This is a genomic window from Salipiger sp. PrR003 (assembly GCF_010500785.1).
Taxonomy (GTDB): domain Bacteria; phylum Pseudomonadota; class Alphaproteobacteria; order Rhodobacterales; family Rhodobacteraceae; genus Salipiger; species Salipiger pacificus_A.
This window is the reverse complement of the sequence record NZ_JAAGOV010000027.1, coordinates 1-110,382: the sequence shown is the minus strand read 5'-3', so window position 1 is coordinate 110,382 and position 110,382 is coordinate 1. Positions and strand designations below refer to the sequence as shown.

At 66.9% G+C, this 110,382-nt stretch carries 110 protein-coding genes and 1 riboswitch (1 of these 111 only partly in view); of the genes, 35 read left to right on the top strand and 75 right to left on the bottom strand.

Annotated elements, in window-relative coordinates:
* From G0D83_RS05065 to G0D83_RS05055, 3 genes are all read right to left on the bottom strand, one after another.
* Window positions 1-346, bottom strand: the 5' end (the start) of a protein-coding gene (locus tag G0D83_RS05065) for a LacI family DNA-binding transcriptional regulator (protein WP_164190142.1). The gene continues 677 nt to the left of window position 1, outside the view; 346 of the gene's 1,023 nt are visible here — the first part of the coding sequence; its start codon is at window positions 344-346; the stop codon falls past the left edge of the window.
* 72 nt (window positions 347-418) lie between these two features.
* Window positions 419-1,411: an ABC transporter permease gene (locus tag G0D83_RS05060; protein ID WP_164190140.1), complete on the bottom strand. Its 993-nt coding sequence runs from the start codon at window positions 1,409-1,411 to the stop codon at window positions 419-421.
* Between the two features lie 12 nt (window positions 1,412-1,423).
* Entirely contained in the window at window positions 1,424-2,164 is a 741-nt protein-coding gene (locus G0D83_RS05055) for an ATP-binding cassette domain-containing protein (RefSeq protein WP_108970715.1), read from the bottom strand.
* Between the two features lie 160 nt (window positions 2,165-2,324).
* Between G0D83_RS05055 and G0D83_RS05050 the strand changes: the two genes are divergently transcribed.
* The gene (locus tag G0D83_RS05050; protein WP_164189967.1) at window positions 2,325-2,687 is read left to right on the top strand and encodes an NAD(P)-dependent oxidoreductase; all 363 of its coding nucleotides are present in this window, start codon (window positions 2,325-2,327) and stop codon (window positions 2,685-2,687) included.
* 48 nt (window positions 2,688-2,735) lie between these two features.
* Window positions 2,736-3,728, top strand: a complete 993-nt coding sequence (locus G0D83_RS05045; protein ID WP_235939523.1) for a substrate-binding domain-containing protein — start codon at window positions 2,736-2,738, stop codon at window positions 3,726-3,728.
* 193 nt (window positions 3,729-3,921) lie between these two features.
* On the opposite strand, the gene G0D83_RS05040 is transcribed toward G0D83_RS05045, so the two are convergent.
* Genes G0D83_RS05040 through G0D83_RS05025 form a run of 4 tightly spaced genes read right to left on the bottom strand, consistent with a single transcriptional unit; the run spans window position 3,922 to window position 8,413 of the window.
* Window positions 3,922-4,221, bottom strand: coding sequence for a hypothetical protein (locus tag G0D83_RS05040; RefSeq protein ID WP_164190138.1), 300 nt, complete (start codon window positions 4,219-4,221; stop codon window positions 3,922-3,924).
* 34 nt (window positions 4,222-4,255) lie between these two features.
* Window positions 4,256-5,593 (bottom strand): acyclic terpene utilization AtuA family protein, encoded by a 1,338-nt coding sequence (locus G0D83_RS05035; protein ID WP_164190136.1) that lies wholly within the window; start codon window positions 5,591-5,593, stop codon window positions 4,256-4,258.
* Complete coding sequence (locus G0D83_RS05030) at window positions 5,590-7,449, bottom strand: TRAP transporter fused permease subunit (RefSeq protein WP_164190134.1); 1,860 nt, start codon at window positions 7,447-7,449, stop codon at window positions 5,590-5,592. The genes G0D83_RS05035 and G0D83_RS05030 overlap by 4 nt, the downstream gene beginning before the upstream one ends.
* Before the next feature lies 1 nt (window position 7,450).
* Window positions 7,451-8,413 (bottom strand): TAXI family TRAP transporter solute-binding subunit, encoded by a 963-nt coding sequence (locus G0D83_RS05025; RefSeq protein WP_164190132.1) that lies wholly within the window; start codon window positions 8,411-8,413, stop codon window positions 7,451-7,453.
* Between the two features lie 95 nt (window positions 8,414-8,508).
* Here G0D83_RS05025 and G0D83_RS05020 point away from each other — a divergent pair, with 95 nt between their 5' ends.
* Window positions 8,509-9,432, top strand: a complete 924-nt coding sequence (locus G0D83_RS05020) for a LysR family transcriptional regulator (protein ID WP_164190130.1) — start codon at window positions 8,509-8,511, stop codon at window positions 9,430-9,432.
* Window positions 9,433-9,693: 261 nt separating this feature from the next.
* Here G0D83_RS05020 and G0D83_RS05015 read toward each other — a convergent pair whose 3' ends face one another.
* From G0D83_RS05015 to G0D83_RS04985, 7 genes are all read right to left on the bottom strand, one after another.
* Entirely contained in the window at window positions 9,694-11,316 is a 1,623-nt protein-coding gene (locus tag G0D83_RS05015) for a dihydroxyacetone kinase subunit DhaK (RefSeq protein ID WP_164190128.1), read from the bottom strand.
* Between the two features lie 10 nt (window positions 11,317-11,326).
* Complete coding sequence (locus G0D83_RS05010) at window positions 11,327-12,322, bottom strand: ABC transporter ATP-binding protein (protein WP_164190126.1); 996 nt, start codon at window positions 12,320-12,322, stop codon at window positions 11,327-11,329.
* Window positions 12,315-13,412, bottom strand: a complete 1,098-nt coding sequence (locus tag G0D83_RS05005) for an ABC transporter ATP-binding protein (protein ID WP_164190124.1) — start codon at window positions 13,410-13,412, stop codon at window positions 12,315-12,317. The genes G0D83_RS05010 and G0D83_RS05005 overlap by 8 nt, the downstream gene beginning before the upstream one ends.
* A 12-nt stretch (window positions 13,413-13,424) precedes the next feature.
* Window positions 13,425-13,637, bottom strand: a complete 213-nt coding sequence (locus tag G0D83_RS05000; RefSeq protein ID WP_164190122.1) for a hypothetical protein — start codon at window positions 13,635-13,637, stop codon at window positions 13,425-13,427.
* A complete protein-coding gene (locus tag G0D83_RS04995; RefSeq protein ID WP_164190120.1) occupies window positions 13,634-14,572 on the bottom strand; it encodes a carbohydrate ABC transporter permease in 939 nt (312 codons plus the stop codon). Before G0D83_RS04995 ends, G0D83_RS05000 begins: the two co-directional genes overlap by 4 nt.
* Entirely contained in the window at window positions 14,569-15,516 is a 948-nt protein-coding gene (locus tag G0D83_RS04990) for a carbohydrate ABC transporter permease (RefSeq protein ID WP_108970727.1), read from the bottom strand. The genes G0D83_RS04995 and G0D83_RS04990 overlap by 4 nt, the downstream gene beginning before the upstream one ends.
* Before the next feature lie 104 nt (window positions 15,517-15,620).
* A complete protein-coding gene (locus G0D83_RS04985) occupies window positions 15,621-16,937 on the bottom strand; it encodes an ABC transporter substrate-binding protein (protein ID WP_164190118.1) in 1,317 nt (438 codons plus the stop codon).
* Between the two features lie 177 nt (window positions 16,938-17,114).
* Here G0D83_RS04985 and G0D83_RS04980 point away from each other — a divergent pair, with 177 nt between their 5' ends.
* A complete protein-coding gene (locus tag G0D83_RS04980) occupies window positions 17,115-18,146 on the top strand; it encodes a LacI family DNA-binding transcriptional regulator (RefSeq protein ID WP_164190116.1) in 1,032 nt (343 codons plus the stop codon).
* 145 nt (window positions 18,147-18,291) lie between these two features.
* On the opposite strand, the gene G0D83_RS04975 is transcribed toward G0D83_RS04980, so the two are convergent.
* The 3 genes from G0D83_RS04975 to G0D83_RS04965 all read right to left on the bottom strand — a co-directional run bounded on the left by G0D83_RS04975 (window position 18,292) and on the right by G0D83_RS04965 (window position 21,142).
* Window positions 18,292-18,921: a glutathione S-transferase family protein gene (locus G0D83_RS04975; protein ID WP_164190114.1), complete on the bottom strand. Its 630-nt coding sequence runs from the start codon at window positions 18,919-18,921 to the stop codon at window positions 18,292-18,294.
* Between the two features lie 92 nt (window positions 18,922-19,013).
* Window positions 19,014-20,180, bottom strand: a complete 1,167-nt coding sequence (locus G0D83_RS04970; RefSeq protein ID WP_235939519.1) for a CaiB/BaiF CoA-transferase family protein — start codon at window positions 20,178-20,180, stop codon at window positions 19,014-19,016.
* Window positions 20,177-21,142, bottom strand: coding sequence for a hydroxymethylglutaryl-CoA lyase (locus tag G0D83_RS04965; RefSeq protein ID WP_164190111.1), 966 nt, complete (start codon window positions 21,140-21,142; stop codon window positions 20,177-20,179). Before G0D83_RS04965 ends, G0D83_RS04970 begins: the two co-directional genes overlap by 4 nt.
* A 76-nt stretch (window positions 21,143-21,218) precedes the next feature.
* Between G0D83_RS04965 and G0D83_RS04960 the strand changes: the two genes are divergently transcribed.
* The 4 genes from G0D83_RS04960 (at window position 21,219) to G0D83_RS04945 (ending at window position 24,924) form a co-directional block, all read left to right on the top strand.
* Window positions 21,219-21,938, top strand: coding sequence for a GntR family transcriptional regulator (locus G0D83_RS04960; protein WP_164190109.1), 720 nt, complete (start codon window positions 21,219-21,221; stop codon window positions 21,936-21,938).
* A gap of 68 nt (window positions 21,939-22,006) precedes the next feature.
* On the top strand, window positions 22,007-22,984 hold the full coding sequence (locus tag G0D83_RS04955) for a tripartite tricarboxylate transporter substrate binding protein (protein WP_108970733.1): 978 nt from the start codon (window positions 22,007-22,009) through the stop codon (window positions 22,982-22,984).
* Window positions 22,981-23,412 (top strand): tripartite tricarboxylate transporter TctB family protein, encoded by a 432-nt coding sequence (locus tag G0D83_RS04950; protein WP_164190107.1) that lies wholly within the window; start codon window positions 22,981-22,983, stop codon window positions 23,410-23,412. The genes G0D83_RS04955 and G0D83_RS04950 overlap by 4 nt, the downstream gene beginning before the upstream one ends.
* Before the next feature lie 9 nt (window positions 23,413-23,421).
* Window positions 23,422-24,924 carry a tripartite tricarboxylate transporter permease gene (locus G0D83_RS04945; RefSeq protein WP_164190105.1) on the top strand — a complete coding sequence of 501 codons (1,503 nt, stop codon included), beginning with the start codon at window positions 23,422-23,424 and terminating at the stop codon, window positions 24,922-24,924.
* A 180-nt stretch (window positions 24,925-25,104) separates the two neighbouring features.
* On the opposite strand, the gene G0D83_RS04940 is transcribed toward G0D83_RS04945, so the two are convergent.
* From G0D83_RS04940 to G0D83_RS04925, 4 genes are read right to left on the bottom strand one after another with little or no spacing between them, the layout of a single operon-like run.
* Window positions 25,105-26,361, bottom strand: a complete 1,257-nt coding sequence (locus G0D83_RS04940; RefSeq protein ID WP_164190103.1) for an ABC transporter substrate-binding protein — start codon at window positions 26,359-26,361, stop codon at window positions 25,105-25,107.
* Window positions 26,362-26,411: 50 nt separating this feature from the next.
* A complete protein-coding gene (locus G0D83_RS04935; RefSeq protein ID WP_203594876.1) occupies window positions 26,412-27,467 on the bottom strand; it encodes an aldo/keto reductase in 1,056 nt (351 codons plus the stop codon).
* Window position 27,468: 1 nt separating this feature from the next.
* Entirely contained in the window at window positions 27,469-27,813 is a 345-nt protein-coding gene (locus G0D83_RS04930) for a TIGR04076 family protein (RefSeq protein ID WP_108970737.1), read from the bottom strand.
* Window positions 27,806-28,522 carry a GntR family transcriptional regulator gene (locus G0D83_RS04925; RefSeq protein WP_164190101.1) on the bottom strand — a complete coding sequence of 239 codons (717 nt, stop codon included), beginning with the start codon at window positions 28,520-28,522 and terminating at the stop codon, window positions 27,806-27,808. The genes G0D83_RS04930 and G0D83_RS04925 overlap by 8 nt, the downstream gene beginning before the upstream one ends.
* 123 nt (window positions 28,523-28,645) lie before the next feature.
* Here G0D83_RS04925 and G0D83_RS04920 point away from each other — a divergent pair, with 123 nt between their 5' ends.
* From G0D83_RS04920 to G0D83_RS04900, 5 genes are read left to right on the top strand one after another with little or no spacing between them, the layout of a single operon-like run.
* On the top strand, window positions 28,646-29,422 hold the full coding sequence (locus tag G0D83_RS04920; protein WP_164190099.1) for an ABC transporter ATP-binding protein: 777 nt from the start codon (window positions 28,646-28,648) through the stop codon (window positions 29,420-29,422).
* Entirely contained in the window at window positions 29,419-30,153 is a 735-nt protein-coding gene (locus tag G0D83_RS04915) for an ABC transporter ATP-binding protein (protein WP_164190097.1), read from the top strand. Before G0D83_RS04920 ends, G0D83_RS04915 begins: the two co-directional genes overlap by 4 nt.
* Window positions 30,150-31,064, top strand: a complete 915-nt coding sequence (locus tag G0D83_RS04910) for a branched-chain amino acid ABC transporter permease (protein WP_164190095.1) — start codon at window positions 30,150-30,152, stop codon at window positions 31,062-31,064. The genes G0D83_RS04915 and G0D83_RS04910 overlap by 4 nt, the downstream gene beginning before the upstream one ends.
* A complete protein-coding gene (locus G0D83_RS04905) occupies window positions 31,061-32,047 on the top strand; it encodes a branched-chain amino acid ABC transporter permease (protein WP_108970742.1) in 987 nt (328 codons plus the stop codon). The genes G0D83_RS04910 and G0D83_RS04905 overlap by 4 nt, the downstream gene beginning before the upstream one ends.
* Complete coding sequence (locus G0D83_RS04900; RefSeq protein ID WP_164190093.1) at window positions 32,040-33,527, top strand: aldo/keto reductase; 1,488 nt, start codon at window positions 32,040-32,042, stop codon at window positions 33,525-33,527. The genes G0D83_RS04905 and G0D83_RS04900 overlap by 8 nt, the downstream gene beginning before the upstream one ends.
* A gap of 321 nt (window positions 33,528-33,848) precedes the next feature.
* Here G0D83_RS04900 and G0D83_RS31820 read toward each other — a convergent pair whose 3' ends face one another.
* Entirely contained in the window at window positions 33,849-34,019 is a 171-nt protein-coding gene (locus G0D83_RS31820) for a hypothetical protein (protein WP_193989112.1), read from the bottom strand.
* A gap of 252 nt (window positions 34,020-34,271) precedes the next feature.
* On the opposite strand from G0D83_RS31820, the gene G0D83_RS04895 reads away from it, so the two are divergent.
* From G0D83_RS04895 to G0D83_RS04850, 10 genes are all read left to right on the top strand, one after another.
* Window positions 34,272-34,739: an antitoxin Xre/MbcA/ParS toxin-binding domain-containing protein gene (locus G0D83_RS04895; RefSeq protein WP_108970744.1), complete on the top strand. Its 468-nt coding sequence runs from the start codon at window positions 34,272-34,274 to the stop codon at window positions 34,737-34,739.
* Window positions 34,736-35,239 carry an RES family NAD+ phosphorylase gene (locus tag G0D83_RS04890; protein WP_164190090.1) on the top strand — a complete coding sequence of 168 codons (504 nt, stop codon included), beginning with the start codon at window positions 34,736-34,738 and terminating at the stop codon, window positions 35,237-35,239. The genes G0D83_RS04895 and G0D83_RS04890 overlap by 4 nt, the downstream gene beginning before the upstream one ends.
* A gap of 836 nt (window positions 35,240-36,075) precedes the next feature.
* The gene (locus tag G0D83_RS04885; protein WP_370457165.1) at window positions 36,076-37,779 is read left to right on the top strand and encodes an OmpP1/FadL family transporter; all 1,704 of its coding nucleotides are present in this window, start codon (window positions 36,076-36,078) and stop codon (window positions 37,777-37,779) included.
* A 158-nt stretch (window positions 37,780-37,937) separates the two neighbouring features.
* Window positions 37,938-39,671 (top strand): long-chain fatty acid--CoA ligase, encoded by a 1,734-nt coding sequence (locus G0D83_RS04880; RefSeq protein WP_235939514.1) that lies wholly within the window; start codon window positions 37,938-37,940, stop codon window positions 39,669-39,671.
* Between the two features lie 120 nt (window positions 39,672-39,791).
* Entirely contained in the window at window positions 39,792-40,202 is a 411-nt protein-coding gene (locus G0D83_RS04875) for a MerR family DNA-binding transcriptional regulator (protein ID WP_108970747.1), read from the top strand.
* A gap of 64 nt (window positions 40,203-40,266) precedes the next feature.
* On the top strand, window positions 40,267-41,403 hold the full coding sequence (locus G0D83_RS04870) for a thiolase family protein (protein ID WP_164190086.1): 1,137 nt from the start codon (window positions 40,267-40,269) through the stop codon (window positions 41,401-41,403).
* Complete coding sequence (locus G0D83_RS04865; RefSeq protein WP_164190084.1) at window positions 41,403-43,727, top strand: 3-hydroxyacyl-CoA dehydrogenase/enoyl-CoA hydratase family protein; 2,325 nt, start codon at window positions 41,403-41,405, stop codon at window positions 43,725-43,727. Before G0D83_RS04870 ends, G0D83_RS04865 begins: the two co-directional genes overlap by 1 nt.
* Window positions 43,728-43,766: 39 nt before the next feature.
* A complete protein-coding gene (locus tag G0D83_RS04860; protein ID WP_164190082.1) occupies window positions 43,767-45,557 on the top strand; it encodes an acyl-CoA dehydrogenase C-terminal domain-containing protein in 1,791 nt (596 codons plus the stop codon).
* A gap of 62 nt (window positions 45,558-45,619) precedes the next feature.
* Complete coding sequence (locus G0D83_RS04855; protein WP_164190080.1) at window positions 45,620-46,447, top strand: NAD(P)-dependent oxidoreductase; 828 nt, start codon at window positions 45,620-45,622, stop codon at window positions 46,445-46,447.
* 33 nt (window positions 46,448-46,480) lie between these two features.
* Window positions 46,481-46,876 carry a DUF2147 domain-containing protein gene (locus tag G0D83_RS04850; protein ID WP_370457162.1) on the top strand — a complete coding sequence of 132 codons (396 nt, stop codon included), beginning with the start codon at window positions 46,481-46,483 and terminating at the stop codon, window positions 46,874-46,876.
* 131 nt (window positions 46,877-47,007) lie between these two features.
* Here G0D83_RS04850 and hydA read toward each other — a convergent pair whose 3' ends face one another.
* From hydA to G0D83_RS04825, 5 genes are read right to left on the bottom strand one after another with little or no spacing between them, the layout of a single operon-like run.
* Entirely contained in the window at window positions 47,008-48,432 is a 1,425-nt protein-coding gene (hydA, locus tag G0D83_RS04845; protein WP_164190078.1) for a dihydropyrimidinase, read from the bottom strand.
* Window positions 48,429-49,685, bottom strand: coding sequence for a cysteine desulfurase-like protein (locus G0D83_RS04840; RefSeq protein ID WP_235939511.1), 1,257 nt, complete (start codon window positions 49,683-49,685; stop codon window positions 48,429-48,431). Before G0D83_RS04840 ends, hydA begins: the two co-directional genes overlap by 4 nt.
* 34 nt (window positions 49,686-49,719) lie before the next feature.
* Window positions 49,720-50,457 carry an amino acid ABC transporter ATP-binding protein gene (locus tag G0D83_RS04835; RefSeq protein ID WP_164190076.1) on the bottom strand — a complete coding sequence of 246 codons (738 nt, stop codon included), beginning with the start codon at window positions 50,455-50,457 and terminating at the stop codon, window positions 49,720-49,722.
* A complete protein-coding gene (locus G0D83_RS04830) occupies window positions 50,457-51,128 on the bottom strand; it encodes an amino acid ABC transporter permease (protein WP_164190074.1) in 672 nt (223 codons plus the stop codon). Before G0D83_RS04830 ends, G0D83_RS04835 begins: the two co-directional genes overlap by 1 nt.
* 50 nt (window positions 51,129-51,178) lie before the next feature.
* Window positions 51,179-51,964: an ABC transporter substrate-binding protein gene (locus G0D83_RS04825; protein ID WP_164190072.1), complete on the bottom strand. Its 786-nt coding sequence runs from the start codon at window positions 51,962-51,964 to the stop codon at window positions 51,179-51,181.
* Between the two features lie 167 nt (window positions 51,965-52,131).
* Between G0D83_RS04825 and G0D83_RS04820 the strand changes: the two genes are divergently transcribed.
* Window positions 52,132-52,836 (top strand): FadR/GntR family transcriptional regulator, encoded by a 705-nt coding sequence (locus tag G0D83_RS04820; protein ID WP_164190070.1) that lies wholly within the window; start codon window positions 52,132-52,134, stop codon window positions 52,834-52,836.
* A gap of 102 nt (window positions 52,837-52,938) precedes the next feature.
* Here the strand turns inward: G0D83_RS04820 and G0D83_RS04815 are convergent, their stop codons facing one another.
* The 8 genes from G0D83_RS04815 to G0D83_RS04780 form a co-directional block, all read right to left on the bottom strand.
* Window positions 52,939-53,391 carry a hypothetical protein gene (locus tag G0D83_RS04815; RefSeq protein WP_164190067.1) on the bottom strand — a complete coding sequence of 151 codons (453 nt, stop codon included), beginning with the start codon at window positions 53,389-53,391 and terminating at the stop codon, window positions 52,939-52,941.
* Window positions 53,392-53,621: 230 nt separating this feature from the next.
* Complete coding sequence (locus tag G0D83_RS04810; protein WP_164190065.1) at window positions 53,622-54,800, bottom strand: MFS transporter; 1,179 nt, start codon at window positions 54,798-54,800, stop codon at window positions 53,622-53,624.
* Window positions 54,797-55,099, bottom strand: coding sequence for a helix-turn-helix transcriptional regulator (locus G0D83_RS04805; RefSeq protein WP_164190063.1), 303 nt, complete (start codon window positions 55,097-55,099; stop codon window positions 54,797-54,799). The genes G0D83_RS04810 and G0D83_RS04805 overlap by 4 nt, the downstream gene beginning before the upstream one ends.
* Window positions 55,100-55,273: 174 nt before the next feature.
* A complete protein-coding gene (locus tag G0D83_RS04800; protein WP_108970759.1) occupies window positions 55,274-56,530 on the bottom strand; it encodes an FAD-dependent oxidoreductase in 1,257 nt (418 codons plus the stop codon).
* Window positions 56,527-57,339 (bottom strand): ABC transporter permease, encoded by an 813-nt coding sequence (locus tag G0D83_RS04795; protein WP_108970760.1) that lies wholly within the window; start codon window positions 57,337-57,339, stop codon window positions 56,527-56,529. Before G0D83_RS04795 ends, G0D83_RS04800 begins: the two co-directional genes overlap by 4 nt.
* Window positions 57,332-58,099 carry an ABC transporter ATP-binding protein gene (locus tag G0D83_RS04790; protein ID WP_164190061.1) on the bottom strand — a complete coding sequence of 256 codons (768 nt, stop codon included), beginning with the start codon at window positions 58,097-58,099 and terminating at the stop codon, window positions 57,332-57,334. Before G0D83_RS04790 ends, G0D83_RS04795 begins: the two co-directional genes overlap by 8 nt.
* Window positions 58,100-58,158: 59 nt before the next feature.
* Complete coding sequence (locus G0D83_RS04785; RefSeq protein WP_164190059.1) at window positions 58,159-59,175, bottom strand: ABC transporter substrate-binding protein; 1,017 nt, start codon at window positions 59,173-59,175, stop codon at window positions 58,159-58,161.
* A 50-nt stretch (window positions 59,176-59,225) separates the two neighbouring features.
* On the bottom strand, window positions 59,226-59,915 hold the full coding sequence (locus G0D83_RS04780; protein WP_108970763.1) for a GntR family transcriptional regulator: 690 nt from the start codon (window positions 59,913-59,915) through the stop codon (window positions 59,226-59,228).
* Window positions 59,916-60,022: 107 nt separating this feature from the next.
* On the opposite strand from G0D83_RS04780, the gene G0D83_RS04775 reads away from it, so the two are divergent.
* Window positions 60,023-60,820 (top strand): shikimate dehydrogenase, encoded by a 798-nt coding sequence (locus tag G0D83_RS04775; RefSeq protein ID WP_164190057.1) that lies wholly within the window; start codon window positions 60,023-60,025, stop codon window positions 60,818-60,820.
* A 177-nt stretch (window positions 60,821-60,997) separates the two neighbouring features.
* On the opposite strand, the gene G0D83_RS04770 is transcribed toward G0D83_RS04775, so the two are convergent.
* Genes G0D83_RS04770 through G0D83_RS04745 form a run of 6 tightly spaced genes read right to left on the bottom strand, consistent with a single transcriptional unit; the run spans window position 60,998 to window position 67,364 of the window.
* On the bottom strand, window positions 60,998-62,290 hold the full coding sequence (locus G0D83_RS04770; protein ID WP_108970765.1) for a TRAP transporter large permease: 1,293 nt from the start codon (window positions 62,288-62,290) through the stop codon (window positions 60,998-61,000).
* The gene (locus G0D83_RS04765; protein WP_108970766.1) at window positions 62,283-62,828 is read right to left on the bottom strand and encodes a TRAP transporter small permease; all 546 of its coding nucleotides are present in this window, start codon (window positions 62,826-62,828) and stop codon (window positions 62,283-62,285) included. Before G0D83_RS04765 ends, G0D83_RS04770 begins: the two co-directional genes overlap by 8 nt.
* Window positions 62,829-62,880: 52 nt before the next feature.
* Entirely contained in the window at window positions 62,881-63,900 is a 1,020-nt protein-coding gene (locus G0D83_RS04760; RefSeq protein WP_164190055.1) for a TRAP transporter substrate-binding protein, read from the bottom strand.
* A 43-nt stretch (window positions 63,901-63,943) separates the two neighbouring features.
* Window positions 63,944-64,846 carry an SDR family oxidoreductase gene (locus G0D83_RS04755; RefSeq protein ID WP_203594874.1) on the bottom strand — a complete coding sequence of 301 codons (903 nt, stop codon included), beginning with the start codon at window positions 64,844-64,846 and terminating at the stop codon, window positions 63,944-63,946.
* Window positions 64,843-65,655 carry an enoyl-CoA hydratase/isomerase family protein gene (locus G0D83_RS04750; RefSeq protein WP_108970768.1) on the bottom strand — a complete coding sequence of 271 codons (813 nt, stop codon included), beginning with the start codon at window positions 65,653-65,655 and terminating at the stop codon, window positions 64,843-64,845. Before G0D83_RS04750 ends, G0D83_RS04755 begins: the two co-directional genes overlap by 4 nt.
* Window positions 65,652-67,364: an AMP-binding protein gene (locus G0D83_RS04745; RefSeq protein WP_164190053.1), complete on the bottom strand. Its 1,713-nt coding sequence runs from the start codon at window positions 67,362-67,364 to the stop codon at window positions 65,652-65,654. The genes G0D83_RS04750 and G0D83_RS04745 overlap by 4 nt, the downstream gene beginning before the upstream one ends.
* Window positions 67,365-67,472: 108 nt before the next feature.
* On the opposite strand from G0D83_RS04745, the gene G0D83_RS04740 reads away from it, so the two are divergent.
* Window positions 67,473-67,931 (top strand): MarR family winged helix-turn-helix transcriptional regulator, encoded by a 459-nt coding sequence (locus tag G0D83_RS04740; RefSeq protein WP_159099711.1) that lies wholly within the window; start codon window positions 67,473-67,475, stop codon window positions 67,929-67,931.
* A gap of 89 nt (window positions 67,932-68,020) precedes the next feature.
* On the opposite strand, the gene G0D83_RS04735 is transcribed toward G0D83_RS04740, so the two are convergent.
* The 15 genes from G0D83_RS04735 to G0D83_RS04665 form a co-directional block, all read right to left on the bottom strand.
* Window positions 68,021-69,160, bottom strand: coding sequence for a sensor histidine kinase (locus tag G0D83_RS04735; RefSeq protein WP_164190051.1), 1,140 nt, complete (start codon window positions 69,158-69,160; stop codon window positions 68,021-68,023).
* Window positions 69,157-70,167, bottom strand: coding sequence for an ATP-binding SpoIIE family protein phosphatase (locus G0D83_RS04730; RefSeq protein ID WP_164190049.1), 1,011 nt, complete (start codon window positions 70,165-70,167; stop codon window positions 69,157-69,159). Before G0D83_RS04730 ends, G0D83_RS04735 begins: the two co-directional genes overlap by 4 nt.
* The gene (locus G0D83_RS04725; protein WP_164190047.1) at window positions 70,164-70,538 is read right to left on the bottom strand and encodes an ATP-binding protein; all 375 of its coding nucleotides are present in this window, start codon (window positions 70,536-70,538) and stop codon (window positions 70,164-70,166) included. Before G0D83_RS04725 ends, G0D83_RS04730 begins: the two co-directional genes overlap by 4 nt.
* 37 nt (window positions 70,539-70,575) lie before the next feature.
* On the bottom strand, window positions 70,576-70,929 hold the full coding sequence (locus G0D83_RS04720; protein WP_254694594.1) for an STAS domain-containing protein: 354 nt from the start codon (window positions 70,927-70,929) through the stop codon (window positions 70,576-70,578).
* A gap of 1 nt (window position 70,930) precedes the next feature.
* Complete coding sequence (locus G0D83_RS04715) at window positions 70,931-71,806, bottom strand: STAS domain-containing protein (protein WP_108970774.1); 876 nt, start codon at window positions 71,804-71,806, stop codon at window positions 70,931-70,933.
* A gap of 200 nt (window positions 71,807-72,006) precedes the next feature.
* A complete protein-coding gene (locus G0D83_RS04710; protein WP_164190044.1) occupies window positions 72,007-74,202 on the bottom strand; it encodes a xanthine dehydrogenase family protein molybdopterin-binding subunit in 2,196 nt (731 codons plus the stop codon).
* Window positions 74,199-75,221, bottom strand: coding sequence for a xanthine dehydrogenase family protein subunit M (locus G0D83_RS04705; protein ID WP_164190042.1), 1,023 nt, complete (start codon window positions 75,219-75,221; stop codon window positions 74,199-74,201). The genes G0D83_RS04710 and G0D83_RS04705 overlap by 4 nt, the downstream gene beginning before the upstream one ends.
* Window positions 75,218-75,724 carry a 2Fe-2S iron-sulfur cluster-binding protein gene (locus tag G0D83_RS04700; protein ID WP_164190040.1) on the bottom strand — a complete coding sequence of 169 codons (507 nt, stop codon included), beginning with the start codon at window positions 75,722-75,724 and terminating at the stop codon, window positions 75,218-75,220. Before G0D83_RS04700 ends, G0D83_RS04705 begins: the two co-directional genes overlap by 4 nt.
* A gap of 98 nt (window positions 75,725-75,822) precedes the next feature.
* Window positions 75,823-77,880, bottom strand: coding sequence for a glycogen debranching protein GlgX (glgX, locus tag G0D83_RS04695; RefSeq protein ID WP_164190038.1), 2,058 nt, complete (start codon window positions 77,878-77,880; stop codon window positions 75,823-75,825).
* A gap of 1 nt (window position 77,881) precedes the next feature.
* The gene (locus tag G0D83_RS04690) at window positions 77,882-79,015 is read right to left on the bottom strand and encodes a sugar phosphate nucleotidyltransferase (protein WP_164190036.1); all 1,134 of its coding nucleotides are present in this window, start codon (window positions 79,013-79,015) and stop codon (window positions 77,882-77,884) included.
* 686 nt (window positions 79,016-79,701) lie between these two features.
* On the bottom strand, window positions 79,702-80,892 hold the full coding sequence (gene repC, locus G0D83_RS04685; protein WP_164190034.1) for a plasmid replication protein RepC: 1,191 nt from the start codon (window positions 80,890-80,892) through the stop codon (window positions 79,702-79,704).
* A 181-nt stretch (window positions 80,893-81,073) separates the two neighbouring features.
* The gene (repB, locus tag G0D83_RS04680; protein WP_164190032.1) at window positions 81,074-82,081 is read right to left on the bottom strand and encodes a plasmid partitioning protein RepB; all 1,008 of its coding nucleotides are present in this window, start codon (window positions 82,079-82,081) and stop codon (window positions 81,074-81,076) included.
* Between the two features lie 46 nt (window positions 82,082-82,127).
* Window positions 82,128-83,339, bottom strand: coding sequence for a plasmid partitioning protein RepA (gene repA, locus G0D83_RS04675; protein ID WP_164190030.1), 1,212 nt, complete (start codon window positions 83,337-83,339; stop codon window positions 82,128-82,130).
* Window positions 83,340-83,625: 286 nt separating this feature from the next.
* The gene (mprF, locus tag G0D83_RS04670) at window positions 83,626-86,199 is read right to left on the bottom strand and encodes a bifunctional lysylphosphatidylglycerol flippase/synthetase MprF (protein WP_370457161.1); all 2,574 of its coding nucleotides are present in this window, start codon (window positions 86,197-86,199) and stop codon (window positions 83,626-83,628) included.
* 60 nt (window positions 86,200-86,259) lie between these two features.
* Window positions 86,260-86,493 carry a hypothetical protein gene (locus tag G0D83_RS04665; RefSeq protein WP_164190026.1) on the bottom strand — a complete coding sequence of 78 codons (234 nt, stop codon included), beginning with the start codon at window positions 86,491-86,493 and terminating at the stop codon, window positions 86,260-86,262.
* Between the two features lie 132 nt (window positions 86,494-86,625).
* Here G0D83_RS04665 and G0D83_RS04660 point away from each other — a divergent pair, with 132 nt between their 5' ends.
* Together G0D83_RS04660 and G0D83_RS04655 are read left to right on the top strand one after the other, a co-directional pair.
* On the top strand, window positions 86,626-88,620 hold the full coding sequence (locus G0D83_RS04660) for a bifunctional DedA family/phosphatase PAP2 family protein (RefSeq protein WP_164190024.1): 1,995 nt from the start codon (window positions 86,626-86,628) through the stop codon (window positions 88,618-88,620).
* A 44-nt stretch (window positions 88,621-88,664) separates the two neighbouring features.
* Window positions 88,665-88,949 carry a hypothetical protein gene (locus G0D83_RS04655; RefSeq protein ID WP_164190016.1) on the top strand — a complete coding sequence of 95 codons (285 nt, stop codon included), beginning with the start codon at window positions 88,665-88,667 and terminating at the stop codon, window positions 88,947-88,949.
* A 38-nt stretch (window positions 88,950-88,987) separates the two neighbouring features.
* Here G0D83_RS04655 and G0D83_RS04650 read toward each other — a convergent pair whose 3' ends face one another.
* The 12 genes from G0D83_RS04650 to G0D83_RS04595 all read right to left on the bottom strand — a co-directional run bounded on the left by G0D83_RS04650 (window position 88,988) and on the right by G0D83_RS04595 (window position 98,483).
* Window positions 88,988-90,229: an MFS transporter gene (locus G0D83_RS04650; protein ID WP_164190014.1), complete on the bottom strand. Its 1,242-nt coding sequence runs from the start codon at window positions 90,227-90,229 to the stop codon at window positions 88,988-88,990.
* A gap of 169 nt (window positions 90,230-90,398) precedes the next feature.
* Window positions 90,399-91,142, bottom strand: a complete 744-nt coding sequence (locus tag G0D83_RS04645) for an ABC transporter permease (protein ID WP_164190012.1) — start codon at window positions 91,140-91,142, stop codon at window positions 90,399-90,401.
* Complete coding sequence (locus G0D83_RS04640; RefSeq protein WP_164190010.1) at window positions 91,142-91,867, bottom strand: ATP-binding cassette domain-containing protein; 726 nt, start codon at window positions 91,865-91,867, stop codon at window positions 91,142-91,144. Before G0D83_RS04640 ends, G0D83_RS04645 begins: the two co-directional genes overlap by 1 nt.
* Complete coding sequence (gene tenA, locus G0D83_RS04635; protein ID WP_164190008.1) at window positions 91,864-92,541, bottom strand: thiaminase II; 678 nt, start codon at window positions 92,539-92,541, stop codon at window positions 91,864-91,866. The genes G0D83_RS04640 and tenA overlap by 4 nt, the downstream gene beginning before the upstream one ends.
* Complete coding sequence (locus tag G0D83_RS04630; RefSeq protein ID WP_164190006.1) at window positions 92,538-93,485, bottom strand: ABC transporter substrate-binding protein; 948 nt, start codon at window positions 93,483-93,485, stop codon at window positions 92,538-92,540. Before G0D83_RS04630 ends, tenA begins: the two co-directional genes overlap by 4 nt.
* 20 nt (window positions 93,486-93,505) lie before the next feature.
* Window positions 93,506-94,462 (bottom strand): HesA/MoeB/ThiF family protein, encoded by a 957-nt coding sequence (locus G0D83_RS04625; RefSeq protein ID WP_164190004.1) that lies wholly within the window; start codon window positions 94,460-94,462, stop codon window positions 93,506-93,508.
* Complete coding sequence (locus tag G0D83_RS04620; protein WP_164190002.1) at window positions 94,459-95,055, bottom strand: thiamine phosphate synthase; 597 nt, start codon at window positions 95,053-95,055, stop codon at window positions 94,459-94,461. Before G0D83_RS04620 ends, G0D83_RS04625 begins: the two co-directional genes overlap by 4 nt.
* Window positions 95,052-95,822 carry a thiazole synthase gene (locus G0D83_RS04615; RefSeq protein WP_164190000.1) on the bottom strand — a complete coding sequence of 257 codons (771 nt, stop codon included), beginning with the start codon at window positions 95,820-95,822 and terminating at the stop codon, window positions 95,052-95,054. The genes G0D83_RS04620 and G0D83_RS04615 overlap by 4 nt, the downstream gene beginning before the upstream one ends.
* A 2-nt stretch (window positions 95,823-95,824) precedes the next feature.
* On the bottom strand, window positions 95,825-96,019 hold the full coding sequence (thiS, locus tag G0D83_RS04610; protein WP_164189998.1) for a sulfur carrier protein ThiS: 195 nt from the start codon (window positions 96,017-96,019) through the stop codon (window positions 95,825-95,827).
* Window positions 96,003-96,971: an FAD-dependent oxidoreductase gene (locus G0D83_RS04605; protein ID WP_164190247.1), complete on the bottom strand. Its 969-nt coding sequence runs from the start codon at window positions 96,969-96,971 to the stop codon at window positions 96,003-96,005. The genes thiS and G0D83_RS04605 overlap by 17 nt, the downstream gene beginning before the upstream one ends.
* A 4-nt stretch (window positions 96,972-96,975) precedes the next feature.
* Window positions 96,976-97,776 carry a bifunctional hydroxymethylpyrimidine kinase/phosphomethylpyrimidine kinase gene (gene thiD, locus G0D83_RS04600; protein WP_164189996.1) on the bottom strand — a complete coding sequence of 267 codons (801 nt, stop codon included), beginning with the start codon at window positions 97,774-97,776 and terminating at the stop codon, window positions 96,976-96,978.
* Between the two features lie 44 nt (window positions 97,777-97,820).
* Window positions 97,821-97,924, bottom strand: a riboswitch (TPP riboswitch).
* Window positions 97,925-98,012: 88 nt separating this feature from the next.
* A complete protein-coding gene (locus G0D83_RS04595) occupies window positions 98,013-98,483 on the bottom strand; it encodes an Lrp/AsnC family transcriptional regulator (protein WP_108970643.1) in 471 nt (156 codons plus the stop codon).
* Window positions 98,484-98,608: 125 nt separating this feature from the next.
* Here G0D83_RS04595 and G0D83_RS04590 point away from each other — a divergent pair, with 125 nt between their 5' ends.
* Window positions 98,609-99,388, top strand: coding sequence for a tryptophan 2,3-dioxygenase family protein (locus G0D83_RS04590; protein WP_203594872.1), 780 nt, complete (start codon window positions 98,609-98,611; stop codon window positions 99,386-99,388).
* A gap of 68 nt (window positions 99,389-99,456) precedes the next feature.
* Here the strand turns inward: G0D83_RS04590 and G0D83_RS04585 are convergent, their stop codons facing one another.
* Together G0D83_RS04585 and G0D83_RS04580 are read right to left on the bottom strand one after the other, a co-directional pair.
* A complete protein-coding gene (locus G0D83_RS04585) occupies window positions 99,457-100,206 on the bottom strand; it encodes an amino acid ABC transporter ATP-binding protein (RefSeq protein WP_164189992.1) in 750 nt (249 codons plus the stop codon).
* A 50-nt stretch (window positions 100,207-100,256) separates the two neighbouring features.
* The gene (locus tag G0D83_RS04580) at window positions 100,257-100,907 is read right to left on the bottom strand and encodes a GntR family transcriptional regulator (RefSeq protein WP_164189989.1); all 651 of its coding nucleotides are present in this window, start codon (window positions 100,905-100,907) and stop codon (window positions 100,257-100,259) included.
* 177 nt (window positions 100,908-101,084) lie between these two features.
* On the opposite strand from G0D83_RS04580, the gene G0D83_RS04575 reads away from it, so the two are divergent.
* The 3 genes from G0D83_RS04575 to G0D83_RS04565 all read left to right on the top strand — a co-directional run bounded on the left by G0D83_RS04575 (window position 101,085) and on the right by G0D83_RS04565 (window position 103,864).
* On the top strand, window positions 101,085-101,894 hold the full coding sequence (locus G0D83_RS04575) for an ABC transporter substrate-binding protein (RefSeq protein ID WP_164189987.1): 810 nt from the start codon (window positions 101,085-101,087) through the stop codon (window positions 101,892-101,894).
* Window positions 101,895-101,987: 93 nt separating this feature from the next.
* Complete coding sequence (locus G0D83_RS04570; protein ID WP_164189985.1) at window positions 101,988-102,659, top strand: amino acid ABC transporter permease; 672 nt, start codon at window positions 101,988-101,990, stop codon at window positions 102,657-102,659.
* Window positions 102,660-102,724: 65 nt separating this feature from the next.
* Window positions 102,725-103,864: an aminotransferase class V-fold PLP-dependent enzyme gene (locus G0D83_RS04565; protein ID WP_164189983.1), complete on the top strand. Its 1,140-nt coding sequence runs from the start codon at window positions 102,725-102,727 to the stop codon at window positions 103,862-103,864.
* Between the two features lie 401 nt (window positions 103,865-104,265).
* Here the strand turns inward: G0D83_RS04565 and G0D83_RS04560 are convergent, their stop codons facing one another.
* From G0D83_RS04560 to G0D83_RS04545, 4 genes are all read right to left on the bottom strand, one after another.
* Window positions 104,266-105,522 carry an FAD-binding oxidoreductase gene (locus tag G0D83_RS04560; RefSeq protein WP_164189980.1) on the bottom strand — a complete coding sequence of 419 codons (1,257 nt, stop codon included), beginning with the start codon at window positions 105,520-105,522 and terminating at the stop codon, window positions 104,266-104,268.
* A gap of 12 nt (window positions 105,523-105,534) precedes the next feature.
* Window positions 105,535-106,266 carry an amino acid ABC transporter ATP-binding protein gene (locus G0D83_RS04555; RefSeq protein WP_164189978.1) on the bottom strand — a complete coding sequence of 244 codons (732 nt, stop codon included), beginning with the start codon at window positions 106,264-106,266 and terminating at the stop codon, window positions 105,535-105,537.
* Window positions 106,263-106,919, bottom strand: a complete 657-nt coding sequence (locus tag G0D83_RS04550; protein WP_108970651.1) for an amino acid ABC transporter permease — start codon at window positions 106,917-106,919, stop codon at window positions 106,263-106,265. Before G0D83_RS04550 ends, G0D83_RS04555 begins: the two co-directional genes overlap by 4 nt.
* Before the next feature lie 67 nt (window positions 106,920-106,986).
* Window positions 106,987-107,724, bottom strand: coding sequence for an ABC transporter substrate-binding protein (locus G0D83_RS04545; RefSeq protein WP_108970652.1), 738 nt, complete (start codon window positions 107,722-107,724; stop codon window positions 106,987-106,989).
* A gap of 245 nt (window positions 107,725-107,969) precedes the next feature.
* Here G0D83_RS04545 and G0D83_RS04540 point away from each other — a divergent pair, with 245 nt between their 5' ends.
* From G0D83_RS04540 to G0D83_RS04530, 3 genes are all read left to right on the top strand, one after another.
* The gene (locus G0D83_RS04540; RefSeq protein ID WP_164189975.1) at window positions 107,970-108,581 is read left to right on the top strand and encodes a cupin domain-containing protein; all 612 of its coding nucleotides are present in this window, start codon (window positions 107,970-107,972) and stop codon (window positions 108,579-108,581) included.
* Window positions 108,582-108,718: 137 nt separating this feature from the next.
* A complete protein-coding gene (locus G0D83_RS04535; RefSeq protein ID WP_164189973.1) occupies window positions 108,719-109,282 on the top strand; it encodes an XRE family transcriptional regulator in 564 nt (187 codons plus the stop codon).
* Between the two features lie 85 nt (window positions 109,283-109,367).
* The gene (locus G0D83_RS04530; protein WP_164189971.1) at window positions 109,368-109,895 is read left to right on the top strand and encodes a GNAT family N-acetyltransferase; all 528 of its coding nucleotides are present in this window, start codon (window positions 109,368-109,370) and stop codon (window positions 109,893-109,895) included.
* Window positions 109,896-110,018: 123 nt separating this feature from the next.
* Here G0D83_RS04530 and G0D83_RS04525 read toward each other — a convergent pair whose 3' ends face one another.
* Window positions 110,019-110,159, bottom strand: a complete 141-nt coding sequence (locus G0D83_RS04525; RefSeq protein ID WP_164189969.1) for an integrase — start codon at window positions 110,157-110,159, stop codon at window positions 110,019-110,021.
* Window positions 110,160-110,382: the final 223 nt, after the last annotated feature.

Here is a 110,382-nt window from a genome sequence, read left to right as displayed (position 1 = left end):
CCTGCTGATGCGCCATCTGCTCGAGGATCTGGTCTTCGAGGGCCTCTTCGCCGCGCAGCACCGCCAAGGTCACCGCGATGCCCTGTTCGAGCGCCTTCTCCCGCGCGCCATCGAACGCCAGGGACATCCAGGGATCGGAGGTGAGCTCGTCCACAACGAAGCCGATCATCTTCGACTCGACCGGCATTTTCGGCTGGCCGCGCGCCGCGAGGTGGTAGCCCAACTCTTCCGCGGCCATGCGGACCCGCTCGCGGGTGGCTTGGCTGAGCCGCGCTCCTGCGCTGCCGTTCAGGACCAGCGATACCGTCGCCTGCGAGACCCCCGCCCGCGCCGCCACATCCATCATCGTCGGTCGCAAATGCCGCCCTCCTGTTGGCCCCCGGGCGTCTGTATACCGGCACCCCGAGCAAGGTCTAGCTCATCGCTGCATGTGGCGGATGCGGTCGAATGCCACGGCGATCACGATAAACGTCCCTATGAACATGCCTTGCCAGAACGTCGAAACTCCCAGCAGGATCAGCGAGTTCCGGATGACCTCGATCAGCAGGGCACCGACAACCGCGCCAAGCGCCGTGCCCTCTCCGCCGTTGAGATTGGCGCCGCCGATCACCGCCGCTGCGATCACCGTCAACTCCATCGCATTGCCAAGGTTCGTCGTCACGCTGCCCAGCCATCCGGCCATCAGAATACCCGTCAACCCGGCGGTGAATGCCGAGAACATGTAGACCGAGACCTTGAGCCGCGACACCGGGATGCCGGTAAGCGTTGCCGCCTGCTCGTTCGAGCCGATGGCGAACAAATGCTGCCCCCAGCGGGTCCAGCGGAACACGAAGGTCATCACCAGCGTCAGAGCGATCAGCGCAAAAAGCGGATGAGGCAGCCCGAACGTCGCCCCGCCGCCGATCCAGAGCAGGAGGTCGTGGTCGGGTCCGAACTCCCAGATCATCTTGTTGTCGGACAGGACCATCGCGGCCGAGCGCGCGGCCGAGAGCATGCCGAGCGTGACCACAAAGGGGGGCATGCCGGCGTAGGCGATCAACACCCCGTTGATGAATCCGACCAGCAGCGCCACGCCAAGGGCGGCCAGCGCCGAAAGCCAAAAGGCGTGGCCCGCCGCCATCAGGACGCTGATGACCATCGCCGTAAGGACGACCGTCGAACCTACCGAGAGGTCGATCCCGCCCGAGGCGATCACCGCAGTCATGCCGATGGCGATGATCGCGACGAAGGCGAAGTTGCGCGAGACGTTGAACAGGTTGCGCGAGGTGGCAAAGGAATCCGTGGCCAAACTGAGCGCGACGCAGGCGATCACCGCTGCGAGAAAGACCCAGAACACCTGCATGTTGGCAACACGGGCCACGGCACTTCGATGCTGGGCCAGATCGATGACATCTTCGATTGATGAGGACATGGGCTTCCTTTCTCAGGCTTTGTCGATCGCGCCGGTGATGAGACCGGTGACCTCTTCAGGCGAGCTCGAGCCGACCGGTTTGCTCGCGACCAGAGCGCCACGGCGCAGGACGGCGATGTTGTCGGCGACCGCGAAGACATCGGGCATGCGGTGGCTGATCAGGAGAACGCTGATCCCCTCGTCCCGCAGGTGCCGGATCAGGTCGAGCACCTCGGCCACCTGCCGCACGGAGATTGCCGCCGTTGGCTCGTCGAGCAAGACCAGCTTGGCCTTCGACAGCAGCGTGCGGGCGATGGCCACCGCCTGCCGCTGCCCTCCTGACATCCGGCGCACCACGTCGCGCGGCCGGGTCTCCGACTTCAGCTGCTGGAAGAGTTCGCCGGCCCGGGCATGCATCCGCGGGTAGTCAATCACGCGGATCGGGCCGAGCCTCCGTGTCGGCTCGCGCCCCAGAAAGACGTTCGACGCGGCGGTCATGTGATCGCAGAGCGCAAGATCCTGGTAGACCACCTCGACCCCGGCGCGCTGCGCTTCGACCGGCTGGTGGAAGGCGACCGCCTGGCCGTCGACTCGCATCTCTCCCGAGGATGGGCGGAAATTGCCGGCGATGATCTTAACCAGCGTCGATTTCCCTGCACCGTTGTCGCCCATGAGCCCCAGGACCTCGCCCGGGCCTATCTCGAGCGAGACATTTTCGAGCGCCCTGATGGCCCCGAAATGCTTCGATATTCCATTCAATTGCAGACGTGACACCCTTTGGTCTCCTCCCTGGCTCCTATGGAATCTGTCCCCTTCCGGCGTCCGCAGCCCGCGCCGAAGCAGTCGGCGGATCCGGGCTGCGATTGGAATAATCATACTTGACCAATTATTAGCTGCAAATATTATTAATTTTATTATTTGCATGGAGGAGGAGATGCGGGTTCCTTTGATACTTGGTCGGTACGGCGGGCCGCTGCGCAGGGATTTCTTGCGTGTCGACGATCTGGTCTCTGCAAGGCTCGCCGCGCTCGACACTCCGTCCGCAACACGCAGGCTCTTCAATATCTCGATGAACCAGCCCATGGACTATGGCCGCGCCGCCGCATTGCTGACGCAGACCCGCGGACTGGAGCCTGTCGACATCGCCATCTCATTTCGCAGCAACTGGTTCAGCAACGCACAGGCATGGGCGGAACTGGTCTGGCACCCCCTTACTGATCTTGAGGTCCTGATCGAGCGAGCATGGAGCTTCGAGCGAAGCTCCGACGAGCCTCGTCGCATCTGGTACCCGGGCTGAACCCGGGACCTGGCGAGAGGAAACGCGCAACCCCAGGGAGGACTGAAATTGAAACGTGACATCGCAATTCTGGCGACGACGGCCCTTGTGGCACTCTCCACCAGCGCCGTCATGGCGCAGGACAGCAAGACACTGGCCATCGTGGTGAAGGGGCTCGACAACCCCTTCTTCGAGCAGATCAACCTCGGCTGCCAGCAGTGGATGAAGGAGCACGCGGACAGCGAGTACGAGTGCCTCTACACCGGTCCGGCCTCTTCGACCGACGAGGCCGGCGAGGTACAGATCGTCGATGACCTTCTGACCAGCGGGGTCGCGGCCATCGCCATCTCGCCCTCAAATGCACCGGCCATGGCCAACAGGGTCCGCGCGATCGCTCCGGAGGTGCCGGTGATGACCATCGACGCCGATTTCATTGCCGAAGACCGAGATCTGCGTGCAACCTACCTCGGAACCGACAACTACCTGATGGGCGTCAAGATGGCGGAAGAGGCGGCCAAGCTGAAGACCGAAGGCGGCACCGTCTGCTTGCAGCTCGGCAACGTCGCGGCGGACAACATCAACGCCCGGGCGCAGGGATTCCGTGACACCGCCGCGGGTGAGAAAGGCGTAGACCGGCTCACCGGCCAGAATGGCTGGACCGAAATCGAGGGATGCCCGGTTTTCACAAATGATCAGGCCGACCTCGCGAACCAGCAGATGTCGGACGTCTTCACCGCGAACCCGGATCTCGACGCCTTCATCCTCATCGGCGGATGGGCGCAATTCGCGCCGCAGGCATACGCGCAGGTGACCGACCAGGTGATGGGCAAGCTGCAGAGCAAGGAGTTGGTCATCATCGCCGGCGACACCCTGCCGCCGCAGACCAAGGCCTTCCGCGATGGGCGCAGCCACGCCCAGGTCGGACAACGCCCCTTCGAAATGGGACTACGGGCGCCGGACGTCATGATCCAGCTGATCAATGGCGAGACGGTGGACGATCCGCTCTTCACGGGCCTCGACGTCTGCAACGCGGACGATCCCGGCTTCTGCGCCGACAATTGATCGGAGCAGGCTTGCCGTACCAGACCGGACTGGTCGCCACCCGTCGTGGCGGCCGGTCGTCAAGAGAGCATCTCCGCGCATCTGGCGACATACGGGACGGAAGACAATGTCCTGACCCCAAACCTTCTTGCTGCGGCGGCCGCCGTGGGCGCGGGCGCAGCGCACGCGCAGGACTAGCCAGACCTCGGAATGCTCAAAGCCGAATCTCCAGGAGAACCGAAGCCAGGCACTTGCCGTGGGCATCGAGCGCGAGCGAGCGGGTGACGCCACCGGTGAGCGCACCGCGGATCACGAAGTTCAATGCGCACAGTTGAGGCAACGCGTAGCGTGTCACGTCCGCCGCCATCACACCGCCGAGGTGCCGCGCCACCCGCTCGGGCGTCAGCTCGCGATCGATCAGCGGCCAGTCTTCGACCCTGTAGGCAATCACCGAGATGTTCGAAGTGTCGCCCTTGTCGCCCGTACGGGCATGCGCAATCTCGTGCAGTTTCATGGCGTCCTCCTTCGGATACCGGGATCCGAGGCGCTCAGGCCTCGATCCCCTCGGTGAGTTCGACGCGCACCGAGACCGATGCGGCGGGAATGAGCGTCGAGGCGACGGCAATGATCTCGCGGCTGGAACGGCTGACACCTCCGCCACCGGCCGGGCCGCAGAGATAAAGGCTCTCGACCTCCTCGCCGATCCGTTCCGCGGCCTCCTCGTCGGCGCAGCGTGCAGCGATCCGGAGCCGGACCTCGGAAGGATCCGCTGCGCCGCGCGCCGCCGCGGGCGCAACCGCGTCCAGTCCAATGAGCTCTGACCTCTCCTCGAGGATGCGCCCTCCCAAATCCGCCAGGCGCCGATGCACCACCTCGGCTGCCAGCCGTCCGCGTGCCACGCAATTGGCCCCCGCATAGGAGATCTGCCCCTCGCCGCGCCAACCGTCGCGGTAGCCCACCGAAACCTTGAGCTGCCCGCTCGCAGGATGCCCCGAGCCACCGGTGACCAGCACTCGGTCGGGGCCGACTTCTTCGAGCTCGACCTGCGAAAAATCCGCGACCACATCCGGCTGGATGTAGCGTGCCGGATCATGGATCTCGTAGAGCAGCTGCTCGGTGCAGGTGGCACGGGTGACCAGGCCGCCGGTGCCCGGCAGCTTGGTGATCACCGCGGTACCATCCTCCGATACCTCTGCCAGCGGGAAGCCCACCTCCGCGAGATCGGGCACCTCTTTCACCCCGGGATCGGCAAAATAGCCGCCGGTGATCTGCGCCGAGCATTCCAACAGGTGGCCGATCAGCGTGCCACGTCCGAGCCGCGCCCAGTCGTCCATCGCCCATCCGAAGCGGTGTACCAGCGGGGCGAGGAAGAGCGCCGGGTCCGAGGCGCGCCCGCAGATCACGATGTCGGCTCCGGCGTCGAGCGCCTCGACGATGCCTGCGACGCCGATATAGGCGTTGGCTGAGATCAGCCGGTCTTCGAGGGCCCGCGCCGGCGCGCCGGTTTCGGTCAGCAGGCTGTCGCCGACGAGGCCCAGGACATCGTCCCCGGTGACGGCTGCCACGGTCAAGGGCAGGCCAAGCTCGCGCACCACGGCGCGGGTGCGCTCGGCAGCGGCGCGGGGGTTGGCCGCGCCCATATTGGTGACGATCCGCGTGCCATTGCGGGCACAGGCGGGCAGCACGGCGCGCATGCGGCGCTCGAGCAGAGGGTCGTACCCGGCCGAGGGATCGGCAAGCCGCGCCTGCTGGGCCAGCGCAATGGTGCGCTCCGCAAGGCATTCGAAGATCAGGAAATCCAGCTCTCCACGCTCGGCCAGATCGACGGCCGGGGCGATGCGGTCTCCCTGGAAGCCCGCGCCGGTACCGATGCGCACCACACTCATGCTACGGCCCTCCCCTGTGCGCGGCCCACCGCACGGGCCCCGAAGAAGATCGCCAGGGCAACGAATGGCGTGGCCAGCATCGGCCAGATCGCCAGCGCGATGATGACCAGCAGCAATAGAATGTCGAAACCGCGCTTTCCGGTGAGGGGCGCGCCGCTCAGCAGCGCCGGAACCGCCAGCACCAGCGCCATGCCCGCAGCCACAGCTTCGATGATTCCGACGATGCCGCCCGACATGGTCATGCCGGGATAGAGCAGCAGCAGGAAGGGCACGAGGTAGGTCACCGCGCCAAGCCGCACCGCCTCGCCCGCGGCGGGCAGCCAGTTGGTACCTGCGATGCCCGAGCCGACGAAGACCGCGACGCAGACGGGCGGGGTGATCACCGAGATCGTGGCGAAGTAGAAGACGAAGAGATGCGCCGCGAGCGGATCGACCCCCACGGCGGTCATCGCCGGGGCGAGCACCGCGGCCACCAGCACATAGGCGGCGGTGGTCGGCAGGCCCATGCCCATGATCAGGCAGACCAGCCCGACGATGATCGCCACCAGCACGACCGAGTCGCCGGCCATGGTGACGATCAGCGAAGACAGCGTCACGCCGATGCCGGTCATGTTGATCATCGAGACCAGCACCTGCGCCCCGGCGAGCAGCACGCCGATGATCACCATGCCCTTGCCCGCGTCCTCCAGCCCGTCGATCACCCGCCCGGCCATTTCGCGCGGGTTCAGCCGTCCGGCCTGGGTGGCGACGAAGGCGATCAGCAGGCCGACGACCCCGTAGAAGGCGGCGGTGGCGATCGACCGGCCGAGCCATATGCCGATGCCAAGACCGCCAAGCGCGGCGAGGATCGGCAGCACCCGGCGCGGCGCGGTGATGGTTTTCCAGTCGGGCATCTCGTCCTCGGGCACAACGGCAAGCCCGCGCTGCTGCGCGACGAAATGCACGGTGACGAAGACCGACACGTAAAAGAGCATGGCGGGAAGGATCGCGCCGACGATGATGGTGGTGTAGGGCACGCCGAGGATCTCGGCCATGACGAAGGCGGCGGCACCCATGATCGGCGGCGCGATCTGCCCGCCGGTCGAGGCCACAGCTTCGACCGCCGCCGCGAAGGGGCGCGGGTAGCCGAGCCGGATCATCATCGGGATAGTGAAATTGCCGGTGGTGGCGACATTGGCCACGGCAGAGCCCGAGATCATTCCGAAAAGCCCCGAGGCGATGGTGGCGATCTTCGCCGCGCCGCCCGGTTGGCGACCGCCGAGACGCATCGCCAGGTCCATGAAGGCCTGCCCGCCGCCCGAATGCAGCAGCAGCGCCCCGAAAAGCACGAAGGCCGCGATCACCGTTGCAGCGACGCCGGTCAGCATCCCCCAGATGCCGAGATCGCCGAGAAAGATGGTCTCGGTCACGAAGGCCGCGTCGAAGCCGCGGTGGCTCAGCGCGCCGGGCAGCAGGTTGCCGAACAGCGCGTAGCCGATGCCGATCAGCACCAACACGGGGAAGATCAGCCCGACTGTACGCCGCCCGAGCTCGAGCACCGACAGCACCAGACCGACGGTCAGCGCCATGTCGAGCGTCGTCGCCCAGGGCAGCGAGGTCATGATTTCATCGTAGTTCCAGACCACGTAGCCGCAGGATCCCACCGTCACCGCGCAGAGCACGAGGTCGATGGCGAGCCCGAGCGGGCGCCAGGATTTCCCGGCGCCCAGCGGGTAGAGCGCGAAGCCGAGGGAGGCCACGAGGGCGAGGAAGATCGCCCGCTGGATCAGCCCTTCGAATGGGCCGGTGGCGGCGGTGTAGAAGACGAAGGCCCCGACGAGGATCGCCAGCCCCTTCTGGACGCGCTCCAGTGTCATGTCAGCTCCCCGGCTGCAGCTTTGCGGGAATCTCGAGTCCCTGCTCCTCGAACCAGCGCGCCGCGCCCGGATGCAGCGGGACGGTGCCGTAGTCGAGCGTCATCTGCGCAAGATCCGCGCCCTTCAGGCTTGCCATGGCATTGGCCTGCGCGCTATCATCGGCCATGATCGCCGAGACGATCTTGTAGGCGGTCTCGTCGTCCATCGACGCGGTTGCCGCGACGCCGACGCCGAAGCTCCAGGTGGTATAGGCGGGGATGCCGTCGGCGGCGCCTTCGGGGATGTCGATCACCGAGATGTCGGGCATTTTCTCGCGCAGGGTGTCTGCCTGGGCGTCCGAGAGGCCGACCACGGTGATGTCGGTCGAGGTGGCGATGTCCATGGTCGAGCCGTCGAGCTTCAGGCCCGACCCCGATTTCACGTAACCCGCCACCCGGTTGTCCTTGATCGCGCCGACGATGTCGGTGGTCGAGCCGCGCACGTAGTCGGCATTGAGACCGAGCGTGGCAAAGACCGCCTCGGTGGTCGACTCGGTGCTAGAGCCCTTGATTCCGGGGTTGAAGCGCACGCCCGAGAGGCCCTCCAGGCTGTCGACGCCTGCGTCTTTGCGCAGGATCACATTCTGCGGTGCGTTGGTGTAGACCCACAGAAGGCGCAGGTCCTGCGCATTGCCCTCGAAGTCATTGGTCCCCGACACCGCGTGCTGTGCGGTGTTGGTGGTCACGAGGCCTAGGTCGACCTGCCCGCGCGCCATGCGGCGGATATTGTCCATTGTCGCGCCGGTCTCGACCACAGAGGCCTTCAGCCCCTCGGCCTTCTCGTTGATCAGCTGGCCGACGGCGACGAAATACCCGTAGTGGCTCGACGAGGCCGAGGTCGATCCGATGAGCAGATCCTTGTCCTGCGCCAGCGCCGGACCGGCAAGCAGGGTTGCGCCCATGAGGGCGTAGAGCGTTGTTTTCATGGTGTCCTCCCTTGGACCCCGGCTTCGGGATCGTGGAATGCACCATGACCGAAGTTGTTTGTTGCCTGAAGTGCGAATTTTGGCATAATTCGTGCATGGAACGCAGCAATCCGTCTTTTGCCGATTTCAACGCGGTGCTTGTCCTGCTGCGCTGCGGCTCGTTTCGCGCGGCCGCCGAGGTGCTGGCGCTCTCGCCCTCGGCGCTGTCGCGGCAGATCACCGGGCTCGAGGCGCGGCTCGGCGCGCGGCTCTTCGACCGCGACACGCGCAACGTCGCGCCCACCGCCTCGGGACTGGCCTTCGGGCGCGTGGCCGAACGGATGATCAACACCGCCGAGGACGGTATGGCGGAATTCGAGGCGCATATGTCGGCGCGAAATGGCCGACTGACCATCGCCGGACTGCCTTCGGTGACCGCGGGCCTGCTTCCGGGGTTGCTGCGCAGCTTCTCGGCCACCCATCCCGACATCGACCTGCGCATTGTCGACGCGCTTTCGGGCAGCGTGATCGAGGCGGTCGAGGCCGGGATCGCGGAGATCGGCTTCACCGCCGGTACGCTCTCGGCGCGCAGCCGCCTCACCTTTCAGCCGCTGATGGACGATCGTTTCGTGGCGATCAGCGCGCCGGAAGGACCCTTGCACATCGAACGGGACTACACTTGGGAAGAACTCGTCGAAATGCCCTTCATCGCGATGGCACAGGGCACCAGCGTGCGCGAGTTGATTGACGGCGCCTGCCTGCGCATCGGCCATACGCTGGCGCCGCGTTTCGAGGTGGCGCATCTCGCCACGGCGGGCGCACTCGTGGCCGAGGGATTGGGGATCACCGCGCTGCCGACGCTCACGCTGCCGGTGTTGCGTACCGATGCGCTCGTGCAGCGGGAGATCATCGGCTTCGGAGCCCGGCGCCGCATCGGCCTCGTTCGCCGGTCAGGCCAGTCGCTGTCGCCCGCGGCACAGGCCTTTCTGGCCCACGTCCGCGAGTCGAGCCTGCCAAGGCGGGAGCTCTCGCGCCCCTAGATCGCCTGACATGTTGCCATCTTCTGGACAGTCCCCTAGCCCGGAGGATCGCCGCCATGCTGTCGGTCATCGCCTCTGCCAGGCTTGGATTGACAACAAGAAGCCGTATGACCGCGCGTCCGGGCCGGGCTGGAGGCCCGCTGCACCGGTCCCGCAAGGCAGGGTGATCGCCGGCGTCTCGCGACAACACGAAAGGGGTCGCGGAGATCTGCGGTCCCTACCCGTCGGGCCGGGCTCTGGCCACCGTCTGCCGCGTGCCTTCTACCCCGACAGGCTCTCGAACAGGCGCGCCACGGCTTCGGCTCCCGGATCGACCTGTCCCTTTAGCTGGTCGGCGTTGATGTAGGCCGCACGGCCGGCCTTGGCGGTGTCCATCTCGGCGGTTCGGTTCGCCCCCTCCCGAGCGGCGCGCGCAGCCTCGTCAAGCCCGCCCGCCAGATGGTCCAGCGCAGGTTTCAGCGCATCGATCATCGTGCGGTCGCCGGGACGCGCACCGCCGATTTCCTGCATTCGGTCGAGCCCCGCGTTCAACGCCTCGCGAAGCGATTGCCCGCTCGAGGCGGCGTCCCCGGCGGCCGCGAAGAAGATCGCCAGCAACACGCCCGACGAGCCTCCCATCGTCTGGCTCAGTTCCAGCCCGATGGCCCGGTAGAGTTGCGTGTGGTCCGCCAGCGGCAGGCGATCCATTGCGCCTAGCAGCGCCCGCGCCGCCCCGGCCAGCGTGGAGCCTGTGTCGCCGTCGCCCGCCCTCGCGTCGAGCGCGTTGAGATCGGCCTCGGCGCCAATGAACACCTCGCAGCAGCGTTGCAGGAAGCGTCGAGTCTCAGGGTGGTCGGACGGCAGCGGTCGGATCGGGCGCAGCCCGTCGGGCAGATCGATCACCTCGACCGGGCCGAGCGCCGAAAGACCCGGCCAGGCCGGCAGCGGCACCGGAGATTTCAGCGCCATCAGATCCTCGGTGCCCGCCGGGTAGACCGAGACCGAAAAACCGCGCATTTCGAGCGAGGTCATCATCGCGGCCGGACCGATGATGTGATGCAGCCTGTCGCCGATGGCAGACTTGCCCAGCTCGTAGGCGAGGATCTGCATCTCGAGCACCGAGGCCCCGCCGAGGTTGTTGAGCAGAGCCACATGCGGCTTGCCCGGCTGCATATGGTCGGCCAGACGCTCGGCAACCATCTCCATCGCTCCGCGCGCGTGGATATAATCGACCTGCTGCGCCCCGGCCTCGCCATGGATGCCGAGGCCGAGTTCGGCCTTGCCGGGCTGGATGCGCGCCTCCTTTGGCGCGCCCGGCACTGTACAGGTATCGAGCGACATGCCGATGGTGCGCGTGCCCGCGATGACCCGTTCCGCCGCCGCGCGCACGCTGGCAAGATCGGCGCCGTTTTCGGCCAGAGCCCCGGCGATCTTGTGCACGAGAAGGGTGCCTGCCACCCCCCGCGCCTGCGGCAGATGCGGAAGCGCGATGTCATCATCCACCACCACCATCGCGACGTTGAGGCCAAAGGCCCGCGCCCGCTCGGCGGCGAGACCGAAGTTCAGCCGATCACCGGTGTAGTTCTTGACGATCAGCAGGCAGCCCGCCGGGCCGGTGACCGCGAGGATCCCGGCAAGCACCGCGTCGACCGAGGGCGAGGCGAAGACGTCGCCGCAGATCGCGGCGGTCAGCATCCCTTCGCCGACGAAGCCAGCATGCGCAGGTTCGTGCCCCGAGCCACCGCCCGAGACCAGCGCGACCTTGGACTTGTCCCAGCTCGCGCGCAGCACCACGCGGATATGCGGGTAGCCGTCCAGCCGTGCCAGGCGTCCTCCCGAGGCCGCGACCACGCCATCCACCGCCTCGGCGACGATGTCTTCCTTCAAGTTGATGAACTGGGTCATGGGGCTCTCCTCAATGGACGCGCGCGCCGGAGGCGTCGAAATAAAACGGGGCGTCGGGGGTGATCTGCACGATGTCTCCCGCGCGCAGGCCGGTATGGGCGTCGGTCACGGTGATCAGGTCGTGATTGCGAACAGTCAGATGCAGCCGGGTCTGGTCGCCAAGATGCTCGACCCGGACGACCCGGCTCTCGGCGCCATCCCCCTGCCGGATCTGCTCGGGCCGCAGGCCGATGTAGCGCGCATCCGAAGGGGCACCGGCGAAAAGGTCGGCGGGCAGGATGTTGATGCGCGGCAGGCCAAGGCGGCTTGCGGCATAGATGCTGACCGGATCCTCGTAGATTTCGCGCGGGGTGCCGAACTGAACGAGCCTGCCGTGGTCCAGAACGCCGACGTGGCTGGCCATGGTCATCGCCTCGATCTGGTCGTGGGTCACATAGAGGAAGGGCACCCCGGAGTGCGCTTGTATGTTCTTCAATTCGACCCTGAGGTCGGCGCGCAGCTTGGCGTCGAGCGAGCTGAGCGGCTCGTCCATCAGGTAAACCTCGGGACGGCGCACCAACGCGCGGCCAATCGAGACCCGTTGCATCTCGCCGCCCGAAAGCGCGGTGGCCTTGTTGTCCAGCTTGTGGGTGATCTGCAGCATTTGCGCCACCTCGCCCACCTTTCGGACAACTTGCGCGTCGTCGTAGCGCAGCAGCGGGGACTTCAGCGGGAAGGCGAGGTTCTCGCGCACCGTCATATGCGGGTAGAGCGAATACTGCTGGAAGACCATCGCCACGTTGCGCTGCGCCGGGGTCATGCGGGTGACGTCGACGCCGCCGATGGCGATGCTGCCCGCGTCGGGCCGGTCCAACCCCGAGACGAGCCGCAGCGTCGTGGTCTTCCCCGCGCCGGTCGGCCCGAGCAGAACCACGAAGGCGCCGTTCGGAACAGTCATCGTCACATCGTCGAGCGCCAAGGTATCGCCGAAACGCTTGGTCAGATTCCGGAGCGTGATCTCAGCCATGGCGCAGCACCTTCTCGTTGGCGGCCGAGCGAAGCGCACGGCCGGTTCCGGCGTCGAACAGTGTCAGCGTACGGTCGTTGAAGCTGAGCCCCGTGGTCAGGTCCACCCGCACCGGATCGCGGCTGGAGATACGGGCCTTCACTTCGCCATGCGCAGCCTCGAGCGTGATGATTTGCGTGGTGCCGAGGTATTCGACCGCCCGCACCACGGCGCGGTAGTCCGATGTGTCGTCCAGCCGCACGTGCTCGGGGCGCACGCCCAGCACCAGCTTCCCGGCATGGCCCTCGCGAAGTTGCGGTATGGCTTGCGCGAAGGAGCCGAGCGCGACCGAGGCATAGCCCCGCGCAGCGCTGCCCTCGAAGCTCAGGAAATTCATCGGGGGCGAGCCAATGAACTTCGCCACGAAGAGGGTCGCGGGCCAATCGTAGATCTCCTGCGGCACGCCGAATTGTTCGACAACGCCGTGGTTCATCACCACGATCTTGTCGCCCATCTGCATCGCCTCGAGCTGGTCATGGGTGACATAGACAGTCGTCGCGCCCATGCGATCGTGCAGGGCGCGCAGCTCCTCGGCCATGTGTTCGCGGAACTCCGCATCGAGCGCCCCCAGCGGCTCATCCATGAAGAACGCCTTGGGCGCGCGCACGATCGCCCGCCCCAAGGCCACGCGCTGCCGGTCACCGCCCGAGAGCCCGCCCACCGGCTTTTCGAGAATGTCGGTGATCCCGAGGATGCGCGATACCTCTTCGACCTTGGCCCGCGCCGCCCTGCGCGACATGCCCTGGCTGATCAGAGGGTAGGAGATATTCTTGCGCACGTTCATATGCGGGTAGAGCGCGAACATCTGGAAGACGAATGCGATGTCGCGCTGGCTGGCGGGCCTCCGGCCCACCTCCTCGCCGTCGATATAGATCTGCCCGGCGCTCGGCATCTCGAGCCCCGCCATCATCCGCAGCGTGGTGGTCTTGCCGCAACCCGAGGGGCCGAGCAGCATGAAGAACTCGCCGTCCTCGATGGTGAAGCTCGAGGATTGCACGGCGGTGAAGGCTCCGAAGTCCTTGCGCAGGCTGTCGATGCGTATCTGGGCCATGGGGTCTCCGCTTCAGTCGGGAAAATGGCTGACGACGATGAACATCACCGTGCCAATCAGCGTGACGGGAAAGGACCACGAGTAGGCCCAGAGAACGAAAGGCTGCATCAGCATCACCACGCCGAGGGCGATCAGGATCGAGGCGGCCATCTCCCAGGGGCCGCGCCGGAAGATGCGGCGCTTGGCGGGGGCGGGGCTTTCGGGGATCGTGGCGGCCTTGCTCATTTGCGCACCGCTCCGAAGGTGATCCCGCGCAACAGGTGCTTGCGCAGCAGGATGGTGAAGACCATGACCGGCAGCAGGAACAGCGTGGCCCCCGCCGCCACAGCGGGCCAGTCTTGCCCGGCGTTGCCGATGATCGTGGGGATGAAGGGCGGCGCGGTCTGGGCAGTGCCCGAGGTGAGCAGCACCGCGAAGGCGTATTCGTTCCAGGCGAAGATCAGGCAGAAGATCGCGGTCGAGGCGATGCCCGTTGCGGCCTGCGGCAGCACCACCTTGTAGAAGGCCTGGAAGCGCGTGTAGCCGTCGATCAGGGCCGCTTCCTCGTATTCCTGCGGGATCTCGTCGATGAAGCCCTTGAGCAACCAGACAGAGAGCGAGAGGTTCACCGCCGTGTAGAGCAGGATCATCCCGGCATGGGTGTCCGACAGGCCGAGCGAGCGGAACATCAGGAAGATCGGGATTGCCACGGCGATCGGCGGCATCATCCGGGTCGCGAGGATGAAAAACATCAGGTCATCCTTCAGTGGCACCTTGAAGCGCGAGAAGGCATAGGCAGCCAGCGTGCCCAGGAAGACGCTGAGAAAGGTCGAGCCAAAACCGATGATCACCGAGTTCATGAAACGCTCGCCAAAGCGCGAGGGGCCCGCGATGGTCAGCCCCTTGGACTGCACGATGCGCTCGTACCAGGTCTCAGGCGGGTTGGCCGCGAAGTACTCGGCGGTCTGGCGGGTCTGCGTGGTGAAGAGGTTCACGTAGCCCTCGAGCGATGGGGTGAAGACCACCTTCGGCGGGTACGCGATGGCATCGGCCGAGGACTTGAAGCCTGTCGCGATGATCCAGACCAGCGGCAGGATGGTGACGATGGCATAGAGCGCCACCAGCGCGCCCGCGACCCACTTCTGCCGCGGCGAGGGTTCGGTGATCGAGTAGCCGCTCATCTTTCCTTCACCTTGTTCAGCGCCTTCACGTAGATCGAGGCGAGGCCGAAGACCGTCACGAAGAGAATGATCGCATAGGCCGAGGCATAGCCCGTGCGCCATTTCTCGAAGGCCTCGCGCTTGAGGTCGATGGAAGTCAGCGTCGTGGTGTTGCCGGGTCCGCCACCGGTCAACTGCACCACCAGGTCGAACATCTTGAAGTTCTCGATCCCCCGGAAGAGCACCGCCAACATAAGGAAGGGCAGCGTCATCGGCAGGGTGATGGTCCAGAATTGCCGCCACTTCGAGGCGCGGTCGCATTCCGCCGCCTCGTAGATCGAGTCCGGGATCGAGCGCAGCCCTGCGAGGCAGATCAGCATGACGAAAGGCGTCCACATCCAGGTGTCGACAATGATGATTGCCCAAGGCGCCAGGGACACGCTGCCGATCATCGAGAAGCTGGTGGGGTCCACGCCGGTGAAGAAGGCCACCACGTAATTGAACAGGCCGATCTGCGGCTGGTACAGGAAGGTCCAGAAATTCCCCACGACGGCGGGCGACAGCATCATCGGCAGCACGATGATCGTGGTCCACAGGTCGTTGCCCCTGAACTTGCGATTGATCAGCCAGGCAAGCGTGAAGCCGATCAGCACCTGCAGCACGATGGTCCAGCACAGGAAATGCGCCGTCGCCTGCATGGTCTTCCAGATGTCGCCGTCGGTCAGGATGCGGTGGTAGTTGCGCAGCCCGATCCACTCGACCTCGGCATTGGGCCGATTGGCGCGGAAGTTGGTGAAGCTCAGGCGGATCGTCCAGATCAGCGGGAAGATGTTCACCGCAAGCAGCAGGAAGACCGTCGGAGCCACGAAAATCCAGGCGATGGCCCGGTCGGACAGGCCGCGGAACCGGCGCGCGAGACCAGGCGGCGTCGCCTCGGCGGCGCGCGCGATGACGGAATGGGACATGGGGCGGGTCTCTTCGAAACGTTCGGTGCGATGCGCGGAGCCATCCTCTCGTCCGGCTCCGCGTGCGGGACCGCCTGTCCGGGGACGTTGCGGCCGGCGGCTGGTCACATCTTGCCTTCGTCTTCGAAGACTTCGGTCCAATCCTCGACCAGCTTGTCGAGCGCCTCCTGCGCGGTGCCCTGTCCGGCCACCACGTAATTGTGCACCCGGTCCTGCATCGAGAGCAGCAGCGAGGCATAGGACGGCTCGGCCCAGAAATCCTTCACGATCGCCATCGAGTCGAGGAAGGTCTGCGCATAAGGCTGGCTGGTGGCGAATCCGGGATCCTCGACCACCGCCTTCAGCGCCGAGTAGCCCCCAAGACCCCACCATTTCGACTGTATTTCGGGCTGGGCGAACCACTTGATGTATTCCAGCGCCGCGTCCTGGCTGTCGGAGTAGGAGACAACCGAGATCCCCTGCCCACCGAGCTGCGCGAAATGCCCGTCCGGTCCGGGCGGGTTGGGGAAGTAGCCCGACTTGCCACCGCCGACGTTCGGGTCGGCCTCGACCCCCGGCCAGATGAAGGCGAAGTTCATCTGCAGCGCCACCTGCCCCGATTTGTAGGCGTCGATGTTCTCGGACATGTACCAATCCGACGAGCCCGGTGGGGTGCAGCAGTCGTAGAGCGCCTTGTAGTACTCCAGCCCCTTCGCAGCCTCGGGCGAGTTCACCACCCCCTCGAGCTTGTAGGGCTCCTCGGGCGTGCCGTAGTTGAAGCCGTAGTTGTAGAGCGCGTTGGTCACGCCCATGGTGATCCCCTCGGAGCCGCGCTCGGTGTAGATGGCCGCGCCATAGACCGTGGTGCCGTCGATCTCGCGACCCTGGAAGAATTCGGCAATGTCCTTCAGCTCTTCCAGCGTGGCGGGCACCGTCAGTTCGCGGCCGTATTTTTCCCGGAACTCCGTTTGCAGCTCTGGCCGCTCGAACCAATCCTTGCGGTAGGTCCATCCGACGACGTCCCCAAAGGCCGGCAGGGCCCAGTAATTCGGCGTGCCCTTCGGCCATTCGGAGTAGCCGGTGACCGTGGCAGGGATGAAATCATCCATGCTGATGCCATTGGCCTCGAAGAAATCGTTCAGCTTCACGTAGTGGCCCGCCTCGGCCCCGAGGCCGATCCACTGGCTGTCGCCGATCATCAGATCGCAGAGCTGGCCGCCGGAGTTCAGCTCGTTGAGCATCCGGTCGGCGAAGTTGGGCCACGGAACGAATTCAAAGGACATCTCGTGTCCGGACGTCGCTTCGAAGTCCTTGGACAGCTCGACCAGCGCATTGGCCGGGTCCCAGGCCGCCCAGCACAGGGTGAGCTCATCCGCCTGCGCCGCCCCCGCGAGGGCAAACAAGGCAGTCGCGACCGCCGGAGCGGTGTATCGGATAGTCATTGGTGCATCCTCCCAGAGATAAGGCCGGGCTCCTCTTCCCGACTCATTTATCTTTACCAAGGGTAAGTGAGGTACGTGCCTCAGATCAAACCATTTCTGAGGCACGTACCTCATGAAGGTTGCTTTCCGCCTGAAAACAAAGAAGACTCCGGGAGAAATCCAAGGCCCGAGTCCCCCATGCGCCCGACCACCAAAGACCTCGCCAAAGCTGCAGGCGTCAGCCTCGCGACCGTTGATCGCGTGCTGAACGGACGACCGGGCGTGCGCGAGAAGACGGTGAAAACCGTCAACGAAGCGATTGAACGCATTGGTTTTGTCCGCAACCAGTCCGCCGCCAATCTCGCGCGCGGGCGGCGGTATCGTTTCCAGTTCCTGCTACCCGAGGCCGGGGATGACTTCCTCTCCACGCTGGTCGAGCGCATCGAGGAATCGCGCGCCGCCTTCCTCTCCGAAGCGCTCGAGATCTCGATGCGCCGGGTGCTGTCGAACGACCCCCATGTGACCGCCAAGGCCCTTGCCCGTGTTTCGCCCGCGCTGGTGGACGGCGTGGCAATCATGGCGCCCGAAAGTCCTCAGGTGCGGGATGCCACCACCCGTCTCCAAGAGCGTGGCGTCGAGGTGGTTCAGTTCATCACCGGCCAGCCGGGCCTGCGGCCCGTGGATTTCGTCGGGGTGGACAACAACTCGGCGGGCGCCTCTGCCGGGCGGCTTCTGGGACGGTTTCTTGGCGAGCGGAAAGGCAAGATCCTCGTGGTGTCCGAGACGATGAACTCGCTCGACAGCGTCGAGCGACGGCTCGGTTTCGACACGGTTCTGACCAACGACTTCCCGAACCTCTCGGCCCTGCCCTCGCTCGAGACCTACGGCGACCCTGAACGCACGCAGGTGGTGATCGCCAATTCCTATGCCAATCATCCGGACATCGTCGGCGCTTACCTGATGAGCTCCGAGGCGCGCCAGCCGCTCGAGGCGCTCTGCAGATCTTCCGACCCGCTGTGCCAGGTGATCATCGCGCATGAGCGTACGCGCTACAGCGAGGACAAGCTGCGCGAAGGCGCGCTCGACGCGGTGATCGCCCAGGACCCCGGACACCTCGTGCGCAGCGCCATCCGCGTGCTCAAGGCACGCACCGACGGGCGCGAGCCGCTGGCCTCACAGGAGCGCATCCGGATCGAGATCTACATCAGGGAAAACCTCGGCGTCCTCTGACGGCGGACGCGGGCCGCAAGTCCAGGCGCCCCGGCCCGCCGCTCTTCAGGAAAAAGCGGAGCGCAGGGCGACCGGTTCGGGCCCTGCCCTGTGCCCGGGCCCCGGCACGACCGCCCGCCTTCGAGACGCGCGGCCGAGAGCGCGGTCACCCCGCCGGAATCTCGCCCACGTCCACCGGGACTTGGTAGCCGCGCTGCACAGCCGGGCGCGCGCGCAGGCGTCGATACCACGCCCGCACGTTGGGGAAATCGGCCAAGTTTACGCCATGCCACGCGTAGCGCGCGACCCAGGGCCAGCAGGCGATGTCGGCGATGGAATATTCGTCGACGATATGTGCGCGCCCTTCGAGTTGACTGTCGAGCACGCGGTAGAGGCGCTGTGCCTCGCCGCCGAAGCGCTCCTCGGCGTAGGCTGACTTGCCAGGATTGAAGTGCAGGAAATGGTGCGCCTGTCCGAGCATCGGGCCGAAGCCGCCCATCTGCCACATCAGCCAGCCCATCACCTGCATGCGCGCATCCAAGGCCCCGGGAAGGAACGCCCCGTGCTTTTCGGCGAGGTACCACAGGATCGCACCCGACTCCATCAGCGCGAGCCCGGTCCCCTGATCGACGATGGCAGGAATCCGGCCGTTGGGATTGATCGCCAGGAACTCGGGCGACTTCTGCGCGCCCGATTGCAGGTCGACCGGATGCACCCGGTACTCGAGACCGAGCTCCTCGAGAAGGATCGACACCTTGCGCCCGTTGGGCGTGGACCACGTGTAAAAATCAATCATGCATGCGCCCTTTCCGCCATGGCTCCGTCGGGCCAATCTAGGACGACCATACGTTGCATGCCGAGCCCAAATGCGCCTTGCCGACGTTTCTCTCAGTCCCGGTCGACCTGAAGTGCGGCCAGAACCTCTTCGGTATGCTCACCAAGGCGCGGCGCCGGAAGCCGGGCTTCGCAAGGGGTGCGGCTGAGTTTTACCGGGAAGCCGAGCATCCGCACGGTCCCCCGGTCGTCGCCATGCGGCACATCGATCGCCATTTCCTGCGCCTGGATCTGCGGATCGGCGAAGACCTCCTTCAGCGTCTGAATCTTGCCTGTCGGCACTCCGGCCCTGTTGAGACGCAGGATCCAGCTCTCGCGGGTGTCATGCGCCAGCGCCGCGTCGAGGATGCCGTGCAACTCCTTGCGGCGGGCAAAGCGCTTGTCATTGCTGTCAAACCGCGGGTCCGACAGCAGGTCCGGCAGGCCGATCTCGGCCAGCAGTCGCCCCAGCACCTGGTCGTTCGAGGCGGCAATGGCGATCTGACCGTCGGCGGCGTTGTAGAGCCCGTAGGGCGCAACCAGAGGATGGTCGTTGCCGGTACGCTGCGGGTTCTCGCCGGTGACGAAATGCTCCGAGGCGAGATAGGCCATCATGCTCAACACGCCGTTGACCATCGAGGTCTCGACGGCTTGGCCGACGCCATCGCGGTTGCGCCCGTGCAGCGCCGAGACGATGCCGAAGGCGGTGTAGAGCCCGGCCACGAGGTCGGTCACCGGCTGGGCGGCGCGCAGAGGCGGCGTGCCCTCGGGGCCGTTGACGCTCATGAAACCGCTCATCGCCTGCGCGATGAAGTCGAAGGCCGGGCGGTCGGTATATGGACCGGTCGAGCCGAACCCGTTGACGCTGGCCACCACCAGCCGGGGGTTGATCTCTTCGAGCCGCTCTGGCGGAAACCCCATGCGGGCCAGCACGCCGGGGCGGAAATTCTCGACCAGCACGTCGGCGGTTTCCAGCAAGCGCGTAAGGTCGGCGCGACCCTCGTCGGAATAGAGGTCGAGCACCACCGATTTCTTGTTGCGATTGAACCCTGCGAAGTACCACGAGAACCCATCCTTGTGGTGCCCCTGACCGCGCACGGGATCGCCTGCCGGGCTCTCGATCTTGATCACCTCGGCGCCCATGTCACCAAGCAACATGGAACAGAACGGCCCCGACAGCACACGGGTCAGGTCGATCACCCGGACCCCGTCGAGCGGCGGCTTGAGATCGGCACTCATCATGCGCGGCTCCCGCTCGACGAGCGGACCTCGTCGCGTCGGTACTGGCGCAGGCGTGGGCCGGCCTTCATGACCTGTCCGGGAAGTTTCTGGCCCAGTGCCGCCTCGGTGCGCCGCGCCACATCGATCAGCGCCTCGAGGTCGATGCCCGTCTCCACGCCGCTCTCGTGCAGCAGGTAGACAAGATCCTCCGTGCAGATATTGCCTGTCGCGCCGGGGGCGAAGGGGCAGCCGCCGATCCCGGCGACGCTCGCCTCATAGCGGGTGATCCCCTCGCGCAGCCCGGCATAGGCGCAGGCAAGACCAACGCCCCGGGTATTGTGGAAATGCAAGGCAACGTCGGCCTGCGGCACCTCGGCGGCCAGCGCCCGGCAACGGTCCTGCACCAAACGCGGCGTTGCCATGCCGGTGGTATCGCCCAGCGAGATCCGGGTGATACCGTTGTCGGCATAAGCCTTGGCGACATGCACGATGTCGGCGACCGGGACATCCCCCTCGAAGGGGCAGCCGAAGGCCGTGGCAATGGCGCCGTAGACGGCGATGCCCGCCTCCTGCCCCATCCGGGCGATCTCGGCCGCGGCGGCCAGCGACACGTCGCGGGAGCAGTTTACGTTGGCCTGGTTGTGGCTCTCGGAGGCCGAGAGGAACACCACCATCGCATCGACCCCGGCCTCGATGGCGCGGGCGGCGCCGCGGGCATTGGGCACCAGCGCGGTCAGCTCGGCACCGTGGCTGCGGTCGATCGCGGCCATGACCTCGGCGGCATCGGCCATGTTCGGCACCGCGCGCGGCGCGACAAAGGAGGTGACCTCGAGCTGCGGCACGCCCGCCGCGATCAGCCCGTTGATCATCTCGATCTTCACGTCTGTCGGAACCGGGGCCGGCCAGGCCTGCAGCCCGTCGCGGGGGCCGACATCCACGATCCGAACTCTTTCGGGGAACCCCTCCAGCGTGACCTTGGTCATGAGCCCTCCTCCAAAAGCTGTTGATGTGGTCTACCGGCGTGGTATACCACTCTCGCAGGGAGGGTCAATCTAGACCATGAAGACGGACAAAGCAGCGGACAGCGCGGCATTGCCGCAGGCGGAGCGCGCGTTGCAGGACATCCGGAAGGATATCCTGTCGATGGCCTTTGCGCCGGGCGAGGCGGTTTCGGAACGCGCGCTGCAGGACCGCTACGGCATGTCGCGGACGCCGATCCGCGCGGCTCTGGCAGCGCTGACCGCCGAGGGGCTGGTCGACCGCGACCCGCGCGGCGGCTACATGATCGCTCCCATAGACCTGCAAGAAATCCGCGACCTCTTCGAATTTCGCGAAGAGCTGGAAGATACGGCGGTACGCCTTGCCTGCCGCCGCGCCAGCCCCGAGGCCCTGGCCGCGTTGCGCGCCACCGTCGATCGTGGACGCACCGATTTCCGGGTCGAGGACTGGCTCGCGTCGGGGCTCGACGTGCACGTCGAGCTGGCCGCGCTCTCGGGCAACCCCTTCCTGCGCGACGCGGTGCGCGCCGCGGTCGGCCGCGCCCTGCGCCTGCGCTGGCTGCTGGCCAGCGACGCCGCGCAGCGCGAGACCGCGTGGCAGGAACATAGCGAAATCCTCGATCTCGTCGCCGCTGGTGACGAGGACGCGGCGGCCCGCAAGGTCCGGCTGCACACCCGCGCGGTGCGCGACCAGATCCTCGAGGCTGTGGAAGGCGCGCGCCGGTTTCTGGGCACGCGCGGTGTCGTCGATCACAAGAGGGGTGACGGCGACACGCATTGAGGCAACCCCGGGGGAGGGAGACCCCGGTGAAAACGGCCCCTTGGGCCAGAGGACGAAAGGGAGGAACCATGTCCTATTTGCGCAAATTCATCACCGGAGCGGTGCTCGCCACCGGCTTGACCGGCGTCAGCGCGGTCACCGCCAATGCGGCGGAATGCATCGCGCCGGCCGATCCCGGGGGCGGTTGGGACTTCACCTGCCGCACCGTGGGACGGCTGCTGACCGACCTCGGCCTCGAGGAGAGCACGGTTCAGGTCACCAACATGCCCGGCGGCGTGGGTGCAGTCGCCTTCGCCAATGTGGCAGGCAAGCGCGCTTCCGAGGGCGACCTCCTGGTCGCCACCTCGACGGTGGGCGTGACGCAGATCGCGCAGGGCAAGTACCCGGGTGGAATCGACGTGATGCGCTGGGTGGGCATGCTGGGCACAGACGTGGGCGTGATCACCGTGCCGGCGGACTCCGAGTATGAGACCATCGGCGACCTGCTCGACGCGCTCAAGGCCGACCCGACCTCGGTGCCGGTGGCGGGTTCCTCGGGCGCCGGGGGCTGGGACCACATCCGCCTGTTGATGCTGGCCGATGCCGCGGGCATGTCCGGCGAGGATTACAAGGCAATCCGCTGGGTACAGTTCGATGGCGGCAGCCCCGCCGTGACGCAGATGCTCGGCGGTCAGGTCGGAGCCGTGTCGACCGACCTCGGCGAGATTGCCGGCTTCGTGGAATCGGGCGACATCAAGATCCTCGCGGCCCTGTCGGACGAGCCGATTCCGGCCTTCCCCGACGCGCCCACCGCAAAGGACCAGGGCCTTGACGTGACCGGCTACAACTGGCGCGGCTTCTACACGGGCGGCGATGTCTCGGACGAGGACTACCAGGCCTGGGTCGACGAGCTGAAGTCGCTCTTCGACACGAAGGAGTGGAAGGAAGCGGCCGAGGGCAACGGCCTGATCACCGTCTGGCGCGGCGGCGAGGAGTTCGAGGCCTATGTCGCGGACCAGGCCAAGCAAATGGAAGAGATCTCGCGCAGCATTGGTGTCATCCAATGATCGACCGCATCGTCGGGGCCGTGGTCTTCGTGATTTCGGTCTCGGCCTTCTGGGTTGCGCGCGGATATGAGGCGGGTTTCGGGGATCCCCTGGGCCCCGCCGTGTTTCCGCAGATGGTCGCCGCACTGGCGGCCATCCTCAGCCTCGGGCTGATGCTGCGCCCCGATCCGAACCCCAAGGCCCAGTCGCGCCCGGCGCTGGCCCGGCAGGTCGCCACCGTGACCGTGCTGGCGTGCTACGTGCTGCTGCTCGAGCCGCTCGGCTTCCCTCTCTCCACGACGCTCGGCACCGCCTGCCTCGCGCTGCTCTTCGGTGCCGGTCCGGCCAAAGCGACGCTGACCGGCGCGGCGGTGGGCGTGTCGCTCTTCGTGATCTTCGACAGGGTGCTGGGACTGCCCTTGCCCTTCGCGCCTGCATTCTTCGGCTAGCGAGACCTCATGGACATCTTGACCTCCCTCATCGGCGGCTTTGCCGTCGCCGTGACGCCGCTCAACCTCGCGCTCGCGGTTTTCGGCTGCTTCGCCGGCACGCTGATCGGCGCCCTGCCCGGACTTGGCCCGGTGAACGGCGTGGCGATCCTGATCCCCGTCGCTTTCGCCATGAAGCTCGAGCCCGGCTCGGCGCTGATCATGCTGTCCTGTATCTACTATGGGTGCATGTACGGCGGTCGGATCAGCTCGATCATGCTCAACATCCCCGGCGACGAGCCCGCGATCATGACCACGCTCGACGGCTACCCCATGGCCCGAAAGGGGCAGGCGGCCAAGGCCCTTGGCATTTCCGCAGTGGCGTCCTTCACCGGCGCAACCTTTGCCACGCTCGGGCTGACCTTCTTCGCGCCACTGCTGGCAAAGGCGGCGATCCACTTCGGGCCGGCGGATTACTTCGCGCTCTACGTCATGGCCTTTGCCACCATCGGCGGGGTGACCGGGGTGAACCCCTTCAAGACGCTGCTCGCGGCGGTGCTGGGTCTGCTGCTGGCCAGCGTTGGGCTCGATCCGGCCACCGGAACGGCGCGCTACACCTTCGGGTCGTACCACCTCTATGATGGCTTCGATCCCATCGTCGCCATCGTCGGCCTTTTCGCGGTCAGCGAGATCATCATGTATTTCGAGAGCCACGCCACCTCTGGTGCCGGGCCCGCCAAGCTCGGCCGCGCCCTGCCCCGGCTGCGCGAGGTCTTCGAGGGCTTCCCCGCTGCGCTGCGCGGCTCGGTGATCGGCTTTGTCTGCGGCGTTCTGCCCGGCGCCGGTGCCTCCCTCGGGGCTTTCGTCTCCTACAGCACCGAAAAGCAGATCAGCGACAAGAACGGGACCTTCGGCACCGGCGACCCGCGGGGCATCGCCGCGCCGGAGGCAGGCAACAATGCCGCCTCCGGCGGCGCTCTCATCCCGATGCTGACGCTGGGCGTGCCCGGCTCCGGTACAACGGCGGTGATGCTGGCGCTGCTCGTCTCCCTCAACATCCAGCCCGGCCCATTGCTCTTCGAGCGCCAGCCGGACCTCGTCTGGGGCCTGATCGCGGCGCTCTATCTCGCCAACCTCGTGCTGCTACTGCTCAACGTGCCGATGGTGGGCATCTTCACCCGCCTGCTGTCGCTGCCGCAGTGGCTGCTGATGCCGATCGTCGTGATGGTCAGCTTCATCGGGATCTATTCGATCAGCCATTCGAGCTTCGATCTCTTCGTGATGATCGGCTTTGGCCTGCTCGGCTACGCCCTGCGCAAGTTCGAGATCTCGTTGGTGCCGGTGGTTCTCGGGCTGCTGCTTGGCGCCGATATGGAGAACAACCTGCGCCGGGCGCTGTCGATTTCGGGGGGAGACTTCGGCATCCTGCTGCAAAGCCCCATCGCGCTGGTGATTTACGGCTTCACCGCGCTGATGCTGCTCTTCTCCTTCGGCATCGCCATGCGCCGACGAACTCCGCCGCTGGCGGACTGATCCGCCCGCAATGTGCCGCGGCTTTCGCCCGGCACCCAGGCACGCGCTTGCTCTGCGCCGGGCCGCACGATGGCCAAGGCCGCGGCAGCCCGGGGCCCTCGCGCAAACCAAGGCCCGCACCGGGCCACATGCAAAAACGCCCCGGGCAAGACCGGGGCGTTTCTCTTTATCGACGGTAGCTTACTCGCTGATCGCGGACTTCACCTGCGCAACCTCTTCCGGCGACATCGTGCCGGAGGTCACCACCTCGCCATCGGTGATCTTCCACAGGCGGAACGGGCCGGTGATATCGCCATACTCGTCAAAGACCACCGGGCCGATCACGCCTTCATACCGGATCTTCTCGCCGGCCTTGATCAGCTCGAGCGCCTTCTTGAACTCCTCGGGACCGGCGTAGATCGGCTCGCCCTCGGTGCCCGTGACCTGCGGGATCGCGTCGCGGATCGCGTCGGCCGAGGCCTCGCCCGCCTGCGCGATGGCCAGCGCGACGATGGCGCCGGCATCATAGGAGCGGTCCGCCGCCGGCGCGTCGGGCGCGATGCCGCCGGAGAACTCGGCAAAATTGTCGTAGAAATAGGTGGTCGACGCGGTCTCGGAGGTCCCCGACGAGGTGCCGTAGGCGCCGTCGAGGTATTGCGCCCCGACCGCGCTGATGAAGTCCGTCGAGTTCATGCCGTCGTTCAGCAGGAAACTTTGCGGCCCGCCGGAGGAAATCCATGCCCGCGCGATGGTCGCGCCATCCACCGGGTAAGAGATCAGGTAGAGGCTTTCGGGGTCGCCCTTGAGTGCCGCGGTCGCTTCCGAGGAGTAGTTCGCCTGCTTCTCGTTGTAGGGCGTGACCGAGGTGATCTCGCCGCCGAGGGCCTCATAGGCCTTCTTGAACTCCCGCATCATGTTGACGCCGAAATCGTTGTTCACGTGGATGATGGCGAGCTTGTTCAGACCTTGGTCGATGGCGTATTGCGCCGCCGCGGTGCCCTGCAGTGCATCCGAGGTTATGGTGCGGAAGAAGTAGCCGCCGGTCTTGCCGTCCTGGCCGAGCTGCGTCAGCGTCGGCGAGGAGGAGGCCGGCGAGACTTGCACCACGCCCGCAGGCCCGGTGACCGAGGTCAGGATCGGGATCGAGACCGAAGAGATGATTCCGCCGATCAGCACCGGCACCTTGCCGATGTTGACGAGCTGCGTCGCCTGGTCGACGGCGACGTTGCCCTGGCTCTGGCTGTCGCGGGTGTCCGAGGTGATCTTGCAGCCCAGCACGCCGCCGGCCTCGTTGATGTCGCGGAAGGCCATGTCCACGGCCTTTGCCCCGGCCTGACCGTAGACGCCAGCCGGGCCGGTCAGTTCCATGACCATGCCGACCTCGACCTCGCAATCTTGGGCCATGGCCCCGGACGCCAGGGCGGCGGCCGCAGCGGAGGCAAGAAGAAGATGTTTCATTTCAGGATGCTCCTGTTGGAAGGCGCCCGTTTCGGGCTGGGATCGGAGGCTCAGGCCTCTTCTTTGTTGAGGTTGTATTTCATGATCGAGCCGTGGCGGCCGTGGCGGTCGCGCTCGAGCGTGTAGACATCGCCCTCGAGCTGCCGGGCCTGCGCCAGTACGGCGTCGATTGCGGCCATGTCGGCGGCGGTCAGCGTGACCTCACCGACCCTCAGGTTCGCCGCGAGATGGCTGCGGTTGCGCGCGCCGACGATGACGCCGGCGACCTGCGGCCGGGTCAGCACCGCGGCAGAGGCCACGGTCGCCACGTCGCAGCCATGGGCGTCGGCGATGGTGCGCAGAGTTTCCAAGAGGCTCTGGAAGAGGTCCCAGCCGCCGAAGTCCTGGATGATCAGGTGGTATTTGGTCAGCGAGCGGTTCTCCATCTCGCCTTCGGGATCGGGCTCGCCAAGCCAGCGGTCGGACAGGAAGCCGCCCGCAACGGTGCCGTAGCAGAGGAACTGCATCCCCTTCTCGGCCGCCAGCCCCGCCATCCGCTTCTCGGGGCGGCGATCGAGCAGAGAATATTGCGTCTGCAGCGTCGCCAGCCGAATGCCCGCATCGAACATGGCTGCCACGTGATCGGTGTCGAAATTGGTGCCGGAGAGAAGCTGGATCAGCCCCTCATCCTGGAATTCCTTGAGCCAATGCGCCGCCTGCAGCCAGTCGCCCTGCGCATAGTCCCACCAGTGGAATTGCACGAGATCGAGGCTCTGCACGCCGAGCCGCATCGCCGAGCGGGCCACGGTTTCGCGCAGCATGGGCCGGGTCAGCCGGCCAAGCTTGTCGAGATCGGGCACGCATTTGGTATGAACGCGAATCCGCGACAGCGCCTCGGCTCCATGCCGATTGGCATATTCGGCACGGAAGGCGCCGATGATTGCCTCGACACCGGTGTAGATGTCGGCGCAGTCGAAGGTGGTGATGCCGGCCTCTGCGGCGGCGATCAGATCCTCCACCGCCTCGGCACGGTCGATCTGGCCATGGCCACCGGCCAGCTGCCAGCCGCCGCGGATCACGCGCGAAATCTCGTAGCCGGGGGCCAGTGTGGTGCGCGGCAGGGTCATGTCATCTCTCCTTGGGCAGCGGAACGGCGGTGGTCTCGGCATGGCTGAACTGCCGCTTGCCGATGCGGGTGATGCGCAGCCGGGTCGAGCAGTTGGGGTCCGGGCAGGCCACTTCGGCGTCGGTGCTCATCCAGTCGTTGGGGTGGGTCTGGCGCTGCTTTGCCGCGAGCAGCGGCAAGACAGACGCCAGCGAGTAGACCGAGAACCCCTGCCCCGGCGGCAGGTACAGCATCTCTCCGCGAAGCTCGAACCAGTCGCCGGGCTTGGCATTGCAATAGATCGCACCGCCTTCGGGGGCGACCACTTCGACCTTCAGGTCCCAGAGTTCGAAGCTGTCGTCAGTCATCTTGGGCCTTCTTCATGTCAGCGCGGATCAGGTCGAAAGATTGGGTAATGTCGGCATGCAGCGCGGCGACGGCAGCCTCCGCATCTCCGGCCTCGAGCGCGGCGATCAGCGCCCAGTGATGATGCACCGCGGTCAGCGACGGGTTGCGCCCGTAGATGATCGCCGAGGCCCGGACGAAGGGTCCCGACTGCATCCAAAGGCTGCGCACGATGGGCAGCAGCACGTCAGAGCCGGCAGCGCGATAGATCGTGAAGTGGAACTCATGGTTCAGCACAGAAGTCTCGGTGGCATGCTCGGGAGCGAGCCGAACAAACGCGTCCTCGCAAGCCTGCGTCTGCTGCCGCAGCAGCTCGATCGTTTCGGGCGCAATCTGCGCCGCGGCAAGGCGCACCAACTCGCCCTCGATGAGGCAGCGGGCGCGCGAGAGATCGTCGAGTCGCGCCTCGGTGATCAGCGGAACCCGGGTCGAGCGGTTCGGCATGACCTCGAGCGCGCCTTCCGTCCCCAGCCGACCAAGCGCCTCGCGCACCGGCATGATCGACACGCCCAGGGTGTCGGCCACGGCCTGCATGCGGAGCACCTGCCCCGCGGCAAAGGCCCCGTGGATCAGCGATTTGGTCAGCTCCTCGTAGACGCGCTGCTGCAGCGACGCGCGCCCCACGCGGCCCAGACCGGGAACCGTCATGTGGTCCGTTTCGGTGTCGCTCATCTGTCCTCGCCACTCCGTTCAAACGTTTTTGGCTTGCATCCTAGATCCGTGTCAATAATCTTTGATCAAAGATACAATTCTGCCGAGCGCAACGCCGGTCTCGGCGGCCACAGGGAAATTGGAATGGATACGACCCGAGGCGCGGTCCTCTCGGCGCATGGCCTTTGCCGCAGGTTCCAGGGAATCCAGGCGGTAGACGACATGTCCCTCTCGCTGGCCCCAGGCGAACTGCTGGGCCTGATCGGGCCGAACGGCGCGGGCAAGACCACGATGTTCAACATGCTCGCAGGCTCGCTGCCCCCCTCTGCCGGGCGGATCGAACTCATGGGCAGCGACGTGACCGCCGAGGGCGCCGAGAAGCGCCTCGGCCGCGGGCTGGGCCGGACTTTTCAAATCCCCCGCCCCTTCCCGCGGATGAGCGTGCTCGAAAACGTCCTTTGCGGCGCGCAGAAGCAGAGCGGCGAAAGCGTCTTCGGCGCCGCCTTCCGCATCGGTGCCTCGCGCCGGGATGAAGCGCGGGCACTGGAGAAGGCCCGCCACATCATCGATTTCCTGTTGCTCACCCATCTGGTCGATCAACCCGCAAGCGTGCTCTCCGGCGGCCAGCGCAAGCTGCTGGAATTGGCGCGGATCCTCATGGCCGACCCCAGGGTGATCCTGCTCGACGAGCCCGCCGCCGGGGTAAACCCCTCGCTGCTCGAGCAGATCATGGCGCGGATCGTGGACCTCAACGCGCAGGGCGTGTCGATCCTGCTGATCGAGCACAACATGGACATGGTGGCGCGGCTCTGTTCCCGCGTCGTGGTCATGGCGCTTGGCCGCGAGCTGGCGCAGGGCGCCCCGGGCGCGGTGATCCGCGATCCCGAGGTGGTGCGCGCCTATCTGGGGGATGCCGCATGAGCGAGCTATTGCGAGTCCGCGGTCTCGCGGCCGGCTACCAGCCCGATCTGTCGATCCTGAAAGGCGTCGATCTGACGGTGGCGGACGGCGAATTCGTCGTGCTGCTCGGTCCCAACGGCGCGGGCAAGTCGACACTGGTGAAGACCGTGGCCGGACTGGTGCCCGTTCATGGCGGATCGGTCACCCTGAAAGGCGAGGAAATCTCTGCCTTGCCCGCCCATCTGCGCCTGCGGCATGGGCTGGCCTTTGTGCCGCAGACCGAGAACATCTTCGCCCGGATGACAATCCGCGAGAACCTGCAACTCGCCGCGCAAATCCTGCCAAAGCAAGAGCGCGCAGAGAGGATCTCCGCGATGATGGACACCTTCTCCGACCTCGCCCGTCGCCCCGGCACCCGCGCGGGCGGCCTCTCGGGCGGGCAGCGGCAGATGCTGGCCGTGGCACGCGCGCTGATCATCGATCCCGAGGTTCTGATCCTCGACGAGCCCTCTGCGGGCCTGTCGCCGCTGATGGTCTCGGAGGTCTTCGACCGGCTGCGAGAAATCAACGGCAAGGGCACGACCATCCTGCTGGTGGAACAGAACGTGCGGGCGGGGCTCGAGATCGCCAGCCGCGGCGTGGTTCTGGTCGAAGGCCGAGTGGCACATGATGCGCCATCGGATGCGCTCGCCAACGACCCGATCGTGGCGGACCTCTATCTCGGCGGTCACCAGAAGGAGGCACAGGCATGATGCTGCAGCCGATCATGGATGGGCTTGTCAACGGGGCGATCATCGGCCTCGGCGCCATCGGCGTGACCCTGACCTACGCGATCCTGCGCTTTGCGAATTTCGCGCACGGCGAGCTGTTGAGCTGGGGCGCCTACCTCGCGCTGACGGTCAGCGGGGCGCTCGGGGCGCTGCTGCCCGGGCTGGGCACCCCGCTGGGGCCGTTCAGCTTCGGCTGGTCGGTGCCCATTGCCATGGCCGGGTCGATAATGTTGACCGCCGCGCTGGCGCTTGCGGTCGACTGGCTGCTCTTCGGGCGGCTGCGCCGCTCGGGCGCGGTGACAATCATTCTCGTGATGACCTCCTTCGGCGCGGCGCTGGCGCTGCGCAACCTGCTGGAGTTCGCCTATACCTCGAGTCCGAAGTACTTTTCGAACGCCCTGCAGATCAGCCGCGAGATCCTGCCCGGCCTGCGCGCCACCCCCGACCAGTTGCTGGTCGTGGCACTTGGGGTGGTGCTCGTGGTGCTCGTGCACCTGTTGCTGACCCGCACCGCCGCGGGCCGCTCGATGCGCGCGGTCTCGGAGGATCCGCAGCTCTCGGCGCTGGTCGGCATCGACACCCGCGCGGTGATCCGCATGGTCTGGATGCTCGGCGCGGCGCTCGCCGCTGTGGCAGGGATCATGTCCGGCGTGGTGGTGCAAATCCGGCCAACCATGGGACATGACCTGCTTCTGCCGCTCTTCGCCGCGGCGATCCTCGGAGGCATCGGCTCGGTTCCGGGCGCCATGCTGGCGGGGTTGATCGTCGGGCTGACCGAGGCGCTGACTGTCCAACTCATCGGCGCGGAATGGCGCGCGGCCGTGTCCTTCGTCATCCTCGTCGCAGTCCTGCTGCTGCGCCCGCAGGGCATCTTCGGAAAGGTCACCGCATGATCGACCTGCTCTCCTACGCGGCCTTCTTCCTGACCATGGCGCTGACCTATGCGGTCATCTGCCTCGGGCTGAACCTTCAATGGGGCCAGACGGGCCTCTTCAACGTCGGCGTCGCGGGTTTTGTCGCCGTGGGCGCCTATGTCTCGGCAATCCTGACCACCCCGCCGATCGACGGCCGCATCGGCGGTTTCGAGCTTCCGATGGTCGTCGGCTGGCTCGGCGGTGGGCTGGCCGCGGGGCTGCTGTGCCTCGGCATCGGTGCGCTGACCTTGCGGCTGCGCTCGGATTATCTCGCCATCGCCACATTCGGCGCCGCGGTGGTCATTCAGCTGGCGCTGCTGAACCTCGAGGGGCTCACCGGCGGCCCCTTCGGCGTCGGCTTCATCCCCCGCCCCTTCGGCTCGCTGCAGGGCGATGCCGACCTTTTCGCGCTCGCCAACCTTCTGGTGATGATCGTCACAGTGCTGCTGTGCTACCTCGCGCTCGAGCATCTCGTCCGCTCCCCCTGGGGCCGCGTCCTGCGGGCGCTGCGCGAGGATGAAACGGCGGCGCGCGCCCTGGGAAAGAACCCGGTGACCTACCGGCTCCAGGCCTTCGCCATCGGCGGTTTCGTCATGGGCCTCGGCGGCGCGGCGCAGGGCCATTTCATCGGCTTCATCGCCCCCGACAACTACCTGCCGATCCTGACCTTCCAGGTCTGGACCATGCTGATCGTCGGCGGTTCGGGCAACATGCGCGGCGCGATCCTCGGTGCTGTTCTCGTCTGGGCGATCTGGGCCGTCTCCGGCTCGGCCGTCAGCGCGCTCTTCCCCACCGAGCAGCAAGCGCGCGCCGCCTCGTTGCAGATCGTCATGATCGGCGCCGCGCTCTGCGCCGTGCTGCTGCTGCGTCCGCGCGGCCTGCTCGGCGAGGCTGGCACCCTGCGGCGGCGCAAGACCCGCACTGCCCCCAAGATTTCCGAAGGAACCGAGACAAATGCCTGACACCCGCCTTTCCGCCGGCGCCTCCCCTGCCCTGCCGCGCGTCGATCTCGCGCCGGGCCTGAACATCGCACGCCTCGTTTGCGGCCTGTGGCAGGTCGCCGACCTCGAAAAGGACGGCAGCACGCTCGATCCTGTGAAGGCCGCTGACCGGCTTCAGGCCTATGCCGCGGCGGGGTTTGACAGCTTTGACATGGCCGACCACTACGGCTCGGCCGAGGTGATCACCGGAGAGCTGACCTCACGTCCCGGCATGGCGCACGTCACCGCTTTCACCAAGTGGTGCCCCGAGCCCGGTCCAATGACGCCGGAGATCGTCCGCGCCGGGATTCAGGATCGCCTTGACCGGCTGCGCACCAAGCGCATCGACCTGCTGCAATTCCACTGGTGGAGCTTCGAGGATCCGCGCTGGCTCGATGCCCTGCGCGAAATCGAGGCGCTGCGCGCCGAGGGGTTGATCGGTGCCATAGGGGTGACCAACTTCGACGCCGCCCATCTCGAGGTGGCGCTGGCCGAGGGCATCGAAATCGTCTCGAACCAAGTGAGCTTCTCCCTGGTTGACCGCCGTGCCGCCGGCGCCCTGACCGCGCTCTGCAAGCGCTGGGGGGTCAAGCTGCTGGCCTATGGCACGCTCTGCGGCGGCTTCATCTCCGAGAAATGGCTGGGCAAGCCCGAACCGCGCGACATCCCCGATTGGTCGCGGATGAAATACAAGCGGTTCATCGACGTGGCCGGGGGCTGGGAGATCTTTCAGGAATTGCTCGCGGCGGCGCATGAGATCGGCCAGAAACACGGCGTGTCGCTGTCGAACGTCGCCTCGCGCTGGGTGCTCGACACCCCCTCGGTCGCCGCGACGATCATCGGCGCCCGCATCACCGAAGCCGAGCACCGCGCCGACAACCTGCAGGTGTTCGGGTTTTCACTGGACGCCGAGGATCACGCGAAGCTCGGCGCGGTCTTCGCGCGCATGACCATGGTGCCCGGCGACTGCGGCGACGAGTACCGCAAGCCGCCCTTCCTCACCGCCTCCGGAGACCTGTCGCATCACCTGAGCGAACTCCCCCCGGTCCATCCCGCCGTGGCGGATGCTGCACTTGCCGATCGCGCCCGGGTCTTCACCGGCTCGAAATGGGAGCCGATTGCCGGCTATTGCCGCGCGGTGAAAGTGGGCAACCGTATCCTCGTGTCCGGCACCACGGCGACTCATGGAGACTCTCACAATGTCGCGCCCGGCAACGCCGGGGCGCAGACGACCTATATCCTCGACAAGATCGTCGCCGCCCTGCGTGCCCATGGTGCCGGACCCGAACACGTGGTGCGCACCCGGGTTTACCTGGTCGATGCCGAGGACTGCGAGGCGGTCTCCGTCGCGCACGGGCGCTTCTTCGCTGATCACCCCCCGGCCAACACCCTGCTGCAGGTCGCTCAGCTGATCGGACCCTACCGCGTTGAGATCGAGGCCGAGGCGATCCTGCCTGCCTAATCCTCCCCGCCCATGAGAACGGCATCGCGCGGTCCCCTAGGGGGCCGCTGTCTGTTTTCGCGTGCGTGGCGGAAGGAATCCAGACGCCGTTGCACGTGCTTCGTCTCTCGACGGCGCTATCACCGTGCAACCGTCCTCACCGACACATCAGCCTGCGGTGCTTGGTGTGCTGAGGTGATGCGGAGAGCATGGGCAGGCGGCGGGCATCCGGGGCTCCATTCCGGCACTGCGCGAGCCCGACACCTTCATGCTCCGCCCGGAAACAAAGAGCCCGCCGGAGCAACGCTCCGGCGGGCTCTGAAATAGGGATGTTTGCCGGCTTCAGGCCGAGGTGGCCTTCTCGTGCCGATCGCGATGCATGGAAACGGCCTCGAGCAGCAGCTCCGGATCCTCTCCGGCGGGGCAGACTTTCTGGGCAATGTCGAAATCGGACACGCCCTGCTGCAGCAGTCGCTCAATGGCGGTGGTTTGTTCGCGGCTGAAAATACCCATGTGACTGTTCTCCCTTTTTGTGGCCCGGACATGGCAAGCCCAGCAGGGCGAGACGTGTCGTCCACTGGCAGGCGCTGGTTGTCCGGGTGACCGCCGAATTTTCTGGCGGAGACCCCTCCTAGCACAAAGCAAGAACTCGGCAAAGGGCTTTGTCCCACATTTTCGAGGCATTCCCGCCGCCCCGCCACCATCTTGAATTCTGCGCCATCTGTCGTATATATTGCGACATATGGCGCGATGGAGGGTCATGACATGCAAGCCATTCACTTTGATAGCGACATCGGCCGCGCCGTCCATCTTCTTGGGGGCGAGAAGACCATGGACGCGAAGGTCAACAGCGCGCTCGACGCGCATGAGGTCCTGATGAAGGGGCTCCCGGCCGGAGCGCTGCTGCATCTCGTTTCGTCGGTCGGATTCCTTGACCAGGGCCCGGCCCTGTACAACGCGGTCGGGATTTCCGTGCGAACCCTGCAGCGTATGAAGGCCAAGGGAGCGGACGAGTTGCTCAGCCGAGAGCAGAGCAGTCGCGCCTGGCGCTTCGCCGAGATCTTCGGCAAGGCGATCGAGGTCCTTGGCTCGGAAGCGGCCGCGGTGGACTGGATGAACAAGCCGGCGATCGGCCTCGAGCGCCGCTGTCCGATCGACCTAGTCGCAACCTCTGCCGGAGCCGAGGTCGTTGAAGAATACCTGACCCGGATGGAGTACGGGGTCTATACATGACGCCCCTGCCGCCGCCCCTCGGGACCGGAGAATTCAGATTTTGGCGCATCGACCAGAAGAAGCATTATGAGACATGGTTCACCGGCGAGGGCGCCTTCCGGGTCGGGGGCCGGTGGAACACCTCGGGCGTCCGGGCGATCTATGCCTCGCTGGACCCCGCGACCGCCTGCCTCGAGGTGGCGGTGCACAAGGGGTTCGAGGCACTGGACATCGCGCCGCATTTCCTCACCTCGGCGCGCATCCTCACGCCGGCCAAGATCCATGTCGTCTACCCTGACGACATCCCCAACCCGAATTGGATCAGCCCTGCACCGCTGAGCCGCAACCAGCAAACATTCGGAAACGACCTCTTGGCCCAGCACGGGTGCTTCCTGATTCCATCGGTCGTGTCCCGCTTCAGCTGGAATCTGGTGATCGACGCGACTCAGGCGGAGGGGCTGTTTGACGACGTTCAGCAGACCCGGTTCACGCTGGATACCAGGCTGCAATCTCCCCTTTGAGTTCCGCGAGACGGCAACGCTACTGGCGCCGCGAACCCTGAGCGAGGCGGACAAGGCGAGCCGTCGCGCGCGGCGATGTCCGAGCACGCCGCTTCGTGCCCGCGACTATTCGACGACTCTCAGGTAGGGGCGAATGTGTTCGACCGAGTACCACGCCGCAATCTCGCTGGTCTCGACCTTGAAGAAGGGGTCACCTGAAACGATCATCGGTCCATCCGTGACCAGTCCGATTTCCTGCGGCCGTCTCTTTTCCGGCTGCACAAGAACCCTGGTACCAGCTTGAAAACGTGGTCTTTGCATAATGGCCATACTCTCCCGAAACCATTCAGGATCAGACTGCGCCACAGCGTGCACATTGCAAGCATCCGCCAATCGGCGGGCCGGAAGCGGCAAGAAACTGCCACCTGCCCCGCGCGTTCGAAAAGCCGCGGCACATGGCGCAAGAGTCCGAGTGGGTGTCTGTGAAATCTTGAGGGGGAGTGCGGCGGCGACCCAAGGGAGGAGGAGAAGGGTCGCCGCCAATTTCCGGGGTTCAGGGAGGAGGAGAAAACCCCGGGAAACTCGCCGACGCATCGCTGCGTCTTGAGGACATACCTACATAATGCTGCTTTGCAGCACAACGGTCAGCTTTGCAGACCTGTTTTGTGTTGCACGCATACCGCAGCCAGGGGTGATGCCGATCCTCCCCGGCACGGCCAGTCATTCGACAAGGGCGAAACACTCGAGAAAGGGCGAAAAGCGCTGATCCGGCCGCCCTTTTCCTCCAGAGGCGACCGGATCGCTGGAGATGACCGCCCCTCCCAAAGCGGCACCTCGTGACCGACCCACCTCCCAGTATGTCGGCCAGAATTCGAATGGACGATATGTCGCACCTTCCCCGGGTCGGTGTAAAGGTCACAGACCCGTCGCGACGCAGCGTTAATTCTGGTCAATTTGAATCGGAGCCTCCGCCGACTAGAGGTCGAGGTCGTCCGTCCACTGCCGCTCCCGCGGTCGACAGAATTTTTTTCGCCAGCCTCCCCTCGCGCCCACGCGACTCGACATCGGTGTTCTTGACGGGTGGATGGTCGCGCCGTGCGAGGCTCCTCCTCCCGATGACACCGTCCCTGCGCGACTATAGCCGGGCCGGGGATAACACGCGCCCCGGACTCAGACGGCAGAGCTTGATTGCCCATTACGTAAATCTATTGACGTATTGGTTACGCCTCGCTACCAAAGACTACGGATTTCAGAAATCCGATCGTTTTAGGGAGGAGCGATCAATGTCTGGATGCGTAAAGCATTCCGCTATTGTGGCGGCAGGAGCAGTAGTTGCGCTCTTGCCAATGACGGGCGCGGCGACTGCTGCTGGCTTTCAGTTACGTGAGATGAGCGCCGAAGGCGTGGGCACGGCCTTTTCCGGCGCGACCGCCAAGGCGGCGGACCCGTCCACGATCTACACCAACCCCGCAGGGATGATGCGTATCCCGGGCACTCGGGCCCAGCTCGACTTGAACTACATCGCCCCGCAGATTCGCTTCTCGGGAGATGCGGGAACAACCGGGCTCAGCTATTCTGGCAACAACGGCGGGGACGCGGGCGAGAGCGCACTGGTGCCGGCATTCTACGGCCTCATCGACCTCACCCCCACGATCAAGGCGGGGCTCTCGCTGACCGTGCCCTTCGGCCTCGCCACCGAGTATGACGACGACTGGAAAGGCCGCTACTTTGCCATCGAGAGCGAGATCCAGAACATTGTCCTGACGCCGAGCATCGCCTGGCAGGCCACCGACCAGCTGTCGCTTGGGGCCGGCATCCAGATCGGTCATGCCGACGCGACACTGTCGAAAGCCCTCAATCTCTCGCCGCTCGGCCTTGGCGACGGAATGTCGGAGCTGACCGGCGACGGCTATGGATATGGTTTCACGCTGGGCATGCTTTACGAGATCGCGCCGACGACCCGCGTGGGCGTGAGCTATCGATCCAAGGCGAAATACACGCTCGAGGGCACCGCCAAGATCACCGGTGTACCGGATCCCTTTATCGCCGCGGTGCCGCAGCTGCGAAGCTCCGATGCCGAGGCAGAGGTCACCATGCCGGATGTCCTGTCGATCGGGGCCTACCACGAGCTGAGCCCGCAATGGGCAGTGATGGGCGACCTGTCCTGGACCAACTGGTCGACCTTCGAAGAGCTGCGTGTGAAGTTCGATGACGGCCGGCCCGACGATGTGACCGACGAGAACTGGCACGACTCCTGGTTCGTCGCCCTGGGAGCAGACTACAAGCCGCGCGAGAACCACACGATCCACTTTGGCGTCGCCTACGACCAGAGCCCCGTGCCCAACGACAATCGGACCGCCCGGATCCCGGATTCCGACCGCTACTGGGCATCGCTGGGCTATAGCTACGAGTTCGCACCGGATCGGACGATCAACTTCGGCTACACCCACATCTTCTTCGACGACGCCGACATCAAGGAGACAACGGGTGCCGGGACTCTCAAGGGCAGCTATGAAGGCCACGCCGATATCCTGAGTGCCAGCCTGACCTACCGGTTCTGAGCCGCCTCGGGGCCCCGCGCGTGCCTGTCGCAAGCGGTGCGCGGGGCCCCAAGACCGCCAGCCAGTCCAAAAAAGCCATGTCCGGACTCCCGGAACATGTCCCGCAGCCTGCGTTTCCCAAGCGCCGGACCAGCCGCCCTGTACCCGGAGCCCCGCTCATGAGCCCGAATGACATCGCGCCCGACACTCTGATGCCCCCCCGACCGGCCACAGACGCGCCCGCGGCTGCCGCGGCGGACCCCATCGCCCCGTCCGGCACCATGTCCGATCTTCTCGACACCGCCGTGCGCCTTCACGGTGACCGCCCGGCCATGCATTTCCTCGGACGCCGCTACAGCTATCGGGAGCTCGGCGCCCTCGTCGACCGCGCGGCCGCGGGCTTTGCAGGTCAGGGGGTCAACAAGGGCGTACGTGTAGGCCTTTGCCTGCCGAACATGCCCGCCTTCGTGATCTGCTATTTCGCGGTGCTCAAGGCAGGTGGCACGGTGGTGAATTTCAACCCGCTCTACGCCCCTCGCGAGCTGCGGCACCAGATCGAGGACTCGGGCATCTCGCTCATGGTCACCACGGATTTGGCGGCGATCTATCCCAAGGTCGCGGCGCAGCTCGGGCACGGCGCGCTGGAGCGGCTGGTCATCTGTCCGATGGCCGAGATGCTGCCCCCGCTCAAGAGGCTGCTCTTCCCGCTTCTGAAGCGCCGCGAACTCGCCCGCGTTCCCACCGATGCCCGGCACATCTCTTTCCGGCAGCTGACCCGGAACGACGGTGCTATCACCCCCGCTCCGATCAGCCCCGAAACCGATCTCGCCGCCTTGCAATACACTGGCGGGACAACCGGGCTCTCCAAGGGAGCGATGCTGACCCACGCCAATATCGTCGCCAATGCCGAGCAGATCCTCGAGCGGCTGCCCGATCCCGGGATCGGCGAGGAGCGGGTGCTGGCGGTCCTGCCGCTGTTCCACGTCTTCGGCATGACCGTCGCCATGAACCTCGCCGTGCGCATCGCCGCCGAGATCATCCTGGTGCCGCGCTTCGACATCGAGGGCACGATCAAGGTGATCGAGCGCCAGCGGCCGACACTCTTTCCCGGCGTGCCGACGCTCTACACCGCGATCAACCACGCGCTCGAGAAGCGCCTGGCGGATCTCTCCTCGCTGCGCTGCTGCATCTCGGGCGGCGCCCCGCTGCCCGGCGAGGTGCGCCGCGGGTTCGAGGCCCTGAGTGGCTGCCGCCTCAGCGAGGGCTATGGCCTGTCCGAAAGCTCGCCGGTGGTCTGCTGCAATCCCTTCGATGGCAGCGCGCGCGACGGCTCGATCGGAAGGCCGCTGGCAAAGACGCAGGTCGAGATCCGCGATCTCGCCGACCCGACCCGGATTTGCGCCCCGCACGAAAAGGGTGAGCTCTGCATCCGCGGCCCGCAGGTCATGCAAGGCTACTGGAACCGCCCCGAGGAGACCCGCGCGAGCTTCATCGACGGCGCGCTGCGGACCGGCGATGTCGGCTACGTCGACGAGGAGGGGTTCTACTTCATCGTTGACCGGATCAAGGACGTGATCCTCTGCAGCGGCTACAATGTCTACCCGCGGGCCATCGAAGAAGCGCTCTACCAGCACCCCGCGGTGGCTGAGGCCGCAGTGATCGGCGTCGCCGACGCCTATCGCGGCAGCGCGCCCAAAGCCTTCGTGGTGCTGAAGACGCCGCTCGACGCGGCAGAGGAAGAGCTCCAGGGCTTTCTCAAGGAGTATCTCTCGCCCATCGAGATGCCCAAACAGATCCAGATCTGCGAAAGCCTGCCGAAGACCCCGGTCGGCAAGCTCTCGAAGAAGGCGCTTCAAGACAGCGAGGGCGCGCAAGCCGAAACAGCACGATCCGGGGGCACGGCGGCGTCATGACCTGCGTAAGCGTCCTCACATGCCCGGAAGGGCCTGTTCATCGCCCGGGCCATGATGGTACAAGTCAACGCGGATTGCGTCCGGCGCATTCGGTTAACCCTCTGTTTCGACAGGACTCGTATGGACAAGCTCTTCTCGATCTCGGACCTATCGAAGGAGCTTGGCGTGACGCCGCGCACCATCCGCTTCTACGAGGAACAGGGGCTGCTGCTGCCGCAAAGGGTCGGCACAAATCGGATCTACACCTCCCGGGATCGCGGTCGGCTGATCCTGATCCTGCGCGGGAAACGCCTGGGCTTCACCCTCAAGGACATCCGGGAATACCTCGATCTCTACGACGCCGATCCGACGCAGCGCGAGCAGATCGATGCCTTGCTCGGCAAGGTCCGTCAGCGCATCCAAGAGCTGGACGAACAGCTCGAGACGCTGCGCGTGACGCTTGGCGAGCTGCGCGAGATCGAGCAGATGTCGCTGGACGCGCTGGAGCGTCACGAACAGGCCGCCGCCGGGACCATGGCCCGGAAGCGCTGACCCCGACCGGACCCCGCAAGGGTCCGACCCACCATATTCCCAATGCAACTCCGGAGAGTTACCGATGACACGTGTCGTTGTCGCGGGCTACATGCGCTCGCCTTTCACCCTGGCCCACAAGGGCGCGTTGGCCAAGGTCCGGCCCGACGATCTGGCCGCCCAGGTGGTCCGGGCGCTGGTCGAACGCTCGGGGGTCGATCCCGAGGCAATCGAAGATCTGCTGCTCGGCTGCGCCTTCCCCGAGGGCGAGCAGGGTCTGAACCTCGCCCGGCTGGTCGGGCTGATGAGCGGGCTGCCGCAATCGGTGGGTGCCGCGACGATCAACCGCTTCTGCGGCTCCTCGATGACCTCGGTCCACGTGGCGGCCGGCTCGATCGCCATGGGCGCCGGAGAGGCCTTTGTCTGCGCAGGTGTCGAGAACATGAGCCGAGTGCCGATGATGGGCTTCAACCCGATGCCCCACCCCGACTTCGCCCGCGCCCACCCCGAGGCCTACATGGGCATGGGCGAGACCGCAGAGAACGTCGCCCGGCGCTGGCAGATCACCCGCGCCGAGCAGGAAGAGTTCGCGCTCCGCTCGCAGGAAAAGGCCGCTGCGGCGCTGCAGCAGGGCCGCTTTGCCGATGAAATCGTGCCGATTGCCGGGCGCGGCGGCGTCGTGGACACCGATGGCTGCCTGCGCCCCGAGACGACGCTCGAGCGCCTTGCCGAGCTGAAGCCCGCCTTCGATGCGCAGGGCGTGGTGACCGCGGGCACCTCCTCCCCGCTGACAGATGGCTGCGCAGCGGTGCTGATCTGCTCGGATGCCTATGCCGAAAAGGCCGGGCTGCAGGTTCTGGCCTACGTGAAATCCGTTGCGGTGAAAGGCTGCGCGCCCGACATCATGGGGATCGGCCCGGTGGCCGCCACCCGCGCCGCGCTGGAGCGCGCGGCGATTTCGGCGGGCGATCTCGACGTGATCGAGCTGAACGAAGCCTTTGCCAGCCAGTCCATCGCCTGCATCCGCGATCTCGACCTCGATCCGGCACGGGTCAACCTCGACGGCGGGGCCATCGCGCTCGGCCATCCGCTCGGCGCCACCGGCGCGCGCATCGTCGGCAAGGCGGCCAGCCTGCTGAAGCGCGAGGGAGGCCGTTACGCTCTGGCCACGCAGTGCATCGGCGGCGGTCAGGGCATCGCCACCGTGCTGGAGGCCGCATGATGGCCAACATCGAAAAAGTCGCCGTCATCGGTGCGGGCGTCATGGGAGCCGCGATCGCGGCCCATGTGGCCAACTCCGGGACCAAGGTTTTACTGCTCGACATCGTGCCCGAGGGCGCGGCCAACCGCAACGCGCTGGCCGAAGGGGCCGTGGCCCGGATGTTGAAGGCCGACCCTGCCCCCTTCATGGGGCGCAAGGCGGCGCGTCTGGTCGAAACGGGCAACCTCGAGGATGACCTCGCGCGCCTCGCCGAGGCCGACTGGATCATCGAGGCGGTGATCGAACGGCTCGACATCAAGCAGGACCTCTACCGCAAGATCGACGCGGCCCGGAAGCCCGGCAGCATCGTCTCGTCCAACACCTCGACGATCCCGCTCGCGACGCTGCTGGGCGGGCTGCCGGAGAGCTTCGCGCAGGATTTCCTCGTCACCCATTTCTTCAACCCACCCCGCTACATGCGGCTCATGGAGCTGGTCACCGGGCCGACGACCCGCGCGGATGCGGCCGAGCTCATCACCGAATTTGCCGACCGGCGGCTTGGCAAGACCGTGGTCCGGGCCAAGGACACGCCGAGTTTCATCGCCAACCGGCTCGGCATCTACTGGTTGCAAAAAGCGGTGGTCGAGGCGTCGGAGCGCGGCATCCCGGTCGAACAGGCCGACGCGCTGATCGGCAAGCCCTTCGGCATTCCCAAGACCGGCGTCTTCGGGTTGCTCGATCTGGTCGGGCTCGACCTTATGCCGCATGTGAACGCGAGCCTTGCCGCCGCACTGCCGCAGACCGACGCCTTCCACGCCGCCAACCGGCCCCTGCCGATCGTGCAGAAAATGATCACCGAGGGGTACACCGGCCGCAAGGGCAAGGGCGGTTTCTACCGCCTGAACCGAGAGGGCGGCCAGAAACTGAAAGAGGCGGTCGACCTTTCGAGCGGCCACTACTCTGTCGCCAGGAAAGCCAGATCGGAGGCGATGGAGGAGGCCGGTCGCAACCCCCGCGCGCTCATGGCGCATGACAGCGCCGAGGGACGCTATGCCGCCGAAGTGATGGGCGCAACCCTGCGCTACGCCGCCGAGCTGGCCGGCGAAGTGGCCGACAGCATCGCCGACATCGACGAGGCGATGTGCCTGGGGTACGCGTGGAAGGATGGCCCCTTCGCCTTGATGGACAAGATCGGCCCCGATTGGCTCGTCGCGCGGCTCGAGGCCGAGGGCACGCCGGTTCCGCCGATCCTTGAGCTTGCCCGCGGCCGCAGCTTCTACCGCGTCGAGGACGGACGGCTCGAGCAGCTGGGCCTCGACGGCGACTACCATCCTGTGACCCGCCCCGATGGCGTGCTGCTGCTCTCGGACATCAAGCGCGGGACAAAACCGGTTCTTAAAAATGGCTCTGCCGCGGTCTGGGAAATCGGAGACGGTGTTCTGTGCTTCGAGTTCACGTCGAAAATGAATGCGATGGACGACCAGATCCTCGCGCTTCTGGCGAAGACACTGAAGCTGGTGCAGGCCGAGTACAAGGCGCTGGTGATCCACAATGAGGGCACGAACTTCTCGGTCGGCGCCAACCTGGGCCTCGCGCTCTTCGCCGCCAATATCGCCGCCTGGCCCCAGATCGAGGGGCTCGTGGCCCTTGGCCAGCAGGTGTTTCAGGACATGCGGAGCGCCCCCTTCCCGGTCGTCGGCGCGCCTTCGGGCATGGCGCTTGGTGGCGGTTGCGAGGTGCTGTTGCATTGTGGCGCGGTGCAGGCCCACGCGGAAAGCTACATCGGGCTTGTCGAGGTTGGCGTGGGGCTGATCCCCGGCTGGGGCGGCTGCACCGAGATGCTGCACCGCTGGCAGCGCTTCGGGCGTCTGCCCAAGGGGCCGATGCCGGCACCCTCGAAGGTCTTCGAGATCCTCAGCACCGCGACGGTGGCGAAATCCGCCGCCGAGGCCAAGGAGCTGCTGTTCCTGCGCCCCGAGGACGGGATCACCATGAACCGTGCGCGGCTGCTGGCCGATGCCAAGGCCCGGGCGCTGGCGATGGCCGAAGACTACGTGCCGCCCGAGACGCGGGACTACACGCTGCCCGGCCCATCGGGCCACGTCGCCATGGAGATGGCGGTGCAACAGTTCCGCAAGCTGGGCAAGGCGACGCCCTATGACGAGGTCGTTGCCAGCGCGCTCGCCGAGGTGCTGTCGGGCGGAGAGACCGATCCGATCGACAACCTCACCGACAGCGACCTGCTGAAACTCGAGCGGGAGCAATTCTTCGCGCTGGTCCGGCGGCCCGGTACGCTCGAGCGGATCGAGTCCATGCTGATGACCGGCAAGCCGCTCCGGAACTGAACCCCGGCCCTGAGCCGCAGAGAAAGGGACATCGCGACGATGGCCAATTACACGCCCCCCCTGCGCGACATGCGCTTTGTCTACCACGAACTGCTCGGCTGCGACGACCTGGCGGAGTTGCCGGGCTTCGAGGAATTCACCCCCGACCTGATCGACCCGATCCTCGAAGAGGCCGGCAAGATCTGCGCCGAGGTTCTGCACCCGATCAACCGCTCCGGCGACGAGGAAGGCTGCCGGCTCGAGAACGGCGTCGTCCGCACCCCCGCCGGGTTCCCCGAGGCCTACCGCCAGTTCCGCGAAGGCGGCTGGACGGCCATCACCTGCGATCCGGAATACGGCGGGCAGGGCCTGCCGGCTGCTGCCGACGTGCTGGTGACCGAGATGATCTGTTCGGCCAACCTGTCGTTCGGCATGTATCCCGGCCTGTCGCACGGTGCCTACCTCGCGCTGCACAGCCATGGCTCGGAGGAGCTCAAGCAGGCCTATCTGCCCAAGCTCGTCGACGGCACATGGTCCGGCACCATGTGCCTGACCGAGCCGCATTGCGGCACAGACCTGGGGCTTCTGCGCAGCAAGGCGCTGCCGCAGGAGGATGGCAGCTACCGCATCACTGGCACCAAGATCTTCATCTCGGCCGGCGAACATGACCTGACCGAGAACATCATCCACCTCGTGCTGGCGCGGCTGCCGGATGCGCCCAAGGGGTCGCGCGGGATCAGCCTCTTCCTCGTGCCGAAGTTCCTGCCCACCGCGACAGGCGCCCCGGGCGAGCGCAACGGCGTCCAATGCGCCAGCATCGAGCACAAGATGGGGATCAAGGCCTCGTCGACCTGCGTGATGAACTTCGACGATGCGCAGGGCTGGCTGGTCGGCGCGCCGCACAAGGGCCTGCAGGCGATGTTCACCATGATGAACAACGAGCGCCTCGCCGTGGGCGGTCAGGGGCTGGGCGTCGCCGAGGCCGCCTACCAGGGCTCGGTCGCCTATGCGCGCGAGCGTCTACAGGGCCGCTCGCTGACCGGCACCAAGGCGCCCGACAAGCCCGCCGATCCGATCATCGTGCATCCCGACGTGCGGCGGATGCTGCTTCTGCAACGCGCCGCGACCGAGGGCTGCCGGGCCATGGCGGTCTGGGTGGGCAAGGAGCTCGACAAGCAGGACCGCCACCCCGAGCCCGAGGTGCGCAAGGCCTCCGAGGATTTCGTGGCACTGATGACCCCGATCGTGAAGGCGCTCTTCACCGATCTCGGGTTCGAGAACGCCAACCTCGGGATGCAGGTGCTCGGCGGGCACGGCTACATCCGCGAGCACGGCATGGAGCAATACGTCCGCGACGCGCGCATCACGCAGATCTACGAGGGCACGAACGGCATCCAGGCGCTCGATCTCGTCGGACGCAAACTGGGGGCCAATGGCGGGCGCTACCTGCGGCGGTTCTTCCACCCGGTCTCGGAGTATATCGCGGCGCAGGCGGACGTGCCCGAGATGGCGCCCTACATCGGCCCGCTCGCCAAGGCCTTCGGTCGGCTGCAGACGGCCTCGGCCACCGTCGCCCAGCGGGGGCTTGCAAACCCCGACGAGGCTGGTGCCGCGGCGACGGATTACCTGCGGCTCTTTGGGCTGACCGCCTTGGGCTATCTCTGGGCGCGCATGGCCGAAACCGCCATGACCAAGGCCCGCGAGACCGGCGACGCTGACGGCTTCTACGCCGCCAAGCAGGTGACGGCGCGCTTTTTCATGGAAAAGATGCTGCCGCAGACCGGCACGCTGCTGTCGCAGATCATGGCGGGCGGCGAGACGCTCATGGCGCTCGACGAAGCGGCCTTCTGAACCAATCGCCTGCCGGGGCGTGAGCCCCGGAGGCGGCACAGGACAGGAAAGGACTGGACGTCATGGCCGATCTTGACGGAAAGACACTCTTTATCAGCGGCGGCAGTCGCGGCATCGGGAAGGCCATCGCGCTGCGCGCCGCGCGGGATGGCGCCAACGTGGTGTTGGCGGCCAAGACCGTCACCCCGCATCCCCGCCTGCCCGGCACCATCGAGGACGCCGCGGCCGAGGTCGAGGCAGCAGGCGGGCGCGCGCTGCCGCTACAGCTCGACATCCGCGACGATGCGGCGGTCGCCGAGGCGGTGGGCAGGGCCGAGGCGCATTTCGGCGGCATCGACATCGTGGTCAACAATGCCAGCGCGATCTCGCTGACGCCCACCCCCGACACCGAGATGAAGCGCTTCGACCTGATGATGCAGGTCAACATGCGCGGCACCTTCGCGGTCACCCGCGCCTGCCTGCCGGCGCTGAAGCGGGCGTCGAACCCGCATGTGCTGACGCTCTCGCCGCCACCGTCTCTCGACCCGAAATGGTACGGGCCCCACGTCGCCTACACGATCTCGAAGATGGGGATGAGCCTTTGCGTGCTTGGCTGGGCCGAGGAGTTCCGCCCGCTCGGCATCGCCGCCAACGCCCTCTGGCCCCGCACGGTGATCGACACCGCGGCGCTCGCCATGCTGGGCGGCGCGGTCCAGCCGCAGAACTGCCGGACCCCGCAGATCGTCGCCGATGCTGCCCATGCCATTCTGACCCGAGCGGCACAGACCTGTACCGGCAATTTCTTCATCGACGAGGAGATTCTGCGCGAGGCGGGGACCACGGATTTCTCGCGCTATGCGGTCGATCCCGCCGAGCCGCTGCTGACCGATCTCTTCGTGTCGGAAAGCTGAACGCACCCGATCCGACGTCCAAGGAGAAAGCCCATGATGACCCGCCTCGCGCGCCTTGCCGTCCTGCTGGCACTGACCGCGGCCCCTGCCCTTGCCGCCGATCCCGTCCTCGGGACATGGAAAACTCAGCCCGGCGATGACGGCCATTTTGGCCTCGTGACCATGGCGCCCTGCGGCAGCATGCTCTGCGGCACGCTGAGCCGCGCCTTCGACGCGGACGGTGCGGCGATCCCCTCGGCCTCGATCGGGCGGCAGATCGTCTGGGACATGCAGCCCAGGGGCGCGGGGAAGTACGAGGCTGGCCGCATCTGGGCGCCCGACCGCGACAAGACCTACGCTTCGAAGATGGAACTGACCGGCGATCGGCTCGAGGTCTATGGCTGCGTTCTGGGCTTCTGCCGACGGCAGAGCTGGACCCGCGTGCAATAGCAGGGCGCCGCGGTGCCAAAGGCCCCGCGGGCGGGTCCTTCCGAAGGGCCGCCCGTGCTGTCGATGGCCGAGCTGGGGCATCCGGCCAGGACCGGAAACAAGGCTTGACCTGTTTCCGGGCCTTGGCTTTCTCAAAGACGGCGTGGGGACTTTTCGCGCGCGAGGTACTGGCCTCGGGCGTCCTGCACGATCCCCTCCGACGCCGCGTAGACGGTGCGCCCGCGCAGGAGGGTGCGCACCGGCCATCCGGTGATCTCCATTCCCTCGTACGGCGTGTAATCCGCACCGTGGTGCATCTGTTCCTGGCGCACCACCGCACGGCGCTCGGGATCCCACAGCGTGATGTCGGCATCCGCCCCGATCACCAGCGCGCCCTTCTGGGGATACATGCCGTAAAGCTTGGCGGGGTTGCTGGAGGTCAGGGCGACGAAGCGCTCGAGGCTGATGCGGCCCTTCGAGACGCCTTCGGAGAAGAGGATCGGCAGGCGCGTCTCGACACCCGGAATCCCGTTCGGCACCCATTTGAACGAGGTGCGCGCACGCGGCGTGTCCTTACCCCTGCCCTCGGCATCCTCGAAGTAGAACGGGCAGTGGTCCGAGGAGAAGAGATCGAAGGTGCCATCCCGCAGCCCCTGCCAAATCGCCTCCTGGCTGTCGTGATCCCGGGGCGGCGGCGAGCAGACGTATTTCGCCCCCTCGAAGTCCATGTTCAGCCCCTTGAGGTCGTCCTTGGTCAGGGCGATGTACTGCGGGCAGGTTTCGGCGAAGACGTTCAGCCCGCGCCGCTTGGCCCATTGGATCTGCTCCATCGGGTCGCGGCCCGAGACATGCACGATCACCACGGGCACGTCGACCAGTTCGGCGTGGCTTATGGCACGGTGCGTCGCCTCGCGCTCGGCAATCTGGGCATGGGCCTCGGCGTGGAAATAGGGCGCGGTCCGGCCGCTCTGCTCGAGCTTGCGGGTCATGTACTTGATCGCGTCGTGGCCCTCGGCGTGGACCATCACCAGTGCCCCCTCGCGCCGCGCGACGTCGAAGACCTCGAGCAGCTCGGCGTCGTTCAGCACCATGTCGTCATAGGTCATGAAGACCTTGAAGGAGGTATAGCCCTCGCGCACCAGCGCGGGCAGCTCCTGCCCGAGCACCTGCGGCGTCGGGTCGGTGATGATCATGTGGAAGGACACGTCGCACCAGCACTGGCCCTCGGCCAGCGCGTGGTAGTCCGCCACCGCCTGCCGCAACGACTGCCCGCGGCGCTGCAGCGCGAAGGGCAGCACCATGGTGTTCCCACCGGCCACCGCCGCGCGCGTGCCCGAGGCGAAATCGTCGGCCATCACGGTGCCGTCGCCCTGCTCCTGCGCGAGGTGGACATGGGCGTCGATGCCGCCCGGCAGCAGCAGCAGACCCGTGGCATCGATCTCCTCGGCGCCGCCCTCGATACGGGCGGCGATCTGGGTGATCTTGCCCTCCGTCACCGCAAGATCGGCGCGGAAGCGGTCGGCGGCGGTCACGATCGTGCCGCCGCGGATCACCAGGTCGGGACGCTGGCCACTCATGCCGCGACGTCCCCGCCGAGGATACCCGGCAGCGCCGAGAGCATCCGCTCGAGCTCGGCCAGAGTGTTGTAATGCACCATGGAAACCCGCACGACGCCCTCGTCGTGAGCCTCGCCCAGAAGCTCCGCGAGGCGGCGCGAATGGAAATCCCCGAAGCGAATGGCGACCTTGTGATCGTCCATCGCACGGGCCACCGCCCCCGACGGCAGCCCCTCGACCCGGAAGGCGATGGTCGGCACCCGCAGGTTCCCCTCGTTCGTCGCGTCGCCGATCACCCGGCAGTCGTTGCGCGCGCGCAGCCAGGCCAGCAGCCGGTTGGTCAGCACCTCTTCCTGGCGGGCGATGGCCTCGAACCCGGCCTCGAAGAGCGCCCGCCCCTCGGCCTTTGACCCGGCGCGGCGGCCGAGCTCCTGGATGTAGGCGACCACCGCGGTCGTGGAATAGGCCAACTCGTAGTTCGGGTTCCCCGGCTCGAGCTTCCCGGGGACTTTATCCTTGCCGTAAAAGTAATGATAAAGCCCGTCCAGCTCGGCCAGAAGCTCGTATTTCCCGTACATGATCGCGGTGTGCGGCCCGTAACACTTGTAAAGGCTGAAGATGTAGTAGTCGACGTCCCAGCCGGTCACGTCGATCGACCGATGCGGTGCGTAAGCGACGCCGTCGACGCAGATCTTGGCACCGCGCGCGTGGACGAACTCGGCGATCTCGGCCACGGGATTGATCTGGCCGAGGATGTTCGAGACGTGATGCACGCAGACCAGCTTGGTGCGCGGTCCCATAAGCGGCGCGAGGTCCTCAAGCCGCAGGCGCATGGACGCGGTATCGAAGGGCCAGACCTTGATCACCACGCCGAGCTCGCGCAGGCGCTCCCAGGGGCCGATGTTGGACTCGTGGTCGGCATGGGTGACGATGATCTCGTCGCCGGGCGCGAACTGGCTGCGCATGGCCGCCGCGAGGGTCTGGACAAGCGCCGTGGTCGAGGGGCCGAAGACGATCTCCTCGGGCCGCGCGGCATTCACAAAGGTCTGCGCCGCCCGGCGCCCGTCCATCAGCGCCTCTGCGGCAAGCTGCGAGATCTCGTAGCTGCCGCCGATCTGCACGTCGCGGTGGGTGAGGAACTCGACGATCCGGTCCATGGCCCCCTGCAGCGTCTGCGAGCCGCCGGCGTTGTCGAAAAACGCCCACTCCTTGGCCAGCGCGGGAAACTGGCCGCGCACGAAGCCCATGTCGAGCTGATCTTGATAATCTGACATCGCCTGTCCCTGTGTCTTTCTCGGTGTGTCTTGTTCAGTGGTCCAGCACGGCGTGCAGGAAGTTTCGGGTGCGCGTCTCGCGCGGGGCAGAGAAGAACTCCGCGGGCGGCGCGCTTTCGATCACCTCGCCGCCGTCCATGAAAATCACCCGGTCCGCGACCTGCCGGGCAAACCCCATCTCGTGGGTCACCACCACCATGGTCACGCCGGTCTGCGCGAGGTCGCGCATCACGTCGAGCACCTCGCCGACCATCTCGGGATCGAGTGCCGAGGTGGGCTCGTCGAAAAGCAGCACCTCCGGTTCCATTGCCAGCGCCCGCGCGATGGCCACGCGCTGCTGCTGGCCGCCCGAAAGGCCACTGGGGTATTTCTCGGCCTGCGACGCCAGCCCCACCCGGGCCAGCAGCTGATCGGCCTGCGCCGCCGCGGCGGCCTTGCTGGTCCCGCGCACGCGGCGCGGCGCAAGCATGATGTTCTGCCGCACGGTGAGATGTGGAAAGAGGTTGAAGCTCTGGAAGACCATGCCGACCTCGGCGCGCACCTTGGCGAGATTGGCGCCGGGCAGCACCGGCACGCCGTCGACCTCGATGGCGCTGTCGGCGGAGAACGCCTCGAGCCGGTTGATGCAGCGGATCAGGGTCGATTTCCCTGACCCCGAGGGGCCGACCACGCAGACGACCTCGCCGCGCGCGATCTCGAGGTCGATGCCGCGCAGCGCGTGATAGGGGCCGTAGTACTTCTGCAGGTTCCGGATGCTGATATATCCCGGCATCATACCCTCCCCCGGTTGAGCCGCCGTTCGAGCTGCGAGACGAGCAGGGCCAGCGGCAGCAGGAAGGCGAGGTACATCGCCGCGGCGCCGATCAGCGGACTGGGGTTGGCCGCGAGCGCCTGCGCCTGGGTCGCCTGCTTCAGCAGGTCAGGCATCGCCACGACCGAGGCCAGCGCAGTGTCCTTGACCACGTTGATCAAATTGTTGGTGAGCGGCGGGATGACCATGCGGATCGACTGCGGCAGGATCACGTCGACCATCGTCTGCCGGTGCCCCAACCCCAGCGCCGCGGCGGCTTCGAACTGACCCTTGGGGATCGCCTCGATGCCGGAGCGGAAGATCTCGGCGGTATAGGCGCCCGAGACCAGGGTCAGCGCGGTCAGCGCCGAGGCAAAGGGCGAGAGCCGCACGCCCACGAAGGGAAGCGCGTAATAGACGATGATCAGCAGCACCAGCAGCGGGATCGACCGGAACACATTGATGTAGATGCGCGTGAGAATTTGCACCGGACGCATCGCGTAGAGCCGCATCATGCAGAGCGCGAGGCCGAGCACGAGCCCCGCGAGAATACTCGCTGCGCCGAGCTCGAGCGTGAGCCAGAGCCCCTTGAGCAGCATCGGAAAGCTGCGGGCCAGCACCTCGAGATTGAAGAAGGTTTCGAACAAGTCCATCGGGGTCCCCTGCAGGGACCCGGACGCTTCCGCGCCCGGGTCGCGCGCAATTACTCGGCGGTCGGCATGTCGAGCACGGTCACCGTCGAGGTCCCGGCCTCTGGCGCTGCGCCGAACCACTTCTCGTGAAGCTCCGCCAGCGTGCCATCCTCTTTCAGACCGGTAAGGATCCCGTCGACCTCGGTGGCAAGCTCCGCGTCCTTGGCGAACATGAAGGAGTACTTCTCGCCGGTGGCGATGCGCTGCACGACCTTCAGCGCCGGCTTGTCCTTCACGTAGTACTGAAGCGCCGGGATGTCCGAGATGTAGCCGTCGATCCGGCCCGCGGTCAGATCGAGCATCGCCGGCTGCAGACCCTCGTAGCGGCGGATATCGGCAAAGCCGTAGTCCGCGGCATGCTCGGTCGCCCACATGTCGCCGGTCGAGCCCGTGTCCACCCCGACAACCTTGTCCTTCATCTCGTCCAGCGAGGCGGGCCCCTCGGCACCCACGGTCAGCGACTGGTCGCTGTCATAGTAGGGCTGCGCGAAGCTCACCGACTGTAGACGCTCGTTGGTGATGGTGATCGATGACATCGCCATGTCGATCCGGCCCGACTGCACCGCCGAGAACAGCCCGTTGAAGGGAATATTGACGATCTCCACCTCGCGGCCGAGCTGCGCGGCCACGGCGCTTGCAAGGTCCACCTCGAAACCGACGAAGGCGCCGGTATCGTCCTGAAATTCCCATGGCACATTGCCGATGTTCGCGCCGACTTCGAGCGCCTCCTGGGCCTGCGCGGCGCCGGCGATGCCTGCGGCGACGACCCACGTCGGTACGATGAGTTTCCTGAGCATTTTTATTCTCCCTGCTGTTATGGGGCCCGAAGCGCACCTCGGACCAACTGGTCTGACCAGTCCTACCGGTAGGATCACGCTGGCAAGATATTTGCAAGTGTGCAATCAGTAAATTCGGTGCCACGCGAGCCGTGGCGCCAGGGGCTGCTCAATTTGAGGACGGAGCGATGGAAGAGGACTACGGAAAGCTGCCGGTCACCGAGGTCGTGACACGCCGGATCCAGGAGATGATCCGCAGTGGCGAGTTTCCCCCCGATGCCAAGCTTCCCTCGCAGCGGATCCTGTCGGAGCAGCTCGGGGTCTCCCGCGCCTCCCTGCGCGAAGCGCTGCTCACGCTCGAAACGCTCGGCCTCATCCGCACCCTGCCGGCCCGCGGGACATTCGTCAGCGGCGAGCGGACGCAAGCCCCGAAGGCCGGACAGAACTGGCGTCACGACGCGCGCTACACGATCACCGAGGTCTTCGAGACCCGGCTCCTCATCGAATGCGAGATGTGCCGTCTCGCGGCACCGGCGATGACCGGGGCGCGGCTTGACGCGCTTGCCGACGCCGCACGCACCTTCGAGATAGCCTGGCGCAACGGCGATCTTCTGGCGCATGTCGAAGCCGACCTCGCCTTTCACTCGCGGATCGCGGATGCCTGCCCCAATGGCATGCTGCGGATGTTCTACCGGTCGATCCACGACGTGCTGACCGAAAGCCAGCGCGTCCCGATCCCGAACACCGAAGTCTCGCGCATGGAGGCCTCGATCGCCGAGCACCACGCCATCCTCGCCGCCCTAAAAGCGGGAGACGGCGCCGCTGCGGCCGCGGAGATGCGCGCGCACATCAGCAATACAGGGTCGATCGTGGGAGCAAAGCTCGTGCAATAGGCCGGGAGCCGTGCGCGCGATCCGCGCACTTAGGCCGTGCCGCTGCTGGCCGCCAAGACAGGTGGTTCGACCCGTACAGCACCCCAATCGTTCCGGTGCGCCTCAGGCGGCAGGAAGAAAGCTGCGGTCTTCCCGCGACCTCACGACATGGTCCCTATATTCGTCTGCGAGTCCTTGGGCGCGAATAAGCGCTTTCCTGTGGTTCGGACGTTCGCACAGGAAATGAAACAGGAGAGATGCCATAGAACATATGGCCAGGGCCATGGCAATCTTGACCATCAGGCCCACCAAGAGGAAGGCCGCCATGAGCGCCAGCGCGGATGCGCCGTCAAGAAATCGCGTTGTCGGCCTGGAGTAGGTTCCGTCGGTAAGGTTGTAAATGAATTGTGTCTCGCCACGAATATGGTAGGCGAGGATATCGCCCTCTTTTCCCAAGGGCGTCTCACCCAAGTTCTTTATGAACGTTCTTTCGGCTCTCTCCAGGCCGGTAAGCTCCAATGTGGCACCGCTGCTGGAGCCTGTGACGGAAACAACCCTACCGACAGAAAGATTCATCAATTACCTCTACTGGAACTGCGCACACGCAAGTAGCCAATTAAAATTCTGAAAGGCTGAATAACACAGGTGGCTTGGAATTTTTATCGAAGGTAGTGGAAGATTTTATTCATAGCAACTTCGAATCAATCCCCCTCCGATAGCCTCCGAAAATTGGCGACTTTGGCTGGTCCCTTGCATGTTTTCTGCACAGCACAACTCGGATCTCCTTCGGCCTCCACCGAACGCAGTCAGCCCGATCCGGGGATCCCTCTCGACCGCATCACGTCGGCATAGAGCAACAACGCCATGACCAGTGGCAGCGCGGCGGCGATCGACAGAAGCGCCAACGTCGTTTCGGCTCCAAACCTGTCGATGAGCAGCGCGCCCAGCGTAGGGGCGGCGGCGGCGGCCAGCAGCATCGGGCGCGCGAGGCGGCCCATCAGAGTTGCATAGTTCTCCGGACCGTAGAGGACGAGCGGAAGCGCCCCGCGTGCGATCGACCAGAGGCCGTTTCCGGCGCCGTAGGCGACAAGGGCTGCAGCCGCGGGCACGCCGAGCGACAATCCGATGAACCCGGCGAGCACGAGCGTGGTTGCCGCGAGCATGGTCCAGATCGGGTGATGTCGACCTCCCCCGATCATTTCCAGGACACGGGCACCGACTTGTGACGGTCCGATGAGCGTGCCGACCGTGATGGCGGCGGCAAGCGTGTAGCCTTCGGCCGTCAGGAGCGTCACCATGTGGATGGACCAGATCGTCGCCAGGAGTGTCAGCGTGACACCGGCAACAACGATGCACAGGAACCGGGCATCGAAGGTTCGGCCCGGCAGGACCGGCGTGCGCGCCGACGTCTCATGCGGCCCGCGGGCCCTCGGCAGAGCCACCCAGCAGAGCGGGAGCGTGCCAAAGAGATGGAGCGCCGCGTAGACAAGACAGGTCGATCGCCACCCGACACTCTCGACAAGCCATGCCGAAAGCGGCCAGCAGACCGTGCTTGCAAATCCGCCCCACAGCGTCAGCTGGGTGATCGCGGAGCGTGCGTTTCGCCCGTAGGCGGCCCCGAGCACCGAGAAGGCGGCATCGTAGAGCCCGGTCGCCATTCCGAGGCCGAGGATGCACCAGGAGAGGAGGTAGGCCCAGAGCGCATACGAGAGGCTGAGCAGGATCAGCCCCGCCGCGATCAGCGTCATTCCGACGCAAAGGGTCATCCGCCCACCGCTGCGCCCGATCCAGCGCCCCACAGCCGGCGCAGCGAGACCGGACATCAACAAGCCGGCGGACACGCCTACCGAGAGCAGCGCCTGCCCCCAGCCAGTCTCTGCCGCGATGGCTCCGGCCAGCGGGGCCATCAGGTAATAGCTGCTTCCCCAGGCAAGGATCTGAACCACGCCGAGTGCCGAAACCACGCGTGTCCGTGGGGCGATCATCCGGCTTGGCTGGCGTCGTCCGCGCAGCACTCGTCGACCAGGAAGGCGACCAGCGCCTTCATCGCGGGATACTCGGCATGGCATTGCAGTGTGGTGCCGCTCCGCGCCTGCCGGATCAGGCCGACCTCCAGAAGTTTCCTGAGGTGATGCGACAGCGTCGAAGCCGGAAGGCCAAGGGTTTCCTGGATCTGTCCGACCGGCGCGCCGGTCTCGCCCGCACGGACCAGGGCGCGGTAGATGCGAAGGCGCGTCGGATTGCCAATGGCATCCAGTTGGCGGGAGGCTGTTTCGATGTCCATGGAAATAGATGCGCCCCTACCACCAGAGCGGTCAACATCTATTTCCACTTTTGTCGAATTAGCTGGCCCGTGGAGGCATCCGCCCCTAGCGTTCGGCCAGGCGTCCCCCGCCCGCAAGCAGCGGGCGGCGGGTCTAAAGCTGCACAGCGGCTCCGAAGCGCCGCGCCTCGCTGCTCAGGTGAGCCCCCCGAGCCGGCGAACTTCCGCACCCACGGTTTCCCCGTCCTCGGCACCCAAAGCGGCGGCGATGCCAGCCGCTTCGCCGGTGGCGAACGCCGTTCCCATCACGCGCACGGATCCATAGGCAACGGGATCGGCCCCGATGACGCGGCCGGCAACGAAGAGGTTATCGAGGCCGCGCACCCTGAGGCTGTCCAGCGGGATCGAAGCGTATCCCGGCCCGCCTACCGAATGGTAGACCGGCTTGCCGGCCTCGCCGTGCAGCTCCGCCGGCCAGGCCGCCCGCGCCACGCTGTCGGGCCGCTGCCGACCGCTGGCCAGATCGTGGGCAGTCATCTCGTAGCGGGTCGCGGGATGCCGGCTCTCGCGGATGCCGATCTGCGGACCGGACTGGGCAAGGAAACACCGCTCGAAGCCCGGGACATATGCGCGCAGCATTGCCACGTAATCATGCGCCATCTCCCGCGCGCGCTGCTCCGCCCAGGTGAAGCTGCCCGAGCTGAGGTCGCGCAGGGCAAGATCGATGATCATCCACCACATGTCGCCGGTGCCGGGGATCCGGGTATAGATCCCGCCATCGCTACGGGTGATCGGATGCGCGCCGGTCTCGTTGTAACGTCGGACCGCGGCCTTGATCGCCTCCCGGTCGAACGGCACGTCCGGGTCGAGGCCGGAGATCCGGATCGGGGCGGAAACAGCCTGCAGCCTGCCCTCATGGTCGCCCTCGCGCATGGCGATGCCCGAGACCAGCGAGAGGTTGGCATCCCCGGTGGCATCGACAAAGCCCTCGGCGGCGATGCGTCGGCGGCCCTCCATGCCGGCGACCGTGACGGATTCGATCCCGTTGGCGGTCCGCGTTGCGGCCGCAACGCGCGAATGCAAGAGCACGTCGACGCCGTGATCGGCCAGCACCCGGTCGAACGCCAGTTTCGCGCCTTCCGGGTTGAGCAGGATGATCCAGTTGCCGGTGGTCTCGGAATTATAGGCCTCGCCGGTCATGCCGCAGCCGCGCATCGCCTCGAGCACGAGCTCCCCGGCGCCGCCGACCGCCTTGATCGGGGTCTTGCCCTGCTGGAAAAACCCGCAGTAGGCGAGCACCTGCGAGGTGGTCGCCGCGCCGCCGAGGAAGCCATACTTCTCGACCAGGCAGACCTTCGCCCCGGCGCGCGCGGCGCCGAGCGCCGCGCCAACCCCGGCGGCACCGCCGCCAGCGACGATGACGTCGTATTCGCTCTCGATCTTCCGGCTCATGTGCGCCACCCCAGAACATGTTTCTCGACGGCCCCCACGGCGGCCGAAAGCAGCACGCCCAAGAGAGAGAGGATGGTCACCCCGGCGAACAAACGCTCGAGGTCGTAGAGCGAGCCAGCCTGCAGGATGTAGGCCCCGATACCGTGTTCTGCGCCCAGCATCTCGGCGGCAACCAGCAGGATGATCGCGATCGCGAGGCTGACGCGGAGCCCCGACAGGATGCCGGGCATCGCCCCGGGCAGCACGATGCGGAACACGACCGTCGACCAGCGCAGTCCAAAGCTCTGCCCCATCCGGATGAGCGAGCGGTCGACGTTGTCGACGGCGCCATAGGTCGACACGACCGTGGGCGTGAAGGTCCCAAAGGCAATGAGTGCGTATTTCGATGCCTCGTCGATGCCGAACCAGATCACGAAGAGCGGCAGCAGGGCGATCTTTGGGATCGGGAAGATCGCCGCCACCAGCGGCACGAGACCCGCCCTCGCAAAGGAGAAGAGGCCGATCATTACGCCGACGGCGATGCCCACTGTCGCCCCGATGGTGCCGCCCACGAGCAGGCGCATCAGCGAGGGCGCGAGGTTGGTCCAGAGCGCGCCCGACACCGCGAGGTCCCACAGCGTCAGGAAGACGTCCGAGGGGCGTGGCACGGTCAGAGACGAGATGAAACCGGCGCGCGTCCCCCACTCGAGGAAGGCGATCAACAGCGTGAAAACCAGCAGGCCGACCCACCGGGGTGAGGACGGGCGGAAGCCGCCGCCGCGGAATTCCACCGGGCGAACGTCTGGGGTCTGGGGGGCGATGTCAGTCATCGATCAGTTCCATATCGGCGGCCTCGGCTTCGGCGCGCATGAGCGCCCAGAGATGCTGCTGCGTGCGTTCGAGGTCAGGGTCGGCGGAGCTTCGCTCTGCGAGGGGGGTGTCTATCTCGACGATTTCGTTGATCGCCCCGGGCCGGCGCGAGAGCACGACGATCCGGTGCCCCAGCCGCACCGCTTCGGCGAGGTTGTGGGTGACATAAACCGCGGTGAACGGCGATCGCGTCCAAAGGTCCACCAGATCGTCCATCAGCAGCTCGCGGGTCTGGCTGTCGAGCGCCGAGAGCGGCTCGTCCATGAGCAGCACGGCGGGGTTGACCGCGAGCGCGCGTGCGATGGCGACCCTTTGCTTCATTCCGCCCGAAAGCTGCTTTGGCAGCGCCTTGCGGAAGTCGCTCAGCTTGGTGCGGGCCAGCACGTCGGTGATGATATCCTCGGCCTCAGCCTTCGGCACGCCATGATCCGACAGGATCAGGGAGATATTCCCCTCCACCGAGCGCCATGGCAGCAGGGCGAAATCCTGGAACACGTAGGTCAGCGGGTTGATGCTGTCGCTCGGCGGCTCTCCGACCTGGCTCACTGTGCCGGAGGTGGGGCGCTCGAGGCCGCCGAGGAACCGCAGCAGGGTGGACTTGCCGCAGCCCGAGGGGCCCACGATGCACACGATGCGCCCCTTGGGTATGGAGAGGTCGATATTGCGGATGACCTCGACATCGCCATAGCGATGCGAGACCCCTTCGAGTCTGAGTTCCATAGAGTCTTCCGATGGTTGGGTGGCCGGCTATCCAGTGTCGGAGAGCCGGCGCTGTCCGGTCAGCTGCGCGCTTCGACGTAGCTCTCGTCCACGAGCGTTTCGTAGGCGATGTCGGCCTTCACGAGGTTCTCGGCCTTGAACCACTCGAGCTGGTCCATGATCGACGCCCGGTTGAGCGACATCCCTGCGTTGATCCGCATCGCGCCATCCACGATGGGGGCGCGCGCATCTTCCAGAGCGCGGTCGGGATAGACATGCGCCGCAAGCAGCGCGACGATGGCTTCCTGCTCGTCCTCGCTGGCGGTCTTGTCGACCAGCGCGGCGTTGAAGTCGTCGGCGCCGCGCGACAGTGCCGCGAGGAAGGCTCGGGTCTGATCGCCTTCTTCAGAGGCGATCTTGGCCGAGGTGAAGACCGTGGTCACCTGGTAGTCGGGGATATAGTCGGCGACCTCGCCGATGATCTTGACCGCCCCGGCATCCGCCAGCGGCTTGGCGATATGCGGCACGATGGACCAGGCGTCGATCTGCCCGGACTTGATCGCACCGATCACCGCGCCGGTCTTCTGCAGCGGCTTGAACTTGAGCTCGGCGTTCTCGGCCGCGGCAATGCGGGCGCCCATGTAATGGAAGGACGAACCGGCCTGGGTCATGCCGAAGGTCTTGCCGTCAAGATCCGCAGGGCTGGTCAGCCCGGCCTCATAGGCCGCGTTGGAGGCAAGGATCTTCTGACCCGGAATGCCCTTCTCCTCGGTCAGGGCACCGCCGATGACCTTTGCCACGCCCTTGTCGGCCAGCGAGATGAGCCCGCCGGAGATCGCCGTCATCGCGTAGTCGGTATCCCCCGAGGCAATCGCAACGGCCATGGGCTGCGCAGCTTCGAAGAAGTCGAAGCTGACGTCGAGCCCGGCCTCCTGGAAATAGCCACGTTCAAGCGCGATGAAGCTGGGTGCATGGCTCACGAAGCGCAGCGCGCCGACGTTCACCGAGGTCCCGGCGCGTGCGGAGCGCACGAGGTAGGGTGTGGCGAGCGCGCCGCCGATGGCCGCCAGCGTGGCGCGCCGTGTCAGAGTTTTCATGGGTGGTCCTCCTCCTTGAGATAAGCGCCTCGAGCCGAGGCGCTGGTGGTCTAGGGATCGCTCCTCCGCGAGTGCGATGTGTCAAGGTCGTGCCGGATGTCGGCGACGAGCGCCCCGACCGCGGCATCGATGTCGTTGGCGAGAATGGCCTCAACCATTTGGGCGTGCAGCTGCCGCAGCACCCGCGGATCGCAGCGCCCTTCCCGCAGCGCGGCCAGCCGGAAGCGTCGCGACTGGTCGTAGAGCTGGCCGAGAACGCGGATCATCCGGGGCGAGCCGCAGCCAGAGATGAGTTCCCGGTGCAGCGCACGCCCCGCCTCGTCCCACATCATGACCGCGCCGTCCGGGTCCAGGATTAGCCGCTCCGTCGCCCGGTCGGCCGCGTGCAGCGCGGCGACGAGCTTGCCTTCCCAAGCGACATCGGAATTTTGCATCGCCCATTTCAGCGCGAGCGGCTCCAGCTCCGCGCGAAACCTGATGATGTCCCGAAGATCCGCCTCGGTGGCCGAGGCAACACGAAAGCCCCGCTGGGCGGTGGCCTCCACCAAGCCTTCCGAGGCGAGCAGCGTCAGAGCCTCGCGCACCGAGTGGTTCGATCCACCGTAACGGCCCCGCAGCTCCTCGATTTTCAACTTCGAGTCGGGCGGCAAATCGCCAAAGGCAATGTCCCTGCGCAGCGATGCAGCCACGACCGACACCACGGTTTCCGCAGTCGTTTTCTGAGGCTTGCGACCGAACATTGCGCCCGACCCTTTCGTTACTTGATCTAAAAAATGTGTAACTTTATTAGAAGTATTCGAGATAGGGCGTCAAGAGGCGCCGTGTTCCCTGCCGAGGAGACCCCCGCATGAAAACGACGCAGACGGCCACGCTGGTGATCCCGATCCTCGGCGATCCGGTGGCGCAGGTGGCCACCCCCGGGCTCTGGAACGAGGTCTTCCGCGCAAGGGATCAGGACGCGGTCTGCGTGCCCATCGATCTGCCGCCCGCCGGGCTGGAGTCTTTCCTCCGCTGGGTGCGCGAGGCCCGGAACGTGCCGGGCTTCCTGACCACCGTGCCACACAAGGCGGCGCTTGCGCAGGCCTGCGACACGCTCTCCGCCACCGCGCGCCTTCTGGGTGTGGTGAACACCGTCCGACTGGACGAAGGCGGCGACTTGGCCGGGGAGATGTTCGACGGTCAAGGCATGCTGGATGCGATCGAGCGGACGGGCGTGGCTCTTTCGGGGGCGCGCCTCGTGATCTGCGGCGCCGGGGCCGCCGGCGGCGCCATCGCCATCGAGGCCGCGCTCCGGGGCGCGCGGGAGATTGCCCTCATCGACGCGGACCCCGGCCGGGCGTCTGTGCTGGCGGAAAGGGTCTCTTCGGTGGCGAGCATTCCGGTGTCCACGCAGAGTCCGGTCAGCACCGACATCCTCGTGAACGCCTCACCGGCCGGCAGCCCGGGGGCCGCTCCGCCGCCTTTCGGCGAGGCGCTGATCGCCAACGCGCGCTGCGTGGCAGACGCCCTGACCGATCCTGCAGAAACCGCGCTGGTGAAACAGGCTCGCCTGAGGGGGATCCCGGTGGTCACCGGCCAGGAGATGGCCGCCTGCCAAGCCGCGCGCATGCGCGCATTCCTCGGTCTCGAGATCGAGGGGACCTGAGCCTCGACCCGGAGGCCAGGTGCCTCCGTGCCGGTCCTACACGCCGGTCGGCCCGCCCCCATGGCCGCGCGAAGCTGCTTTTCGTCGGCCGCGTGACGCCTGAGGCGGGCGGCGTCACGCGGGCTGTCCTCCGATGCCTCCCAGCGTAGCGAGCGGCACCGGCCGGACCCGTCGGGGCTACATCGAGTTCGGCAGGAACAGCACCAGCCCCGGAAGGAGGATCAGGAGCGCGAGGCGCAGCAGGTCCACCAGCACGAAGGGCAGCACCCCGCGGAAGATCGTGCCGAGCCCCACGTTGCGGGCAATGCTGTTGATCACGAAGACATTCATGCCGATCGGCGGGGTGATCAGACCAAGCTCGACGGTCATCACGATGATGATCCCGAACCAAATCGGATCGAACCCGAGCTGGGTGATCACCGGAAACACGATGGGCACCATGAGGATGATCATCGCCATGGCGTCGAGGAAGCACCCCAGCACCACGAAGAGCGCCATGATCAGCACCAGCGTGCCGTAGCGCCCGAGCCCCAGCTCGATCAGCATGCGGGTCATGTTCTGCGGCACCTGCGTCACCGCAAGGAAGTAGCCGAAGAGGATCGCCCCGATCAGGATCGTGTAAATCGCCACCGAGGTGCGCAGCGCCCCGACGAGGCAGTCGAGCAGCGAGGCCGCCCCCAGCCGCCCGCGCACGATGCCAATCCCCGCGGTAAGCACCGCCCCTACCGCCGCCGCCTCGGTGGCGGTCGCGATGCCGAGATAGATCGACAGGATCACCGCGATGAAAAGCAGCGCCACCGCCCAGACGTCGCGCAGCGCCCGCAGCGCCTCGCCGACCCGGAACGGCGCACCCGCGGGCAGCCGCGGCCCGTACCAGAAGCGTACCGTCAGCATGTACATCAGCACCGCCAGAAGCCCCGGCAGGATGCCCGCGATGAAAAGGCTGCCGATGTCCTGCTCGGTGATGTAGCCATAGACCGCCAGCACCACCGAGGGCGGGATCAGGATCCCCAAGGTCCCGCCCGCCGCGACCACCCCGGTCGCCACATCGTCGCCATAGCCCGCGCGTTTCATCTCCGGGTAGGCGATGTCGGTCATCGTCGCCGCGGTCGCCACCGACGAGCCACAGATCGCCGCAAAGCCAGCGCAGGCCCCCACCGTCGCAATCCCCAACCCGCCGCGGAACGACCCCAGCGTGGCGTTCGCCGCGCGGAACAGCTCGCGGCTCATGCCCGAGCGGGTGGCCAGCACCCCCATCAGCACGAAGAAAGGGATCAGCGTCAGGTTGAAGTCGGTCACCGTGCGCAGCGGCGAGGTGGCCAGAAGGTTCAGCGCCGGTTTCAGCCCCGTCACCATGCCGAAGCCGCCGACCCCGACAATTCCCATAGCAATACCGATTGGCACACGGATCAGCATCAGCAGGAACAGCACGACAAAGCCGCCTGCCGCGATCAGGTCGCGTTCACTCATTCTTGTCTACCTCGGCACGCGCGTCTTCGGCGGGGGTTTCATGGGAGTCGAGCCCTTCGCCAAAGCGCCAGATCCGCCAGAGCCGGAGCGCCGTGGTGAAAAGTGCCGCGACCAGCCCCAGCAGGATCGCGGCAAGGAAGGGCCAATGCGGCAGGCGCAGGTCCATGGTGACCTCGCCCCCCGAGAGCTGCGAGATCACCCGCCCGCCCAGCTTCCAGACCAGCAGTCCGGTGAAGCCCAGCAGGATCACCCATGCCGCAAGATCCATCCAGCGCCGCAGGGCGGGTCCGACCGCCTGCGCCAAGATGTCGACCTTGATGTGGCTGCCGCGATAGCCGAGCGAGGCAAAGCCCCAGATCACCGCTATGGCCAGGGTCAGCCGCGACAGGTCAAAGGAATCCGGCAGCGGGGCGGCAAAGAGATACCGCCCCACCGCCGAGACGAAGATAAGCAGCGTGACGAGCCCGAGCATCACCGCGGCGGTTCTCTCCACCCACAGGATCACCCGGTCCGCCGAGCCGTGTCGTTGCCGAGCCATGGCGCCTCGCTATTGTAGGGGGAGCGCCTCCGCTCCCCCGTGTGCCTTTGCCTTACTTGTAGAGAACGCCATTGGCGTCGAGCGCCGCGCGCAGCCCCTCGAGGATCGCGTCCGGGTCCGAGCCCGCCGCCGACACGTCCGCCTTCCAGGCATCGAGCGTCGGGTTCGCCGCCTCGCGCCAGAGCGCGACCTCCTCGTCGGTGGGCGTGTAGACCGTGTGCTCGGGGTTGTTCAGGATCTCCTCGCGCACGCCCTTGTCATATTCGGCCCAGCCCTCGGAGAATTTCTTCGACCACTCCGGGGTGCAATGCGCGTCGATCACCGCCTTCTGCTCGACGCTCAGACCGTCGTAGCTGTCGTTGTTCAACAGCAGTACCTGCGACGAGAGATAGAGCGGCATGTCATTGTGAAACTTCGTCTCCTCGGCAACGTTGAAGACCTTCATCGCCTCGTAGGGGAAGGTCACCGCATCGGCGGTGCCACGCGCCAGCGCCTCGCGCGCCTCGGGCGCGGGGACCTGCACCGAGGCACCGCCAAGCGAGGCGACGAAGCGCGCCATGGTCGAATGCGCCGGGCGCACGTTCAGCCCCTTCACGTCGGCCGGGACCTTGATCTCGGCCTTGCCATGGAAGCGGCCGGGCTCGTGCGGGTTGACGAGGCAGAAGTGGACATCGCCCATCTCCTTCTCGGCGTAATCACCCGCGTACCACTCGTGGATCGCCTTGGCGGCGTTCGGACCGTCTGTCGCCAGGAAGGGCACGCCGGTCAACTCGTAGATCGGGAAGCGCCCGGCGGTGTAGCCGGGGTTGACGTAGCCGATGTCGGCGATGCCATCGCGGGTCATGTCGTAGTGATCCGGCGCGGCGCCCAGCTGCTGCGCGGGGAACACCTCGAAGGTGATGGTGCCGCCCGAGTCGGCGGTGATCGAGTCCATCCACTCCTGCATGCCGGTCTGCGGCACCGCGTGCTGCGGCGGCAGCCAGTGCGCCAGCCGCAGCGTGACGTCCTGAGCCTGCGCGCCCGTGGCCGCAAGGGCCAGCAGCGTGGCCGCCCCGATGGTAAAGGTCTTCATGGTCTTCCTCCCTATATGCGCCCGGTGTTCCTCCTCCGGGGCGTCAGTTTACCTCGATCCCCACGGATTGCAGGGAACCGGCGAGTGATCCTCCGAGCGCGCCGGCAATGCCGTCCGCGCTCCACCCGCCTTTCGCGATTTCATGTGCCGCTTCGACCGGATGCGCCCAGAGGCTCAGCCGGTCTCCGCCGATGCCGATACATTGCCCGGTCACCGAGCCCGCGGCTTCGGAGGCAAGATAGACGATCAGCGGCGCCACGTCCTCCGGCCCGCCGATCCCCATCTGCTGCCGCACGCTGTCGTCCAGCACCTCGCCGCGGGCCGCCTGCTCGGAAAGCTCGGCGAGCGCCGGGATGGTGGCGGTCATCGCGGTCAGTGCGGTGGGCACCACGGCATTCACCGTGACCCCGGCGCGGGCGAGTTCCATCGACCAGGTGCGCGCCATGGCGGCAATCCCCGCCTTGGCGGCGGCATAGGCGGTCTGGCCGAAATTGCCGCGCTGCCCGGCGATCGAGGACATGAGGATCAGCCGCCCCCCCTGCCCCGCCTCGCGCCAGTGCCGCGCGGCGGCCCGGGCGCAGGTGAAGGTGCCGCGCAGATGCGTCGCGATCACCGCATCGAAATCCGCGTCGGAGGTGTTCCATAGCACCCGGTCGCGCAGGAGCCCGGCGTTGCAGACAAAAGCATCGAGCCCCCCGAAGCTGTCAAGCGCTGCCGCGACGCAGGCCTCCGCCGCCTCCGCGCTGCCGATGGCGGCGACGCACGGCACGGCACTCGGGCCGATCTCCCGCGCCACCGCCTCCGCGGCGGCCGCGTCGATGTCGTTGACCACCACCGAGGCCCCGGCGGCCGCCAATGCCCGCGCCGTCGCGCGCCCGATCCCCTGCCCGGCTCCGGTGACCACTGCTACGCGCCCGTCGAGCCGGATGTCCCCCGCTTCGCTCATCGCCCCACGAACCTCGGCTTGCGCTTCTCCATGAAGGCCCGCGGTCCCTCCCGCGCGTCCTCCGAGGCCATGACGATGCGCTTGGCCTCGTCCTCCAGCGCAAAGCCCTCGTCCAACGGCAGCCCCGAGCTGCCGCGCACCACCCGCTTGATCTCGCGCAGCGAAACCGGGCCATTCTCGGCCAGCGCCGCAGCCATCTCGAAGGCTCGGTCCAGCACCTCGGCCTGCGGCACCACCCGGTTCACCAGCCCGATCTCGTGCGCGCGGGCGGCATCGATGGTGCCCCCGGTCAGCAAGAGTTCAAGCGCCACCGGCTCGGGGATCTGGCGGCTCAGTCGCACCAATGCCCCGGCAAAGGGAATGACCCCGCGCCGCGCCTCGGGCAAGCCGAACACGGCGCCCTCCGACGCAATCCGCAAGTCGGTGCCCAGCATGGTTTCCATCCCGCCAGCTAGGCAGAGCCCGTTGATCGCCGCGATCACCGGCTTGGCAGGCGGCGCGCGGCGCAGCGCCGAGCGGTCCTGCAGCCCCGGCTCATTGAGAAAGCGCCGGTCCCAGTCGTCCTCGGGGGCGCGGTCGCCCGACAGCAGCGGCAGCGTCCGCCCCAGATCGCCCCCCGCGCAGAAAGCCTGCGCCCCCGCCCCGGTGAGGATCGCCACCCGCAGTTCGTCCTCCGCATCGAAGGCGGCGAAGGCATCGGCCAGCCGGCAAGCCATCTCCGGTGAGATCGCATTGCGCACCTCGGGCCGGTTGAGGGTTAGCAAAAGCACCGGGCCGCGGCGCTCTTCGAGCAGGTGGGCTGCGCTCATGCGGTCGTGTCCTTTTCGAGCATCTCTTCGGCCATCCTTCGCAGGTCGACCTTGCGCACCTTGCCGTTCGCGGTCTTCGGCGTCGCCTCGATGAAGGCGATGTGGCGCGGCACCTTGTGGCGCGCGATCCGCGTCCGGCACCAGTCGCGCAGCGCGCCGGCCTCCAGCGTCTTGCCCGGGTGCAATACGACGAAGGCGAAGATCTCCTCGCCGAACTCTGGGTCGGGCACGCCGACCACCTGCGCCTCGGCGATGGCGGGGTGCTGCATCAACCAATCCTCGATCTCGACCGGGTAGATATTCTCGCCGCCGCGGATCAGCATGTCCTTGATCCGGCCAATGATCCGCAAGTGCCCCTCGGCGTCCATCACCGCCAGATCGCCGCTCTTCAGCCAGCCGTCGGCGCTGATGGTCTCGCGGGTCTGCTTGGCCATGTCGAAATACCCGGCGGTCACCAGGAAGCCTCGGATCTGAAGCTCGCCTTCCGCGCCGACGGGCCGGGTCTCGCCGCTCACTGGATCGACGATGCGGATCTCGACGTGCGGCAGCGGCACGCCCGCGGTCATCACCCGCGTCTCGAGCGGTTCATCGGGCGCCGTCTGGGTGATGATCGGGCTGCATTCGGTCATGCCCATGATGATCACCGGCTCGCAGCCGACGCGGGCATGCAGATCCAGCATCACCTGCGGCGGGATCGAGGTGCCCCCGGTGTAGGCGATCCGCCAGCGCGAGAGGTCACGCGCCCCCGCGACCAGCCCCGGGTCCTGCAGCATGCGGATGTACATGGTCGGCACGCCATTGGTGATCGTCCCGCCGTGGCGCTCGATGAGGTCGAGCAGCCGCCCCGCGTCGAAATCGGCCATCACGACGAGGCACCCGCCGGCGGCCAGCATCCCCATCACGTTGCAGACGCATCCGGCGGTGTGAAAGAGCGGCATCGCCGAGACCATCACATCGGTCTCGCGGTACCCGGCCCGCTCCGCCGCGAGCAGCGCGTTGTTGATCGTGCCGCGGTGGGTGAGCATCGCCCCCTTGGGTTTGCCGGTTGTCCCCGATGTATATTGAATCTGCAGCACGTCCTCGGGGCGCACCCCCTGCGCGACCTCGGCAAGCGCGGCCTCGGAGAACTCGGGCGCAGCCTCGAGGACCCCGTCGAAGGGCAGCGCCCCAGGAACCGCAGCCGCGCCGATTTGCACGACCAGCCGCAGATCGGGATAGGCGGAGCCGCCACCGGATCCGCTACTGGGGCGGCCACGGTCGAGCCCGGGCAGCATCTCCGCCAGCATCGCCCCGACATCGAACCCCCGGAAGACGCCCGCCACGAAAAGCGCCGAGACCCGCGCCTGCCGCAGCAGGTAATCCAGCTCGCCCTGCCGGAACGACGGGTTCACCGTCACCAGCACCGCCCCGATCCGACCCAGCGCATATTCCAGGAACACCCATTCAGGGCAATTGGCGGCCATTACCGCCACGCGCTGCCCCGGCCCGATACCATGCCCCAGAAGCGCCTTTGCCAATCGCGTGACTTCGGCGTCAAGCTCTGCGTAGGTCCATGTTGCGCGGGCCTGCGGCTCATCGAAGATGAGCGCCGGGCGCCCCGGCAGCGCCGCGGCTCGCTCGGCAAGCAGGGCCCCCAGCGTGGTTTCGCGAAGCGGCGCAGCCGACGCCTCGGGCAGCCAGTGCGCAAGACCTGTGGCGGTCACTGCCATCGACACGTTCCTCCCTCCGGGTCGACTCAGGATGGACGAAGTCCATGCCATACTGTACGTAATGGAACTGTTCGATGTAAAACAAAATCGTGGAGGACGTCTGTGCCGGTGCCCGAAAGCCAAGACCGCCAGCTGCGCCTCGACGCCGGAGAGGCCGAGGAAACCCTCGGCTACAAGCTGCGGCTCGCGCAGATCCTCGCGTTCCGCGGTTTCGAACAGAGGCTTACCGATTATGGACGCGCGCCGCGCTATCTGGGCCTTCTGGCGGTGATCCGCGCCCACCCGGGCCAGCCGCAGAGCCGGATCGCCGAGGCCGTGGCCCTGCCCCGATCAAGCTTCGTGACCATTCTCGATCAACTCTGCGCAGAGGGGCTGATCGAACGCCGGCTCATGGAACACGACCGCCGGTCCAACGGCCTCTGGCTGACGCCGCAGGGCGAGGACGTGGTGGGGCGGCTCCTGCTGGAAGCGCAGCGCTACGAGGCCGAGATGACCCGCGGCATGACCCCGGACGAGATCGCGAGCGGGCTGCGCGTGCTGCAAAAGCTCATCGACAACCTGTCCTGACGCAGCCGTCCCCGCTCCCGGGGAGTCGCGCCCCGGAAGGCGCTCTCTGGAAGGCGCGCTCCAGCCCTCGACGTACCCCTGCGCCGCGTTCAGCCCTGCGCCGGGAACTTGACGTGCACGCTCAGCCCGCCCGCGCTCTCGACGTTCAGGGTCGCCCCGTGCTGGAAGGTCAGCGTGCGGATCATCCGCCAGCCGAGCGACTGCGAGCGCTCGGGCCGCTCCGCGCCCTCCGGCAGGCCGACCCCGTCATCGGCGACGTTCAGGACCAGCCCGGCCTGCAGGCTGCCCTCCACCCTGACCGAGATCGTCCCCCGGTCACGCCCGGCAAAGGCGTACTTGTAGGCATTGGTGATCAATTCGCCGACGATCAGCCCGATGTCGATGACCAGCTTGCCCTCCAGCTCCATCTGCGGACAGACGACCCCGATCGTCACCTCGCGGCCACTCCCGCTGAAGGCGCGCTCGGCGTTCGAGGCGACCTCCTGCAACATCTCGCCAAGCTCGAGGTCGCCGGCCCCGGTGGTGCGCTGCATCAGCTCGTGCGCCTTGGCCAGCGCGCCAACGCGGATCTCGAGCTCTCGGAGCACCTGGTGGGTCTCCTCCGCCTCGGCCTGCGACTTGCTCATGCGGATCAGCGCGACGATCAGCGCAAGGTTGTTGCCCGTGCGGTGGTGCAATTCCTGCATCAGCAGATCGCGGTCGGCGATCCCCTCGGTCAGTGCCCGGTTCTGCTCGGTGAGCGCCGCCGTCGGATCCTTGGCGCTGAGCGCGCTCAGCGCTTCGGCGGCCCTTGCGGCAAGCAGGCCGCTGTCCGGCACCGCGGCCGAGGACAGGAACGAGGTGTTGATCCGCGTGCCTTCGTGGCCGGTCTCGACCTCGAACCGCTCGGCGATCCGCTGAACGCCGCGCAGCCCCAGCCCCATGCCCGAGGAAGAGGAGCCAACCGCACCGTTCGGGTCGAGGTGTTCCTGCGGGATGCCCCGGCCCTGGTCGATCACCGTCAGATCCAGCGCCGGCTTGCCGCGGACCTCGGTCAGCGCAAAGGTGGCCCGCCCCTTCTGGCCATGCTCGATGGCGTTGCGCCCCAGCTCGACGATCGCGGTCACCGTCCGTGTCCGCTCGAAGGCACCGAAGCCAAGCACGTTGGTCAGCGTCATCGCAACTTCGCGCAGCCGCGCGACATCGGCGCTCTTCTCGAGGTTCACCGTCGTCAGCTTCGCGGGTTTCATTGCTCGGGCCCACGGGTGATGCGCATCACCACGATGCTCGCGTCGTCGCGCCCCCGGAAGGCCCGGTCGAGGAAGAAACCGGCGATCACCAGCGGGCTCTTCTTGAGCAGCCCCGGCGGGAAATGCGCCTCGCGCAATGTCTTCAGACCGTCGCTGTGCAGGATCAGCAGGTCGCCCTCTGCCAGTTGCACGCTCTCCTCGTAGCCGCGCGTCGGCCCGGCACCGATCCGCCCGTCGCGCACCGCCATGCGGCGCACACCCTGCGCGCCGATCAGCAGCGTCGAGATATTCCCAAGGCCGGCGTAGCTCATTTTCATCGCTGGCTGGGCGATATGGACGATGGCCGCCACCGCGCCCCGCCGCCCGACAAGCTGCTCGGTGATCTGGCGCATCGTCGCGCCCGGTTCCTGCGACAGGCCCCCGGCGCGCCCGGCCGCATCCAGCACCTCGCCCGCCGCCGCCGCGGCCTCCGGCCCGTGCCCCAGCCCGTCGCAGAGCAGCAGGTCGGTCGCGCCGCGGGTCTGGCGCAGCTGGAAGTCGTCGCCGCACTCCCGCTCGTTCGGATGGCAGACTCGCAGCGCCGCCGCGTCGACCCCGAGGTCAGGTGCATCGGGCCGCGCCGCAAAGGTGCAGACCAGCGTCGTGCCGCTCTCGGCCGTACTGTAGATGTCGAAAGTGTCCGACAGGCGACGGATCGCACCGAGCCCGAGCCCGGCGGAATCCGCAGAGCTTTCCCCGTCCTGGAACATCCTGTCGATGTCGGAAATTCCCGGACCCCGGTCGGTGAAGATCATGACCAAGCGCATGGCGCCGGCGTTGCGCTGCACGTCGATCAACGCCCGGCCGCGGTCGGCGTAGCGCAAGATATTGGTCGTCGCCTCGCTGGCCACGATCGCCAGCTCGTCGATGCGTTGCTCGGGCAATCCCATCCCGGCGGCAAGCCGCCGCGCAAGGCGGCGGATCACGGCCACCGCGCTGCGGTCATCAATCTCGACCCATTGATTCATAGTTTCACGCTCATCGACACGGTCGTTCCCTCGCCCGGCACCGAGCGGATCTCGAAGTCATGCGCCAGCCGCTTCGCCCCGCCGAGCCCCCGGCCGAGGCCCCCGCCCGAGGTGTAGCCCTCGGTCATGGCCAGCGTCACGTCTTCGATCCCCGGACCCGTGTCCCGGCATTCGACGAGCAGATACTCTTTGCGGGCATCGAGATAAATCGAAATGTCGCCGCCGCCGCCGTGGACAATGGCGTTGCGTGAGATCTCGCTCACCGCCGTCGCGAAGCGGGTAACGCGAAGCGCGCTTGCGCCGCGCTCCTTCATGAACCGGGCCACCGCCTGACGTGCCGCCACGACATCGCGACTGGACGCGAGGGGCATGGCCGCAAGCAGGGTCCTGTTGGCTGTCTGTCTGCGCTCAACCACGCCGCAACTGCGCAAGCGCATGGGTCAGGCTGAGCGCGGTCCGTGTCTCGGTGAGATACATTCCCAGCTCGACCAGGGTCACCGCGACCGCCGGGCGCATGCCAACCACGAAGGTCTCGGCGGCCAGCAGCCGGGAGATCCCCGCGAGCTGCGCGATGACCCGGCCCACGAAGGTGTCGACGATCTCCAGCGAGCTGATGTCGAGGATCACGCCTTTGACGTTCTCCTTGGCGATCCGATGCGAGAGCATGTCCTGAAGTTCGACGATTTCCGTATCCGTGACGTCGTCCTGGATCGACACGAGCAGCGCGCGTTCGACCAGGGTTATCGACGTGACGCCGGACACCTCAGGAGGCCTCGGTGGTCTTGATGACGTAGCCGACCTTCTGCAGCGCATCCGACAGCGCCGTGCGGATGCTCGAGCGGGTCGAGACGGTTCCCACGTCGATGCCGAGCTGCACCATGGTCTGGGCGATCATCGGGCTGATGCCGCTGATGATGCACTCGGCGCCCATAAGGCGCACCGCGGCGGCGGCGCGCAGCAGGTGCTGCGCCACCTGCGTGTCGACGGTACCGACGCCGGTGATGTCCATGATCACCACCTCGGCCTGGCGCTCGAGGATGGTCTGCAGCAGGTTCTCCATGACCTCCTGCGCACGGGCGGAATCCAGCGTGCCGATCAGCGGCAGGGTCAGCACCCGGTCCCAGAGCTCGACCACCGGGGTCGACAGCTCGAGCATCTCCTGGCGCTGGCGCTCGATGATCTGGTCCCGCTCGCCGATGAAGATCTCGTTGGTGTAGATCGCAAAGGCATCGACCAGCCGCGTCACCAGCAGCACGTCGCGGATCAGCACGCTCTGTTCGACTTCGATCATTGCCTCGAGCCGGTTGAAGAGCGGGGTTTTCAGCGCCAGCACGAAGGTTGCCATCTCGGTCGGCGTCACGCCGCGGCTGACCCGCTCCTTGCTGACCTCCGAGAGCACCGCGCGCAGATCTTCCCAGGCATCGTCATCGAGGTTGAACTCCTCGCCGACAACGCCCGCACGAACCCCCTTGGCAAAGGCCTTGAGCAACTCCTGGTTCTGCGCCCGGCTCTCGGCATCAGAGAAAAGGTCCGAGCGTTTCACGCCCTCTTTGACCTGCGTGCCAAGCCACTCCTCGACGATGCCGGAAAAGCTCGTCTCGAGGATCGTCAGGATATTCGCCGTCGCGGATTGCGGCATTTGGAACCCCAGTGCTGAATGATGCGGCAGGTAAGCCAATTAGTCGCCCGAGAGTCAATGGCAAGACCCATCGCACGACCTGCTTTCCCGCGATTACAGCAGCTTCCGTCACGTAGGACGGCGTTCACCAGGCGCAGGGCGCCGCGCACATGAAAAGGGCGGGAGCTTTCGCCCCCGCCCTTTGAGCCAAATCGTCCGGCTCAGAGGCCCGCCGCCTCCATCGCCGCGATCACCTTGTCGGGCGTCGCGGGCATGTCGTAAACCCGCGCGCCGCAGGCGTTGCGCACCGCGTTCAGCACCGCCGCGCCCGCGCCAGAGATGCCCAGCTCGCCGATGCCCTTGGTCTGGATCGGGTTGGCCATGTCGTCGCGCTCCTCGAGGAACACCACCTGCATGTCGCCCGGCACGTCGGCATGGGCGGGCACGTGGTAGTTGGCCAGATCGCGGGTCACCACATGGCCGGTCCTTGGGTCATGCGCCATCTCCTCGGTCAGCGCCGCGCCCAGCCCCCAGATCATCCCGCCGAGCGCCTGCGAGCGGGCGGTCTTCTCGTTGAGGATCCGCCCCATGGCCATCACCCCGAGCATCCGCCGCACCCGCACCTCACCGGTGTAGGCATGGACCGCCACCTCCGCGAAATGCGCGCCGAAGCCCGACGAGAAATGGCTCTCCGAGGTCTCGCCGGCCTCGATGCTCGCCTCTTCGACCATCTCCTCCTCGACCAGCTCCGCCAGCGGGACCTCGCGGTTGCCGCCGCGGGCGATGCCATCCTGCAGCGTCAGCTCCGACAGGCTGCAACCCATGCGCCCGGCGAGGGTCTCGCGGATCGCCTTCGCGGCGAGGAAGGTCGCCGAGCCCGCCGAGTTGGCGCCAAAGGAACCACCCGAGCCCGAGGCCCCGGGGAAGCTGGTGTCGCCGAGGCGCACCTCGACCTTCTCCACCGGCAGGCCCAGCATCTCGGCGGCGATCTGTCCAAGGATCGCATAGCTCCCGGTGCCGATATCGGTCATGTCGGTCTCGACCACCGCGCCCTCTGCGCTCAGCCGCACCCGCGCCGCGGATTTCACCAGCATGTTCGAGCGCGCCGCCGAAGCCATGCCCATGCCGACGTACCACTCGCCCTCGCGGCGGCTGCCCATCGGCTTGCGCGCGTCCCAGCCAAAGCGCTCGGCGCCCTCGCGCAGGCAATCGCCAAGACGCGTGGCGCTGAACGGCTGACCGGTCATCGGGTTCTTCTCGGGCAGGTTCTTCAGCCGCAGCGCGACCGGGCAGATCTCAAGCGCCTCGGCAAGCTCGTCCATCGCCTGCTCGAGCGCCAGCATCCCCACGGCCTCGCCGGGCGCGCGCACCGAGCCCGCCGGCGTCCGGCAGACGCGCGCCACGGTCTGCGCGAAGCTGAGCCCCTCGGCACCGTAGAGGAACTGCGACGCCTGGCTCACCGGCTCGGCAAACCCTTCGCCCTTGAGGTTGGACACGCGGTCGTCATGCGACAGCGCCCGAAGGCGGCCATCCTTGTCCGCGCCGAGCCGCAGCCGCTGGCTGGTCTCGGTGCGGCGCAGCACGGCATCAAAGACGGTTTGCCGGGTCATCACCACCCGCACCGGACGCCCGAGCGCGCGGGCAGCCAGCGCGGCGGCCACCGCTTCGGGGCCAATGCCCAGCTTCGAGCCGAAGCCGCCCCCGATATAGGGCGCAAGGATGCGCACCTTTTCCGCCGGAATGCCGAGCGAATCCGCCAGCTCCTCCTTGTTGAACCGCAGCATTTGCAATGCGCCTCGCAGGGTCAGGCTGTCGCCTTCCCAGTCCGCCACGGCCGCATGCGGCTCCATCGCGGCGGCGGCTTGCGGCGCGGTGGTATAGGTGCGGTCGAGCGTCACCTCTGCCGCCCCGTAGGCAGCGTCGAAGTCGCCCGCGGTGTCGGGATCATCCTGTTCGAGCTCGTCGCTGCGGGCGGGATCGGTCACAACCTCCGCCTCGGCGTCGTATTTCACGACAAGCTGCTGCGCGGCATCGCGCGCCGCTTCGAAGCTCTCGGCCACCACCAGCGCAATCGGCTGGCCGTGGTAGTGCACTTCGTCGCCGGGCTGCACGGGGGCCTCGCCCGCCATGCCCTGCGCCGGGTTGCGGATGAAATCGGGGCCATGGAAGACGCCCAGCACGCCGGGCAGTCCCGACACCGAACTCTCGTTGATCTCGGTGACCCGGCCGCGCGCAATGGTGGCGCGCACCAGCACGCCCTGCGCGGCGCCCTCGGGCAGCCCGTCGGCGGCGTAATGCGCCCGGCCAGAGACTTTCTTCGGCCCCTCGGGGCGGTCGAGAGGGGCACCGACGATGCCCTGTCCCGTCTCGTCAAGCAGGCGCGGCTGCGCCTCGTCCATGCGGAAGCTCTTTGTCATGCCGGGGTCCTCGCGGTGCTGGCGCCTGTCGCGGTGTCGGCCAGTCCGGTGGCCTCGCGCAGCGCGGCGATCAGGGTGCGCCGCAGCAGCGGCTTCTTGAACTCGGTGTCGGGATGGCAGTTGGCCTTCGCGATCAGCGCGTCGGCAGCCTTGCCGAACGCCTCGTCGCTCGGAACCGCTCCTTCCAGCGCGGCCTCGACCTCCGGATCGGTCCAGGGCCGCGGCGCCACACCCCCAAAGGCCAGCTTGGCCGAGCCTATGTGCTCGCCGTCCATTTCCACCACAGCGGCCACCGAGACCAGCGCGAACGCATAGGAGGCGCGGTCCCGCACCTTCTTGTAAACCTGCCGCGTCTCCGCCATCGGCGCCGGCAGCCGCACGGCGGTGATGATCTCGCCCGCCTCCAGCACGGTCTCGATGTCGGGCCGGTCGCCGGGCAGCCTGTAAAGCTCGCTCACCGCAAGGTGCCGCGTCTCGCCCTCTTTCGAGCGGATCTCCACCTCGGCGCGCAGCGCCGCCAGCGCGACCGCCATATCCGAGGGGTGCGCTGCAAGGCAGTGTTCGGAAGTGCCGAAGATCGCCAGCATGCGCCCTACGCCCTCCTGCGCCGCGCAGCCTTCGCCCGGGCTGCGCTTGTTGCACGCCATGGCGGTGTCGTAGAAATACGGGCAGCGGGTGCGCTGCAAGAGGTTACCGCCGGTGGTCGCCTTGTTGCGGATCTGCCCCGAGGCGCCCGCGAGGATCGCCCGCGACAGCAGCGGCCAGCCGCTGCGGATGCGCTCGTCTGCCGCCAACTCGGAGTTGGTCACCAAGGCACCGACGCGCAGACCGTCGCCCTCTTCCGAGATACCCTGCAATTCCCCAAGCCGCGAGATGTCCACCAGCCGCGCCGGGGTCATCACTTGAATTTTCATCAGGTCGAGCAGGTTGGTGCCCCCGGCGATCACGCTCGCCCCCTCGCCGAGCGCGCCCGCGGCCCCCTCGAGCGTCTCGGCCCGGCTGTACTCGAAGTCCCTCATGACTTCACCTCCGCGGCCATGGCAATCGCCTCCCGGATCAGCGGATAGGCCGAGCAGCGGCAGAGGTTGCCGCTCATGCGCTCGGCAATCTCGGCATCATCGAGCGGCATCTCGCCCTCCAGAGAGGCCGAGGCATAAGACGGATCGCCCGCCCGCAACTCCTCGAGCATCGCGGTGGCCGAAACGATCTGCCCCGGTGTGCAGAAGCCGCATTGGTAACCGTCCTTGGCGACAAAGGCCTTTTGCAGCGCGTTCAGCGCCTCGGGGCTGCCGAGCCCCTCGATGGTGGTCACCTCGTCGCCCTCGTGCATGGCAGCGAGGCAGAGGCAGGAGTTCACCCGCTTGCCGTTGAGCAGAACCGTGCAGGCGCCGCATTGACCGTGGTCGCATCCCTTCTTGGTGCCGGTCAGCCCAAGCTGGTCTCTCAGGGCGTCGAGGAGGGTGGCGCGCGTGTCGTGCTCGACATCGCGGGACTCGCCGTTCACTGTGAATCGTGTCCGCATGTGGCTCTCTTGCTTGAAGGTGGCGGGGACTTGGGCGACGCGTATCGCCCCTTGCCCCCACAACGGCCCGAACGGCGGAGGGGTTCCAGACAGCCGGCTCAGCCCCCAGTGCGATCGCGGAAAGCCGCCACCGCCTGCGCCTCGACGGTAAAACTCTCACCGGCCCCCTCTGCGCAGCTGACCTCCGCGCGCGCGGTGTCGAGGATCAGCTCCCAGTCGCCCTCGGGCAGGGTGAAGCTGCAGGCCTCGCCGCCGTTGATCAGGATCAGCAGGTCCGGACAATCCTCCTGGTGGTGCCGCAGCCCAAAGGCATAGAGCCCCGCGTCCCCCCAGTCCTCCTCCGTCATCTGCCGCCCCTCGGGGTGCAGCCAGACGCTCTCGGTGGCTTCGGGGCGCGGCCAGAAGCCATAGGGCGCCAGGTGCCCGCGCCATTCGCGGCGCAGCGCGGTCAGCGCCGAAACGGTGCCGACCAGCTCCGGCTTCGCCGCCTCCCAATCGATCCAGGTGGTCTCGTTGTCCTGGCAATAGGCATTGTTGTTGCCGCCCTGCGTCTGGCCCATCTCGTCGCCCGCCAGCAGCATCGGCACCCCGTGCGAGACGAAAAGCGTCGCCAGCAGCCCCTTCACCCGCCGCACCCGCGCCGCCTCGATGCCCGGATCCTCGCTCGGCCCCTCCTGGCCCATGTTGTCCGACAGGTTGTTGCCGTGGCCGTCGCGGCCCTCCTCGCCGTTGGCCTCGTTGTGCTTGTCGTTGTACGACACCGTGTCCCACAGGGTGAAGCCGTCATGCGCAGCGATGAAATTCACCGACGAGGTCGCGGGCCGGTGCGAATGGTCGAACTGCACCGGGCTGCCCATCAGCCGCTCCGAAAGCGCGCCGAGCTTGCCCGGATCGCGCCGCCAGAACCCCCTCACGTCGTCGCGGAACTTGTCGTTCCACTCGCGGAAGGGCCAGGGAAAGCCGCCCACCCGGTAGCCGCCCTCGCCCACGTCCCAGGGCTCGGCAATCAGCTTGACCTGGCTCAGCACGGGGTCCTGCCGGATGGCGTTGAAGAACCCCCCTTCCCTCTCGAACCCCTCGGGCTCGCGCGCCAGCGTCGAGGCCAAGTCGAAGCGGAAGCCATCGACGTGAAAGGCCTCGACCCAGTAGCGCAGGCTGTCCATCACCATGCGCAGCACCATCGGGTGCGCCACGTTGAGCGTGTTGCCGGTCCCGGTGGTGTCAAACCCGTGCCGGCGGCTCTCGGGCGAGAGCAGGTAATAGCTGGCATTGTCGATGCCCCTGAACGACAGAGTCGGCCCCAGCTCGTTGCCCTCGGCGGTATGGTTGTAGACCACATCAAGGATCACCTCGATCCCGGCGGCGTGGAAGCGTTTGACCGCGGCCCGCACCTCGCGCACGTCCTCGGTCGCCAGATAGGTGCGGTTGGGCGCAAAGAAGCCGAGCGTGTTGTAGCCCCAGTAATTGCGCAGCCCCGCCTCGATCAGGTGGCGGTCCTGTGCCATGGCGTGGATCGGCAGAAGCTCGATGGTGGTGACGCCCAGCTTTTGCAGATGCTCGATGATCGGGTCCGAGGCCAGCGCGCGGAAGGTGCCCCGATCGGCCTGCACCACGCCCGGATGGCGCATGGTCAGACCCTTCACATGGGCCTCGTAGATCACCGTGTCCTGCCAGCGGACCTGCGGCGATGCATCCGCCTCCCAGTCAAACACCGGATCGGCCACCACCGCCTTGGGCATGAAGGGGGCGCTGTCGCGGGTGTCGAGGTCAAGGTCCGAGCCCCCCACCGGGTAGCCGAAAAGCGCATCGTCCCATTTCAGTTGACCGCGCATCGCCATGGCATAGGGATCGAGCAGCAGCTTGTGGGGGTTGAAGCGGTGGCCGTTCTCGGGCTCGAACGGCCCGTGCACGCGATAGCCATAGGCCTGCCCCGGCCCGAGGTCGGGGCAATACCCGAAGAAGATGCCGCCCTCGGCGCGGGGCAGCTCCAGCCGCGCGAGCTCCTCCTTGCCTGCCGCGTCGAAGAGGCACAGCTCCACGCTCTCGGCATGGTCCGAGAACAGCGCGAAGTTGGTGCCCTCTCCATCGAAGCGGGCCCCAAGCTGGTCCGGACGCGAGCGCGCGGGGTCGATGGTCACGTCACGGGGGTCGATCATCTCAGCTCTCCAAGGCCGAGACAGCGGCCATCTGCGGCGGATGCCGGAACAGGGCGCGCGCGGCGGGACGCCGCAGCGCCGTTTCCCGCCGGTTCATCATCTCGGCGGTGATCAGCAGTGTGCCACCGCTGCTGCGACGGAACCAGCGGGCATCCTCCTCGGCATCGAGCCCCGCCTGAAAGCCGTCGGGCAGGCGGACGCCGGAGCCGACGAGCGTATCGCGCAGGTGGCAGCGCCGCCCCACGGTGGCGCCGGGCAGCAGCACACTGCCCTCGAGCGCGCTGTCGCGGGCAAAGGTCACCGGGCGGCGCATGGTCTGCGGCAACGGCACCGGCGGCTCTGCCCCGGCAAAATCGAGCTGGCTTCGGCGGTAGGCGTCCAACGTGCCGACGTCGCGCCAATAGGCCCCCTGCCCCGCCCCGGCCTGCGGCATCCGCCAGACCGACAGCTCGCCCGCTGCCATCGCCATCGGCAGGATGTCATGTCCGAAGTCATGGCGTGTGTCCTCCCGCTCGGCATCCGCGCGCAGCGCGGCCTTCAGCCAGATCCAGTCGAAGACGTAGAGACCCGCCGAGGCCAGCGCCCGCTCCGGATCACCGCGCATCGGAACGGGGCGCGGCGGCTTCTCGGCAAACCCGATGACCCGCCCGTCCGGCCCTTCCTCGAAGACCCCGAAACCGCGCGCCTCGTGCCGCGGCACGGCGGTGGCGACCACCGTCGCGGCGCAGCCCTGCGCCCGGTGGTGCGCCAGCAGCGCGCGCAGATCGAGGTCCAGCACGTGATCCCCCGACAGGATCATCACCTCGCGCGGCGCATGTGCATCGATCAGCGTCGCGGTCTGGCGCAGCGCATCTGCAGTGCCGCGAAACCCGCAGGCAGCAAGCGCGGCGCCATCGCGCTGCAGGATGCCGCGCGGGAAGTGATGTGCCCAGCGATCCTCGAGGTGGCGCGACAGGTCACGCGGACGGTACTGGGTGGCCACAAAGAGGCTCGGGAAACCGGCCCGGGCCAGCGCGGCGAGAACGAAATCGACGATCCGCCCGTCGCCGGAGCCGAAGGCCACCGCGGGCTTGCACTGCCGGTCGGTCAGCTCGTGCAGGCGCGAGCCGCGCCCTTCCGCGAGCAGCACAGGCATGCATCGCTCGACGCTCGGGTCGAGGATTTCGGGAAATCGGATGCTCGATTGAGCGGAGGATATACGCATCTCAAGAGGCCCCATCAGGTCATAGGACAGCCCCGGGCGCGGCGCCCCGTCAGGGCGCCTCGACACTGGGTGTGTGTGGAATGATCTGACCGGCCGGACGATCCGCACGTGGAACCCTCCCGCACCTCCTATGGTTCCGCCAAAACCCCGCGGCCCGTGTCGAATTCCGTAAGCAAGATATTCCCGTGGGAGCCGTCGGGCGCGGGCGGCCCCGTGGCCTCTATACTGCCGGGGCGCCATCTGGCGGCGAACACGCGAAAATCGCCCCTGCGACCCGCCGCAACCTCGCATGGGGGCGCCCGGCCCGCCGCGCGCCGCGGATTTTCGGCCTAACCCATTGGGACTATTGCAAATAAACCAAAAACAAGCCGGAAAAACGCTGCAAAACCATTGGCTTGCCCAGAAAATGATGACGTTCGAGACCTCCCTGCCTACTCTATTGCCGAACCCGCTCTACATCGCGATGCCGAGCTGGATCAGAGCGCGGCTCGATCTCCCGCCGAACCGAGTCCGCCTCATTTCCACCGTCCGAAAACCGGAAGGGTCTTGAGGAGCGGATGTGTTTGACCCGTGCACTCCACCCCCCGACAGCGCGCGCAGTTCACAGCTGTGAACTTTCACGCCGCGCGACGGTCAAGGGCGAGGACCATGCGGTTCGAGGAGAAGGTCCCTTCCCGTGCCTTGCGGGTCAGATGGCGGAGGTAGCCCCCGGGATTTCGGATTTCAGAGAACCTCTGGAGCATGGCGCAGAGCGTCGCCGAGGCTTGTTCGGGACCCATGGCTGCCTTGGCGTCGGCCCAGGCGGAGTCGGAGATGCCGGTCATCGGACGGATCTTCTCTGCGGCTCGGATCAGGCTGGGCCAATCGTGGATCGGGTCGGGGGAGAAGACCGCGATCTCGGAGCACGTTCCGAGGACAAGGCGCAAGGGTGGCGGCGGCGCTGCCGGTTTCTCGGCAAATTGCGGAGCCTGGTCATCACAGGTCGAGGCGTCCTGCAAAGGTGCAACCGACACATCGGCCCGTTGTTCAGAGTCTAAAGAGTCTTTTTGTGACGTCTGTTGGTGCTGCTCATTTTGGGCTTCACTGCTGCTCATTTCTATCGTTTCGACGTCGAAGAGACGGGTCGCACGGAGGACGGCGGCTCGCAGCTTGCGCTCGATGTCTTCGAGAGTGTCGAGGTCGAGCTTCCGGCGCAGGTCCCGGGCCGTCAGGCGTGCGAGGTCGGAGAGCGCGTCCCACGGGCCCTCGGGCAGCTCGATACGGCCAAGGTCGGCAAGGGCCGCGAGGTCGCGACGCAGAAGGCTGGCGGTCTCGCGCAGGGCGCGTCTCCGGGCGTCGAGCAGACGGGTCTCCTCGGCGCGCTCCGCGATCTCGGCGGCGCGGCGGAGCAGGGGGCTCAGGTCGAACCCGAAGGCGATCTTCTCGCCGGCGACGCGGCGGGCGTAGCGCTTGCCGTTCGGGCTGTCGCGGCGGATCAGCAGACCGGCTTCGACCAGCCGCGACAGATGGCGGCGCATGGTCGAATTGGGCATACCGTTGGCGCGAGCGCAAATCGTCTCGTTCGACGGGTGGACGACCAGCGAGTGCGCGGGGTCGAGCCGGGCCTCGGGATGGAAGCTCAGAAGCGCCTGCAGCAGGGTGATGTCGCGATCGGCAAGCTCGAAGCTCTTGCGGGCCGTCGTGAGGTCGCGAAGGATTTGCCACTTGTCGATCGGGCAGGGGGCATCTGCGACCTGCTGCCGTGCTCTCAGAGAGCCCAGGACAGCCTCAGCCGTTCGCCCAAAAGGCGTGATTGGGGTGTAACCCATGTTTTTCATTCACGAAGACAAGAAATAGCCGTTCCGCAAATCGAATTCGACTTGCGGGCAGAGGCTCCAGACACTACCTTGAGGGTGCTAAGAACAAGTGAGGGTCTCGTAGAGCGTAAGCTTTGCGGGGCTCTTTCTTTGTCGGGCTCGTGCCTCCTATCTCTTTGTTATCGTTGACTGCTCAGTCTTCCGCGCGGCTTTTCCAGCGCGCGTGAAGCTCTTCGATGACGGCTTGCGCCTCCGACTCGATCCAATCGGCGAAACGCGGGTCGTCAAATTCCATGTTGAGGCCCTTGGCGGTGCGTTTCAGCGTGCCGGCCTTCCTGCCGTTCACCACGAGGGCCTGACGCCGCGGCTTTTCCGCCGATTTCGCGCGCGGCACTGCCGGACGGGCAGGGGAGGGGGTCAGATGGCCCATCACCACCTCGAAGGCTGCGACGGAGACGTCCTCGGGCGGGGTCTCGCCGCTGACCACGGCGACCTGTGCGCGGGTGTGCACGTCGTCGGCAAGCCGCGCCAACTCGTCCTTGTCGGCCCCGGTCTGCTCGATGGCGCGGGCCATGGCCTCCCAGCGGGGGCGGCCGATGCCATGGGCGGCGCCGATGGCGGTGGCGAGCTCGGCGCCGATCATTTCGGCCACCGACAGCGCCATGGAGATCGACGACTTGCTGACGGTCAGCACCTCGGCGACCTGGCTCTGGTTGCCGAAACCGGTATCGACCAACTCCTTGGCGAAAAGGGCCTTTTCGATGAAGGACAGATCGCGGCGGGCCATGTTCTCGGAGATCTGCGCGGTGACCGCGTCGCGCTCGTCGAGCGTGGCGACCAAGGCGCGGACCTTGGTGACCTTGTCGGAGCCGCGGATCGCCTCGAGCCGGCGGCCGCCGTAGACCAGCAGGTAGCGCCCCTCCTGCTCGGGGTTGCGGCGCACGAGGATCGGCACGGTCTGGCCATTGGCCTCGATCGCGTCGCGCAGGTCGATCACATCGGCGGGGTCGAGCCGGTCACGGGTGCGCAGGTCGTCGATCTGCGCCGGGTCCAGTTCCCAGACCCGGTGGCTGTCGACCGCGTCGCGGGCAGAACGCAGCGCACGGTTCGAGGCCATCATCGGCGAGCCAGCGCTGCCCTGTTTGCCCGCGGCGGCGAGGCTGTCGAGCATGGACATGCGTTTCTTGCGGGTGTCACTCATCGGTCAGGTCCTCGGTGTCCTGTTTGCCTGTTCCCTTCGTCGGCCCTCATCGGCCCCAGGTCTTCTGGATCAGCGCGGCGATCTCGTCGTTCACCGCGTTGAGGCTTTCCAGCGCGCGGTCGTAGGTGGCGCGGGTGAAGGCGCTGCGATCGACCTCGTAAAGCGTCTGCTTGGTGAGGCCGGCATCGGAGATGGCGGTGGATTTCAGCATCGGTGCGTTCAGCACCTTTTCGGCATACATGGTGCGCAGGAAGGCGACGATGCGGTTCTGCGGCGCGTCGGTCGGCTCGTAGCGGGTGAGCAGGTAGCGCATCCAGTCGTGCTTCATGTTGGCGCCCGACTCGGCGATCACGTCCATGAGGTCGGCGGTCATGCGCAGGAACTGCGACATCGACATGACGTCGAGCATCTCGGGGTGGATGGTGACCAGCACGCCGGAGGCGGCCGAGAGCGCCGACATGGTCAGGAAGCCGAGCTGCGGCGGGCAGTCGATCACCACCACGTCGTAGCGCTCGTCGACCTGCGAGAGCACGTCCTTGACACGGAAGAAGAAAAGCCCGGCGTTGCCCTGCGCCAGCGCGCGGGGGGTCTCGTGCTCGAATTCCATCAGCTCGAGGTTGCCGGGGATGAGGTCGAGCCCGGGGATGTAGGTCGGGCGGATGACCTCGGTGATCGGCACCGGGTCGTCGTAGCGGATCGCGTCGTAGAGCGTGCCGCCCTCGGGCAGGTCGAACTCGGGTTGCACCCCATGCAGCGCGGTGAGCGAGGCCTGCGGGTCGAGATCGATTGCCAGCACCCGGTAGCCCAGAAGCGCAAGCCGCTGCGCGAGGTGGGCCGAGCTGGTGGTCTTGCCCGAGCCGCCCTTGAAGTTCATCACGCCGATGACCTGCAGATGGTCGAGATACTTGTCTTCGCTGCCCTCTGGAGCAAGGCGGCGCCCGGGCAGGTAGTCGCCGGGCTTGCGGGCGGTCTTTTCGAGCAGGATTCGCAGCTCGTGGATGTCATGCACCGAATAGTGCCGGCGGTTGCCGGGGGTCAGCTCGGGGGAGGGGCCCTTGCCGTCGAGGTGCAGCTTGCGCAGGTACGAATCATTCACCCCGAGAAGCGCCGCGGCTTCGCCGGAGGTGAACTTGCGCATTTCCTTGGAAGCATCTGGCGGAAAAAGACTTTCTGCCTGCGCATGAAGCTGCGCGGTCAGCCGTTCCGAATGGTCGCGAATAACCGCGTTCAGATCGTCTTCTTCGGTGATATCCTGCATCTGCGCGCTGTCCTGCTCACTGTCTTGCCACGGGCTTTGCCCTGTGCTGCCTCGTGCCGAGCCCTGTTCCGTTTGGCGTCTTTGGCGCCTTGTCGTGTTCACGGTTTCTGGCGTGTTCCGGCTCTTTTCCGTGACTATTGCCGGAGCGACGCGAGTCGCGCAAGAAGTTTTCCACATTCGTCAGTAGGATGGCGGCTTCCGTGCCTCGGGAAGCACCTTGCAGGTGACAGCGTGTCGCCGGGGCCCGGACGCTGGACAGGCGGTTTGACCGCCGTGCGCGGGCCGGTCATCCCTTTGAGCGTTGCCGCGCGCGGGGCGCGCCGCGGCCGATCAGCGCCACCAGATCGGCGGTGACCGCGACGAGGTTCACCCGCGGCGGCACCGCCACGTAGACCGGCCGCCAGTCGGGATCAAACTTGGTCTTGAAGGCCCGCAGCCCCTCGAAATTGTAGAAGGCGCCGCCGTGCTGGTAGACGAAAGCGCCGAGCTGGCTGCTGAGCCGTGTGCCGCGCCGGGTCTCGAGACCCGAGAGTGGCGCATTGCCGAGGCTGAATTCGGCAAAGCCCTCGGCCTTGAAGTGTAGAAGGAGCTCGGTGAAGAGGAACTCCATGACCCCCGCCGGAGCCTCTTCGACGTGGCGCATCAGATCCAGCGTGGCCCCGCTGCGGGGGTCGGTCTGCCAGAGGTTGGCAAAGGCGACGATGCGCCCCGCGTGGCGGATCACCGCGATCGGCGTGCGGTCGAGGTACGCGGGCACGAAGGCGCCGACGGAGAAGCCCTTTTCGCCGCCCGCCTTGCCGCGCAGCCAGGCGTCCGAGATCGCCTGTATCTCGGCCATGAGGGCGGGCGCATGCGGCGGCGCCAGAACTTCGAAGCTCAGCCCGTCGCGCAGCGCGCGGTTGTGCGTGGTCCGCAGGCGCTTGCGGGCGCTGCCCTCGAGCGAAAAGGCTGCGAGATCCACCACCGCCTCCTCGCCGAGCTTGTGCAGCGCGAGGCCCATGTCGATCCAGAGCGGGGCGGAGGCGCCGGAGACGGCGTAGAACACCGGGCGGGCGTTGGCGGCATAGGCGGCGTCGTGGAACTCCCAGGCCAGCGCGGCGGCCTCTCCGGGGCGGCCCACGGGCTCGTGCAGGGCGACCCAGCTGCGGCCCTGCGTGCGGTACATCAGGAAGCTCTCGCCGCTTGCCGAGAAAAGCAGCGACTTGTCCCCGGTAAGCGCAATATTGGCCTCGGGTGTGTCGCTGCCGCGCAGGATGGTCTCGGCGCGGTCGAGATCGGCGGGGGTCGGCAAGCTCAGCGAAAGCCGCCCCGGCCGCAGCGCGTAGCGCAGCAGGAAGAGCCCCATGACGATCAGCCCGACCAGCATGGCGCGCAGGGCGCGGGGCGCGGCGCTGTCCTCGGCGAATTGCCACCACATGTCGCCGCTGTAGGGGGTCGCCTTATGTGCGAAGAACAGCACGCCGAACAGCATCAGCCCGAGCGAGAGCATCAGCAGCAGCCAACGCAGGCTGAGCACGTTGCGGGTGAGCCGCGTCGCCCGGTAGAACTCGCGCCGCGTCGGCAGCAGGACCAGCGCGCCGAGCCCCAGCAGCACCGCGCGGTCATAATCGACTCCATGCGCGATGCTCGCCCCGGCGCCGACCAGCAGCGCGAGGAGCGCCAGCCACCACGCCCCCTCGACTCGGCGCAGCAGCCCGTGGGCGATCACCAGCAGGCAGGCGCCGAGCGCGCTCGACAGCAGCGCGCCGCCCTCGACGAAGAACAGCGGCAGGACAAGCTCCAGCTCCTCGGTCCAGGCGTTGGTGGGGGGCAGAAGGCTCGCGATCATCATCATCGCCCCCGAGGCGAAGACCATCGCCGCCATGGCAAGCGGGGTCAGCGCGCTGATCGCGCGGAACACCGGCAGCATCACCGCGCGGGTCGGCCCGCTGGCCATGCGCAGTTCGGCCAGCGCCATCAGCGCCAGCGCCACGGCGAAGGGCACGAGGTAGTAGACCATCCGGAAAAGCAGCAGCCCGGCCGCTGCCTCGCTCACCGGCACCGAGCGGGGCAGGGCGGCGATGATGATCGTCTCGAACACCCCGACGCCGCCCGGGACGTGCGACAGCACCCCGGCCATGACCGCGACAGAGAAGACCGCGAGGAAGGTCGGAAAAGCGCCTCCGCCGGTCGGCAGGAGCAGGTGAAGGACCAGCGCCGAGAGCAGCGTCTCGACCGCGGTGAAGACGAATTGCCCCGCCATCAGCCCCGGCGAGGGCGGCCGGAAGCTGAGCCCGCGCAGGGTGAAGGGCTTCTGGCGCAGCGACAGCGCGAGCATGAGGCCGGAAATCACCGCGATGCCGGCGACGGCGGCCCAGCGGATCACCCCCGGCGGCCAGTGGATCAGCGCATCCAGCGCGTGCGGGTGCCAGACCAGCGCGGCAAGGCCGATCACCGAGGCGCCGGTGCCGAAGGCCACCGAGCCGAAGACCGAGATCGCCGCAATGTCGTAGGGAGAGAGCCCGAGCGCAGAGTAGATGCGGTAGCGCACCGCGCCGCCGGTGACCGGGCCCGCGCCGAGGTTGTTGCCGATGGCGTAGCCGAGAAAGCCGCCCGAGGCGACCACCGGGAAGGGCAGGCGGCGGCCGATGTAGCGCAGCGCCGACCAGTCATAGCCGATCAGCGCCGCATACCCCCCGAAGGTGCACAGCAGCGCCAGCGCGACGGTGGGCATCGGCGTGGCCCGAACCATGTCCATCACGTCTTGCAGGTGGACCGGTGCCAGCAGCCGGTAGAGCGCCCAGCCCCCCGCGGCAAAAAGCGCCGCGGTGATGAGGTAGGGCAGGAGCAGTCTTGCGCGCGCGCGGGTCGTGTCGGTCACATGTCGGTCCATCGTCGAGGCGGCAAGGCATCACCGGGACGATGCCCTGCGACCCGCCGGTCAGTGCTTCTTGGTCTGCGGGCGCAGCGACCACATGCTGCGCAAATCGAATTCGGTGGCGAGGTGCTGGAGCCCTCCCATCCCCGCATGACCGATAAGATAGACCCAGACAAGAGAGCCGAAGGCCGCGTGCAGCTCGACCAGGCCGTTGCCGGGGCGGTCCGGGCGGTCCGGCACCATGACGTCGTCGTTGCCGCTGATCGCCTTTATCAGCCCATCCCGGCGATCGGCCACGGCATCTTTCCCGGGTGCGCGCGCAGTTGCGCAAGCGCTTCGGGCCTCGCAGCGGGCCACGGCCCTGCTAAGTTCGGGACATGCGTCCCTGCGACGCCGATCACCGCAGCCAAACAGACCGGACCGATCCCGATGAGTTCCTTTGCCTCCCTTGTCCTTCCGACGCTCGACTCGCTTGGTGTCTGGTCCTACTGGCTCGTCGCGCTTGCCGCCCTTCTCGAGGGCTGGTGGGTGACCGGCGTTGTCGTGCCCGGCACGGTGATCGTCGACGCGGGCGGGGCGCTGGTGCGGCTCGGGCATCTCGATTTCTTCGACCTTGTCTGGTTCGTGGCCGTCGGGGCGATCATCGGCGGCGAGGCGAGCTGGCACAGCGGGCGCTGGCTCGGGACCCGGGTGAGGCTGCCGCGCAGTGGAGCCTTCCACCGTGCCGAGGAGCTGGTGCGCAGGCACGGCCCTCTGGCGCTGCTCTTGGGGCGTTTCCTCGGGCCGGACGCGAGTCTCGCGGCCCTTTCGGCGGCGCTTTCGGGCATGGACCGGCGGCAGTTCCACGTCTGGAACGCGGTGAGCGGCATCGTCTACGCGCTGGTGCATGTCAGCATTGGCTATGTCGCGGGCGACATCGTCGCGCGGCTCGCGCCCTACCTGCCGCGGATGGCGCTGCCGCTGGCGGTGATCGCGCTGCTGGTGCTGGTTACCTGGGCGGTGACCCGGCAGGTGCGGCGGGGCGCCCCGGCGCTGCTGGCGGGGCTGCATATCCTTGCGGACCGCCTCGCCGCCTGGCCGGTGGCCCGGCGTCTCGCGGGGCGGCATCCCCGGGCAATGAGCTTCCTGCGGCGCCGGCTCGATCCGTCGCATGGGGGCGGGCTGCTGGCCACCGGGATCGCGCTGCTGCTGGTCTATCTTGTCGGGGTCTTCGTGGACGGGGCGCTCGACCTTGCGCTGGTCCCCGACGCGGCGGCGCTGGATGCGCGGGTGTCCAACCTTGCGCATGCGTATTGGACGCCGCTGGGACTGGAGGTCGCGGGCTGGGTCACCCAGGCCGGGCACGTGCCGGTCGCGACGCTGGTGGCGATCGGCGGGGTGCTGGGCTTCGGTCTGCTCGGCCACCGCGCCGCCGCCATGGGGCTGGCGGTGGCGGTGGTTGGAAACGCGGTGACGGTCACCCTGCTCAAGCTCGCCTTCGGCCGTGCGCGGCCCGAGATTTCCTATTTCCTCGAGAGTTCGAACAGCTTCCCCTCGGGCCATGCGGCGATCTCGGTCGCGCTTTACGGCAGTCTCGCGCTGCTGCTCTGGCGCGAGCGCCTGATCGGGCCGACGCTGGCGATCTGGGCGGGCGTGGGCATGGCGGTCACGCTGGGTCTGTCGCGGGTCTACCTTGTCGAGCACTTCTTGTCGGACGTCCTGAACGGCTGGGTGATTGGAGCCATCTGGATGGTGATCGGCCTTGCCGCCAGCGAGGCGACACGCCGCCGCCCCGCGCGCGCGCGCAGGTCGCACCCCGGGCTGGCCTGCACGGCGCTCGGGGCCTGCCTTCTGGGGGCCTCGTGGATCGCGGTGCATCATCACCCCACGCCGGTCGAGCGTCCCGGCAGCGGCCCGGCAGTCATTGCCGACGTCCGCGCCGCGGTGACCAGCGGGCGGCTTCCGCTCGAGGTGGTGACGCTCTCGGGCGAAGCGCTGCCCGAGATCAGCATCATCTCGAGCGGCGCCGAGGCCGGGACGATCGCCGCGCGCCTGCGCGAAGCGGGCTGGAGCGAGGTGCCGCCGCCGGGGCTGCTGTCGGGCGTCGCGGCGCTGCGGCAGGACTTCATCGGCGCGCCGCAAGCCGGGGCCACCGCGCCGCTTGCCTTCCATGACGCCTACCCGGCGGAGGCGACCCTGCGCGCGCCCTCGCAGGGGGGGCTCCTGCGGCTCTGGACCGTGGGGCAGGACGAGGAGGGTGGGGCGGTCGTGGCCTGGGCCCTCGCGTCCGAGCCCTATCGCGACGCCCCGCCGCATGTCGCGCAAGCCGAGGTGCTGGCGCTCCTGGCGCCTCGGGGCGCGGTGCCCGATGCGCCAGCTGCTGGCGGCGGCGCGGAGCGCCCGGTTCTGGTCACCATTCCGGGGCGGGCGGGGGCAGTCGACTGACCACGCGCGGAGGGCGCGCCGCCACGGATCCAAAGGACGGAAGAATGAGAAAGCTCAGATGGGCCGCGGCCCTGATCGCGCCCGTGCTCAGCGTGATCGCGCTGGAAGGCCAGTGGTTTGGCTACGCGGCCTATCTGGCGGAGGGCGCCCCGGGTGCCCTGCAGTCGGAGCTGCCGCGGCAGATGATCGACCTTGCGGTCGATCCGGCGCAGGACGCGCTGACCCTGTTGGCGATTGGCGACATCGCGAACTGTCCCGAGCATACGGGGCTTGGCAGCGCCCTGCCGGTCGCCTCCGAGCTGCACGGTCTTGCGTCTCGAACGCGGTGAGGCGCAGGACCGCTGGTGGTTCGAGGGCACCGAGGCGGTCAGTCGGCGGTGTCTGCGCCGCCGTCCTTCCGGGCGGATAGCGATGCCGCGACTGCGCCGAGCCTGCGGCGCAACGGCAGCAGCCCGAGCGCCGAGACCGCGGCAAAGCCCGCGCCGGCGAGGAAGGTGGCGCCGGGGCCGTAGGTCTGCCACAGCGCGCCCGCGAGCAGGCTGGCGATCAGCAAGGCCACCCCGGTCACGAGGTTGAACATCCCGAAGGCGGTGCCGCGAAGCTCTTCGGGCACGGTCTCGGCGATCAGCGCCGCCAGAAGCCCCTGTGTGAAGCCCATGTGCAGACCCCAGAGGAGCATGCCGACGGCGATCCCCGGCACACCTTCCGACACGGCGAGCACGAGGTCCGCCACGATCAGCAGCCCGAGACCGCAGAGCAGCAGGCCGATCCTGCCGATCCGGTCCGACAGCGCCCCGATGGGCCAGGCCGAGAGCGCGTAGACGAGGTTCATGCCGACCAGCACCAACGGCACCAGCATCAGCGGCGTGCCCGCCGTCTGCGCGCGCAGGATCAGGAAGGCCTCGCTGAACCGGGCGAGGGTGAACAGCGTCGCCACCACGACGACCCACCAGTAGACCCCGCCGAGCAGCTTCAGCTCTGCGCGTGCAAGCGGGTTGCGGACCTTGCGACGTGTGGCCGGACGCTCGGGGTCTTCGACCAGCCACAGCAGCAGCCCGACCGACAGCACGGCGGGAATGACCGCGACCCAGAACACGCTGCGGAAATCGTCCGAGAACAGCCACATCAGCCCGATCGCCGCGAGCGGTCCGAGGAAGGCGCCCACGGTGTCGAGCGACTGGCGCAGCCCGAAGGCGGCCCCCCTCAGGCCCGGCGGCGCGAGATCGGCGACCAGCGCGTCGCGCGGCGCTCCCCGGATGCCCTTGCCGACCCGGTCGACGAACCGCGCGGCGACCACCCAGCCCAGCGAGCCCGCGAGCGGGAACACCGGCTTGGTCACCGCCGCCAGCCCGTAGCCGAGCGTCGCCAGTTCCTTGCGCCGCCCGATGCGGTCGGAAAGCGCGCCGGAAAAGACCTTGGTGATGGCGGCCGTGGCTTCCGCGATGCCCTCGATGACGCCAAGCGCCAGCGCCGAGGCGCCGAGGCCGACCGTAAGGTAGACCGGGAGCAGCGCATGGATCATCTCGGACGAGACGTCCATCAGCAGGGAAACGAACCCCAGTGCCCAGATGCCCGCAGGCAGCCGCGCCTTGGTCTTGGTGTCTTGCATGGTCAGCCGGCCCTTGGAGCTACGCAGCCAGCACAGACCCCGGGTGGGCGCGGTTGCAAGCACTTTTCGGACAAGAGGCCCGGATCCCCCGCGGGCGGGGAACCGCGGTCCACCGCGATGGGCGGGCGGTGCCCGGCCGGGCGCAGGTTGGACGTCCGCCAGCCGCGCGTCAGTCTCGGTTATCGGGGGTCGGGCCGAGATGCCGCGTGGCGGCATGCACCCCCAGATGCAGCAGGACGGCAAACACCCCCAGCGTCAGCAGCGCCGCGAACATCAGGTCGGTCTTCGCCCGCCCGTTTGCCAAAAGCATCAGGTAGCCCAGCCCGCGCGAGGCGCCGACCCATTCGCCGATCACCGCGCCGATCGGCGCGTAGACTGCGGCCAGCCGGATCCCAGAGGCCAGCGCGGGCAGGGCCGCGGGGATGCGGATGTGCCACAATGTGCGCCAGCGCCCCGCCTGCATGGTCTGCGCGAGGTCGAGCAGCCCCTGCGGGGTGCGCAGGAGACCATCGCAGAAGGACGCGGTCACCGGGAAGTAGATGATCAGCACGGCCATGGCGATCTTCGAGCCCAGGCCGAAGCCGAGCCAGAGTGTCAGAATCGGCGCGAGGGCGAAGACCGGCAGCGCCTGGGTGAAGACCAGGATGGGCCTGATCACCAGGCGCGCCATGCGCGAGCTCGCGAGGTAGATGGCGCTCGCGGTGCCGAGCGCCGTGCCGATGGCAAGGCCGATCAGCACCTCCATCGCGGTGACAAGCGTGTGCTCGGCGATGAGCGCCCGGTTTGACCACCAGGTTTCCATCACCATCAGCGGGCCGGGCAGGATGAACTTCGGCAGACCTGTCAGGGTGACTGTGGTCTGCCAGAGCAGGAGCGCGAACCCGATCGCCAGGAGGGCGGAGCCGTATTTCATCAGGCGGCGTCCCGCAGGTTGCGCAGCAGCGCGGCCTGGCATCGGAGCGTGTCGAGATCGTCGATCGGGCGCGGCACCGGGGCGGCGGGGGGCGGGCAGGCGGTCACCCCCGCGGCGGTCAGCACGAGGATCGCGTGGCCGAGACGCGCCGCCTCGCCGGGATCGTGGGTGACCACCAGCACCGTCCGCCCCCGTAGCAGCTCGACCGCCAGATCCTGCATGGCAGCGCGCGTCTGCGCATCGAGCGCCGAGAAGGGTTCGTCGAGCAGGATGATCGGCTTGTCCTCCATCAGCGTCCGGGCCAGGGCGACCCGTTGGCGCTGCCCGCCGGAGAGGGCACCGGGTTTCTTGTGGGCATGACCCGAAAGCCCGACCCGGGCGAGGATATGCGCAAGGCGTTCGGCGTCGGCCGGCTCGCCGCGGAGGCGCGCGCCGAGGCGGATGTTGTCGGAGACGCTCGCCCAAGGCAGTAGCAGGTCGTCCTGCGCCATGTAGGCCACCCGTTCGGGGATCGGCGCGGCGTCGGTGGCTGTGATTGTGCCATCGAAGCGCGCGCCGGTCGGCAGCCCGCAGATCAGCCGCAGCACCGTGGACTTGCCGACGCCCGAGCCGCCCAAAAGGCAGGTCCAGCGCGCGGCGGGCAGCGTCAGGCTGAGCGGCGCGAAAAGGGGGGCGCCGTCGATGCTGGCCCGTCCCGCGAGGGTGACGCCCGGGGCGTCGCTCACGGTCTCAGGCCCATCTGCCAGAATTGCACCTCGAGCTCGGTGGCGGTGCGGAAGGTCCGGCACAGCCGCTGCCAGCGTGGCGAGCTCTCGAACTCCGGTCCCAGCCGGCGCGTAGCTGCGCCGTCGAGCAGGGCGCCCACGGCGGCGCAGCTCTGCTGGTAATCTTTCCTTGCGTAGGTGCCGATCCAGTCGGCATAGCGCTCCGAGGTGGCCTCGGACTGCAGCCGCGCGCCGATCTCGCCGTAGCCCATCACGCAGGGCGCGAGGGCCGCAAGAAGGTCGAGCAGATCGCCGCTGTAGCCCGCCTCCAGCACGAAGCGCGTGTAGGCGAGGTTCTCGGGCCGCTCGGCGGTGGCGAAGAGCGCCTCGCCGGAGATGCCGGCCTTCGCGCAGGTCTCGACGTGCAGCTGCATCTCCTCGGCGACGAGCGCGTTCACCGTCCCCACGGCGGCCAGCATCTCGGCGTGGGTTTCCGATTTCACCACGGCAAGCGCCCAGGCCCGCGAGAAGTGGACGAGAAAGACGTAGTCCTGCTGCAGGTAGTGGAGAAAGGCTTCGTGCGGCAGGGTGCCGTCGCCAAGCGCCTCGACGAAGGCATGGCGGGTGTAGTCCCGCCATGCCTCGCCCGCCTCTGTGCGCATCGGCGCAAAGGCGCGGCCGTACTCCCGAGTCATGGCCGGGTTCCTTGCGCGGTCACGTCGATGGCGATGGTCTCGACGGGGTTCAGCCCGTCGATCATGCCGCTGTCCTTGAGGAACGCCTCGAAGCGGGCATAGCGCCCCGCGTCAAAGGCCGCCGGCCGCAGCGCGAAGCGCGGCAGCGTGTCCTGCCAGGCGCGGGCGTTCAACTCGTCCTGCAGCTCGGGCGAACTGGCTGAGAAGACCTCCCAGCTTTCCTCGGGGTTGTTGATGATGAACTGCGTCGCCTTCTCGGTCGCGGCAAGGAAGCGGGCGATCTTGTCGGTGTCCATGCGGTCAGGATTGGCGACATAGATCAGCTCGTCATAAGAGGGCACGCCCTCTTCCTCGATGTAGAAGCAGCGGCCCGCGACGCCCTCGATCTCCATCTGGTTCAGCTCGAAATTGCGGAAGGCGCCGATCACCGCATCGACCTGCCCCGACATGAGCGATGGGGAGAGCGAGAAGTTCACGTTGATCATCTCGATATCCTCGGGCGTGATGCCATGCTCTCCCAGCATTGCCTGGAGCACGGCCTCCTCGACCCCGGCGACGGAAAAGCCGATCTTCTTGCCCTTGAGATCGGCAAGCTCCTTCACCGGGCCGTCTTTGAGCACCAGCAGGCAGTTCAGCGGCGTGGCGACCAGCGTCCCGACGCGCTTGAGCGGCAGGCCCTCGTGGATCTGAAGGTGCAGCTGCGGCTGGTAGGAGACCGCAAGATCGGCCTGACCGGCGGCGACGAGGCGGGGGGGCGCCGAGGGGTCTGCGGGGGCGACGATCTCGACCTCGAGGTCCTGTTCGGCGAAATAGCCCTTTTCCTGCGCGATCACGATCGGGCCGTGGTCGGGGTTGACGAACCAATCGAGCAAAAGGGTCATCTTGTCGGCCGCCAGCGCGGGGCTGGCGGTAAGAAAGGCGAGGGCGGTCAACAGGGATTTCACAGGGTGTCTCCTCCGGGGGATCATGAGGCAGAGGCCGCGACGAGAACGATCTCGCCGGGCCAGGTTTCGGCGACCTGTTCCGCGGCCCGCCAGGCGCGCAGGCCGGTCGCACAGCAAAGGGCCAACCGGGTGCCGGGGGCGGGCGGATGTGCCACCAGCGCGGCGGCGGTTGCCCGCGCGGCCTGCGGATGCAGGAGCGGGCCGTCGGGGCGCAGATCGATGATGTGGTCGCAGGGGCTCAGCTGGGCGGCGGCGACGAAGCGAAAGCAGGCTTCGGGTTCTGCCGCGTGGTCGAAGCGGAAGCTGGTCGAGCGCATCTCGAGACCATCGTAGCGAACCATCAGCCCGAGGGGCGATGGCGAGAGGCCGAGCAGCACGCTTAGCGCCATCTGCGCCTGCATTGCGCCGATGGTGCCGACCACGGGGCCGAGCACCCCGGCGGTGGCGCAGCTCGCGCCATTGCCCGGCGCGTCGGGGAACAGCGCCCGAAGCGAGGGCGCGCCGCCGCAGAAGCCGCCGACATAGCCGCCAAGCCCGAGCGCCGAGGCGCTGATCAGCGGCAGGCCTTCGGCAAGGCACAGGTCGCTCAGCAAGTAGCTGACCGCGTAGCTGTCGGCGCAGTCGAGCACGAGATCGGCGTGGCGGACCAGCTCGGGCGCGGTGGCCGGGGTCAGAACGTCCGGCACGGACTCGATGGTGATTTCGGGGTTGATCGCGCGGCAGCGCTCCGCGGCCACCTGCGCCTTGGGCCGGTCGCAGTCGGCCTCGGTGAACAGGGTCTGGCGGTGCAGGTTCGACAGGCTCACCACGTCGCCGTCGACGATGGTGATCTGGCCAACCCCCGCCCCGGCGAGCAGCGGAAGAACAGGCGCCCCGAGCCCGCCCGCGCCGACCACCAGAACGCGGGCCGCGGACAGCCGGCGCCGGCCGGACTCGCCCACTTCCGGCAGGATGGTCTGGCGGGCGTAGCGGCTCATCGGGTCGCCTCGAGCCACTGGCGGACGCGGGACTCCGGGTCGGTGTTCAGCGTGATGTCGGTGACCGCCGAGACGATGTCGGCCCCGGCCTCGAACACCCCGCCCGCGCGCTCGACCGACATGCCGCCGATGGCCACCAGCGGCACCGCACCCACCCGGGCCTTCCACTCGGTGACGCGCGGCAGCCCCTGCTGGTGCCATTTCATCTTCTTCAGGATCGTCGGGTAGACCGGGCCGAGCGCGACGTAATCGGGATCCATCGCCAGCACGCGCTCGAGCTCATCGTCGTCATGGGTCGAGACGCCGAGCTTCAGACCGGCGCGGCGGATCGCTTCGAGATCTGCGGTGTCGAGATCCTCCTGCCCGAGGTGCAGCCAGTCGCAGCCGAGGTCGATGGCCTCTTGCCAATAGTCATTGACCACCAGCACCGCCCCATGCGCGCGGCACAGATCGCGCGACAGGGCGATCTCTGCGCGGACGGTTTCCGGCGGCTGATCCTTGATGCGCAGCTGGACCAGCTTGACGCCGAGCGGCAGCACCCGGCGCAGCCAGTCCGAGTGATCGAAGATCGGGTAGAAGCGGTCGAGGTTCATGCGAGAAACGCCTTTCCGATAACGGGGGTCGAGGCTTCGGCCATGTCGCGGGCCTCGATTGGGTCGGCCTCATGCGCCAGCCGTCCCGCCTCGATCGCGCGCATCATGGCGCGGGCCATGGCCACGGGGTCGCCTGCGCGGGCGACGGCGGTGTTGAGCAGCACCCCGTCATAGCCCAGCTCCATCGCCTGCGCCGCATGGCTCGGCAGACCGATTCCGGCATCGATCACCAGCGGCACCTCGGGGAATTCCGACCGCATGGCGCGCAGCGCGTAGATGTTGTTGAGCCCGCGTCCTGATCCGATCGGCGCGCCCCAGGGCATCAGCACCTCGCAGCCCGCGGCCAGCAGGCGCTCACCGACGATCAGGTCCTCGGTGGTGTAGGGGAAGACCTGGAAGCCGTCCTCGGTCAGGATCTTCGCCGCCTCGACCAGCTGGAAGACATCGGGTTGCAGGCTGTCGGTGTGGCCGATCAGTTCAAGCTTGATCCAGCGCGTGCCGAAGACCTCGCGCGCCATATGCGCGGTGGTCACCGCTTCCTTGACGGTGTGGCAGCCTGCGGTGTTGGGCAGGATGAGAACGCCGAGCTCCTGGATCATCTTCCAGAAGGCGGCGCCCGCCCCCTCGGCGCCTTCGCGGCGCAAGGACACAGTTGCGACCCCGGCGCCGCTCTCGCGGAAGGCTTGCTCGAGGATCGCGGGGCTTGGGTATTGCGCGGTGCCCAGCATCAGCGGGTTGGGCAATTGGGTGCCGTAGAAGGGTTTCATGGTCATCCTCCCTGCATGGGGGCGAGAATTTCGACGCGGTCGCCGTCGTGTAGTGGATGCGAGGCGCGCAGAGCGGCCGGGACGAAGGTCTCGTTCACTGCCGTGGCGACCCGCCCGGAGACACCGCGTTCTTCGAGCAGTCCCGCGAGGGTCGTGGCGGCCACGTCGTGGGGCGCGCCGTTAATCACGATCTTCATCGACCATCTCCGTGTGAAGGTTGCTGAGGGCAAGATCGGCCACGCCGCGCGCCAGCGCGGGGGCCAGCAGGTAGCCGTGGCGATAGAGGCCATTGGCGTAGATCCGGCCGCCGATCCGGCGGATGCGGGGCAGGTTGTCGGGAAAGGCGGGGCGCAAGTCGACGCCGATCTCGAGCACCTCGGCCTCGCCGAAGGCGGGGCTCAGCGCATAGGCGGCGCTGAGCAGCTCGAGCATCGATCGCGCGGTGATCCGGCGGCGGTCTTCGCTCTCGATCATCGTCGCGCCCAGCATGTAGACGCCGCTCCCGCGGGGGACGATGTAGAGCGGGATGCGCGGGTGGAGCAGGCGCACCGGACGCGAAAGCGTCACGTCCGGGCAGCGGATCACCAGCATCTCGCCCTTCACTCCGCGCAGGTCGTGCAGGGTGTCGCGCGCGCTCAGGCCCCGGCAGTCGATGGCATTCTGCAGGTCCTCGGGCGCCTCGGTCGCGTGAAACGCCACGCCGCGCGCCTGCAGGTCGGCGTAAAGGTCGGCCAGCGCTTGGCGAGGGTTCAGATGCGCCTCGTCCTCGAAAAAGAGCCCCTTCGGGTAGCCATGCAGGTCAGGCTCGAGCTCGGCCAGCTCGGCGTCGACCTCGCGGAAGCCGGTGGTGCGGCGCGCAAAGCGGCGCAGGTCGGGCAGGTCGCGTCGCCCGGCGACGACCAGCGTGCCGCAGCGCGCCACCGTGGTACGCTGCTGCCACCAGCCGATCGCCTGCTGGCCGAGCCGGAGCACCGGCTCTTCGGCGTTTTCATATTCGCACCATGGCGCCAGCATGCCGCCCGCCCACCACGAGCAGCCATGCGGCCCGGGCGGGCCCGCCGGGTCGAACACCTGGACCTTGGCACCGCGCGCGGCGAGTTCGCTGGCCACCGCGAGGCCCGCGACGCCGGATCCGATGACCGAGAACATCGCCTCAGCTCCAGACATGGTGGAAGTGGTGCAGCGGCCCATGGCCGTGACCGACATTCAGCCCGTCGGCCGCCGCAATCGCCTGCTGGACGTAGCGGTGCGCCTCGGCGGTGGCCTCCGCGAGAGGCTGCCCCTTCGCAAGACCGGCAGCGATGGCCGAGGAGAGCGTGCAGCCGGTGCCATGGGTGTTGCGGGTGTGCTGACGCGGGGCGGTGAAGCTGGCCAGAACTTCGCCGCCCGAGATCAGGATATCCTCGCAGAGCGCGCCCTCGGCGTGGCCCCCCTTCATCAGGACAGCCTGCGCACCGCCCGCGCAGAGCGCCTTGCCCTGGTCGATCATCTCCTCCGCGGTGCTGGCGAGGGGCAGACGCAGCAACGCGGCGGCCTCGGGCAGGTTCGGGGTCACGAGGGTCGCACGGGGGGCAAGTTTCTCGCGCAGCGCCGCCACGGCGTCAGGGGCAAGCAGAGCGTCTCCGGACTTTGCGATCATCACCGGATCGAGCACGATGGCGCCGCCATATCCCGCGAGAGCGCGGGTCACGCAGTCGATGATATCCGGCGTCGCCAGCATTCCGATCTTGACCGCGCGCACGTCGAGATCGCTCAGCACGGCGCTGATCTGCGCCTCGATGATGTCTTGCGGGATGGCGTGCACGGCGGATACGGCGCAGGTGTTCTGGGCGGTCACCGCGGTGATGACGCTGGCGCCGTAGACACCAAGCGCGGACATGGTCTTCAGGTCCGCCTGGATGCCCGCGCCGCCGCTGCTGTCGGATCCGGCTATGGTCAAAGCGACATGCGCCAAAGGGTGCTCCTCCAAAAACAAGGGCACCGCGCATGGAAAACGTCCGATAGCTATAGACCGTTCCCTACGCCGGTATTGCCCGGATCAGGTTCGATGGGTTAGCGCGTTCGCGCCTCTCAGCCTTTTCGAGGCACCCCAACGGTACGCAAATGGGTAGCAACGCGACGGACCGAAGTCAAACCGGCTGGCACAATCTCGGTGCGCCCACGCCGCACCGTTGTTGCCGGTCGGGCCTTCTAACCCTTGTCGGGGCGCCGTGTCGCGAGATCAGCGAGGCTCTGATCGCGCTTGATCGCACGGGTGATCACGGAGGTCCGGGTGCGGATGACTCCGGGAAAGCGCGCGATCTCGTAGCGGATGAGAGTGTCCATCTCGGCCATGTCGCGGGCGATGACATGAAGGGCATAGTCGGCGTCGCCCGTCGTGGCGTGGCATCGCCAGATCGAGGGATGGCGCGTCACTTCGCGCTCGAATGCTTCCGCAGCTTCGAAATCGAGCGTCACTGTGATGTTGGCCTCGAGCCCGAATCCCAGGGCCGCTGGGTCGAGCACGGCCTTGTAGCCGGTGATCGCACCGGCCAGCTCAAGGGCCTTGACGCGTTTCCAGACCGGGGTTTTCGACATCTGCAGCCGGTCTGACAGCTCGGCGAAAGACAGGCGCGCGTCTGCTTCGAGGAGTCCCAGGATTTTCAGATCGACGGCATCCATTCGTTCTCTCCGATCCGCGAACGTGAGGTGATTCGTTCCCAAATTTCCCCGAAAATACGCGGAATGAGAATAATGATTTCCCAGATTAGGGGAACATGTCGGGATATCCAACAGTGGAGCTGCAGATGAAATCCCGCGCCGAGTATCACGAGATGATCGAGTCCCCGAAGATGCTGGACTATGGCGTCTATCTGGATGTGGCCAAGCTCCTGGATTGCCAGAAACCGCTGGCCGAGATGTGCAACGCCGACGAGCTGCAATTCCAGATCGTCCACCAGGTCGAAGAGCTTTGGATGAAGCTGATGGCCTACACGCTGGTCGACGTGATGGCCTACCTCGACGAAGGCAACACCCACCGGGTCGTGACACTCATGGGGCGGGTTCACCGTCTGATGCGGCTGATGACGGCGCAGCTCGATGTGCTGGAGACGATGTCGCCGCGCGAATACCAGGAAATCCGCCTGCAGCTTGGCAACGGATCCGGCCAGGAAAGCCCGGGCTTCCAGACGCTGCTGCGCATGCCCAACGATCTGTGGAGCGCCTACAAGGCGACCTATCTCGATGGCAAGGGGCTGACCGTCGCGGAGGTCTACGACGCCAAGTACGATCACGGCGAGAGCTATGTCGTCGCCGAGGCCCTGGTCGAGTATGATGAGCTGTTCCAGAAGTTTCGCGCCATGCACCTTTTCCTCATCCACCGGTCGATCGGGCTGGGGTCAAGATCGTTGAAGGGGCGCCCCGTGGGGCTGCTGGAAGCGGGCGCCAAGCACCGATTCTTTCCCGAGCTCTGGGATGTGCGCTGCGATATGACCGACGCGTGGGGCGCGAGCTACGGGGTCGTGCGCGAGGCCATTCACGACAAGCCGCAGAAGCCCGTCGTCGCCGGGGGCTGCCCGATGGGCTGAGGCACCGATCGGGCCTTCCCGTCGTCTCCTGCCTGCCGGTCAGGAGGCCGCCGGAGTACGCCGCCGGCTCAGTGGCCGAAGATCTGGCTCAGGAAAAGCTTGGTGCGGTCGTTCTGCGGGGCGCTGAAGAAGGGTTCCGGCGCATTCTCTTCGATGATCTGGCCGCGATCCATGAAGATGACGCGGTCCGCGACCTGCCGCGCGAAGCCCATCTCGTGGGTGACGCAGAGCATGGTCATGCCGTCCTGGGCAAGGCCAACCATGGTGTCGAGGACTTCCTTGATCATCTCGGGGTCGAGCGCCGAAGTCGGTTCGTCGAAGAGCATGATCCGGGGCTTCATGCAAAGAGAGCGCGCGATCGCCACCCGTTGTTGCTGGCCGCCGGAAAGTTGGCCGGGGTACTTGTTGGCCTGATCGGCGATGCGCACGCGCTCAAGGTAGTGCATCGCGGTGTCAATCGCCTCGCTGCGCGAGGCCTTGCGCACGGACATGGGTGCGAGGATGCAGTTCTCGAGGATCGTCATGTGCGGGAAGAGGTTGAACTGCTGGAAGCACATGCCGACTTCCGAGCGGATGCGACTGATGTTTTTCGTGTCGGAGGTCAGCTCCACCCCCTCGACGGTGATGACGCCCGCCTCGTGCGCCTCGAGCCGGTTTATGCAGCGGATCAGCGTGGATTTTCCGGAGCCGGACGGGCCGGCGATGACGATCCGCTCGCCTTGGTCAACCGTCAGGTTGATATCCTTAAGCACATGGAAATTGCCGTACCATTTGTTGAGGCCGGAGATCCGGATCGCAGGGGCAGGGGCCTTGGTCATCAGTCAGTCCTGTCGGAAAAGTCGGGAAATCGGGGTGTTTTCCTGCGCCGTCACGAGACGGGGTGCAGGCGCCGGTAGCTTTCTTCGCCCGCGAGGACGAAGCGCAGGAACAGCAATTCGACCTGAGCCCCGTTGCGCGTGGTGAAGGCCGAGACCATCTGCCGGTGGAAATCCACAAGCGTCTGGTGCGAGGCCGAGTCGTGCAGCGTCGCGAGGCGGACGCATTGGATTTGTGCGATGTATCGCAGGATGGTCTCGCGCAGGGCGGTGTTCGGCACCCCCATGATCCAGATCCGGCGGATGTCTTCCGAAGCGGCATAGAGCGCTTCCACATCGCCTGTTTCCAGCGTCCGTTCCGAGCGGGCGACGGCGGCGGCAAGGGCATCCAGATCCGCGTCCGTCAGCTCGGAGGTGGCGAGCGCCGCGGCGCGCGGCTCCAGCAGCCGGCGAAGCTCGAAGATCTCGAGGATTTGCGACTGGCTCAGGTTGGGCAGCGCAAAGCCGCGGGTGGTGCTTTCGAGATAGCCCTCGTGGGTCAGGCGCATGAGCGCGTCCCGCACGGGCATCCGCGAGACTGCGAATTCCTCAGCGATCGCGAGGTCGATCAGCCGATCTTCATGGGTGATCTCGCCGCGCTGAAGCCGCCCGAGGTAGGTCTCGTAGATCGCGTCCTTGATGTGACGCTTTGGGCGCTCCGTCATTCTGCGTTCCATGCCAAGCTGTATACTGATATTGAAGCCATTCTGGCCTTTTCTGCGCCATAGCGCAATAAATAAGCTTTAGACTTAAAGAAAATGTTTGAATCAGTATACGGATAGTGCAATCGGTAGTCACACAGAACGGCACGAATGTGCTTCACGCCACAACAGGAAGACACCATGACCCCCAGACGACAGACCCTTGCGGGCCTTGCCCTCGCCGCTTTCGCCGCCCTGTCGGCCGCGCCCGTGCTGGCGGCGGACGCGCTGAAGATCGGCTCCTATCCCGCCAACCCGCCGTGGGAATTCAAGAACGAGGCCGGTGCCTTCGAGGGCTTCGAGGTCGACATTGTCGAGGAAATCGCGGCGCGGCTCGGCACCACCGCCGAGATCACCGGCCTCGACTTCCGCGCGCTCTTCGTCGCCACGGCGTCGGGCCGGGTGGACGCGGTGATCTCCTCGCTGAGCATCACCGAGGATCGGCTGCAGGCCCAATCCTTCACCCAGCCCTATTTTTCGGGTGCGCTTGGCGTCGCGGCGAAGGCGGGCACGGACATCGCCGGGCAGGAGGATCTGCGCGGCAAGCGCATCGGCTCGATCGCGACGTCTTTCCCGGAAACCTGGATCAAGGAGCGTGAGGATGAGCTGGGGTACAAGTCCTACGCGAGCTACGATTCCACCGCGAACCTGCTCACCGATCTGCGCAGTGGCCGGATCGATGTTGCGGTGAACGACATCGTCGGCCTGCGCTATGCCTTCACCCAGGCCCAGATGGGTGACCTGAAGGTCGCCTTCGACATCCCGACAGGCGACAAGTTCGCGATCATGATGCCGAAGAATTCCGATCATCTGCAGGCGTTCAACGACGCCATTTCGGCGATGAAGGAAGACGGCACCATGGCCGGCATCTACGAAAAGTGGTTCGGCGAAGCCCCCGCCGAGGGCAGCCTGACGGTGACCCCGCTGCCGATCCCGACGTCCGCCGAGTGACACGCTGCCTTGGAAGGGCGCGCCGCGCCCCTCCATCCGCCCAGCGAGACGATGGACGCAGGCCGGACCGACCATGATCAACCGGAGCTAAATATGGAAATTCTCGATATTTTCTTCAATATCGATGTCATGAGGCGGGCCTTCCCGTTGCTCATGCAGGGGCTTGTCTACACGATCCTGCTGGGTGCGGCCTCGATCGTTTGCGGCGGAATCCTGGGCGTGGTCATCTGCCTGGTGCGGCTTTATTCGCCCAAGGCCCTGCGACTGCTGGCGACCTTCTACATCGACGTCTTTCGCGCGATTCCGGCGCTGGTCGTGCTGATCCTCGTCTACTATGCGCTGCCTTTCGCCGGGATCGTGCTGTCCTCCTTCATGGCGGCGACGATTGCCCTGTCGCTGATCCTCGCCGCCTATACCGCCGAGGTGGTCCGGGCCGGGATCGAAGCGGTGCCGAAAGGCCAGTTCGAAGCATCCGACGCCCTTGGCCTGTCGTTCGCGACCACGATGCGCAAGGTGATCCTGCCGCAGGCGTTTCGCATGATGATCCCGCCGCTGGCGTCCTATTGCGTGTCGATCATGAAGGACACCTCGCTGGCCTCCGTCGTGGCCATGGGAGATCTGCTCAAGCAGGCCACCGACGCGCAGGCCCTCTTTGCCAACCCGACGCCCCTGTTGCTGGCCGCGGCGCTTTACGTCGCGCTGCTCTGGCCGATGGTGCGGTTCACCGGCTGGCTGGAGCAACGTTTCAAGCGTGGGTACCGCTGAGCGGCGCTCCGATCCGCCCGGACCCTTCCTGCGCCGGGCCCAAATCTGAACTACAGGAGAGCATGATGGCCGAAGTCTCGGGCACCGGAGATGCATATTTTCTCTATCATTCCATCGGTCAGTACGATGGCAAACAGCAGGACATGACCGCCGGGCTCACCGAGTTCTCCGAGGTCTGGTCGGCCCCGAATGGCGCCCAATGGGGCGAGATCCTCGGCAAGCGGCAGCGGTTCATCGACCTTTGGGGCGATCTCATCCACGCGCCGAGGGGGACCGTCGCCACCACCGAGAACGTCACATCTGGCTTGATGTCCGTCATCGGCGCGCTGCCGGAAGGGACGTTGCGCGGCAAGAAGGTGCTGGTTGCCGAGGATGGCTTCCCGTCGCTGCATTTCCTTTTGGCGGGGCTCGCCAAGCGCTTCGGGTTCGAGCTGGTCACCGTGGCGATGCGCCAGGGCAGCCCCTGGGTCGAGGAAGAGGACATGATCGCCGAGTGGGACGAGAGCGTCGCGCTCGCGCTGCTGACCTGGATCAGCTCGACGAGTTCCCACCGGCTCGACATTCCCCGGCTTGTCGCTCATGGCCGGGAGATGGGCTCGATGATCGGCGTCGATCTGACTCAGGGCGCCGGCCTGCTGCCCTATGACGTGACCGCCCCGGCGGTCGACTTCGCCCTGTCGACGAGCCTCAAATGGATGTGCGGCACCCCCGGCGCCGGGATCATCTACGTGGACGCGAATGTGCTGACGACCTGCGAGCCCGAGCTGCGCGGATGGTTCTCGCAGGAGAACCCTTTTTCCTGGGCGTTGGACTCCTTTGCCTTTGCCGACGATGCGCGGCGTTTCAACAGCGGCACCCCGAGCACCATCTCGGCGATCGCCAGCTTGCCCGCGATGGAATGGCGCATGATGCAGGATGGGCTGGCGATCGTCGCCCACAACCGGTCGCTGACCGCCAAGCTGTTGGCCGGTCTGGATGACCTGGGGCTCGCTCTGGCCAGCCCGAGGGACGCGGAAAAGCGCGGTGGCAGCCTCATGGTCGCGCTGCCCGAGCAGGTCGACGCGGCCAAGCTGGTGGCCGACCTGAGTGCACGCGACATTCACATGGACAATCGTAGCCAGACCCTGCGCATGTCGCCTGGTTTTCTGACCACCGACGCGGGCGTCGAGAGAACCCTGCGGGCTCTTGCGGAGCTGATTGGCTGAGGGTCGCGATGCCGCAGCGCCCGGGCAGGGTCGGGGCGCTGCGGCCATCCCGGAACTACCGGGCGCTGCTCAGCGCCCGGCCTCGCCCGAGTCATTTCGGTCCCTTCGGCAGCCTGCGCCGGAAGCTGCACCCGAAATCCCAGAAACCTCGGAAGAATTGCTTCCACCTGCACGCTCCGTCGGTGTGAGGGGAGAGGATCGCTCCGGGCAGCTGTGATGTTCTCTGGGTGCGTCAACCGCTGGGGCGCAATCGGCGATCTCCCCGCGGAACCGCCATCCCCAGGGCCGTATGGGCATCACCATCTTTGAGCGAGACGAGGGCGGAGTCCGGCTGAGCGCGGCGATCTGGAGCGGGCATCAGGCTCGCCCTGAATTGCGACATGGGCGAGGGCTTCGGCCCGTCAGCGATCCAGCGCGTCGCGCAGGCGATAGTAGTGGATACCGAGGCCGCCGTAGACCGGGTGCAGGGCGTGGAAGGGCAGGGCGGGGACGGCCGGGCTGGGTGGGATTGGCAGCGGCGCGCCTTGCGCGAAATGCGCCGCCATGGACTTGCCGAGCGCGACTGAGAGCGCGACACCGCGGCCATTGAAGCCGGTGGCGGCCAGCAGCCCCGGCGCCGGGGCGCAGAGCCGGATGCGGTGATCGGGAGTCATGCCGACGCGGCCGAACCAGCGATGCGTGATCTCGAAGCCCTGCCCGAAGAGTCCTGCGAGCTCCGCCTCGATGCGGGCGAACGCAGCGGCATTCTGGGGATCGGCAAAGCTGCCGCGCCCGCCGAGCATCAGCCGGTTCTCGGGGCCGATGCGGAAGTAGGTGCCGACGCGCCGCGCTTCCGAGACCACCTCGCCGCCGGGCAGGATGCGCGCGAGCTGCTCCGCGTTCAGCGGCGCGGTGGCGATCTGGAAGCTGTTTGCTGGCACAGTCGCCCGGGCCAGCCGCTTATCCAGCGAGGCGGGGGTGTAGACATTGCTGGCGAGGATCACCCGCTCCGCCTTGACCGTGGCGCCGGCGTCAAGCCGGGCCTGCCAGCCCGCGCCAGTGCGGCTCAGGTCGAGCGCGGGGCTTCGCGCGAAGAGCTTGACGCCGGCCGCCGCCGCCGCCAGCGCCAGCCCGCGCGCCAGCTTCAGCGGGTGGACCCGCCCGGCTCGAGGATCGCGCCAGCCGCCGACGAAGCCACGCGCACCGGTGACCCGCGCCATCGCGGCGGTGTCCAGCCAGTCGGCATTGACGCCGCGCGCTTGCCATTGCGCCATGCGCGCCCGCAACACGGGCAGGTGCACGTGCCGGTTGCCGGCCTGGATCCAGCCGCCCTGCACCGCGTCGCAGTCGATGCCGAGCCGCGCCACCAGCGCAAAGAGGGTGTCGGCGGTGCTCCCAGCGAAATCGCTCGCCGCCGGTCCCCAGAGCCGGTCCAGCGTGTCCGGGTCATCCTTCAGGCCGGGGATGACCTGCCCGCCATTGCGCCCAGAGGCGCCGAAGCCGGGCTCCTGCGCCTCGAGCAGCACCACGTCGGTCCCGGCCTCGGCCAGGTGCAGCGCGGCGGACAGTCCCTGGAAACCGCCGCCGATCACCAGCACGTCGCAGCGCAGGCTTTGATCGAGCTGAGGCCAGCTCGGTCCGTCGGGGGCTGTGGTGGCCCAGAGCGAGGGGAAGGCCATGGCGGACTCCGATCAGATGGGATGGGTGACGCGGCGCAGGAATTCCTGCGTGCGCGGGTTTTGCGGCCGGGTCAGAACCTCCTCGGCGTTGCCGTGTTCGGCGATCCGCCCCTGATCGAGGAAGATCACGCCATCGGCGACCTCGCGGGCGAACTGGATCTCGTGGGTGACGATGAGCATGGTCATATGCTCCTGTGCCAGATCGCGCAGCACCGAGAGCACCTCGCCGACCATTTCGGGGTCGAGCGCCGAGGTTGGCTCGTCCAGCAGGATCGCGTCGGGCCGCATCGCCAGCGCGCGCGCGATAGCGACGCGCTGCTGCTGCCCTCCGGAGAGAGCCGAGGGGTAGAAATCCATCTTCTCGGCCAGTCCGACGCGGCGAAGGTGTTCTTCGGCGCGGGCGCGCACCTCCTCGCGGTTCTCGCCCAGCACGTGCACCGGCCCCTCCATGACGTTCTGCAGAGCGGTCATGTGCGGGAAGAGGTTGAAGCGCTGGAACACCATAGCCACCCGCGTGCGGATCGCGTGGATCGAGGCCGCGTGGGCGTCAACCGTCTCGCCGTCGATGCTGATGCGGCCCGATTGGTAATCCTCGAGCCCGTTGACGCAGCGCAGCAGCGTCGACTTGCCCGAGCCCGAGGCGCCGATCAGGCATACCACCTGGCCCTTGTCGACCTCGGCGTCGATGCCCTTGAGCACCTCGTGCTTGCCAAAGGACTTGTGGATATTCTCGAAACGGATCACGTCGAGGCTCCCATTTTGAGTTCGACCCGGCGCATCAGGAAGTTCAGCGGGATCGTCAGGCACAGGTAGAGCGCCGCGACCATGGTGAAGACGGTCATGTTGTCGAAGGTCGAGGACGCCAGCATCTTGCCTTGCATGGTCAGCTCTGCGACCGAGATCACCGACACCTGGCTGCTGTCCTTGAGCAGCATGACCATATTGTTGCCGTAGGGCGGCAGGGCGATGCGGAAGGCCTGAGGCACCACGATGCGGCGCATCATCTTGCCATGCTTCATGCCGATGGACTTTGCGGCCTCGATCTGACCCCGGTCCACGGCTTCGATGCCGCCGCGGAAAGTCTCGCCGATGTAGCACGAATAGGTCAGCGCAAGCCCCATCACCCCGGCCTGGAAGGCGGTCAGGTCAAGGCCGATCTCGGGCATTACGAAATAGATGTAGAAGAGCACGACGAGGATCGGGATCCCGCGGAGGAACTCGACGATGTAGCGCGCGGGAAGGCTCAGCCAGCGGTTCCCGGAACTGCGCATCAGCGCCCACATCAGACCCAGCGCCGAGGCGAGGACAAGCGAAAGCAGGGTCACGGCAACAGTCTGCCAGAGCCCGGTGACAAGCAGCGGCAGATACTCCTGTATCCGCTCGGAAAGGGGGGACATGGAGGTCTCCTGTCAGGACGTCACGGGCCCGGCGCTTGGGCCGGGCCCGGCAAGTCTGGCTAAGGGGTCAGAGCCCGTACTTGCCGAAAATCTCGGCCAACTCGCCGCTTTGCTGCATCTCGGCGATGGCGGCGTTGACCTGTTCGAGCAGCTCGGGCTTGTCCTTCGAGACCGCGAGCGCGACATCGCCGACACCCATCGGCGTGTAGCCGTCCACCAACTTCACCCCCAGCCCCGGGTTCTGTGCGATCTGATAGGCGACGATCGGCTTGTCGCCGAAGCCCGCCTTGATCCGACCGAGCTTCACGTCGCGCATGATGTCGACCAGGCTGTCGTAGAGCTTCACCTCGCTGAAGATACCCTTTTCCTGAAGCTGGTCCGCGAAGGTCGTGCCGATCTGCGCGCCGACCACTTCGCCCGCGAGATCCTCGAGCTGATAGGCGCCCGCATCCTCCGCTGCCACGAAGGCTGCGTCGCCGTAGCTGTAGACCGGGGTCGAGAAGTCCACCACTTCCTTGCGCTTGTCCGTGGCGAACATGCCGGCCGAGATGACGTCGATCTTGCCTGTCTGCAGCGCGGGGATCAGCGCCGAGAACTGGGTGACGGCAAATTCGGGCGTCATCTCGAGATCTTCGGCAATGGCGGCGGCGAGGTCCACCATCGCGCCGGTCGGCTTCTGCGTGCCGGTGTCGACGAAGGTGAAGGGAATGCCGGTCGTGGTCACTCCGACCGTCAAATTCTCGGCGTGCGATTGGGCCGCGCAGAGCGCGAGCGCCCCGGCCATGGCGAGCGAGCGGAGTTTCATCGGCAGTCTTCCCTGTGTCTGGCGCCACGCTTGCCGCCGGGGCGGGGTGACGCGGTTTCATTCTGTTCTTCACGATATTGAAGAATATGTCCAATGCAACAGATTTTGCGCCAAAATTTCACTTGTGTGAAATATTGCGCATTAGGTGACGGTTTCTCTTCATTTTTCATGCGGGCGAAGGTAAGCAGGAGGGGTCGTCGGGGCGGTGCCGCCGGCGCTGCGTTCACTGGGATGAAGATTCGCCGATGCCCTCAGCCGAAAATGAAGCGAAGCTGCTGTCAGATCCGATGGGTGAGATGGACGACATCTCGCTTGGCGAAGCGGTCCGGCAGGCGCGCAAGGGACGCGGGTTCTCGTTGCAGACCGTCGCCGAAGGGGTGGGGATCTCCACCGGGCTGCTAAGCCAGATCGAGCGCGGCATCTCTTCGCCCTCGATCCGCAACCTGCGCGCGATCTGCGAGGTGATCGGCATTCCTTTCCTGTCGCTCTTCGCCGAAACCGACGGTGCCAGCCGCGAGGCCGGGATCATCGTCCGCGAAGGGCGGCGGCGTACTGTCGACTTCGGTGACAAGGGCATGGTGAAGTCCTTCCTCACGGCGCACGACAAGGGCACGCTGCAGGTGATGGAGATCGTCCTCGATCCGGGCGGCAGCTCGGGGGAGGAATCCTATTCCCATGAAGGCGAGGAATGCGGCGTGGTGCTCAGCGGGAAGCTCGAACTTTGGGTCGAGGACGACCGTTTCGTGCTGGGTGAGGGCGACGCCTTCCACTTTGAAAGCCGCCGCCCGCACAGGTTCCGAAATCTCGGCAACGATCAAAGCCGGGTGATGTGGGTGACAACGCCGCCGGTCTGGTAGGGTGCCGGCGCTGTGGGCAACGCCAAGGGCCCCTTCGGATTCTGGAGTGCTGGCGATAGCTTCCGCTTCGAGGCCGCCGAAACTCCTTGTTCACCACGACCTTGCCGGCGCATCGATCCGTCTACTATGGTAGTACGATGAAGAGCGATGACATTGACCACAGGCTTGGGGCCCGCATCCGCGCCGAGAGGGAGAGCCGCGGCTGGTCCCTCACCGAGCTGGCCCAGCGGGCGAAGGTCTCTCGGGCAATGATCCACAAGGTCGAGCGCGCCGACAGCTCCCCGACCGCCAATTTCCTCGGCAAGCTTTCCGGGGCCTTCGGGCTCAGCATGTCGACCTTGCTTGCTCGCGCCGAGGCGGCCGGTGGCAATCTCCTGCGCAGGGAGGACCAGCCGATCTGGACCGATCCGGACACCGGCTATATCCGCCGCCAGGTCTCGCCCAAGTCGGACATGCCGCTCGATCTCGTGCAGGTCACCCTTCCAAGTGGCAAGGATGTGCCCATGCCGGCCTCGGCCTATGCCTTCATCCGGCAATTGATCTGGGTTCTGGAGGGCGAGCTGGTCTTTCTCGAGGGCGATGTCCGTCATGTGCTGCACACCGGGGACTGCCTGCATCTGGGCGCACCCGAGGACTGTGTTTTCCGAAATGAGGGCGATCAGGCTTGCACCTATGTCGTGGCGGTCCTGCGCGACGGGTGACTGGGGCTCGCGGAGGCGCAGCATATTGACGATATATCCAATATAGTGGATATCCCTGCCACCATAGTGCGCAGGGGAAACGGAGATGCAGATTCGCGACGCCGAGGATCGTGACCTCGCCGGGGTCACGGCGATTTACAACGACGCCGTCGCGCACACGACGGCGATCTGGAACGAAACCACGGTCGATGTCGAGAACCGCCGCGCATGGCTCGCGGAGCGGCAGAAGGCCGGATATCCGGTGCTGGTGGCCGTCTCGGACGAGGAGGGGGTGCTTGGGTATGCCTCCTTTGGCGACTGGCGCGCCTGGGATGGCTACCGCCATACGGTCGAACATTCCATCTACGTCCGCGCAGGCCAGCGCGGGACGGGGATCGGCAAGGCGTTGATGGAGGCGCTGATCGGCCGCGCCCGTGCCGCCGGCAAGCACGTGATGGTCGCCGGAATCGAGGCAGGCAACCTGGGCTCGATCCGCTTGCACCAGAAGCTGGGCTTCGAACAGACCGGCCTCTTGAAGCAAGTGGGCACGAAATTCGATCGCTGGCTCGATCTCGCGTTCCTGCAGTTGACGCTCGACGCGCGCGCGGCCCCCGATCGGCAGGACGGCAAATAACGCCAGGCATCACGCTCGGCCTTCTGGTTGCGGCCGGCGCGGCATTGGTGGTGCAAAACCTGCTGATGGCAAACATCACCGGGGCGACCTCTTCAGTGCGCATTACCTGAAGCGCGACTCCCATTAGCTGAGACGGTAGGGGCGTCGGCCGTTTTCTTCCAACATTTCTTCGCGGAAGACTTCGGCCGGGGTCCTCCAGCCGAGGCACTGGCGGGGCGTGGTGTTGAGTTGGTCGCAGAGCTGCTTCAGCTCGAGCTCCGTCATGGCAGCGACGTCACGTAGCCATCATAGCCCACCAGGCACTCATCGCTGAACCAGTTCCGCTTGATCTCGCGGTCAATGATGGTCTTCGAGCGCTGGAGCACGCGGGCCATCTCCCGGAGTCGCAAATGAGGGGCGCGCGCTCCCCTTGTGAACTCACGCCGAAGCGCAAAGCCTGATTTCCTATTCTATGTCAGTCTGTTCCGGATATCCACGAGCTTAGCCT

Excerpts from the sequence above, each read along its gene's own strand:
- G0D83_RS04935 (WP_203594876.1), bottom strand. The coding sequence starts at position 27,467 with ATGACCCTGCCGCGCACCACACTGGCCCCCGGCTACGAGATTTCGCGC.
- G0D83_RS04930 (WP_108970737.1), bottom strand. The coding sequence starts at position 27,813 with ATGACTGACGACAGCTTCGAACTCTGGGACCTGAAGGTCGAAGTGGTC.
- G0D83_RS05005 (WP_164190124.1), bottom strand. The coding sequence starts at position 13,412 with ATGGCCCAGATACGCATCGACAGCCTGCGCAAGGACTTCGGAGCCTTC.
- G0D83_RS04965 (WP_164190111.1), bottom strand. The coding sequence starts at position 21,142 with ATGACCAAGGTCACGCTGGAGGGGTTCCCCGAAAGAGTTCGGATCGTG.
- G0D83_RS04605 (WP_164190247.1), bottom strand. The coding sequence starts at position 96,971 with ATGTTCTCGGTCATCGGATCCGGCGTCGCGGGCCTCGCGGTGGCCAGC.
- G0D83_RS04875 (WP_108970747.1), top strand. The coding sequence starts at position 39,792 with ATGGACAAGCTCTTCTCGATCTCGGACCTATCGAAGGAGCTTGGCGTG.
- repC (WP_164190034.1), bottom strand. The coding sequence starts at position 80,892 with ATGGGTTACACCCCAATCACGCCTTTTGGGCGAACGGCTGAGGCTGTC.
- G0D83_RS04760 (WP_164190055.1), bottom strand. The coding sequence starts at position 63,900 with ATGAAGACCTTTACCATCGGGGCGGCCACGCTGCTGGCCCTTGCGGCC.
- G0D83_RS04960 (WP_164190109.1), top strand. The coding sequence starts at position 21,219 with ATGAAGACGGACAAAGCAGCGGACAGCGCGGCATTGCCGCAGGCGGAG.
- glgX (WP_164190038.1), bottom strand. The coding sequence starts at position 77,880 with ATGATCGACCCCCGTGACGTGACCATCGACCCCGCGCGCTCGCGTCCG.
- G0D83_RS05010 (WP_164190126.1), bottom strand. The coding sequence starts at position 12,322 with ATGGCTGAGATCACGCTCCGGAATCTGACCAAGCGTTTCGGCGATACC.
- G0D83_RS04765 (WP_108970766.1), bottom strand. The coding sequence starts at position 62,828 with ATGGCTCGGCAACGACACGGCTCGGCGGACCGGGTGATCCTGTGGGTG.
- G0D83_RS04855 (WP_164190080.1), top strand. The coding sequence starts at position 45,620 with ATGGCCGATCTTGACGGAAAGACACTCTTTATCAGCGGCGGCAGTCGC.
- G0D83_RS04825 (WP_164190072.1), bottom strand. The coding sequence starts at position 51,964 with ATGCTCAGGAAACTCATCGTACCGACGTGGGTCGTCGCCGCAGGCATC.
- G0D83_RS04575 (WP_164189987.1), top strand. The coding sequence starts at position 101,085 with ATGACCCCCAGACGACAGACCCTTGCGGGCCTTGCCCTCGCCGCTTTC.
- G0D83_RS04715 (WP_108970774.1), bottom strand. The coding sequence starts at position 71,806 with ATGCCGCAATCCGCGACGGCGAATATCCTGACGATCCTCGAGACGAGC.
- G0D83_RS04705 (WP_164190042.1), bottom strand. The coding sequence starts at position 75,221 with ATGAGGGACTTCGAGTACAGCCGGGCCGAGACGCTCGAGGGGGCCGCG.
- G0D83_RS04710 (WP_164190044.1), bottom strand. The coding sequence starts at position 74,202 with ATGACAAAGAGCTTCCGCATGGACGAGGCGCAGCCGCGCCTGCTTGAC.
- G0D83_RS04800 (WP_108970759.1), bottom strand. The coding sequence starts at position 56,530 with ATGAGCCGGAAGATCGAGAGCGAATACGACGTCATCGTCGCTGGCGGC.
- G0D83_RS04650 (WP_164190014.1), bottom strand. The coding sequence starts at position 90,229 with ATGCAAGACACCAAGACCAAGGCGCGGCTGCCTGCGGGCATCTGGGCA.
- G0D83_RS04940 (WP_164190103.1), bottom strand. The coding sequence starts at position 26,361 with ATGAAACATCTTCTTCTTGCCTCCGCTGCGGCCGCCGCCCTGGCGTCC.
- G0D83_RS04810 (WP_164190065.1), bottom strand. The coding sequence starts at position 54,800 with ATGATCGCCCCACGGACACGCGTGGTTTCGGCACTCGGCGTGGTTCAG.
- G0D83_RS05050 (WP_164189967.1), top strand. The coding sequence starts at position 2,325 with ATGCGGGTTCCTTTGATACTTGGTCGGTACGGCGGGCCGCTGCGCAGG.
- G0D83_RS04660 (WP_164190024.1), top strand. The coding sequence starts at position 86,626 with ATGAGTTCCTTTGCCTCCCTTGTCCTTCCGACGCTCGACTCGCTTGGT.
- G0D83_RS04620 (WP_164190002.1), bottom strand. The coding sequence starts at position 95,055 with ATGAACCTCGACCGCTTCTACCCGATCTTCGATCACTCGGACTGGCTG.
- thiS (WP_164189998.1), bottom strand. The coding sequence starts at position 96,019 with ATGAAGATCGTGATTAACGGCGCGCCCCACGACGTGGCCGCCACGACC.
- G0D83_RS04545 (WP_108970652.1), bottom strand. The coding sequence starts at position 107,724 with ATGAAACTCCGCTCGCTCGCCATGGCCGGGGCGCTCGCGCTCTGCGCG.
- G0D83_RS04585 (WP_164189992.1), bottom strand. The coding sequence starts at position 100,206 with ATGACCAAGGCCCCTGCCCCTGCGATCCGGATCTCCGGCCTCAACAAA.
- G0D83_RS04785 (WP_164190059.1), bottom strand. The coding sequence starts at position 59,175 with ATGAAAACTCTGACACGGCGCGCCACGCTGGCGGCCATCGGCGGCGCG.
- G0D83_RS04730 (WP_164190049.1), bottom strand. The coding sequence starts at position 70,167 with ATGAATCAATGGGTCGAGATTGATGACCGCAGCGCGGTGGCCGTGATC.
- G0D83_RS04805 (WP_164190063.1), bottom strand. The coding sequence starts at position 55,099 with ATGGACATCGAAACAGCCTCCCGCCAACTGGATGCCATTGGCAATCCG.
- G0D83_RS04950 (WP_164190107.1), top strand. The coding sequence starts at position 22,981 with ATGATCGACCGCATCGTCGGGGCCGTGGTCTTCGTGATTTCGGTCTCG.
- G0D83_RS04850 (WP_370457162.1), top strand. The coding sequence starts at position 46,481 with ATGATGACCCGCCTCGCGCGCCTTGCCGTCCTGCTGGCACTGACCGCG.
- G0D83_RS04755 (WP_203594874.1), bottom strand. The coding sequence starts at position 64,846 with ATGAGCGAAGCGGGGGACATCCGGCTCGACGGGCGCGTAGCAGTGGTC.
- G0D83_RS04795 (WP_108970760.1), bottom strand. The coding sequence starts at position 57,339 with ATGACTGACATCGCCCCCCAGACCCCAGACGTTCGCCCGGTGGAATTC.
- repA (WP_164190030.1), bottom strand. The coding sequence starts at position 83,339 with ATGCAGGATATCACCGAAGAAGACGATCTGAACGCGGTTATTCGCGAC.
- G0D83_RS04865 (WP_164190084.1), top strand. The coding sequence starts at position 41,403 with ATGGCCAACATCGAAAAAGTCGCCGTCATCGGTGCGGGCGTCATGGGA.
- G0D83_RS04780 (WP_108970763.1), bottom strand. The coding sequence starts at position 59,915 with ATGTTCGGTCGCAAGCCTCAGAAAACGACTGCGGAAACCGTGGTGTCG.
- G0D83_RS04735 (WP_164190051.1), bottom strand. The coding sequence starts at position 69,160 with ATGAAACCCGCGAAGCTGACGACGGTGAACCTCGAGAAGAGCGCCGAT.
- G0D83_RS04890 (WP_164190090.1), top strand. The coding sequence starts at position 34,736 with ATGACGCCCCTGCCGCCGCCCCTCGGGACCGGAGAATTCAGATTTTGG.
- G0D83_RS04590 (WP_203594872.1), top strand. The coding sequence starts at position 98,609 with ATGAAATCCCGCGCCGAGTATCACGAGATGATCGAGTCCCCGAAGATG.
- G0D83_RS04655 (WP_164190016.1), top strand. The coding sequence starts at position 88,665 with ATGAGAAAGCTCAGATGGGCCGCGGCCCTGATCGCGCCCGTGCTCAGC.
- G0D83_RS04870 (WP_164190086.1), top strand. The coding sequence starts at position 40,267 with ATGACACGTGTCGTTGTCGCGGGCTACATGCGCTCGCCTTTCACCCTG.
- G0D83_RS04860 (WP_164190082.1), top strand. The coding sequence starts at position 43,767 with ATGGCCAATTACACGCCCCCCCTGCGCGACATGCGCTTTGTCTACCAC.
- G0D83_RS04725 (WP_164190047.1), bottom strand. The coding sequence starts at position 70,538 with ATGCCCCTCGCGTCCAGTCGCGATGTCGTGGCGGCACGTCAGGCGGTG.
- G0D83_RS04910 (WP_164190095.1), top strand. The coding sequence starts at position 30,150 with ATGATGCTGCAGCCGATCATGGATGGGCTTGTCAACGGGGCGATCATC.
- G0D83_RS04830 (WP_164190074.1), bottom strand. The coding sequence starts at position 51,128 with ATGGACTTGTTCGAAACCTTCTTCAATCTCGAGGTGCTGGCCCGCAGC.
- G0D83_RS04700 (WP_164190040.1), bottom strand. The coding sequence starts at position 75,724 with ATGCGGACACGATTCACAGTGAACGGCGAGTCCCGCGATGTCGAGCAC.
- G0D83_RS04525 (WP_164189969.1), bottom strand. The coding sequence starts at position 110,159 with ATGACGGAGCTCGAGCTGAAGCAGCTCTGCGACCAACTCAACACCACG.
- G0D83_RS04990 (WP_108970727.1), bottom strand. The coding sequence starts at position 15,516 with ATGTCCCATTCCGTCATCGCGCGCGCCGCCGAGGCGACGCCGCCTGGT.
- G0D83_RS04920 (WP_164190099.1), top strand. The coding sequence starts at position 28,646 with ATGGATACGACCCGAGGCGCGGTCCTCTCGGCGCATGGCCTTTGCCGC.
- G0D83_RS04885 (WP_370457165.1), top strand. The coding sequence starts at position 36,076 with ATGTCGGCCAGAATTCGAATGGACGATATGTCGCACCTTCCCCGGGTC.
- G0D83_RS04905 (WP_108970742.1), top strand. The coding sequence starts at position 31,061 with ATGATCGACCTGCTCTCCTACGCGGCCTTCTTCCTGACCATGGCGCTG.
- G0D83_RS04770 (WP_108970765.1), bottom strand. The coding sequence starts at position 62,290 with ATGAGTGAACGCGACCTGATCGCGGCAGGCGGCTTTGTCGTGCTGTTC.
- G0D83_RS04815 (WP_164190067.1), bottom strand. The coding sequence starts at position 53,391 with ATGAATCTTTCTGTCGGTAGGGTTGTTTCCGTCACAGGCTCCAGCAGC.
- hydA (WP_164190078.1), bottom strand. The coding sequence starts at position 48,432 with ATGAGTGGCCAGCGTCCCGACCTGGTGATCCGCGGCGGCACGATCGTG.
- G0D83_RS04530 (WP_164189971.1), top strand. The coding sequence starts at position 109,368 with ATGCAGATTCGCGACGCCGAGGATCGTGACCTCGCCGGGGTCACGGCG.
- G0D83_RS04540 (WP_164189975.1), top strand. The coding sequence starts at position 107,970 with ATGCCCTCAGCCGAAAATGAAGCGAAGCTGCTGTCAGATCCGATGGGT.
- G0D83_RS04975 (WP_164190114.1), bottom strand. The coding sequence starts at position 18,921 with ATGATTGATTTTTACACGTGGTCCACGCCCAACGGGCGCAAGGTGTCG.
- G0D83_RS04750 (WP_108970768.1), bottom strand. The coding sequence starts at position 65,655 with ATGAGCGCAGCCCACCTGCTCGAAGAGCGCCGCGGCCCGGTGCTTTTG.
- G0D83_RS04550 (WP_108970651.1), bottom strand. The coding sequence starts at position 106,919 with ATGTCCCCCCTTTCCGAGCGGATACAGGAGTATCTGCCGCTGCTTGTC.
- G0D83_RS05015 (WP_164190128.1), bottom strand. The coding sequence starts at position 11,316 with ATGACCCAGTTCATCAACTTGAAGGAAGACATCGTCGCCGAGGCGGTG.
- G0D83_RS05040 (WP_164190138.1), bottom strand. The coding sequence starts at position 4,221 with ATGAAACTGCACGAGATTGCGCATGCCCGTACGGGCGACAAGGGCGAC.
- G0D83_RS04900 (WP_164190093.1), top strand. The coding sequence starts at position 32,040 with ATGCCTGACACCCGCCTTTCCGCCGGCGCCTCCCCTGCCCTGCCGCGC.
- G0D83_RS04995 (WP_164190120.1), bottom strand. The coding sequence starts at position 14,572 with ATGAGCGGCTACTCGATCACCGAACCCTCGCCGCGGCAGAAGTGGGTC.
- G0D83_RS04945 (WP_164190105.1), top strand. The coding sequence starts at position 23,422 with ATGGACATCTTGACCTCCCTCATCGGCGGCTTTGCCGTCGCCGTGACG.
- G0D83_RS04560 (WP_164189980.1), bottom strand. The coding sequence starts at position 105,522 with ATGGCCTTCCCCTCGCTCTGGGCCACCACAGCCCCCGACGGACCGAGC.
- G0D83_RS04835 (WP_164190076.1), bottom strand. The coding sequence starts at position 50,457 with ATGCCGGGATATATCAGCATCCGGAACCTGCAGAAGTACTACGGCCCC.
- G0D83_RS04690 (WP_164190036.1), bottom strand. The coding sequence starts at position 79,015 with ATGCCTGTGCTGCTCGCGGAAGGGCGCGGCTCGCGCCTGCACGAGCTG.
- G0D83_RS04925 (WP_164190101.1), bottom strand. The coding sequence starts at position 28,522 with ATGAGCGACACCGAAACGGACCACATGACGGTTCCCGGTCTGGGCCGC.
- G0D83_RS04840 (WP_235939511.1), bottom strand. The coding sequence starts at position 49,685 with ATGTCAGATTATCAAGATCAGCTCGACATGGGCTTCGTGCGCGGCCAG.
- G0D83_RS05060 (WP_164190140.1), bottom strand. The coding sequence starts at position 1,411 with ATGTCCTCATCAATCGAAGATGTCATCGATCTGGCCCAGCATCGAAGT.
- G0D83_RS04595 (WP_108970643.1), bottom strand. The coding sequence starts at position 98,483 with ATGGATGCCGTCGATCTGAAAATCCTGGGACTCCTCGAAGCAGACGCG.
- G0D83_RS04895 (WP_108970744.1), top strand. The coding sequence starts at position 34,272 with ATGCAAGCCATTCACTTTGATAGCGACATCGGCCGCGCCGTCCATCTT.
- G0D83_RS05030 (WP_164190134.1), bottom strand. The coding sequence starts at position 7,449 with ATGACACTGGAGCGCGTCCAGAAGGGGCTGGCGATCCTCGTCGGGGCC.
- G0D83_RS04790 (WP_164190061.1), bottom strand. The coding sequence starts at position 58,099 with ATGGAACTCAGACTCGAAGGGGTCTCGCATCGCTATGGCGATGTCGAG.
- G0D83_RS04955 (WP_108970733.1), top strand. The coding sequence starts at position 22,007 with ATGTCCTATTTGCGCAAATTCATCACCGGAGCGGTGCTCGCCACCGGC.
- G0D83_RS05020 (WP_164190130.1), top strand. The coding sequence starts at position 8,509 with ATGGAACGCAGCAATCCGTCTTTTGCCGATTTCAACGCGGTGCTTGTC.
- G0D83_RS05025 (WP_164190132.1), bottom strand. The coding sequence starts at position 8,413 with ATGAAAACAACGCTCTACGCCCTCATGGGCGCAACCCTGCTTGCCGGT.
- G0D83_RS04535 (WP_164189973.1), top strand. The coding sequence starts at position 108,719 with ATGAAGAGCGATGACATTGACCACAGGCTTGGGGCCCGCATCCGCGCC.
- G0D83_RS04645 (WP_164190012.1), bottom strand. The coding sequence starts at position 91,142 with ATGAAATACGGCTCCGCCCTCCTGGCGATCGGGTTCGCGCTCCTGCTC.
- G0D83_RS04745 (WP_164190053.1), bottom strand. The coding sequence starts at position 67,364 with ATGGCAGTGACCGCCACAGGTCTTGCGCACTGGCTGCCCGAGGCGTCG.
- G0D83_RS04565 (WP_164189983.1), top strand. The coding sequence starts at position 102,725 with ATGGCCGAAGTCTCGGGCACCGGAGATGCATATTTTCTCTATCATTCC.
- G0D83_RS04820 (WP_164190070.1), top strand. The coding sequence starts at position 52,132 with ATGGAAGAGGACTACGGAAAGCTGCCGGTCACCGAGGTCGTGACACGC.
- G0D83_RS05000 (WP_164190122.1), bottom strand. The coding sequence starts at position 13,637 with ATGAGCAAGGCCGCCACGATCCCCGAAAGCCCCGCCCCCGCCAAGCGC.
- G0D83_RS04615 (WP_164190000.1), bottom strand. The coding sequence starts at position 95,822 with ATGAAACCCTTCTACGGCACCCAATTGCCCAACCCGCTGATGCTGGGC.
- G0D83_RS04880 (WP_235939514.1), top strand. The coding sequence starts at position 37,938 with ATGAGCCCGAATGACATCGCGCCCGACACTCTGATGCCCCCCCGACCG.
- G0D83_RS04980 (WP_164190116.1), top strand. The coding sequence starts at position 17,115 with ATGCGCCCGACCACCAAAGACCTCGCCAAAGCTGCAGGCGTCAGCCTC.
- G0D83_RS04915 (WP_164190097.1), top strand. The coding sequence starts at position 29,419 with ATGAGCGAGCTATTGCGAGTCCGCGGTCTCGCGGCCGGCTACCAGCCC.
- G0D83_RS04970 (WP_235939519.1), bottom strand. The coding sequence starts at position 20,180 with ATGATGAGTGCCGATCTCAAGCCGCCGCTCGACGGGGTCCGGGTGATC.
- G0D83_RS31820 (WP_193989112.1), bottom strand. The coding sequence starts at position 34,019 with ATGGGTATTTTCAGCCGCGAACAAACCACCGCCATTGAGCGACTGCTG.
- tenA (WP_164190008.1), bottom strand. The coding sequence starts at position 92,541 with ATGACTCGGGAGTACGGCCGCGCCTTTGCGCCGATGCGCACAGAGGCG.
- G0D83_RS04570 (WP_164189985.1), top strand. The coding sequence starts at position 101,988 with ATGGAAATTCTCGATATTTTCTTCAATATCGATGTCATGAGGCGGGCC.
- G0D83_RS05035 (WP_164190136.1), bottom strand. The coding sequence starts at position 5,593 with ATGAGTGTGGTGCGCATCGGTACCGGCGCGGGCTTCCAGGGAGACCGC.
- G0D83_RS04625 (WP_164190004.1), bottom strand. The coding sequence starts at position 94,462 with ATGAGCCGCTACGCCCGCCAGACCATCCTGCCGGAAGTGGGCGAGTCC.
- G0D83_RS04775 (WP_164190057.1), top strand. The coding sequence starts at position 60,023 with ATGAAAACGACGCAGACGGCCACGCTGGTGATCCCGATCCTCGGCGAT.
- repB (WP_164190032.1), bottom strand. The coding sequence starts at position 82,081 with ATGAGTGACACCCGCAAGAAACGCATGTCCATGCTCGACAGCCTCGCC.
- G0D83_RS04580 (WP_164189989.1), bottom strand. The coding sequence starts at position 100,907 with ATGACGGAGCGCCCAAAGCGTCACATCAAGGACGCGATCTACGAGACC.
- G0D83_RS04985 (WP_164190118.1), bottom strand. The coding sequence starts at position 16,937 with ATGACTATCCGATACACCGCTCCGGCGGTCGCGACTGCCTTGTTTGCC.